This window comes from Micromonospora sp. SCSIO 07396 (assembly GCF_053667945.1).
Genome location: NZ_CM132210.1, coordinates 2150189 through 2265531, shown reverse-complemented (window position 1 = coordinate 2265531; position 115343 = coordinate 2150189). Strand labels below are relative to the sequence as shown.

At 72.7% G+C, this 115343-nt stretch carries 89 protein-coding genes (2 of these 89 running past the window's edge); 23 read left to right on the top strand and 66 right to left on the bottom strand.

Annotation, left to right across the window (positions count from 1 at the left end; genetic code table 11):
- Positions 1-514, bottom strand: the 5' end (the start) of a protein-coding gene (locus ACWCHM_RS09505; RefSeq protein ID WP_454222131.1) for a glycosyltransferase. 731 nt of this gene lie to the left of the window's left edge; 514 of the gene's 1245 nt are visible here — the first part of the coding sequence; its start codon is at positions 512-514; the stop codon falls past the left edge of the window.
- Between the two features lie 240 nt (positions 515-754).
- On the opposite strand from ACWCHM_RS09505, the gene ACWCHM_RS09500 reads away from it, so the two are divergent.
- Genes ACWCHM_RS09500 through ACWCHM_RS09490 form a run of 3 tightly spaced genes read left to right on the top strand, consistent with a single transcriptional unit; the run spans position 755 to position 3991 of the window.
- Positions 755-1690, top strand: coding sequence for a sulfotransferase family protein (locus tag ACWCHM_RS09500; protein ID WP_204960442.1), 936 nt, complete (start codon positions 755-757; stop codon positions 1688-1690).
- The gene (locus tag ACWCHM_RS09495) at positions 1683-2489 is read left to right on the top strand and encodes a sulfotransferase family protein (protein ID WP_281896859.1); all 807 of its coding nucleotides are present in this window, start codon (positions 1683-1685) and stop codon (positions 2487-2489) included. Before ACWCHM_RS09500 ends, ACWCHM_RS09495 begins: the two co-directional genes overlap by 8 nt.
- On the top strand, positions 2486-3991 hold the full coding sequence (locus ACWCHM_RS09490) for a hypothetical protein (RefSeq protein WP_454222130.1): 1506 nt from the start codon (positions 2486-2488) through the stop codon (positions 3989-3991). Before ACWCHM_RS09495 ends, ACWCHM_RS09490 begins: the two co-directional genes overlap by 4 nt.
- Before the next feature lie 146 nt (positions 3992-4137).
- Here the strand turns inward: ACWCHM_RS09490 and ACWCHM_RS09485 are convergent, their stop codons facing one another.
- The 14 genes from ACWCHM_RS09485 to ACWCHM_RS09420 all read right to left on the bottom strand — a co-directional run bounded on the left by ACWCHM_RS09485 (position 4138) and on the right by ACWCHM_RS09420 (position 23162).
- Positions 4138-5010 (bottom strand): protein phosphatase 2C domain-containing protein, encoded by an 873-nt coding sequence (locus ACWCHM_RS09485; protein ID WP_454222129.1) that lies wholly within the window; start codon positions 5008-5010, stop codon positions 4138-4140.
- A 17-nt stretch (positions 5011-5027) separates the two neighbouring features.
- Positions 5028-6407: an IS607 family element RNA-guided endonuclease TnpB gene (gene tnpB, locus ACWCHM_RS09480; protein ID WP_454222128.1), complete on the bottom strand. Its 1380-nt coding sequence runs from the start codon at positions 6405-6407 to the stop codon at positions 5028-5030.
- Positions 6404-6982, bottom strand: coding sequence for an IS607 family transposase (locus ACWCHM_RS09475; RefSeq protein ID WP_454222127.1), 579 nt, complete (start codon positions 6980-6982; stop codon positions 6404-6406). The genes tnpB and ACWCHM_RS09475 overlap by 4 nt, the downstream gene beginning before the upstream one ends.
- A 121-nt stretch (positions 6983-7103) precedes the next feature.
- On the bottom strand, positions 7104-7949 hold the full coding sequence (locus tag ACWCHM_RS09470) for a sulfotransferase family protein (RefSeq protein WP_454222126.1): 846 nt from the start codon (positions 7947-7949) through the stop codon (positions 7104-7106).
- Complete coding sequence (locus tag ACWCHM_RS09465) at positions 7946-9523, bottom strand: oligosaccharide flippase family protein (RefSeq protein ID WP_454222124.1); 1578 nt, start codon at positions 9521-9523, stop codon at positions 7946-7948. Before ACWCHM_RS09465 ends, ACWCHM_RS09470 begins: the two co-directional genes overlap by 4 nt.
- 6 nt (positions 9524-9529) lie before the next feature.
- Positions 9530-10603 carry a Wzz/FepE/Etk N-terminal domain-containing protein gene (locus ACWCHM_RS09460; protein ID WP_454222123.1) on the bottom strand — a complete coding sequence of 358 codons (1074 nt, stop codon included), beginning with the start codon at positions 10601-10603 and terminating at the stop codon, positions 9530-9532.
- Positions 10604-10614: 11 nt separating this feature from the next.
- Positions 10615-12114: an O-antigen ligase family protein gene (locus ACWCHM_RS09455; protein WP_454222122.1), complete on the bottom strand. Its 1500-nt coding sequence runs from the start codon at positions 12112-12114 to the stop codon at positions 10615-10617.
- Between the two features lie 64 nt (positions 12115-12178).
- Positions 12179-13471, bottom strand: coding sequence for a glycosyltransferase family 4 protein (locus ACWCHM_RS09450; protein ID WP_281896846.1), 1293 nt, complete (start codon positions 13469-13471; stop codon positions 12179-12181).
- A gap of 237 nt (positions 13472-13708) precedes the next feature.
- Positions 13709-16927, bottom strand: coding sequence for a ThuA domain-containing protein (locus ACWCHM_RS09445; protein WP_454222121.1), 3219 nt, complete (start codon positions 16925-16927; stop codon positions 13709-13711).
- A gap of 403 nt (positions 16928-17330) precedes the next feature.
- Positions 17331-18443 carry a sugar phosphate isomerase/epimerase family protein gene (locus ACWCHM_RS09440; RefSeq protein ID WP_281896842.1) on the bottom strand — a complete coding sequence of 371 codons (1113 nt, stop codon included), beginning with the start codon at positions 18441-18443 and terminating at the stop codon, positions 17331-17333.
- A gap of 450 nt (positions 18444-18893) precedes the next feature.
- A complete protein-coding gene (locus ACWCHM_RS09435; protein ID WP_454222120.1) occupies positions 18894-19475 on the bottom strand; it encodes a TlpA family protein disulfide reductase in 582 nt (193 codons plus the stop codon).
- A complete protein-coding gene (locus ACWCHM_RS09430) occupies positions 19472-19924 on the bottom strand; it encodes a hypothetical protein (protein ID WP_454222119.1) in 453 nt (150 codons plus the stop codon). The genes ACWCHM_RS09435 and ACWCHM_RS09430 overlap by 4 nt, the downstream gene beginning before the upstream one ends.
- 77 nt (positions 19925-20001) lie before the next feature.
- Positions 20002-22005 carry a M6 family metalloprotease domain-containing protein gene (locus ACWCHM_RS09425; protein ID WP_281896837.1) on the bottom strand — a complete coding sequence of 668 codons (2004 nt, stop codon included), beginning with the start codon at positions 22003-22005 and terminating at the stop codon, positions 20002-20004.
- 239 nt (positions 22006-22244) lie between these two features.
- On the bottom strand, positions 22245-23162 hold the full coding sequence (locus tag ACWCHM_RS09420; RefSeq protein ID WP_281896834.1) for a dihydrodipicolinate synthase family protein: 918 nt from the start codon (positions 23160-23162) through the stop codon (positions 22245-22247).
- 221 nt (positions 23163-23383) lie between these two features.
- On the opposite strand from ACWCHM_RS09420, the gene ACWCHM_RS09415 reads away from it, so the two are divergent.
- Entirely contained in the window at positions 23384-24616 is a 1233-nt protein-coding gene (locus ACWCHM_RS09415) for a PucR family transcriptional regulator (protein WP_204960430.1), read from the top strand.
- Between the two features lie 375 nt (positions 24617-24991).
- The gene (locus tag ACWCHM_RS09410; protein WP_454222118.1) at positions 24992-27427 is read left to right on the top strand and encodes a M14 family metallopeptidase; all 2436 of its coding nucleotides are present in this window, start codon (positions 24992-24994) and stop codon (positions 27425-27427) included.
- 51 nt (positions 27428-27478) lie between these two features.
- Here the strand turns inward: ACWCHM_RS09410 and ACWCHM_RS09405 are convergent, their stop codons facing one another.
- From ACWCHM_RS09405 to araB, 12 genes are all read right to left on the bottom strand, one after another.
- Positions 27479-28150, bottom strand: a complete 672-nt coding sequence (locus ACWCHM_RS09405) for a TcmI family type II polyketide cyclase (protein WP_454222116.1) — start codon at positions 28148-28150, stop codon at positions 27479-27481.
- 16 nt (positions 28151-28166) lie between these two features.
- Positions 28167-29456, bottom strand: coding sequence for a cytochrome P450 family protein (locus ACWCHM_RS09400; RefSeq protein WP_204960427.1), 1290 nt, complete (start codon positions 29454-29456; stop codon positions 28167-28169).
- Positions 29453-29773 carry a putative quinol monooxygenase gene (locus ACWCHM_RS09395; RefSeq protein ID WP_204960426.1) on the bottom strand — a complete coding sequence of 107 codons (321 nt, stop codon included), beginning with the start codon at positions 29771-29773 and terminating at the stop codon, positions 29453-29455. The genes ACWCHM_RS09400 and ACWCHM_RS09395 overlap by 4 nt, the downstream gene beginning before the upstream one ends.
- Positions 29770-32049 (bottom strand): FAD-dependent oxidoreductase, encoded by a 2280-nt coding sequence (locus tag ACWCHM_RS09390; protein WP_454222114.1) that lies wholly within the window; start codon positions 32047-32049, stop codon positions 29770-29772. Before ACWCHM_RS09390 ends, ACWCHM_RS09395 begins: the two co-directional genes overlap by 4 nt.
- Before the next feature lie 247 nt (positions 32050-32296).
- Complete coding sequence (locus ACWCHM_RS09385; protein WP_239485948.1) at positions 32297-33319, bottom strand: LacI family DNA-binding transcriptional regulator; 1023 nt, start codon at positions 33317-33319, stop codon at positions 32297-32299.
- A 6-nt stretch (positions 33320-33325) separates the two neighbouring features.
- Positions 33326-34831, bottom strand: a complete 1506-nt coding sequence (araA, locus tag ACWCHM_RS09380; RefSeq protein ID WP_204960424.1) for an L-arabinose isomerase — start codon at positions 34829-34831, stop codon at positions 33326-33328.
- Between the two features lie 31 nt (positions 34832-34862).
- The gene (yjfF, locus tag ACWCHM_RS09375) at positions 34863-35855 is read right to left on the bottom strand and encodes a galactofuranose ABC transporter, permease protein YjfF (protein WP_454222113.1); all 993 of its coding nucleotides are present in this window, start codon (positions 35853-35855) and stop codon (positions 34863-34865) included.
- Positions 35852-36922, bottom strand: coding sequence for an ABC transporter permease (locus tag ACWCHM_RS09370; RefSeq protein WP_145919611.1), 1071 nt, complete (start codon positions 36920-36922; stop codon positions 35852-35854). Before ACWCHM_RS09370 ends, yjfF begins: the two co-directional genes overlap by 4 nt.
- Entirely contained in the window at positions 36919-38466 is a 1548-nt protein-coding gene (locus tag ACWCHM_RS09365; RefSeq protein ID WP_204960422.1) for a sugar ABC transporter ATP-binding protein, read from the bottom strand. Before ACWCHM_RS09365 ends, ACWCHM_RS09370 begins: the two co-directional genes overlap by 4 nt.
- Positions 38467-38528: 62 nt before the next feature.
- Positions 38529-39545 (bottom strand): ABC transporter substrate-binding protein, encoded by a 1017-nt coding sequence (locus tag ACWCHM_RS09360; RefSeq protein WP_454222111.1) that lies wholly within the window; start codon positions 39543-39545, stop codon positions 38529-38531.
- A 166-nt stretch (positions 39546-39711) separates the two neighbouring features.
- Positions 39712-40389: an L-ribulose-5-phosphate 4-epimerase gene (locus ACWCHM_RS09355; RefSeq protein ID WP_204923074.1), complete on the bottom strand. Its 678-nt coding sequence runs from the start codon at positions 40387-40389 to the stop codon at positions 39712-39714.
- The gene (gene araB / locus ACWCHM_RS09350) at positions 40386-42083 is read right to left on the bottom strand and encodes a ribulokinase (protein WP_454222110.1); all 1698 of its coding nucleotides are present in this window, start codon (positions 42081-42083) and stop codon (positions 40386-40388) included. Before araB ends, ACWCHM_RS09355 begins: the two co-directional genes overlap by 4 nt.
- A gap of 383 nt (positions 42084-42466) precedes the next feature.
- Between araB and manD the strand changes: the two genes are divergently transcribed.
- The 3 genes from manD to ACWCHM_RS09335 all read left to right on the top strand — a co-directional run bounded on the left by manD (position 42467) and on the right by ACWCHM_RS09335 (position 44583).
- Positions 42467-43675, top strand: coding sequence for a D-mannonate dehydratase ManD (gene manD / locus ACWCHM_RS09345; RefSeq protein WP_204960419.1), 1209 nt, complete (start codon positions 42467-42469; stop codon positions 43673-43675).
- 89 nt (positions 43676-43764) lie between these two features.
- The gene (locus ACWCHM_RS09340) at positions 43765-44142 is read left to right on the top strand and encodes a hypothetical protein (RefSeq protein ID WP_204960418.1); all 378 of its coding nucleotides are present in this window, start codon (positions 43765-43767) and stop codon (positions 44140-44142) included.
- 93 nt (positions 44143-44235) lie between these two features.
- Entirely contained in the window at positions 44236-44583 is a 348-nt protein-coding gene (locus ACWCHM_RS09335; protein ID WP_454222109.1) for a hypothetical protein, read from the top strand.
- 27 nt (positions 44584-44610) lie between these two features.
- Here ACWCHM_RS09335 and ACWCHM_RS09330 read toward each other — a convergent pair whose 3' ends face one another.
- The 9 genes from ACWCHM_RS09330 to ACWCHM_RS09290 form a co-directional block, all read right to left on the bottom strand.
- On the bottom strand, positions 44611-45021 hold the full coding sequence (locus ACWCHM_RS09330) for a VOC family protein (RefSeq protein WP_204960416.1): 411 nt from the start codon (positions 45019-45021) through the stop codon (positions 44611-44613).
- 10 nt (positions 45022-45031) lie between these two features.
- Positions 45032-45475 carry a helix-turn-helix transcriptional regulator gene (locus ACWCHM_RS09325; RefSeq protein ID WP_454222108.1) on the bottom strand — a complete coding sequence of 148 codons (444 nt, stop codon included), beginning with the start codon at positions 45473-45475 and terminating at the stop codon, positions 45032-45034.
- 61 nt (positions 45476-45536) lie between these two features.
- A complete protein-coding gene (locus ACWCHM_RS09320) occupies positions 45537-47642 on the bottom strand; it encodes an alpha-glucuronidase (protein WP_454222107.1) in 2106 nt (701 codons plus the stop codon).
- Entirely contained in the window at positions 47639-48322 is a 684-nt protein-coding gene (locus ACWCHM_RS09315; protein WP_454222106.1) for a hypothetical protein, read from the bottom strand. Before ACWCHM_RS09315 ends, ACWCHM_RS09320 begins: the two co-directional genes overlap by 4 nt.
- A complete protein-coding gene (locus ACWCHM_RS09310; protein ID WP_454222104.1) occupies positions 48319-49875 on the bottom strand; it encodes a GH39 family glycosyl hydrolase in 1557 nt (518 codons plus the stop codon). Before ACWCHM_RS09310 ends, ACWCHM_RS09315 begins: the two co-directional genes overlap by 4 nt.
- 77 nt (positions 49876-49952) lie before the next feature.
- The gene (locus ACWCHM_RS09305; RefSeq protein ID WP_281896792.1) at positions 49953-51566 is read right to left on the bottom strand and encodes an ABC transporter substrate-binding protein; all 1614 of its coding nucleotides are present in this window, start codon (positions 51564-51566) and stop codon (positions 49953-49955) included.
- A 78-nt stretch (positions 51567-51644) separates the two neighbouring features.
- On the bottom strand, positions 51645-52589 hold the full coding sequence (locus ACWCHM_RS09300; RefSeq protein ID WP_281896789.1) for a carbohydrate ABC transporter permease: 945 nt from the start codon (positions 52587-52589) through the stop codon (positions 51645-51647).
- The gene (locus ACWCHM_RS09295; protein WP_204960410.1) at positions 52586-53554 is read right to left on the bottom strand and encodes an ABC transporter permease; all 969 of its coding nucleotides are present in this window, start codon (positions 53552-53554) and stop codon (positions 52586-52588) included. Before ACWCHM_RS09295 ends, ACWCHM_RS09300 begins: the two co-directional genes overlap by 4 nt.
- 10 nt (positions 53555-53564) lie before the next feature.
- Positions 53565-55841 (bottom strand): beta-xylosidase/alpha-l-arabinosidase, encoded by a 2277-nt coding sequence (locus ACWCHM_RS09290; protein ID WP_454222103.1) that lies wholly within the window; start codon positions 55839-55841, stop codon positions 53565-53567.
- A 390-nt stretch (positions 55842-56231) separates the two neighbouring features.
- Between ACWCHM_RS09290 and ACWCHM_RS09285 the strand changes: the two genes are divergently transcribed.
- The 6 genes from ACWCHM_RS09285 (at position 56232) to ACWCHM_RS09260 (ending at position 64253) form a co-directional block, all read left to right on the top strand.
- Positions 56232-57272, top strand: coding sequence for a LacI family DNA-binding transcriptional regulator (locus tag ACWCHM_RS09285; RefSeq protein WP_204960408.1), 1041 nt, complete (start codon positions 56232-56234; stop codon positions 57270-57272).
- A 15-nt stretch (positions 57273-57287) separates the two neighbouring features.
- Positions 57288-58286, top strand: coding sequence for an acetylxylan esterase (locus ACWCHM_RS09280; RefSeq protein ID WP_454222101.1), 999 nt, complete (start codon positions 57288-57290; stop codon positions 58284-58286).
- Positions 58287-58803: 517 nt separating this feature from the next.
- Complete coding sequence (locus tag ACWCHM_RS09275; RefSeq protein ID WP_454223046.1) at positions 58804-59931, top strand: cellulose binding domain-containing protein; 1128 nt, start codon at positions 58804-58806, stop codon at positions 59929-59931.
- A gap of 85 nt (positions 59932-60016) precedes the next feature.
- The gene (locus ACWCHM_RS09270; protein WP_281896780.1) at positions 60017-62077 is read left to right on the top strand and encodes a family 43 glycosylhydrolase; all 2061 of its coding nucleotides are present in this window, start codon (positions 60017-60019) and stop codon (positions 62075-62077) included.
- Positions 62078-62154: 77 nt separating this feature from the next.
- Positions 62155-63666, top strand: coding sequence for a family 43 glycosylhydrolase (locus ACWCHM_RS09265; protein WP_454222099.1), 1512 nt, complete (start codon positions 62155-62157; stop codon positions 63664-63666).
- 122 nt (positions 63667-63788) lie between these two features.
- On the top strand, positions 63789-64253 hold the full coding sequence (locus ACWCHM_RS09260; protein ID WP_204960405.1) for a PaaI family thioesterase: 465 nt from the start codon (positions 63789-63791) through the stop codon (positions 64251-64253).
- 49 nt (positions 64254-64302) lie between these two features.
- On the opposite strand, the gene ACWCHM_RS09255 is transcribed toward ACWCHM_RS09260, so the two are convergent.
- The 17 genes from ACWCHM_RS09255 to ACWCHM_RS09175 all read right to left on the bottom strand — a co-directional run bounded on the left by ACWCHM_RS09255 (position 64303) and on the right by ACWCHM_RS09175 (position 87536).
- Positions 64303-65916 carry a beta-ketoacyl [acyl carrier protein] synthase domain-containing protein gene (locus tag ACWCHM_RS09255; protein WP_454222098.1) on the bottom strand — a complete coding sequence of 538 codons (1614 nt, stop codon included), beginning with the start codon at positions 65914-65916 and terminating at the stop codon, positions 64303-64305.
- Entirely contained in the window at positions 65916-67001 is a 1086-nt protein-coding gene (locus ACWCHM_RS09250) for a branched-chain amino acid aminotransferase (protein ID WP_204960404.1), read from the bottom strand. The genes ACWCHM_RS09255 and ACWCHM_RS09250 overlap by 1 nt, the downstream gene beginning before the upstream one ends.
- Positions 66998-68305, bottom strand: a complete 1308-nt coding sequence (fabF, locus tag ACWCHM_RS09245; protein WP_454222097.1) for a beta-ketoacyl-ACP synthase II — start codon at positions 68303-68305, stop codon at positions 66998-67000. Before fabF ends, ACWCHM_RS09250 begins: the two co-directional genes overlap by 4 nt.
- A gap of 78 nt (positions 68306-68383) precedes the next feature.
- Positions 68384-70189 carry a hypothetical protein gene (locus tag ACWCHM_RS09240; RefSeq protein ID WP_454222096.1) on the bottom strand — a complete coding sequence of 602 codons (1806 nt, stop codon included), beginning with the start codon at positions 70187-70189 and terminating at the stop codon, positions 68384-68386.
- A gap of 23 nt (positions 70190-70212) precedes the next feature.
- The gene (locus ACWCHM_RS09235; RefSeq protein ID WP_204960402.1) at positions 70213-71469 is read right to left on the bottom strand and encodes a cytochrome P450; all 1257 of its coding nucleotides are present in this window, start codon (positions 71467-71469) and stop codon (positions 70213-70215) included.
- Positions 71470-71500: 31 nt separating this feature from the next.
- Positions 71501-73369, bottom strand: a complete 1869-nt coding sequence (locus ACWCHM_RS09230; protein ID WP_454222095.1) for an ABC transporter ATP-binding protein — start codon at positions 73367-73369, stop codon at positions 71501-71503.
- Complete coding sequence (locus tag ACWCHM_RS09225; protein WP_454222094.1) at positions 73366-75399, bottom strand: ABC transporter ATP-binding protein; 2034 nt, start codon at positions 75397-75399, stop codon at positions 73366-73368. The genes ACWCHM_RS09230 and ACWCHM_RS09225 overlap by 4 nt, the downstream gene beginning before the upstream one ends.
- Positions 75396-77414 (bottom strand): oxidoreductase, encoded by a 2019-nt coding sequence (locus tag ACWCHM_RS09220; RefSeq protein ID WP_454222093.1) that lies wholly within the window; start codon positions 77412-77414, stop codon positions 75396-75398. The genes ACWCHM_RS09225 and ACWCHM_RS09220 overlap by 4 nt, the downstream gene beginning before the upstream one ends.
- Positions 77411-78205, bottom strand: a complete 795-nt coding sequence (locus ACWCHM_RS09215) for an SDR family oxidoreductase (RefSeq protein WP_454222092.1) — start codon at positions 78203-78205, stop codon at positions 77411-77413. Before ACWCHM_RS09215 ends, ACWCHM_RS09220 begins: the two co-directional genes overlap by 4 nt.
- Positions 78202-79350 carry an acyl-CoA dehydrogenase family protein gene (locus ACWCHM_RS09210; protein ID WP_204960398.1) on the bottom strand — a complete coding sequence of 383 codons (1149 nt, stop codon included), beginning with the start codon at positions 79348-79350 and terminating at the stop codon, positions 78202-78204. Before ACWCHM_RS09210 ends, ACWCHM_RS09215 begins: the two co-directional genes overlap by 4 nt.
- Positions 79347-82505 carry a 3-phosphoshikimate 1-carboxyvinyltransferase gene (gene aroA, locus ACWCHM_RS09205; protein ID WP_454222091.1) on the bottom strand — a complete coding sequence of 1053 codons (3159 nt, stop codon included), beginning with the start codon at positions 82503-82505 and terminating at the stop codon, positions 79347-79349. Before aroA ends, ACWCHM_RS09210 begins: the two co-directional genes overlap by 4 nt.
- A 21-nt stretch (positions 82506-82526) precedes the next feature.
- Entirely contained in the window at positions 82527-83417 is an 891-nt protein-coding gene (locus ACWCHM_RS09200) for an SDR family oxidoreductase (protein ID WP_239485944.1), read from the bottom strand.
- Positions 83414-83671, bottom strand: coding sequence for an acyl carrier protein (locus ACWCHM_RS09195; RefSeq protein ID WP_204960396.1), 258 nt, complete (start codon positions 83669-83671; stop codon positions 83414-83416). The genes ACWCHM_RS09200 and ACWCHM_RS09195 overlap by 4 nt, the downstream gene beginning before the upstream one ends.
- A 31-nt stretch (positions 83672-83702) precedes the next feature.
- Entirely contained in the window at positions 83703-84833 is a 1131-nt protein-coding gene (locus ACWCHM_RS09190) for a radical SAM protein (protein WP_204960395.1), read from the bottom strand.
- Between the two features lie 15 nt (positions 84834-84848).
- Complete coding sequence (locus ACWCHM_RS09185) at positions 84849-85571, bottom strand: Phenylacetic acid catabolic protein (RefSeq protein WP_204960394.1); 723 nt, start codon at positions 85569-85571, stop codon at positions 84849-84851.
- A gap of 161 nt (positions 85572-85732) precedes the next feature.
- The gene (locus ACWCHM_RS09180) at positions 85733-87295 is read right to left on the bottom strand and encodes a class I adenylate-forming enzyme family protein (protein ID WP_454222090.1); all 1563 of its coding nucleotides are present in this window, start codon (positions 87293-87295) and stop codon (positions 85733-85735) included.
- A complete protein-coding gene (locus tag ACWCHM_RS09175) occupies positions 87288-87536 on the bottom strand; it encodes an acyl carrier protein (protein WP_204960392.1) in 249 nt (82 codons plus the stop codon). The genes ACWCHM_RS09180 and ACWCHM_RS09175 overlap by 8 nt, the downstream gene beginning before the upstream one ends.
- Before the next feature lie 204 nt (positions 87537-87740).
- Between ACWCHM_RS09175 and ACWCHM_RS09170 the strand changes: the two genes are divergently transcribed.
- The 4 genes from ACWCHM_RS09170 to ACWCHM_RS09155 all read left to right on the top strand — a co-directional run bounded on the left by ACWCHM_RS09170 (position 87741) and on the right by ACWCHM_RS09155 (position 91895).
- The gene (locus tag ACWCHM_RS09170; protein WP_454222088.1) at positions 87741-88886 is read left to right on the top strand and encodes an IS630 family transposase; all 1146 of its coding nucleotides are present in this window, start codon (positions 87741-87743) and stop codon (positions 88884-88886) included.
- 97 nt (positions 88887-88983) lie between these two features.
- On the top strand, positions 88984-90222 hold the full coding sequence (locus ACWCHM_RS09165) for a sensor histidine kinase (protein WP_454222086.1): 1239 nt from the start codon (positions 88984-88986) through the stop codon (positions 90220-90222).
- A complete protein-coding gene (locus ACWCHM_RS09160; RefSeq protein WP_281896734.1) occupies positions 90215-90922 on the top strand; it encodes a response regulator in 708 nt (235 codons plus the stop codon). The genes ACWCHM_RS09165 and ACWCHM_RS09160 overlap by 8 nt, the downstream gene beginning before the upstream one ends.
- 115 nt (positions 90923-91037) lie before the next feature.
- On the top strand, positions 91038-91895 hold the full coding sequence (locus tag ACWCHM_RS09155; protein ID WP_454222085.1) for a hypothetical protein: 858 nt from the start codon (positions 91038-91040) through the stop codon (positions 91893-91895).
- 93 nt (positions 91896-91988) lie between these two features.
- Here ACWCHM_RS09155 and ACWCHM_RS09150 read toward each other — a convergent pair whose 3' ends face one another.
- A complete protein-coding gene (locus tag ACWCHM_RS09150) occupies positions 91989-96248 on the bottom strand; it encodes a family 43 glycosylhydrolase (RefSeq protein ID WP_454222084.1) in 4260 nt (1419 codons plus the stop codon).
- Positions 96249-96390: 142 nt separating this feature from the next.
- Entirely contained in the window at positions 96391-96681 is a 291-nt protein-coding gene (locus ACWCHM_RS09145; RefSeq protein ID WP_281896728.1) for a GNAT family N-acetyltransferase, read from the bottom strand.
- Between the two features lie 146 nt (positions 96682-96827).
- Between ACWCHM_RS09145 and ACWCHM_RS09140 the strand changes: the two genes are divergently transcribed.
- Positions 96828-97385 (top strand): GNAT family N-acetyltransferase, encoded by a 558-nt coding sequence (locus ACWCHM_RS09140; RefSeq protein WP_454222082.1) that lies wholly within the window; start codon positions 96828-96830, stop codon positions 97383-97385.
- A gap of 21 nt (positions 97386-97406) precedes the next feature.
- On the opposite strand, the gene ACWCHM_RS09135 is transcribed toward ACWCHM_RS09140, so the two are convergent.
- Both ACWCHM_RS09135 and ACWCHM_RS09130 read right to left on the bottom strand, forming a co-directional pair.
- Positions 97407-98012: a YdeI/OmpD-associated family protein gene (locus ACWCHM_RS09135; protein WP_454222081.1), complete on the bottom strand. Its 606-nt coding sequence runs from the start codon at positions 98010-98012 to the stop codon at positions 97407-97409.
- A 9-nt stretch (positions 98013-98021) separates the two neighbouring features.
- Entirely contained in the window at positions 98022-98666 is a 645-nt protein-coding gene (locus tag ACWCHM_RS09130) for a TetR/AcrR family transcriptional regulator (RefSeq protein WP_454222079.1), read from the bottom strand.
- A gap of 26 nt (positions 98667-98692) precedes the next feature.
- On the opposite strand from ACWCHM_RS09130, the gene ACWCHM_RS09125 reads away from it, so the two are divergent.
- Positions 98693-99433 (top strand): SDR family oxidoreductase, encoded by a 741-nt coding sequence (locus ACWCHM_RS09125; protein ID WP_204960382.1) that lies wholly within the window; start codon positions 98693-98695, stop codon positions 99431-99433.
- A 41-nt stretch (positions 99434-99474) separates the two neighbouring features.
- Here ACWCHM_RS09125 and ACWCHM_RS09120 read toward each other — a convergent pair whose 3' ends face one another.
- The 3 genes from ACWCHM_RS09120 to ACWCHM_RS09110 form a co-directional block, all read right to left on the bottom strand.
- Positions 99475-100590, bottom strand: coding sequence for a MerR family transcriptional regulator (locus tag ACWCHM_RS09120; protein WP_421488150.1), 1116 nt, complete (start codon positions 100588-100590; stop codon positions 99475-99477).
- Between the two features lie 106 nt (positions 100591-100696).
- Positions 100697-102421, bottom strand: coding sequence for a cellulose binding domain-containing protein (locus ACWCHM_RS09115; RefSeq protein WP_454222077.1), 1725 nt, complete (start codon positions 102419-102421; stop codon positions 100697-100699).
- Positions 102422-103056: 635 nt separating this feature from the next.
- Positions 103057-104265 carry an MFS transporter gene (locus tag ACWCHM_RS09110; protein ID WP_454222076.1) on the bottom strand — a complete coding sequence of 403 codons (1209 nt, stop codon included), beginning with the start codon at positions 104263-104265 and terminating at the stop codon, positions 103057-103059.
- Between the two features lie 212 nt (positions 104266-104477).
- Between ACWCHM_RS09110 and ACWCHM_RS09105 the strand changes: the two genes are divergently transcribed.
- Positions 104478-104777 (top strand): hypothetical protein, encoded by a 300-nt coding sequence (locus tag ACWCHM_RS09105; protein WP_454222075.1) that lies wholly within the window; start codon positions 104478-104480, stop codon positions 104775-104777.
- Positions 104777-106420: an amidase gene (locus ACWCHM_RS09100; RefSeq protein WP_454222073.1), complete on the top strand. Its 1644-nt coding sequence runs from the start codon at positions 104777-104779 to the stop codon at positions 106418-106420. The genes ACWCHM_RS09105 and ACWCHM_RS09100 overlap by 1 nt, the downstream gene beginning before the upstream one ends.
- Positions 106421-106485: 65 nt before the next feature.
- Here ACWCHM_RS09100 and ACWCHM_RS09095 read toward each other — a convergent pair whose 3' ends face one another.
- Positions 106486-107355: an LLM class F420-dependent oxidoreductase gene (locus ACWCHM_RS09095; protein ID WP_454222071.1), complete on the bottom strand. Its 870-nt coding sequence runs from the start codon at positions 107353-107355 to the stop codon at positions 106486-106488.
- A 285-nt stretch (positions 107356-107640) separates the two neighbouring features.
- On the opposite strand from ACWCHM_RS09095, the gene ACWCHM_RS09090 reads away from it, so the two are divergent.
- On the top strand, positions 107641-109338 hold the full coding sequence (locus ACWCHM_RS09090) for a tetratricopeptide repeat protein (RefSeq protein ID WP_454222070.1): 1698 nt from the start codon (positions 107641-107643) through the stop codon (positions 109336-109338).
- 71 nt (positions 109339-109409) lie between these two features.
- Here the strand turns inward: ACWCHM_RS09090 and ACWCHM_RS09085 are convergent, their stop codons facing one another.
- The 5 genes in view from ACWCHM_RS09085 to ACWCHM_RS09065 are tightly spaced (at most 53 nt apart) and all read right to left on the bottom strand, a layout consistent with a single transcriptional unit that may run on beyond the window.
- Positions 109410-111806 (bottom strand): RICIN domain-containing protein, encoded by a 2397-nt coding sequence (locus ACWCHM_RS09085; protein ID WP_454222069.1) that lies wholly within the window; start codon positions 111804-111806, stop codon positions 109410-109412.
- 53 nt (positions 111807-111859) lie between these two features.
- Positions 111860-112843: an aldo/keto reductase gene (locus ACWCHM_RS09080; RefSeq protein WP_454222067.1), complete on the bottom strand. Its 984-nt coding sequence runs from the start codon at positions 112841-112843 to the stop codon at positions 111860-111862.
- On the bottom strand, positions 112840-113706 hold the full coding sequence (locus ACWCHM_RS09075; protein ID WP_454222066.1) for an amidohydrolase family protein: 867 nt from the start codon (positions 113704-113706) through the stop codon (positions 112840-112842). Before ACWCHM_RS09075 ends, ACWCHM_RS09080 begins: the two co-directional genes overlap by 4 nt.
- Positions 113703-114464 carry an SDR family NAD(P)-dependent oxidoreductase gene (locus tag ACWCHM_RS09070; RefSeq protein WP_454222065.1) on the bottom strand — a complete coding sequence of 254 codons (762 nt, stop codon included), beginning with the start codon at positions 114462-114464 and terminating at the stop codon, positions 113703-113705. Before ACWCHM_RS09070 ends, ACWCHM_RS09075 begins: the two co-directional genes overlap by 4 nt.
- A protein-coding gene (locus ACWCHM_RS09065) for a zinc-dependent alcohol dehydrogenase (RefSeq protein ID WP_454222064.1) crosses the window boundary here: on the bottom strand, positions 114461-115343 show its 3' portion. It continues 146 nt past the right edge of the window; only the last 883 of its 1029 coding nucleotides appear in the window; its start codon lies beyond the right edge, outside the window; it ends in the stop codon at positions 114461-114463. The genes ACWCHM_RS09070 and ACWCHM_RS09065 overlap by 4 nt, the downstream gene beginning before the upstream one ends.

The following is a 115343-nucleotide window of genomic DNA, read 5'->3' as shown; positions in this document are numbered from 1 at the left end:
GCGAGCTGGCCCCCAGCGACCCGTCCTTGCAGCGGCGGCGGGCCGCGCGCAGCGGGCCGCCGGTCACGCAGGCGTCGCAGACCGCGCCCCGGTCGAGCATCTGGTAGCTGGGGCAGGCCAGCTTGTAGTCGTGCAGGGTCATCACCGCCGGCACCCGGGCGGCCCGCACCGCGGCCAGCACCGACGGGGAGAGCTGGTGGTAGATGTTGTGCAGGTGGACCACGTCGGGCCGGAACTCGTCGAGCACCCGGGCCAGGCCCCGCCGGCTGGCCGGCGACCAGATCATCCGGGCCGCCACCGCCGCCCGGGCCCCCGCGCCGCGCGGCGTCGGGTCCAGCTCCACGTGCGACGGGAAGTGCCTGGCGTACGGGGTGGGGGCGTCGTTGTCCGGGTGGGTCATGCCGAAGAACGCCACCTCGTCGCCGTCGCCCCGTTGCAGCTCGGCGACGTCGAGCAGGTAGCCCTCGGCGCCGCCGCGCCGGTAGAGGAACTTGTTGACGTGGAGGACACGCATCGGCCTGCTCCGGAGGTGGCTGCTGGGGTCCGTCGGGGGTCGCGGGGTGGGGTGGTCGCCCCGGACAGCAGCGGTGACCAGGGGCCCCACCGTATGCGCCACCGGTGTCGTGAGTCCAGTTCATGATCCCCAAGTAGCCACACGGCCCATCGCCGGCTGACCACACGGCCACGTGGCCAGCCGTGATGATCTGCCGGTACCGTGTGCCCCACCCCGCCCGACGTGCCCGAGGAGGACCCGGTGCCCCACCCCGACGAGCCCTCGGCGCTGGCGTACACCGCCCGTCGGGTCCGCCGGCACCTGCGCTGGGCACGCACCGAGGGCATCCGGCGGCTGATCGAGGAGGACCGGCTCGACCCGGTCGAACGGACCCGCACCGCGTTGGCCAAGTGGCGGTGGCGGCGGACGCATCCCGGGCCGCCCGGCCGGGCCGTCCCGGTCTACCTGGTGGGCCTGCAACGCTCCGGCACCAACATGCTCACCCGGGGGCTGGACGCCGACCCGTCGGTGGAGGTCCGCAACGAGAACGACCGGGCCGTGTTCCACCGCTTCCGGTTACGCCCCGATCCGGTGCTGACCGCCGTCATCCGCCGCAGCCGGCACCGGTACGTGCTGGTCAAGCCGCTGTGCGACACGCACCGCGTGGACGAGCTGCTCGACCTGCCCGGGGTCACGCCGGGGCGGGCGGTGTGGGCGTACCGGGACGTCGACGACCGGGCCCGCTCCGAGGTGGCGAAGTTCGGCGACGCCAACCTGCGGGCGTTGCGGGCGGTCGCCGACGGCACCATCTCCGACCGCTGGCAGGGGCAGCGTCTGGACGCGCCGACGCGGGACCTGGTCGCCGGCTTCGACTACGACCGGATGACCCCGCACACCGCCGCCGCCCTGTTCTGGTACGTGCGCAACTCGTTGTTCTTCTCCCTCGGGCTGGCCGACCGCCCGGACACCCTGCTCTGCTCGTACGACGCGCTGGTCGCCGACCCGGCGGGGTACACCCGGCGGCTGTGCGCCTTCCTCGACCTGCCGTACGACCCGGTGCTGCACGCGCACGTCGGCGCACGCAGCCCGGCGCGGCCCCGGCTGGAGATCGACCCCCGGGTGCGGGCGTTGTGCACCGAGCTGACCGGCCGGTTGGACGCGCTGGCCGGCCGGCAGGGGGTGGTGGAGCATGGCTGACCCGCAGACCACGCCGCCCGCCCCCGGGCCGGGCCGCCCGCAGGGGCCGATCTTCCTGGTCGGCTGCCAGCGTTCCGGTACCACCATGCTGCGGCTGGTGCTCGACTCGCACTCCCGGGTCAGCTGCGGCCCGGAGACCCGGTTCCTGGCCGACATGCAACGCATCGTCGGGCGGGACTGGGAGCGGCTGTCCCGCTTCGGGTTCCCCCGGGAATACTGGCTGGGCCGCATCGCCGACTTCTTCGGCGGCATCCAGGCCGACTACGCCCGATCCCGGGGCAAGACCCGCTGGGCCGACAAGACGCCGCTGTACGCGCTCTCCATCGACTTCCTGGCCGAGGTCTTCCCCGACGCGCAGTTCGTGCACGTCGTGCGGGACGGCCGGGACGTGGTGGTGTCGCACCGCAAACGGTTCGGCTACTGGTCGGCGGTCAAGTGCGTGGTGAAGTGGCCGCGCTACATCAGGATCGCCCGCGCCGCCGGGGCCCGGCTGCCGGCCGACCGCTACCACGAACTGCGCTACGAGGAGACGGTCACCGACCCGGAGAAGGCCATGCGGGGCCTGTTCGAGTTCCTCGGCGAACCCTGGGAGGCTGGCGTGCTCGACTACGACGGCAAGCAGCACGACGTGGCGGGCAAGTACACCGCCGAGGCGGAGCGACGGCGGGCCGCCGCCGGCACCGACGCGCCGATCTACGGCTCCCGGGTCGGCACCTACCGCCGGGAGCTGGACCCCTTCCTGCGGGTGCTGGTCCGGGTCTTCTCCGGTGCCACCCTGCGCGAACTGGGCTATCGGTGAACCGCCGGGCCGGGTCGCCGGTGGACCGCCGGGCCGGGCGACGGGTGCTGGTCGCCGGGGCGGTGCTGTTCGCCCTGGTCGCTTCGGCGGCCTGTTCGGACGATCCCGCCCCCGGGCCGGCCCCGTCGGCGACCGCGCCGTCGGCCGCCCCGTCCGCCGGTGCCAGCGGTACGCCGCCGGCGGGCGAGGCGGTCCGCAACCCGTTCGGCGCGCACTGGGACTTCTCCCGGCACGACCAGTTCGTGCCCTACCTGGAGAAGCTCACCGGCTCGACGACGTACCACGAGCTGAGCTGGTGCGACATCGAGAAGACCCAGGGCAGCCCGGACTTCGCGGCGGTGGACCAGATCGCCGAACGCAGCCGCGCCCTCGGCATCACCCTGCACCTGAAGATCCGTACCGGGGTGTGCTGGGCGACCGGCGGGACGGCGAAGTTCACCAGGGGCCAGGCCAACAAGACCGAGTCGGCGATGCCGCAGGACCTGGCCGCCTACCAGAACTTCGTCCGTACGCTGGTGCAGCGGTACGCCCCGTACGGCGTCGGTGAGTACGCCATCGAGAACGAGGTCAACGCCCAGCAGTACTGGGCGGGCAGCCCCGAGGACTACCGCCGGCTGGTCACCGCCGCCGCCGAGGCGATCCGGTCGGCCGACCCGAAGGCCAAGGTGGTCGACTCCGGCATGAGCAGTGTGGCGTACGGGATGGGGGTCGCCGACCGGCTGCTGCGCGCCGGTCAGCCCGACCAGGCCGTCGCCGCCTACCAGGCGTACTTCCAGCGGCGGATCGGCACCCGGGGGCGGCTGATCCCGGCGGTGAACGACCCGACGGCACTGCGTGCCGCGTTGGACAACGCGCAGAACTCCCGCAACCTGGCCTACCTCGCGGTCACCGAGAAGCTGCTCGACGACCGGGTGGTCGACGTCCGGCAGCTGCACTTCTACGAGCACTTCTCCGGGGTGCCGGCGCTGCTGGACTACCTGCGGGCGGAGACCCCGTCCGGGGTGCCGGTGCAGGCGTGGGAGGTCGGCCAGTTCTGGAAGGACGGCGGCGACGACGCGGCGGGCCGGGGCGACGAGATGGTCAAGGTGGTCAGCATGCTGGTCGCCGGGGGCGTCCGCGAGGTGCTCTGGCTGCCGCTGGCGTACAACCCGAACAACCGGGCCGGCGCGGAGGTCCGCTACGGGCTGCTCGACCCGGACGGCACCCAGCGGCAGGCCGGCGCGATGATGGCCGCCCTGGCGGCGGCGGCCCGGGACGCGACGGTCGAGCCGGTGAACGCCAAGGGGCTGACCGGGGTGGCGTTCCGGCGGGGTGCGGAGAGCACCCTGGTGGTCTGGTCGACCTCCACCGGCACGGTGTCGTTGCCGGCCACGGGCGGGGTGACCGGGGGGCCGGTCGGTGCCGAACCGACCGCCCGCACCGGCGCGCTGCCGATCGGCCCCAGCCCGGTGCTGCTACGGGCCAAGGGCGACCCGGCCGCGGTCCTCGCCCCGATCCGCTGACCTGCCCCCACCCGCCGCGCGGGCCGGGCCAGTCGCTCGCCGGGCCGGTCGCTCGCCGGGCTGCGGGTGGTGACCGTGGGGGCACCATGATCAGATTGCAGTTTTGCGCAGTATCCTCGCGTGTCGTCTACCAGAACGCCATCCGATCATGGTGCTGGGCAGTGGCCCGGCGGCCGTTCATCAGGTGCGGGCCAGCCGAGCGGGTCACCGGTCCGGGTGGCATAGACGGCGGTGGCGTCGTCGCTGCACTTGTTGCGTGCCCAGCGCAGGCACGACGGATCCGCCGCCTCGACGGCACGCACCCGACGAATCAGCGCCACCGGGCCGTCCCGATCCAGGGCGTCCAGAACGTCGACCCAGGTCGACAGGCCGAACAGCGCCACCGACCGGGCGGCACCGTCGGTCAACACCGCCAACCGCCGTACGCTGTCGAGCGGCACCTCGCCGGTGATCGCATGGCTGGCGGCGTCCGGGTCGGCGGCCGCCACCCAGTAGCCCCCAGGTCGGTTTCGGGCAGCCAGTTCAGCATGCTTCATCCGCAGCAGCGCGGCCCGCTTCGCCGCCGAGCCGAACGGGTGACGGTCCGCCTCCTCCCGTTCGGCACGCGCGGTCCTGTCCACCCGGTCGTCCGTGACGACCCGGATCCCGTCGGCGGTGTCGACGACGACGGTCACGTCACCGAGCACCAGGAACTCCAGTGAGCCGTCGCGGGGCCGCAGCACCGCGGTCGCGGCGGATGGTGTGCCCGGGTGGTCGAGGTCGCACCGATGCCGATGCTGGTCGGCGACGGCGCGGATGCCCTGGGCCAGGGCGTCGACCAGGTGGGTGTCCCGATCCACCGCGAGGCCGGCGAGCGCCGAGCCGAGTTTCGCGGCGTACCAGGTGACGCTGTGCTCGCAGCCGGTGCCGGTCCGGACGGTCGCCCCGTCGAGCACGACGATCAGACTCTCTCCGGCGAGAGCCCAGTCCTCGTTGGGCACCGTCGGATCGCCTGCCTCCGAGGCGGCGCAGACGCGCATCACGGTGCCGTTACCTCTCAGTGCGCTCTAGCGGGCACACGGTTGGTAGTCCTGCCTTGCGGTAGGACGGTCCCGGTCTGACCCTCGGTTGTGGTGCCGGGTTCACGCTTCACGGCCACCTGCCCGCGTACGCGGGTCTTATGGTCGGCTCCACGTGCTGCCACCGGGCCACTCCCGGCGGTGTCGAACTCGGCCGCGAGTGCGGCCAGGTTGAGCGAGGCGTTACGGTCACGGTCGATGACCAGGCCGCACGTCTCGCAGGTGTATTCGCGATCGTGCAGGGCGAGTTTGATTTTCACTGCGCCGCAGCCCGAACAGGTTTTCGAGGATGGATACCAGCGGTCGGCCACCAGCAGCCTGCCGCCGTTCCACCCGGTTTTGTACGCCAGTTGGCGGCGGATCGCCGCGAACCCGGCGTCGGCGATGTGCCGTGCCAGCTTGCGGTTGGCCAGCATGCCTGTGACGTTGAGGTCTTCGACCATGATGGTGCCGTGCTCGCGCGCGAGCCGGGTAGTGAGCTTGTGCAGCCCGTCACGGCGTAGGTTCGCCACCCGGGCATGCGCGCGGCCGAGCCGAGCCGAAGCCCGCTCCCACCGCTTCGACGGACGCCGGCCGGTCCGCCGGTCCGGGCCGGTCTTACGGGCCACCTCCCGGCCCAATGACCGCATCCGTTGCTGCGCGGCGACCAGGTGACGCGGGTTGTCGACCAGTTCGCCTGTGGACAACACCGCGAGGTGCTTGATCCCGACGTCCACCCCGACGACCGACTGCCATCGTGCAGGGCGGCGTTCGGCCCGCTCGACCTCGACAGTGAACGCGACATGCCAGCGTCCGCCGTCACGACGCACGGTCGCGGACATGATCCGGGCGGTGCCGCTTTCGAGGCGGCGGGCCAGCTTGCGGGCCGACTCATGGAGCTTCAGCCGGCCCAGCCGCAGCAACACCACATGCATCCGATCCGCCTCGACCCGGATCGCCCCGGTAGTGAACCTCACAGACGGTGTGGTGCGGCGGCGGGACTTGAACCGGGGAAACCCGACCGGCCGACCGGCACGCTTCCCGGATCGGGAGTCCGCCCAGTTCTTCACGCCGCGAGCGAGCGCATCCAGGCCGGTGTTGAACGCCTCCTTGGACACCTCACCCCACCACGGCGCAACCTCTGGCTTCGCGGCGTTCCACGCCTTACGCAAACCGGCCAGCGACCACGACAGCGACGGAGTCAACGCCTCTTCCGGCACGCCGTAGGATCGCTCGGCCGCCCGTTGGCCCATGACCGCCTTGACCTTCGCAAGTGCCCAGTTGTGCGCCACCCGGACCGCCCCGGCATGCGCGAGGACGTCGCGCTCCTGCCCCGGGGTGAGGTCGAGAGCGAACCGGTACGCCTGGACCGTCTTCACCCCGGAGCCCCGGTGACGGCTTCGACTGCGCGGCGGACACGCCTCCCGGCGGCACGACGACCGTACAGACGGGCACACAGCGAGGTCAGGATCTCGGTGACGTCTCCGACCAGGTCATCATCGACCTCAGCCGGGTCCACCACCAACAGACGCCGGCCCTGCGCGGTCAGGGCCGCTTCAACGTACTCAGCGCCGAAGCGGACGAACCGGTCCCTGTGCTCGACCACGATGGTCGACACCGCCGGATCCCGGAGCAGAGCGAGGAACTTCTCACAGCGCCCGCTCAACGCGGACCCGACCTCCGTGACCACCCGGTCCACACCAAGCTTCTGACCGGTGGCCCACACGGTAACCCGGGCGACCTGCCGATCCAGATCCGCCTTCTGACCCGCCGACGACACCCGCGCGTACACCACGGTCTGCCCGACGTCGGCCGTCGTGCCGGTGACCGGCTCCCCGACCATGATCAGGCGACCGATCCGGTAGGTGGGAACAGGCAGCGCCCCGGCCGCGTACTGCCGCCGAGCAGTGATGTACGCGATGCCGGTCAACGCCGCCCACTCCTTGAGGTTCACACCCTCACCATAGCTGTCTCAAGAGCGCCAAAGATGCACGCCACGCCAGCAGCAACAACCCCTTCCACCCGGTGGATCGGCGTCAGGGCCACCCTCGTCCGACGCGGCGTGGCCCGCGCGCTCACCAGGTGCGGGGCCAGCCGAGCAGGTCTGCGAGGCGGGCGTTGTGCGGGGCGAACCCGGCGGCCAGTTCGGCCCGCAGCTCGGCGGTGAGCTGGGACGGGCCGGCATCAGCCCGCCGGGTGTGCCGGGCGAATTCCGCCGGGGTGAACGGGGCCAGCCCGAGGAACCGCAGCACCCCGGCGTACGTGCCGGCCGGGTCGGCGTACAGGTCCTCGCTGCGGATCACGTGCAGCCGCTCGGCGGGCAGGTGGGCGTACCAGCGGTCGAGCTGCTCGGCGTAGCGGCCCCGGGCGGCGTAGGAGAAGTTGCGCAGCGCGTGGTGCGCCGCCGGGGTGTCCGGCCCGTCGGCCAGCGCCCCGGCCAGCCGCCCCGGTTCGGCGGCGAGCGCCTCGGCGAAGCCCAACGGCTCCAGCCCGTACGAGCGGGTGTGCAGGTAGTGCGAGTAGGCCCGCTCGACCGGGTCGCGCAGCAGCGCCACGAACCGGGCGTCGGGCAGCGTCGCCGCCACCCGGGCCGGCACGCTGGGGTGGAACAGGTAGTAGGGGCTGGCCTCGAAGCTGCGCCGGTCGGGGGCGGCCGGTGGGAAGTGCGCCCGGTACCAGCGGGTCCCCCGCCCGAAGTGCAGGCTGAAGAACTGGAGTTCCTTGCCGGTGGCGGCCCGCACGTCGGGGTGCGCGGCGAGGTAGTGGTGCAGCGAGGTGGTGCCGCACCGCTGCCCGCCGATGATCAGGAAGTCGGGCAGCGCGCCGACCCGGCCGGGCAGCGCCGCCCGGGACCAGGCGCGGGTGCCGCGTACCAGCCGGCGCAGCCGGTCCACGGTGGCCCGGCGCGGCCCCGCGCTCACCGCGCCACCGCCCGGCGGGAGGTGTCCCGGCCGCCCCCGCCCACCCCGGAGGGGGGCGGACCGTCGTCGGACGGGTCGCCGCGACGGCGACGGCGGGCCAGGGTACGCAGCACCATCAGATCCTCCCGACTGAGCCCCAGCGCCAGCACGGTTCCCAGGTAGACGGCGACGATCGCGGTCAGTCCGGCGGCCGGCCGCCACGGCCAGCCCGGCACCAGCCAGCGCACCAGCAGCCCGGCGGCCAGCGCGGCCACCCCGGCGGCCAGCCCCTTGGCCATCCCGACGGTGAACGGCAACGCGCCGGTCAGGTGGCGGACCTGCACCACCCGGGCGATGTTGACCACGATCAGCGAGGCGCTCCACGCCGCCGCCGCGCCGACGATCCCGTACGCGGGGATGAGCCACAGGTTGAGCAGCACGTTGAGCACCAGGGCGACCAGGTTGTCGGCCATGTTGAGGGCCACCCGGCCGGACATGTTCAGCACCGTGCCGCACGGGCCGGTGGCCGCGTTGACGAGCTGGCCGAGGGCGAGGATCACGGTGACCGCCGCGCCGGTGGCGACCTCGCCGCCGAAGACCCGCAGCAGGTCGCCGGGGAGGACCAGCAGCGCCACGAACGCCGGCAGCGACAGCCGCACCACCCAGCCGGTGGCCACCGCGTAGACCCGGCGGACGTCGTCGAGGTCACCCCGGTGGTGCAGGTGCGCCAGGTACGGGCCGAACGCCGCGTTGACCGGGGCGAGCACGAAGATGGCCACGGTGACCAGCCGGGTGGCGACGTTGTAGACGCCGATGTCCGGGTTGGCGAAGAAACCCAGCAGCAGGGTGTCGACCCAGATCAGCCCGGTCGACGACAGCGACGACACCCAGCTGACCGTGGAGAAGCGGAACAGCTCCCCCGGCCGGTGCACCGGGCGGGCCGGCGGCACCCGGCGGACCAGCCGGGCCAGGGCCAGCAGGGCGAGCAGGGCGGCCGACCAGCCGGCCACCACCAGCGCCCAGAACGCCCCGGTCAGCCCGGCCCCGGTGACCAGGGCGAGCGCGGTGAGCAGCAGCCGGGTGCCCGGCTCGTAGAGCTGGCCGATGAAGGTGTACGGCCGCTGCGTCCGCCAGCCCCGGGTCGCCGCGAGGGCCGCCTCGCAGACCGTCGAGGCGGGCAGGGTCAGCGCGACCAGCCGTAGCCCGGTGACCAGCCCCGGGTCGTGCAGCCGGTCGGCCAGCCAGGGTGCGCCGGCCGCCAGCGCCCCGGCCAGGACGACCGACGAGCCGGCCGAGACGGCCAGTCCCAACCGGACGGTGCCACGCAGCGCCGGGGCGTCGTCGTCGGCCAGGTGCACCGCCACGAACCGGGTGAGGCCGGCCCGGAACCCGGACAGCGACAGCAGCCCGGCCAGCGACAGCACCGCGTAGCACTGGGCGTACCGGCCGACCTCCCGGATGCCCAGCAGCCGGGCCAGCAACAGCATGATCAGGAAGACCGCCGCCTGGCTGAGCAGGGCGCCGAGCAGGTTGAGCCCGCCGCCGCGGGCCATTCCCCGGACGTGCCTGTCGCCCTGCGCGGACGCGTGCGCCACCGCCACCTACCGGCGTCGGTGCTGCTCGGGCACGGTCGAGGTGACGACCGGAAGCACCACCGTGTCGTCGCCGCCGCGCCGCCCGCCGGTCAGCGCCGGGGCGGCCCGGCCGACCGCCGGCTGCTGACCGGCCCGACGGCTGCGCGGCAGCCACTCCAGCACCGCCACCAGCAGCACGGCCAGCAGCAGGCCGGCACCGGACACCGGGAGCACCAGGGCGACGAGCGCCTTGACCCGGGAGACCGGCTGCACCTCGCCGACGCTCGTCACCTTCTCCGGGTCGGCGGCCTGGGACTGGGCGCGGGCCTGTTGCAGCCCCTGCCGAGCCGAGGCCAACGCGCTGGTGGCGCTGTCGCGTTGGGCGAGCAACGCCTGGTAGTCGGGCAGCTTCGGGCCGAGTTCGTCGAGCCGCTTCTGCCCGGCGCTGATCGAGTCCGCGGCGGCCTCGGCACCCCGGCTGTTGCCGACCGCCTTCATCTGCAACTGCTGCTGCCGCAGGCTGGCGATCTCCTGCAGGGTCGACTGGTAGAGCTTGTCGGGCTGGCTGACCTTGTTGGCCTTCTCCCAGTCGTTGATCGCCCGGGTGGCGGTGGTCAGCTCGTCGGTGGCCGTCTTCACCTCGTCGGTGGCGATGCCGACCTGGCTGGCGAACAGGAAGGCCAGGGCCCGCTTGCCGGTCGCGGCGAGCACCGAGGCGACGGTGGACCGGTCGGTGGCGGTGTAGGTGACGGTGAGCTGACTGCTCGCCCCGACCTGTTTGACCGCCAGGCCGTCGCGTAGCGCGTCGGCGGAGACCCCCGTGTCGGCGGCCACCTGGTCGACCACCTGTGGGGAGGTCACCGCCGCGGCGAAGGCCGCCGCGAACTGGTTGGCCGCCTGCGTGCCGGTGTACTGCTGGGCCGCGCTGCCGCCGACCAGGGCGGGCGCGGCGACGTACGAGGTGGCCGCGTACTGCTGCGGGCCGAGCAGGACGACCAGCGCGGCTGCCGCCCCGGCCACCAGCGGAATGCCCACCAGCAGCCAGAGTCGACGCCGCGCGACCCGCAGATAGTCGACGATCTCCACCCTGCTGCTCCCCACTGCTTGATCCTTCATCTGTTGTGCCACCCGGTCGTCACCGGTCGGGGCGTCGCCGCCCGGGACGGCTCGGCCGGTAGCCCCCGGGCGACCGCGCCGGCTGCCGCGGCGAACGCCGCGAAATACCACAGGGTGACGACGTTCGAGATCACGTTGGACGCCGCGCTGACCGCGACGAAGGCGACCGCGCAGCCCAGGAACCCGACCGCGATCCCCCGGCCGAGGCTCCCCGGTGGGGCGCGGCGCAGCGCGTTGAGCCCGGTGTGCAGGCACAGCGCCATCATCGCCAGGTACGCCAGCAGCCCGGCCAGCCCGGTCTCCACGTACGCGCGCAGGAAGTCGTTGTGCGGCTTCTTCGCCTCGTCGGCCTCGAACTTGGTCATGTTGGGGCCGATGCCGGTGACCGGGTTGCGGTTGGCCAGCGACACGATCTCCGACCAGTAGCCGACCCGCCAGGCGAGGGTGTTGCCGGTCGGGCCGCCGCCGACGGCGCTGCTGTCGGCGAGCTGCCCGAAGCGGTGCGCCACGCTCGGCAGCAGCGCCACCCCGGCCACCGCGACCAGGCAGAGCGCCACCAGCAGCCGCCGGCTACGGTGCAGCACCGCGACCACCAGCAGGCCCAGCCCCGCCCCGAGGATGGCGCTGCGGGTGTTGGTGAGCAGCAGGAACAGCAGCGAGGCGGCGAGCAGGACGCCGAGGCCGAGGCGCAGCCGGCGGCTCAGGTAGCGGTGGATGCCGAACCCGAAGATCACCATGAACATCAGGTACCGGCCGAACGTGGTGGACTGGCTGAACGGGCCGCTGATCCGGGTGAAGTCCCCCTTGACCTCGGCCGGCGGGTGGCCGAGCAGGGACAGCACGACGGTGTAGCCGACCGCCAGCGCCAGCGAGACGTACGCGGCGAGCAGCACCCGGCGCACGGCCGGCAGGTCCGGCATCAACTGCTCCAGGACCACGAACATCACCACCACGGTGCCGATCCGCAGCGCCTCCAGGGCGCTGGGCACCGGCTGGGCGGCCCCGGCCGCACTGACCAGGCAGGTGGCCCCGACCAGCAGCATCGCCACGCCGAGCGGCGAGCCGCGCAGCCGGCCCCGCTGGCGGAGTTGGGCGGCGAGCCAGAGACCGGCGGCGAGCAGGAACAGCACCGCGAGGATCGTCGACGGGTCCATCGCCCGGGTCGCCCCGGCACCGTCGGCCCGGCCGGCGGTCGGGCCGCTGAGCTTGAACAGGTCGACGCAGGAGCGGACCGCCAGCATCAGCAGCACGTACGCCGCGAACCGGGTGAGCGCGAGCACCCCGACGGCCAGTCCGGCGAGGACCACCAGGGGCAGCACCGCGCCGACCCGGCCACCACCGGAGGCGGTCAGGCCGACACCGAGCGCCACCACGGCGCACAGCAGGGCCGCGCCGACGGTCAACAGGCGGGCGGTCGGATCACCGGCGGCCCACCGTCGTCGCCCGCCCCCGGGCAGGGCGAGGTCACCCTCCGTGCCGTGTCGCTGTCCGTCCACCGCTCGCCGACCACTCGTTTCCAGGGAACTGTTGCCGGTCGCCGCCGACGGCCGGGAGAACGGCCTAATCTAACGGTCGCCGAGGTCGGGGGACATGGGCCGTTACGCCGACCGTGGGCGACCCAACGTCCGGTTCCCCGGGGCGGGGGGCGCGCAGGGCCAGCGAGAAGTAGAGTTTTTCCAGCTCCCGGGCGGCGGCGTCCCAGCTGTACTCGGCGAGCACCCGGTCGCGCAGCAGGGCTGCGCCGGCCCGTTCGGCAGGTAGGTCGACGGTCACCGTGCCCAGCGCCCGCAGCAGGTCGTCGACGTCACCGTCGCGGAACAGCCGCTGCCCCGGCCCGTCGCGGTCGAGCACCTCGCGGTGCGGTTCGATGTCGCTGGCCACCACCGGCAGCCCGTACGAGGCGGCCTCCAGCAGGGTCAGCGGCAGCCCCTCCAGGCGGGACGGCTGCACGAAGGCCGCCGCGTGCGAGTACAACTCGGCCAGCACGTCGCCGTAGACGAAGTCGGTGAACACGATGCGCGGGTCGTCACCGGCGGCCGCGCGGAGCCGGGCGACGTAGCCGTCGGTGAACGCGGAGCCGCCGACGATGGCCAGCCGCAGGTCGGTGGGGAGTCGTCGGAAGGCCCGCACCAGCAGGTCGGCGGCCTTCTCGGGGACGAGCCGGCCGACCAGCAGCAGGTAGCCGCCGGGGCGCAGGCCGAAGCGGGACAGTTCGCCCGGCGGCCGGTGGGTGGGGGCGGCCACGCCGTTGGGGATGTAGCGGGCGGGCCGGCCGAACCGGGTGGTGTAGTGCTCCGCGAGGCCCCGGGACACGGTCACCCGGGCGTCGGGCAGGTGCCCGCTGAGCCGGTACGCGGTGCCGAGCACGGCCCGCGCCGCCCGGCCCCACTTGTCGCGCTGGTTGTCCAGCCCGTGCACGGTGAGCACCACCCGGGCGCGGGAGGCGTAGCGGGCCAGCGGCGCGGTCAGCACCGGGCCGAGACCGTGGTAGTGCACGATGTCGGGGCGTTCGGTCAGCGCCGCCAGGGTGGAGGTGGCCGAGTGCACGATGGCGTCGAGGTGCTTGCTGGGCACGGTGCGGGCCCGCCGCAGCCGGATGCCCCGGTGCCGGGTCGCCTCCACCGCGCCGTAGCTGTCCCGGCAGTAGACGGTCACCTCGTGGCCGAGTCCGGCCAGCCGGCTGGCCACCTCCTCGACGTGCCGTTCGATCCCCCCGTAGGTGGCCGGCACGCCCTTCTGGCCGATCATCGCCACGCGCAGGGGACGCCAGGCCGGCGGGCGGGTCAGGCTCGGCCCCGAGCGGTCGGGGCGCAGTTGCTCTCCCCGGTCGGCGGCGTCGTTACGGAACGGCACTGTCCCCCCTCGTTTTCGCTGACCACCGGGGCGGTGGCGCGACCCCCGGCGCACGGGACGCTAGATCATCGTTGATCGGCCGGCCACTGGCCGGTCAGTCAGACCTGGCCGGACATCGACGGCGTCGGCCGGGCCGGACACCGACGGTGTCGACCGGTCGACCGACGGTGGCCACCCGGTGCCGATACGACGCCGGGAGGACGGAGTCTCCGTCCTCCCGGCGACCGGAGGGTGACGTCAGGAGGTCGGGCCGCCGAACTCCACCCAGTTGAGGTTGAACAAACTGGTCGTGGGTCCGCCGGAGACGGGCTTGAAGACCAGGTAGAGCGCGTGCGTGCCGGCCGCCTGGCTGACCGGGAAGGTCTGGCTGGCCCAGGCGCTGGTGCCGGCGGTCGCGTTGAGCGTCGCGCTGGTCACCAGCTCACCGGTCGGCGAGTCGAGCCGCAGCTCGACGATGCCGCGCGGGGTTCCGACGGTGGCCGTGGAGCCACCGGCGTACCGGAAGGTGATCTTGTCGATCCCGCCCAGGTTGATCGGGTCGAGCGCGATGTGGTCACCGTTGTCGATGCCGGCCACGTGCTGGCCGCCACCGGCGTCGGTCGTGTTGGCCAGGGTGACGCCCTGCTGGACCTGGGCGAACTCGGCCTGCTGCCGGAAGGTCTGCAGGACGATCTGGTCCAGCGCGGACAGCGCCGGCTGGCCGTTGGCACCCTTGTCGGTGTAGGTGGCGCTGATCGCGCCGTACAGGTAGCCACCGGCGTGGTCGGCCCCGTCGGCCGGGGTCTCGAACGAGCCCGAGCAGCCGTTGGCGTCGCTCATGCCGTGACCGTGGGTGTCGTGGCCGAGCACGAACGAGACCGTGACCCGGCTGCAGTCGATCGGGCCGTCCTCGGGGTCGGTCACGGTGACCGTCCACGGCACGGTGTCACCCCAGTTGAAGAAGGTGCCGGACAGCGGCGAGGTGACCTTCACGGTGGGCGCGGTGTTGCCCACGGTGATCTCGCGGGTGAGCACCGCCGTCTTGCCGCTGGTGTCGGTGACCGTCAGCTTGGCGGTGAAGACCCCGTTGGTGGTGTAGGTGTGCGACGCGTCCCGGTCGGTCGAGTCGGTGGTGCCGTTGCCGTCGAAGTCCCAGGCGTAGGTGATGGTCTCGCCCGGGTCCGCGTCGTAGGAGCCCTCGGCGGAGAACTGCACGGTCAGCGGCGCCTGGCCGGAGGTCGGGCTGGCCTTCAGCTCGGCCACAGGTGCCCGGGTGCCCTTGGCGTAGCGGATCACCGACAGCGCGGCGTCCGGGTTGGCCCGGAAGAAGCCGTCGCCGTACTCCAGCAGGTAGAGGTTGCCGTCCGGGCCGAACTCCATGTCCATCGGGTTGTCGAAGACGAAGCCCGGCAGGAACTGCTCCACCCCGACCAGCTTGCCGCTGCCGTTGGTGCGCATCATGAAGATCTTGTCCCGGGTGAACTCCCCGAAGACCACCGCGTCGTTGTAGTACTCCGGGAACTTGGTGTCCGAGTCCAGCGCGGCGTCGTACTTGTAGACCGGGCCGCCCATCGGGCCGACGCCACCGGTGCCGAGCACCGGCCACTGGAACTCACAGGTGCCGGGCGGGGTGCTCAGGTACGCCTCGGCGCAGGTGGTGGTGGCCCGGAAGGTGTAGTTGAGCTGCGGGTCCTGCACCGGCGGGAGAACCTGCCGGCCGGTGTTGCGCGGCGAGTCGTTCACCGGTGCGGCGCAGTTGAACGCGCCCTTGGACTGCTTGGTGACGAAGTCGTAGTCGATGTACGGCAGGGTCGGCGAGTAGCAGTACGGCCAGCCGTAGTTGCCGGCCTTGTTGGTGGAGATCCACCGGCCGGTGCCCTCCGGCCCCCGGGCCGCGTTCGGCACCTGCGAGTCCGGCGAGTAGTCACCGATGTAGACGAAGCCCCGGGAGTCCACGTCGAAGCGGAACGGGTTGCGCAGACCCATCAGGAAGATCTCCGGGCGGGTCTTGTTATCCCGGTCCTCGGCCTCGGGGAACAGGTTGCCGGCCGGGATGCTGTACGACCCGTCGGCCTTCACCTTGATCCGCAGCACCTTGCCCCGCAGGTCGTTGGTGTTGCCGGCGGAACGCTGGGCGTCGTAGCCCGGCCCCTGGGTCGGCGACTCGTTGATCGGGGTGAAGCCGTCCGAGCCACCGGCGTTGGTGTCGTCCCCGGTGACCAGGTAGAGCAGGCCCTTGCCGTCGAACTTGATCTCACCGGCGACGTGGCAGCAGACGCCCCGGTCGGTGTCGACCTTCATGATCTTCTGCTCGCTCGCCAGGTCCAGGTGCGGCGTCGGCTCCTCGACCCACTTGAACCGGGAGAGCTGGTTGTGCCCCTTGTAGGCGTCCCAGGCGCTCGGGTCGGTGCTGGTCACCGGCGCGTCGGTGATCGGGGTGTCGAGCTTGGGCGCGTAGTAGACGTACACCCACTTGTCGGTGGCGAAGTCCGGGCCGACGGTGACCGACTGGAGGCCGTCCTCGTCGTGCTGGTACACCGGGATGGTGGTGATGACCGGGCTGGCACCGGTCTTCGGGTCGTAGAGCCGGATCTCGCCGGCCCGGGTGTTGTGCAGCACCCGACCGTCGGGCAGCACCGACAGGGTCATCGGCTCGCCCGGCTCGTCGTTGAGGATGACCTTCTCGTAGTTGGCCTTGACGGTCGCGCCGCAGTCACCCTGGACCATGCCGGCCGACCACTGGATCGCGCCGAGCAGGTGCTTGCGGAACGCACCGTTGGCGTACGTGTCGGCGGAGTCGCCGAGTCCGGTGTAGAACGACCGGCCGCCCTGGAAGTCCTTGCACCAGGAGATCGGGTGGTCGTAGCCCATGGTGCCGCCGGTGAAGCTCTTCTCGTCCACCGTGGCCAGCACGTGCGCGGTGCCCCGGACGTTGGTGGTGAAGTTGTACCACTGGTCGTTGAGGGTGAGCTGCCGGGCGAGCGGCTTGCTCGCCGGGTGCGCCCGGTCGGCCACGTCGATGAGGCCCGGCCCGCTCGACGCCGTACCGGCGGCGGTGGTGCCGACGATGTCGCGGTAGAACGTCCACGACGGCTCGGCCTCCACCGCGGCGTGCACGCCGAGGTAGCCGCCGCCGTTGCGGATGTAGCGCTCGAAGGCCGCCTCCTGGCCGCTGTTGAGCACGTCGCCGGTGGTGTTGAGGAAGACGACCGCGCCGTAGCTGGCCAGGTTGTCGTCGGAGAAGGCGGTCGAGTTCTGGGTGACGTCTACGGTGAAGCCGTTGCCGTTGCCCAGGGTGCGGATCGCGTTGACGCCCTTGTCGATCGACGGGTGACGCTCACCGTCGGTCTTGGTGAACACCAGGACGCTTGGCGTGTCCTGGGCCGGCTGGGCCAACGCGGGAGCGGTCGCGGCGAGCGGGACGACGATCCCGACCCCTGCGATCGCGGCGAGCCATCGGTGTACCGATCTTGCCATCTGGTTCCTCCGGTGGGGGACGATGTGCTGCCTGCTCCGGGCGGGTGCCGGGGCCACCCGGGTGGTGCGGTGCTGCGTCTCGCTCTCCGGTGGGGACGGGACGACGCCGTCCCGACCCCGTGCGGTTCGCCGATCGGAGAGCTGCGTACGGCCAGGGCCCGTGCCGGGGGCGCGCGGCAGCGCGGCCCGGGGTCACGGGTCGGAAGAGATCACGTGGTGGGGGGCCCGCCGGGGCGGTACGCCCGGTGGTGTCCGGGGCCGCCTGGCGGCCCGGACTCCTCGGGGCGGGCCCGGGTGGCGGCGGTCGCGTCGGGGGACGCGACCGCCACCACCGGTGCCGCCGGCGGTGGTGCGACCGCCGGTCGGTGCCCGGGTGCGGCCGGCTACCGGCCGCCGGGTCGGGTCAGCTCTGGTGGTAGATGGTCAGGTCGGCCATGTTGGCGTAGCTGAGCCGGGCGAAGTCCAGCGACTGGCCCGGGTTGGCGGCGCCGCCGGGGGCGGTGTCCATCTCCCAGTTGGCGTGGTGGAAGTCGGACTCGCCGATGGTCTCGAAGAACTGCTGGAAGTTGATGTCGCCCTCACCGAGCGGGATCATCTCGTAGCCGTTGGCCAGCGCGGAGTTGCGGTTGCCGTCCTTGGCGTGGAAGAGCGGGAACCGCTTGGTGCGCCGGGCCACGTTCAGGATCGGGTCGAACAGCGAGGTCTTCTGCTGGCCGGCCGAGTTGGTGTACTTGGTGTGCTTGAACCGGGCCACGTACGCCCAGTAGATGTCGCACTCGAAGTAGACGTACTTCGGGTCGGTCTTGGCGAAGAAGTACTCCAGGCGACGCACGCCGGAGGAGCGGGTCGGCTTGCCGTTGGCGTCCAGCGGGCCGCTGTCGAGCAGGAACGAGTAGGCCACGTCGTGGTTGTGGGTGTAGAGGCGCATCTTGCGCTCCTTGGCCTGCCGGCCGAGCTCGTTCCACAGGTCGGCCGCGGCGTCCCAGTCGGACTGGTAGGCGCTGTTGGTCGGGTCGCTGCCGGTGCCGATGTTCTTCATGCCGAGTTCCTCGGCGATGTCCAGCTGCTGCTGGAACGTGGCCGCGTTGATCGACGTGTGGGTGCCGTTGGCGACCAGGCCGTTGTCGTCCAGGATCTTGCGGATCTCGGTCGGGGTGATCTGCCGGCCCAGGATCGAGGTGTGCTGGTTGTAGCCGGCGAACTCGATCTCCTTGTAGCCCATCTCGGCCAGGCTGGCCAGCACCCGCTCGAAGCCGTAGGGCACGCCGCTGTCGTCGGGGGCGGCGGAGATCCGGTCCCGGACGCTGTAGAGGATGATGCCCCGGTTCTGCGCCGGGATGAGCGGGTCGACCTGCCACTTGCCGTCCGCGCGGGCCGGGCCCTTGGTCTGGAGCACCGGCAGGCCGGCCGCGCCGAGCACGGCGGCGGCGCCGGCCGACGCGGCCAGCAGCCGACGGCGGGTGACCTGGGTGCGGTACTGGGGGTCGTTGGCCATACGGCGCTGATCCTCGTTCACAAATTCCACCTTTCGAGGGTGGCCCTGACGGGCCACTGAGACGTGCGAGTCCTGCTGGGAGGGTCGAAGGACCTGCGCCGCCGAATACGCGTGGCCCGGTGGATGACTGCTCGGTCAAGGGGGGATGTCAACCGTGTTACGTCTGTGAACCGGACACTAACGGTGGCTGACGGCTAAAGATAGACCTCCAACGGAGAAACTTTTGTTCGTGCGAACAAAAGTTCCTGTCGGTCGGAGCCGATGCCCGAACGGTCGCCCCGACCCGGCTCTCCGGTCGATCCCCCCAGCCCTCACCAGCACGAACACCGACGACGCCCCGGACGCCGGCAGGCGGACACGACGCGGGGCGCGCCGTCGACCCGCGATCGAATCGACAGCACGCCCGACACGCGCCCACCGGCCGTCCCGTACCGGGCACGGCACCGGTCGGCACACCCGTCCGTCGCCGCGCTACCCGGAACCGGCCAGCACCAGTTCCCCGAGCCACTGCTCCAGCGCCGCCGCGTCCAGCCCGCCCGGCCAGCCACGCAGCACCGCGCCACCCTTGGCGACCAGCACGACGGCCGGTGGCTCCCGCACCGCGTACGACCGCCAGATGGTCTGCTGTTCGTCCACCACGACGGGATACTCCACCCGGTGCGTCCGCAGGTAGTCCTGCAACTCGTCGGCCTGGTCGACGCCGGCCACGCCGACGAAGACCACCCGGTCCCGGTACCGCCGGGCCAGCTCGCTCAGCGCGTCCTGCCGGTCGGCGCAGGTGGTGCACCAGGAGCTGAAGAAGGTGAACACCACCGGGCGGTCGGCCCAGAGCCGGGCGGCGGTGAGCGGGGTGCCGTCGGTCAGCCCACCGGTGAACGCCGGGGCGGCCGGCGCGTCGCCGGGCGGCGGGCGCAGCGCCAGGTCGGCGGGGACCGGTCCGGGCAGCGTCGCGGCGCCCCCGGCGAGCGCCGCCGGGGCGGGCCCGTCAACCGGGCGGGCGGTGCAGCCGGCCAGCGCCAGCACCGCCAGCAGCGACGCGAGCAGCCGCCTCATGCCGGCACCACCGCGACCAGCGCCGGACCCTCACTGGTGTCCGGGGTCAGGTCGAGCGCGGGCCGGCCGGCCACCTCCAGCCGGTAGCCGGCCCGCTGCGGCACCCGCACCGGCACCGCGAACTCGCAGTACGTCGGCACCCGTTCCACCTCGAGGTCCTCGTCGAACGCGGCGACCGCCGTGCCCGCCGGCAGCGTCCCGGTCACCAGGGCCGCCCCGTCGGGGTCGAGCACCCGGAACGGCGCCCGGTGGTGGAAGTAGAGGTACGGTCCGGTGCCGGCGCAGTCCACGCCCTCGGCCCGGATGTTGATGTCGCGCACCAGCACCCGGACGGTGGTCGGGGTGACCGCCTCCGGGCCGGTGTCGGGACCACCGCAGCCGGCAGCCCCGGCCAGCAGCAGGATCGCCAGCGCGCCGACGCCGTGGCGGGCGCTCGTGGTCAGCCGCACGTGGTCTCCTCCCCACCCGTGCCGTGGGTCCGTGGCGGCCTGCGCCACCACGGACCCACGGCGTCGGTCGATTCCGGTCAGGACTTCTCCACCCGGCACTGCTTGGTCACCGTCTTCGACGGGTCGCTCTCCGAGGTCGCGGTGAGCTTGACGAAGCCGGTGTCCGCCGCGGCGGCGGTGGCCCCCACCGACACCCGGACGGTGGTGGACTTGCCGAACTGGGCGGTGGCCAGGGCGTTGGGCAGCCAGGTCCGCCAGCCCTTGCCGGCCACCTCCGCCGAGAGCCGGTAGACGTCCGACTTCAGGTACGCGGTGGCGTCCTCCGGGTGCTGCTGGCCGCCGGCCGAGTACGTGCCGCTGTTGGTCAGCTCGAACGAGCAGGTCACGCCCCGGTTGGTGGGCTTACCGGTGCTGGTCACCTCACCCTTGCCCAGGGACACGCCGTGGGTGCTCGGCCCCCCGGTGCCGTCCAGCGACCGCACCGCCACCGTGTACGACAGCGAGCCGGCCGCGTCCCGTTTGAGGTCGATGACGTAGAAGTGCAGCCGGTTGGCCTCGTCGACGTACTCGTACTGGCTGCCGGTGTCCGCCCCGGCGTGGAACAGCGCGTCGGAGAGCTGCCGGTAGTCACCCATGGTGATCTTCTGCGGGGTGCCGTCCGGCCGGTAGAAGTCGATCATGTCGATGTCCTGCGGGTTGGCGTCCACCACCCACTGGAACGGCGCGCTGTCGGCGTTCTTGGTCTTGCTCAGCAGCACGCCCCGGTCCGGGGTGAACGAGTCCGCCCCCATCCGGTCGACGACCTCGACGGTGTAGTTGTTGAAGCTCCCGCCGTCACACAGCGGGTTCGTGGCCACCGTGCAGGCCGGCGAGAGGTCCTTGTTCAGGGCGATGTTCACGCCGGTCAGCCCCTTCGGGCCGGCGTCGACCGCGCGGGCGGTCACCTGGGCGGTGACCATTCCGGACGAGGCCAGCGCCTCCCGGGACAGCCGCAGCACGTGCTCCTCACCGAGCAGGCCGATCTTGAGCTTGTCCCGCACCGTGTGCAGCGAGCCCATCGAGCCGCCGTTGGTCGGCGGGATCTGCCAGCGGGTGTGCGGGCCACCGGGTCCGTTGAACGACCCGCGCGACATCATGCTCCAGATGCCGGTGTACGCCCGGCGTAACGGCTCGCCGTACGGGTTGTTGTAGTTGTCGCCGATGCCGAGCAGGTGGGTCAGCTCGTGGGCGTAGACCCCCATGCCGGAGCTCTCCCCCTGGGTGGAGGAGCCGGAGCCGGCGTTGGGCCACAGGGTCGCCGCCGCCTTCCACGAGGTCCACTCGACGTAGCGGGTCTTGGCCCAGTTCGGCAGGTTGGGGTCCGGCGGGCCCCAGGAGTCCGGCACGTCCTCCTTGTTCTGGAAGATCATCTGCCCGAACTCCTGCCAGGTGGACGACTCGTCCTGCCCGGCGCTGAGGATGAAGACCAGCTCGTACTGGTTGGCGACCTCGTCACCGACCGCCGCCCGCCAGGCGCCCAGGCCGTCGGTGCGGATGTTCTTGTTGCAGGCGTCCCCGCTCGGGCAGGCGCCGGGGTTGAAGCTGTTGTCCAGCCCGTACTGGTACGACTTCGCCGGCATCTGGTAAGGCCCGAAGCCGGCCAGGTCCACGCCGTAGCGCCCGTTGGAGTCCTGCATCCAGTACTCGTGCAGGGTGTGCCCCTTGTTCAGGGTGTTCGGGGTGTTGAGGAAGTCCTGGTAGAACTTCGGCACGTCGGCGCGGGGGATGTTGGCCGCGACCGACTGGGGGTTGCCGAAGACCGTCGAGCGGGCCCGCTGGGAGACCGCGAACGTCTGGTCCGGATAGTCGAGCGCGACCAGGGCGATCTTGAAGTTGCGGATGGAGCCCCGCACGCTCGGGTCGGCCCAGTTCTTGCCGGGCACGGCCTGATAGTCGTCCCAGGTCATGGTGTCGGGGTTCTGCCAGGCCTGCGGGTCGAGGACCTGGAACGGGGCGGTGCCGCCGGCCGGGTTGGCCGGGGCCGCGGCGGCCTGCGCCGCGCCGGTCACCACGAGCGTGCCGGTCAGGACCGCGGCCAACACGGAACGCCTCAGTCGGGGTTTGTTGCGGGTAGCACGGTGCACAGGTTCACCTCTCGTCGGGAGGGACACGGCGTCCGGTCCGGTGTCGGCGGGGGGTGGCTGCCGGGACACCTGTCACTGGGCCGCGCAGCGAATCTAGGAGGACGGGCCGGGGCCGGTCACCGTGCAGATGTCGGCAGGTGGCCCGGTGGCTTCCGACACCTGAAGGACCCGCGACGGGTCACGTCCGGCCGCCGGGTTCAGCGGTGCCGACCGTCGGTGACCGGATCGACGGCGACCGACAGGGCCCGGACCAGGTCCCGGCGCAGCCGGGCGGCGGCCGGTGGTGGCAGCGGGCCGCGCGGCGGGCGGCACCCGCCACCGAACCGCCCGGCGCAGTCCATCGCCAGTTTGATCGCCTGCACCGCCTCCGGCCGGGAGCCCCAGCCGAAGGCCGGGTGCAGCTCGGCGTAGAGCGGCAACGCGCGGGCCAGGTCACCGGCGGCGCACAGGTCGTACAGCCGCAGGGCCGGCCCGGGAAGTGCGTTGGACAGGCCGGACACCCAGCCCCGGGCCCCGCACAGCACCAGTTCCAGCAGCACGTCGTCCGCGCCGGCCAACACGTCCACGTGCGGGCAGAGGTCCCTGATCCGGTGCACCCGGCGCACGTCGCCGGAGAACTCCTCGACCGCGACGATCCCGTCGGTCTCGGCCACCCGGGCGAGCAGCTCCGGCGTCAGGTCCACCCGGGTGTCGTACGGGTCGTTGTGCGCCACCACCGGCAGACCGACGGCGGTGACCTCCCGGTAGTGGGCGACCACGTCGGCGTCGCCCGCGGGATAGCCGTCCGGGGGTGGTGCGAGCACCCCGTGCGCCCCGGCGGCGGCGGCCTGCTCCGCCCAGCGGCGGGACTGCCGGCTGCCGTACCCGCCGACCCCGGGCAGCACCGCGCAGCCGGGCGGCGCGGCCTGCACCGTCGCCCGCACCACGTCGGCCCGCTCGTCGTCGGACAGGGCCCGGTACTCCCCCACCGACGCGCACGGGGTCACCCCGTGGCAGCCCGTCCCGGCCAACCAGCGCACGTGTTCCTGGAGGCGGTCGAAGTCGACGCCGAGGTCGTCGCGGAACGGCGTCGTGATGGCGACCAGCACCCCCCGCCAGGGCCTACCAGCTGTCACTCGGGCGTTCCCTCCTGCGCGCCGGCGGCCCGCTGCCCACCGCACCGGAACCTTACGATCGTCGATCATCACGGTGCTTCGGACAATTGCCGGAACAGTCGCCGTGGGGGCCGTCCTTTTGTCGGTAGATCCCCGGTGGACCTTGCGCACAGGCCCACCGGCCGCACAGGGTAGGGCACCGGCTGTCGCACCCCTGCCGCGCAGCCAACCAGGGGAGATCCATGCACGGTGAGCTTCAACGCATAGTCGACGCCGTCGCCGCGCGGGTGGGTCGTCCCGCCCTCATCGAGGACCGGCGGCAGCGGGTGGTCGTCTACAGCGAACACGACGGTCCGATGGACGAGGTACGCCGGATGTCGATCCTGCGCCGGCAGACCACCCCTGAGGTGATCGCCTGGTTCCGTCGGATGGGCGTGCTCACCGCCCGTGAGCCGGTGCGTACCCCGGCCGACGTCGACCTCGACCTGCTCCCCCGGGTCTGTGTGCCGATCTGGCACGACGACCTGCTGCTCGGCTTCGTCTGGTTCATCGACGACGACGGGTCGATGACCGACGCCGACATCGCCACCGCGACCGGTGCCTTCACCGACCTGTCGCTGGCCCTCTACCGGGAGAACCTGCTCGGCGAGCTGGCCTCGCAGCGGGAGTCCGAGGCCACCCGGACGCTGCTGGTCCAGAGCCCGCAGGCCCGCGCGCACGCCGTCCGGGCGCTGCTGGAGGAGGGCACCGTCGCCGGTGACGGCCCCACCACGGCGGTGGTGGCCCAGCTCGCCCCCGCCGATGGGCGGCACCCCGACGAGGTGGCCCGGATCGCGCTGGAGCAGGCGCTGGTGGCGACCCGCCGCTGGCTCGGCGTCCGGGAGTCGCTGCACATGGTCTGGCCCGACCACGGGGTGCTGCTGATCTGCGGCGGCCGGATCGCCGGCCGGCCCAGCCCGGAGGCCGTCGCCGGGCACCTCGACGAGGCGCTACGGCAGGCGACCCGGGGGTTGTCCTCGGTGGAGCGCACGGTGACCGGGATCGGTCAGGCACGCCCGGGGCTGGTCGACGCGGTGCAGTCCTACCGGGAGGCGGTACAGGCGGCCCGGGTGGGGGTGCAGCTGCCGGCGCTGGGTCCGGTGATCTCCTGGGCCGGCCTGGGCATCTACCGGGTGTTGTCCCAGCTCGACGCCCGGCACCTCGACGTCGCCGGGGTGCATCCCGGGCTGGAGCGGCTGCTGCGCGACGACGCCCACCAGGTGCTGTTGGAGACCCTGGAGGCGTACCTCGACCTGGCCGGCAACGCCCACGCCACCGCCGAGAAGCTGCGGCTGCACCGGACCACCCTCTACTACCGGCTGCAACGGGTCGAGCAGCTCGCCGGCACCGACCTCAAGGACGGCAACGAGCGGCTGTGCCTGCACCTGGCGATGAAGCTGGGCCGGCTCACCGGCCACTACCGGTCGGCGTCCTGAGGCGGCGCGGGGGCACCGCGTCGACCGTCGGGAGAGGACACCCGTTGTGACAGTCCGTGTCCGTCGGGACAGATCATTGACAGATCCGAGCGGGTACGGCCAGGATGGGCGCACCGATCGGCAACGCCCCCACGACCGACCGTAACCAGGTACGCCCCACGCCCGTCACGCAGACCGGATCGGCGCCGGTCCGTCGCCCCGCGCGTCCGGGAGACGCCACGTGTCCCCCGACGTCGCCGGGTCGACGTCGCGACTCGGCCGCCCGCCGTCGCCCGACTGTCGGCGTCCGACCTCCCCCGTTCCCGACCCCGCCCGACGGCGGGCGCTGCCGCGCGCCGTCGGCCCGGCTCGTACCCCCAGGAAAGGTGGCCCGAGATGTCCCGTTCCGCGCTCCCCCACCGTTGGCGGCGGTTACCCGCCGCGACGGCCGCCGGCGTGGCGTTGCTGCTGCTCGCCGGCCCGGCCACGGCCGGCACCGCAGCCCCGCCCGACCGGGAGGCCGACGCCCCGGTCGTGCTCGAACGCTCCGCCGACGAGCAGGCCGACGTGGTGGAGGTGACCGTCGCCGGCACCGCCCAGCTCGACGCGCTGGTCGCCACCGGCGTCGACCTCGACCACCACGTCACCCCGACCGAGGCGGGCATCGTGGTGCACGCCGTGGTCACCCCGACCGAGGTCGCCGCGCTGAAGCGGATGGGCTACCGGGTCGGTGCCGTGCTGCACGCCGCCGCCGACTCCGCGCAGCGGATCAGCGAGCGCGAGGCGACGATCGCCGCGCACCGGGCCGACAACCGGGCATACACGGCGACCCTGCAGCGCAGCGCCGCCGCCTCCGACGTGAAGATCATCCGGGCCGACTACTACACCTCCGGCACCAACCAGGTGCTCTCGGTGGAGGCGAAGTGGGCCCAGGGGCAGACCTCCACCAGCACGTTGACCGTGGCCCGCGACAGCGGCCCCGGCACCGAGATCGGCTCCGGCGGCACCCAGACCATCTCCCGGTTCGTCGACGCCGGGGTCTACCTCTACCACCGGGGCGCCGCCGCCGTCACCGCCCGGCCGCAGCGCATCCAGATCACCAGCCCCACCGGCGACGTGGCGGTCGCCGAGGTCGCCGAGTGGCTGCCGATCCCGGCCGACAGCCCGGAGGGCCCCGGCTACCAGAAGGACTTCGTCACCAGCTACCTCACCCCGACCGAGCTGTACGCCCGGATCAAGCAGCTGGCCGACGCCTACCCGCAGCTCGCCGAGGTGGTGAAGCTGCCGTACCAGACCAACGGGTACCGGCGTAAGGCGCAGGTGGTGCTCGGTGGGACCACCGCCACCCGGGTCGCCGTCGACTCGCTCGCCTGGGGACACGAGGGCGGCAACGACATCACCGTCGAGCTGGCCGACCCGGGCGCGGCCGACCGGCCGCTCACGGTCACGGTGACCGGCAGGGCGATCCGGGTCAGCCTGGCCACCGACGCCGCCGGGGCGGTGACCAGCACCGCCGCCCAGGTCGCCGCGGCGCTGACCGCCGAGGCGGGCGCGCTGGTCACCGCGTACACCTATCGGGGGGACGCGGGTGCCGGGGTGGTCGCGCCGGTCGCGGCGACGCCGCTGTCGGACAACCTCAAGGCGCCGGCCGGGGTCTCCCGCGACCCGCACCCGGTGTACGCCATCCGGATCGGCAAGTACCGCGACGGCTCCCGCACCGGTGTGCTCGCCTACGCTCAAGAGCACGCTCGAGAGTGGGTCCCGCCGCTGGTGGCCGTCGAGACCGCCGAGCGGCTGCTGCGCAACCACGCCACCGACGAGAACACCAAGCAGCTGCTGCGCACCCTGGACATCTGGATCGTGCCGTCGATCAACCCGGACGGCGGGCACTACTCGTTCTACGACTACGCCTCGCAGCGGCGCAACATGACCAACCACTGCGCGCCGGGCGGTGCCACCGACGCGCTGGCCCGCAACTCGTGGGGGGTGGACAACAACCGCAACTACACCGAGTACAGCCTCTTCGACGGCTACTCGGGGGCGTCGGCGAGCTGCACCGGCGACACCTACGCCGGGCCGAGCGAGCTGTCCGAGCCGGAGAACCGCAACGTCGACTGGCTGGCCCAGCGGCCCAACATGAAGTTCTCGATGAACCTGCACTCCTCCGGCAACTACTTCATGTGGTCGCCGGGCGCGTACGCCACCCCGGGCCGGATCTCCGCGCCCCGGCCGACGCTGGCCGAGGAGTCGTTCTTCTGGGGCGCGTCGTCGCGCATCCTCACCGCGATCAAGCGGCACCGCAACATGGCGGTCACCCCGGCCCGCACCGGCCCGATCTCCGACGTGCTGTACTCGGCGGCGGGTAACTCCGGCGACATGCTCTGGTACAAGTACGGCATCTACGCCTGGAACTTCGAGGTCGGCACCAGCTTCCAGCCCACCTGGGACGAGGCGCACCAGGAGACCATGGAGTTCAGCAACGGCCTGGTCGAGCTGCTGCGGGTGGCCCGGGACTACGACAAGGACAAGAAGCGGCCGACCAGCACCCTGTCGGTCACGCCGAGCGCCACCGAGGGCTCGGTCAGCGTCCGGTTCGACGTCAGCGAGCCGGCGGCGGTGTTCTACACCCTCGACGGCAGCAAGCCGACCTTCGCATCCACCCTGTACGCCTCGGCGGGTATCCGGGAGGGGGCCGAGACATTGACCGTCCCGGTCGGCACCAAGATCCACTGGTTCTCGGTGGACGCCGCCGGCAACATCGAACGCAACTACCGGCCGGACGACGACAGCTTGACCTTCAACCGGGGCTGGGCGACCCTGCCCACCGGCTGACGGGCGCACCGGCGGGGGCCCGCGCCACCGGGCCCCCGCCGGTCGACCTGCTCAGTCCTCGGCCCGCCACCGGTAGAACTCCGTCGCCACCGCGTCCAGCGGGCTTTCCCAGGAGTCCGGGTCGTACGCGCTGATGTACGGGCTGAGATCGTCCATGATCTTGGCGAAGGCCGGCTGGTCGTGCTCCTGCCGGACGGCACCGGCGAACGTCTCGCCGGTGCGCTCCAGCACGTGCAGGTAGACGTCGTCGATGGAGTACAGCCACCGACCGGTGACCCCCATCAGGGTGGGCAGCTCACCGGCGTCGGACTCGGCGAAGATCTGCGCCACGGTGGGTTCCGCGCCGGGCTTGATCCGGGCCACGATCACCGTCCGGCTCGGCTCGCCCCCGACGGCCGGCGGCTCGTCCGGCGTCCAGGAGTAGAACTCCTTCGCCACCGAGTCCGACGGGTTCCTCCAGTCCCTCGGGTAGGGCGTCACGTACGGGGCGATCTGCTCGGCGATCTGCTGGAAGGCGGGCAGGCCCCGGGTCTGCCCGGTCACCTTCGGGTCCGCGTTCCGCTCGATCAGGTGGAGGTAGAGGCCGTGGAAGGACAGCAGGGTCCGCCCGACCACGCCCAGGTCCTGCGGGCGGGTGGTCCGGTCGTAGTACCCGAACACGTCGGCGACGGTCTGCTCGCTGCCCGGCACCATGCGACAGACGATCACGTTGCGGAAGGTCATCGGAACTCCTCGGGGATCAGACGGTACGGGTCGGCTCGGTGGGGCGGGGACGACTGGCCGGCGGAGGTGACACCGGCGGGGCGGACGCGGCGAACCGGACCGGCAGCTCCAGCAGACCCCGGAACGGCGACGCCGCCGGCAACCGGCGCAACTCTGCCGGCGGCACGGCCAGGCGCAACCCGGGCAGCCGGCGCAGCAGCGCCGCCAGGCCGAGCTGGGCCTCCATCCGGGCCAGCGAGACACCGAGGCAGTAGTGCACGCCGTGGCCGAAACCCAGGTGCGGCCCCCGGACCCGGCGCAGGTCCAGCCGGTCCGGGTCGACGAAGTGCGCCGGATCGTGGTTGGCCGCGTTGAGCACGACACCGACGATCGACCCGGCCGGGATGCGCACCCCGCCGTACTCGACATCCTCGGTGGCGACCCGGGGACTGGCCACCGGTAGCGGGCCGTCGAAACGCAGCAACTCCTCGATCGCCGAGGGCAGCAGCTCCGGGGTGTTCCGCAGCAGGTCGAGCTGGTCGGGATGGGTCAGCAGGGCCACCGTCGCGTTGCCCAGGAAGTCGGCGGTGGTCTGGTGCCCGGCGAACAACAGCAGGAAGGTGGTGGTGACCAGCTCCGCCTCGGACAGCCTGCCGTCCTGGTCGCAGGCGTCGATCAACGCGCTGATCATGTCGTCGGCCGGGGTGGTCCGCTTGGCGGCCACCAGCTCCGCCAGGTAGTGGTGCAGCCGCACCTGTGCCTCGCCGACCGCCGCCCGCTCCTGCTCCGGCGGTCGCCGCGACGACCCGGAGGTACGGATCACCTGCGTCCAGTCCAGCACCCGCTCCTGGTCGGTCCGGGGCACCCCGAGCAGTTCGCAGATCACCACCATCGGCAGCGGGATCGCGAAGTCGTGCATCAGCTCGGCCCGCCCCTGGGCGACGAACCCGTCGATCAGGTCGTCGACGATCTGCCGTACCCGTGGGCGCAGCGCCTCGATCCGGCGGGGCGCGAACGCCTGCGACACCAACCGGCGCAGCCGGGTGTGCTCCGGCGGGTCCGAGTTGAGCATGTTGCGGTTCAGCGCCTCGGAGTTCGGCCCGAAGAGTTGCAGGTAGTGCTGCCCGGGGCCGTAGAGGTCCTTGGACAGCCGGGGGTCGGTCAACGCCGTGCGCGCGTCGTCGAACCGGGTCAGCAGGTACGAGTCGAACCGGGGTGAGCTGACCGGGCAGACCGGCGCGTCCGCGCGCAGCCGGGCGAAGGACGGGTACGGGTCGACGGCGAACTGCTCGGTGTAGAGCTGTGCGGCGGGCACCGGCTCGGTCATCTGGTCTCCTCGGGCGCGCTGGGCATGCTGTGCAGCACCTGGTAGGTGTGTCGTTCGGCGGATTCCCGCAGGTCGCGGACCACCCGCAGCAGCCGGTCGCGGTGCTCGCTGCGGCCGAAGGCGTCGAGCCGTTCCCGGTCCGCCCAGTCGCTGATGACCAGGTAGCTGCGCGGGTCGTCGGCATCCCGGACGAGGTCCTGGCGCAGGCACCCGTCGAGTTGCCGGATCTGCTCCGCCGCCGAGAGCCACTCCGCCTCGAACCGCTCCGCGCAGCCCTCCCGGGTACGCATGGCGAGCACCGTACGCACGGGCCTCATCGCGTACCACCGAAGACCAGGTGCAGGTTCTTGCGCAGCGCGTCGGCGTCGAACGGCTGGCTGCGGAAGCCGACGTGCCCGTCCGGGCGGATCAGGTACAGGGCGGTGCCGGTCACCCCGTACCGGATGCGGAACTCGTCCCCGGCGTCGCGCACCACCGGCGGCGCGAGCAGCCCCGGATCGTCGGCGTCCGGGCTGAGCAGCAGGTAGGCGTCGACCTCGCCCCGGCTCAGGGCGCGCACGTCGGCGCAGAGCCCCGGCACGGCGGCCACCGCCGCCGGATCGGCCGAGGCGTCGGCGTAGAGCAGCAGGGTGTGCCGGGTGCCGGCGGTCAGGTCGCGCAGGCGCAACGGGTGCCCCACCCCCTGCCGCCGCAACCCGCCCAGGTCGGGTGCGCGGTCGCCGGGGCGCGGGCCGGCGCGCAGCCCGTCCGGATCGGTGACGCACTCGCCGACCAGTGGACTGTCGGCATAGCTGAGGAGCAGCGACATCTCCTGGAGGAACTGCCGCTCCAGGTCGGCGCGGTCCAGTTCGTCGGTGAACGCCATCCGTACCGCGCGGCCGACGATCTCCTCGCCCTCCGGGCGGCGTTCGGCCTCGTAGCTGTCGAGCAGGCCGGGGGCGGCGACCCCGCGTACCGCCAGCGCCACCTTCCAGGCCAGGTTCCAGGCGTCCTGGATGCCGGTGTTCATCCCCTGTCCGCCGGCCGGGGGGTGCAGGTGGGCCGCGTCCCCGGCGACGAAGACCCGGCCGTGGCCGTACCTGTCGACGATGCCGTGACTGATCCGGAACACCGACGACCAGCGCAGGTTCGTCGCCCGGGTACCGTGCGGGGCCAGCCGGTCCAGCGCCGCCTGCACGTCGTCGAGGGTCGGCTCGGCCAACTCCTCGCTGAACCCGGGCGGGGCGTCCCGGCCGCCGGTCTGGGCGAAGAACCGGGGCGGCGCGAGGGTCGCGATCCGGTACCGGCCCGCTCCGCGCAGCGGTACGCAGACCAGCATGCCGTCCATCCGGCCGTCGGTCTCGTGCAGGAACCGCAGCAGGTGCCCCGGCGGCATGTCCCAGTTCACGTCGACGTCGGCGAGCATGAACAGCTGCGGGAACCGGCCCAACCCGCCGGAGAACGTCAACCCGAGCAGGTGACGGACCCGGCTGTGCGCGCCGTCGGCACCGATCAGGTACTTCGCCCGGACGGTGCGGATGCTGCCGTCGGCGAGGGTGAGGCTGGCCAGCACGCCGTCCGAGCCCTGGGTGAACCCGGTCAGCTCCGCGCCGCGTTGCGGCCGGACGCCGAGGGTGGCCAGCCGTTCGGTGAGGATGCGCTCGGTCTCGTACTGGGGCAGGCCCAGGTGCGCGTACGGCAGGCCGGGCAGTTCCCAGCTCATCCGGTGGGTCTGGGTGCCGTTGACGAACACCACGTTGCCGGTGAGCCAGATCCCGGCGTCCATCGCCTCCCGCACGATGCCCTGCTCCGCCCAGATCTCCATGGTGCGGCAGTGCACCCCGATCGCCTTGTCGGCCTGGCCGGGCGGGGCCACCGACTTCTCCACCACCCGGCAGTCGATGCCGCGCCGGGCCAGCTCGACGGCGGCGGTCAGCCCGGTCGGCCCCGCCCCGACGATGAGTACGTCAGTTGTCGTGTGCACGTCGGTCTCCCTACCGGTGCTGGCTGCCCGGTCGTCGCCGGGACGGGTCGCGAGGTGGAACAGTCGGCGGCGGAAGTCGAGCAGGAACGACGCGATCGGCCCGGCCTCCTCCCGCGCGTGGGCCGGGTTGGCGACCCAGCGGTGGAACTCCGCCTCGGTACGCCACTCGGCGAAGATGTGGTGGACGCCCGAGTCGGGCTCGCGCAGCAGGTCCTCACGCAGGTAGCCGGGGACGGCGGCCATCCGGGCGGTCACCTCGGCGTGGCCCCGGTGGAACTCGGCGAGCCGGTCGGCGGGCACGGTGACCTCGACGTCCACCAGGATCGTGGGGTGCCCGTCCGGCTCGTCGCGCATCATCAGGTGGTCGTCGGCGGTGGCCGGTTCACACCCGTCGCGCAGCGCGTCGGCGAGCCGGGCGGCCACCGGGCCGCTCTCGTAGTCGTGTAGGGCGTCGTCGTCGACCCACTCGGTGGCGAGCACGAACGTGTGCGGGTCGTTGGCGTCGAGGAACAGCTCCCGGCGCAGGTTGCCGGGCAGCGCGCCGATCTGCGCCGCGGCCGTCCGCCATGCCGACCGGACGCGCTGTTCGGCGCCGGGGCGCGCGCGGACCCGGAGCATTGTCCTGATCATGGGGTCTCCCTTGACGGCCTGCCCGAGACGAGGGTCCCGACCGCCGGCACCCGCACCGGCCGTCGCCGTCCGACCCTGTCGCAGCGCACGTCACCCCGCCGTCACCGGCGGGCAGACCCGGGCCGCCGCCCGTTGACGCCACCGGGACGACCCACCGGTCCGGCTCAGGGGCGCACCGCCACCACCGGGTACGGGTCGCGGGGCGGCACCGCGCAGCCGAAGGGGCCCGCCCACGCGGGCGGGCGGGTCAGGGCCGGCGGTTGCCGCTGCTCGCGCGGACCACGAGCTCCGGCTCGACCTGGGGGCGGGGGGTGCCCACGCCGGTGCCGTCGAAGAGTTCCAGCAGCGCCGCGACGCACCGGCGGCCGACCTCGTCGAAGTCCTGCCGCACGGTGGTCAGCGGCGGGGAGAGGTACTCGGCCTCGGGGATGTCGTCGAAGCCGACGACGCTGACGTCCTCGGGAATCCGCGCGCCCCGCTGGTGCAGAGCACGCAGCAGGCCGAGTGCCTGGTGGTCGTTGGCGCAGAACACCGCCGTCACGTCGGGGCGCTCGACCAGGGACTGCCCCAGCTCGTAGCCGGCCCGGGGGCTCCAGTCGCCGACGATGACCGGGGGCACGCGGCGGCCCGCCTGCTCCAGGGTCTGCCGCCACCCGTCGACCCGGTCCCGGGCCTCCAGCCAGTCCCGGGGGCCGGCGATGTGCCAGACCGTCTCGTGGCCGAGGTCGAGCAGGTGCCGCACCGCCAGCCGGGCCCCGGCCACCTGGTCGACGGAGATGCTCGGCAGTTCACCGCGCTCCCCGCTGGCTTCGACCACCACGGCGGGCACCCCGGTGGGCAGCCCGTGCACGGCGACCGACGCCGTCATCATCGGGGTGATGACGACGACGCCGGCCACCGACTGCTCGGTCAGCGCGTCGATGGCCGAGCGCATCCCGCTCCGGTCCAGCCGTTCCAGGGTGACGATGCTGATGCCGTACCCGGCGGCGCGGGCCGCCCGTTCGATGCCCAGCAGGGTGGCCGCCGGGCCGAACAGGATGGTGTCGAAGCTGACCACACCGATGACCCGGGAGCGCCTGCCGGCCAACCCCCGGGCCAGGGCGTTGGGCCGGTAGTTGAGCTGGTGCACGGCACGCAGCACCCGCTCCCGGGTCTCCGGCCGAACGCTCGGGTGGTTGTTGAGCACCCGGGACACGGTCTGGTGCGACACCCCGGCGAGTTGCGCGACGTCGCTCATCACCGCGGCGCGTTCGGGCCGTTGCTGGCCCATGGCGGCTCAGAAACCCCGGGCCAGGCGGTAGTAGGCCTGGTTCCAGCGCAGCTCGTCGGCGAACCGGCGGGGGGTGGTGTCGGCGTCGATGACGACCAACTCGGTGCTGACCATCTCGGCGAGGTCGTGCAGTTCCTCGACCCCGACGGCCTGGGACAGCACCGTGTGGTGCGGGGCGCCGGCGGTGAGCCAGGCCTCCGCCGACGCGGCCAGGTCCGGCCGGGGCCGCCACACCGCCCGCGCCACCGGCAGCTTCGGCAGCGGGTACGGCGGGGCGACCACGTCGATCTCGTTGGCGACCAGCCGGAACCGCTCCCCCATGTCGGCCAGGCCGAGCACCACCGCCGGGCCGGGTTGGGCGTCGAAGACCATCCGGACGGGGTCCTCCCGGCCGCCGATGCCCAGCGGGTGGATCTCGACGTTCGGGGTGGCCGCCGCGATGGTCGGGCAGACCTCCAGCATGTGTGCGCCGAGCACCAGTTCCCGGCCCGGGGTCAGGTCGTAGGTGTAGTCCTCCATGAACGAGGTGCCACCGGTGGTGCCGACGGCCATCGACTTGAGCGTGCGCACCAGCACCGAGGTCTTCCAGTCGCCCTCGCCGCCGAAGCCGTACCCGTCGGCCATCAGCCGCTGCACCGCGAGGCCGGGCAGCTGCCGCAGCCCGCCGAGGTCCTCGAAGTTGGTGGTGAAGGCGCGGAACCCACCGGCATCGAGGAAGTCGCGCAGCCCCGCCTCGATCCGGGCGGCGTAGCGCAGCGAGTCGTGCCGGTCCCCGCCGGGGCGCAGCGTGTCGACCAGCCGGTAGCTGTCGTCGTACTCCTTGACCAGGTCGTCGATGCGGGCGTCGGCGACCGCGTCGACGGCGTCGACCAGGTCGTTGACCCCGTAGGTGTTCACCGAGACACCGAAGCGCAGCTCGGCCTCGACCTTGTCGCCCTCGGTGACCGCCACGTCGCGCATGTTGTCGCCGAAGCGGGCCAGCCGCAGCGACCGCATCTCGGCGTGCCCGATCGCGGCCCGGGTCCACGCGCCGATCCGGGCGGCCACCTTGGGGTCGCTGACGTGCCCGGCCACGGTCTTGCGGGCGACGCCGAGCCGGGTCTGGACGTACCCGAACTCCCGGTCGCCGTGGGCGGCCTGGTTGAGGTTCATGAAGTCCATGTCGATCTCGGACCAGGGCAGTTCCACGTTGGCCTGGGTGTGCAGGTGCAGCAGCGGGGTGCGCAGCGCGTCCAGCCCGGAGATCCACATCTTGGCCGGGGAGAACGTGTGCATCCAGGCGATCACCCCGACCGCGCCCTGCACGGCGGCGTCGCGGCAGACGGCGAGGATCTCGGTGCTGGAGGTCAGCACCGGCTTCCAGACCACCCGGGCCGGGACGGCCGGGTCGGCGTCGAGTCGTTCGGCGATCCGCCGGGACTGCTCGGCCACCTGGCGCAGGGTCTCCGGGCCGTACAGGCCCTGGCTGCCGGTGAGGAACCAGACCTCGGCGACCGGGGATGGGTTGGTCATGGGCGTTGCCTTCCGGTGGGGCTGGCGAGGGTTACTTGGTGCGGATGCCGACGAGGCGTTGGAGCAGGATGAACACGAACAGCAGGCCACCAATGACGATCTTGGTCCACCACGAGTTGAGGGTGCCGTCGAAGGTGATCAACGTCTGGATGATGCTGAGCACCAGCACCCCGAGCAGGGTGCCGAAGATGTAGCCGGACCCGCCGGTGAGCAGGGTGCCGCCGATGACGACCGCCGCGATCACGTCCAGCTCCATGCCCACCGCGATCAGCGGCGCGCCGGAGAGGGTGTAGAAGGAGAGCAGGATGCCGCCGATCGCCGAGCAGAGCCCGCTGATCGTGTAGACCGCGATCTTCGTACGGCCCACCGGCAGGCCCATCAGCAGCGCGGACTGCTGGTTGCCGCCGACGGCGTACACGTTGCGGCCCAGCCGGGTGTACGCCAGCACGGCCGCCGCCACGGCCACCACCGCGACGGCGATCAACGCGCCGACCGAGACGAAGTTCTCGCCGAGGTGGATGCGGTGCTGGGCGGTGCTGGTCCAGAAGCCGTCGGTGATCGGGATCGAGGTGGTGCTGATCCAGGTGCACACGCCCCGGGCGAAGAACATCCCGGCGAGCGTGACGATGAAGGGTTGGATGTCGAAGAAATGGATCACGCAGCCCATCGCGAACCCGAGGACCGGGCCGATCAGCAGCGCGATCACCAGCACCAGGGCGGGGTGCAGGCCGTTGCCCAGCAACGAGGCCGACACCATCGCGGTCATCGCCACCACCGACCCGACCGACAGGTCGATGCCGCCGGTGAGGATCACGAAGGTCATCCCGACCGCGACGACCAGCAGGAAGCCGTTGTCGATGAAGACGTTGAAGACGACCTGGATGTTGGAGAACGCCTGGTACTGCGAAACACCGATGGAATACATCACCAGCAGCAGGGCTGCGGTGGCGAGCACCGGCACGTGCCGGGGTGGCACCCGCCACCAGGCACGGCCCGGAGAAGCGGCCAACGGGGTCGTGGTCATGCCGGAACCTGCTCCTTCTCTGTGCCGACCGGCTCCACCGGCGTGACCGGGACGCTGCGCCGACGGCGGAACCGCGCCCGGAAGGCCGGGGCCTGGATGAGACAGACCACGATCACCACGACCGCCTTGAACAGCAGGGACGTCTGCGGGTCGATGTTCATGGCGTAGACCGAGGTGGTCAGGGTCTGGATGAGCAGCGCGCCGACCACGGTGCCGCCAAGGTAGAACCGGCCGCCGGCCAGCGCGGTGCCGCCGATGACCACGGCCAGGATGGCGTCCAGCTCGACCCAGAGGCCCACCGCGTTGCCGTCGGCGCTGGAGACGTTGGCCGTCATCATGAACCCGGCGATGGCGGCGCAGGCGGCGCTCACCACGTACACCAGGAAGGTGATCCGGCGGGAGCGGATGCCGGCCAGCCGGCTGGCCTCGGCGTTCCCGCCGACCGACTCGATGATCATGCCGAGCGCGGTACGCCGGGTCAGCACCGCCACCAGCACGGTCACCGCGAGGGCGATGACGATGGCGAACGGCAGGGTCAGCAGGTGCCCGACCCCGATCACCTTGTACGGCCCGCTGTTGATGGTGATGATCTGCCCCTCGGCGATCAGCTGGGCCAGCCCCCGGCCGGCCACCATCAGGATCAGCGTGGCGATGATCGGTTGGATGCCGATGCCGGCGACCAGGATGCCGTTCCAGGCCCCGAGCAGCAGGGCCACCCCGAAGCCGAGGGCCACCGCGGTGAGCACCACGCCCAGGCTGTTCTGGTCGGGCTGCTCGCTGATGTAGAGGCAGGCGACCGCGCCGGCGACCGCCGCCACCGCGCCCACCGACAGGTCGATGCCGCCGGTGGCGATCACCAGGGACATGCCCAGGGCGACCAGGATCAGCGGCGCGCTGAGCCGGACGATGTCGATCAGGCTGCCGTAGAGGTGGCCGTTCTTCAGCTCGACCGACAGGAAGCTCGGCCGGTAGATCGCGTTCGCCACCAGCAGCAGCACCAGCACCACGAGCGGCCAGAACAGCCGGTGGCCGGTGACGCCCGCAGCGCGGGCCCGTACGGTGCTCATGCCGGCACCGACCCTTCCTGGGAGCTGCCGCTGGCGATGACCTGCATGACGCGGGCGGCATCGAGGGTGTCGTCGTTGGTGAGTTCGGTGACCAGCTGCCGGTCCCGCATGACGGCGACCTTGTGGCTGAGCCGCAGCACCTCCTCCAGCTCGGCGGAGATGAACAACACCGCCATCCCGCCGTCGGACAGCTGCGCCACCAGGCGCTGGATCTCGGTCTTGGCGCCGATGTCGATACCCCGGGTCGGTTCGTCGAGGATCAGCAGCCGGGGTTCGGTGATCAGCCAGCGGGCCAGCAGCACCTTCTGCTGGTTGCCGCCGGACAGGTTGCGCACCGGCATCTCCGGATCGGCCGGCCGGATGCTCAACGCCGTGATCCAGTGCTGGACCAGTTCGTCCTGCCGGCGGCGGGGCACCGGCCGCAGCCAGCCCCGGGCCGCCTGCATCGCCAGGATGATGTTCTCCCGCACCGACAACTCGCCGACCAGACCCTCGGTGCGGCGGTTCTCGGAGCAGAACGCGATGTCCCGGTCGATGGCGGCCACCGGGTTACGGATCGTCACCGGGGTGCCGTCCACGGCGAGCCGGCCGGCGTCGGCGCGGTCCGCGCCGAAGAACAGCCGGGCCACCTCGGTACGCCCCGAGCCGAGCAGACCGGCCAGGCCGACCACCTCGCCCTGGTGGATGGTGAGGCTGAACGGGGCGACGGAACCGGACCGGCCGAGCCCGTCGGCCGCCACCAGCGGGGTGCCCGACTCCAGGGCCGCCCGGTCCTCGCCGCTGGTCGCCTCGTCGAGGCGTTCCAGGGCGTCCAGTTCCTTGCCGATCATCTTCTCCACCAGCGCGATCTGCGGCAGTTCGCTGGTCAGGTACTCGCCGACGAGCCGGCCGTTGCGCAGCACGGTGATCCGGTCGGCGATGGCGTAGACCTGGTCGAGGAAGTGGGTGACGAAGATGATCGCGATGCCGTCGTCGCGCAACTGGCGCATGATCCGCATCAGCTGGGCCACCTCGTCGGCGTCCAGGCTGGAGGTGGGCTCGTCGAGGATCAGCACCCGGGCCCGGATGTCGACCGCGCGGGCGATGGCGACCATCTGCTGCACGGCCAGCGAGTAGTTGCCGAGCAGTTCGGTGACGTCGATGTGCAGGTCGATGCGGGCGAGCAGGTCCCTGGCCCGGCGGCGCATCTCGCGCCAGTTGACCGCGCCGAGGCGGCGCGGCTCCCGGCCGATGTAGATGTTCTCCGCCACCGACAGGTTGGGCAGGAGGTTGACCTCCTGGTAGACGGTGCTCACCCCGGCGGCGGTGGCCTGCATCGGGCCGGAGAAGGAAACCTCCGCGCCGTCGAGGGTGATGGTGCCGGAATCGGTGCCGTAGACGCCGGTCAGCACTTTGATGAGGGTTGACTTCCCGGCGCCGTTCTCGCCCATCAGGGCGTGCACCTCACCGGGAAAGAGCCGCAGGTCGACGCCGTCGAGGGCGCGGACCCCGGGGAAGATCTTGCTGATCGCGGTCATCGTCAGGACCGGATGCCTCTCCGACATCCCACCGAACCTTTCGTCGGAAGCGGAGGCCGCCGCGCCGAACGCGGCGGCCTCCGGTCGGATCAGTACTTCCGGTTGGGCAGGGCCGCCTTGGCCTGCTCCTGGGTGAAGGTGGTCTCCTCGGTCTCGACCCGGGCGGGGACCTCCTCGCCGGCCTTGACCTTCTTGGCCAGGTCCATCAGCTGCGGGCCGAGCAGCGGGCTGCACTCCGCGATGAAGTTGAACTTCCCGTCGGCCAGCGCCTGCATGCCGTCCTTGACCGCGTCGACGGTGATGATGGTGATGTCCTTGCCGGGCGTCTTGCCCGCCGCGGTGATCGCCTCCAGCGCGCCCAGGCCCATGTCGTCGTTGTGCGCGAAGAGCACGTCGATCTTGGGGTTGGCCTTGAGGAACTGCTCCATGACCTGCTTGCCGCCGGCCCGGGTGAAGTCACCGCTCTGCGAGGCGACGATCTTCAGGTTGGGGTTGGCGGCGATCGCCTCGGCGAAGCCCTTCTTGCGGTCGTTGGCCGGGGCCGCACCGGTGGTGCCCTGCAGCTCGACGATGTTCACCGGGCCGGTCGCGGCCGACTTCTCCTTGACCAGCCACTCGCCGGCGAGCCGGCCCTCCTTGACGAAGTCCGAGCCGATGAAGGTCTTGTAGAGGCTCTTGTCGGCCGAGTCGACAGCCCGGTCGGTCAGGATCACCGGGATCTTGGCGTCCTTGGCCTCCTTGAGCACGGTGTCCCAACCCGACTCCACCACCGGCGAGAAGGCGATCACGTCGACCTTCTGCTGGATGTAGTTGCGGATCGCCTTGATCTGGTTCTCCTGCTTGCCCTGCGCGTCGTCGAACTTCAGCTCGATGCCGGCCTCGTTGGCGGACTCCTTGATCGAGTTGGTGTTCGCCGTGCGCCAGCCGCTCTCCGCGCCGACCTGCGAGAAGCCCATGACGAGCTTCTTGCTGCCGCCGCTGCTGCCGCTGTCGCCGTCGCCGCCGGTGTCGCTGTTGCCACAGCCGGCGAGTCCGCCGGCCAGCAGGCCGACGGCGAGCATCGCGCCGAGGCCGCGTCGAGTGAGGGTAATACCGGTCTTCGCCATGTGAAGACTCCTTGTACGGGGATGAGGTGGGGGATGGTGCGTGCGCGGAAGGACCGGCCGGCACGGCACGCCGGACGGACCGGACCTTCCAGGGGTGGTGCATCGGGTTGCGGTGGATCGACCGGTCCGCCGGGGCGGGCCGGTGGCGAGGACGGGCGGTCGGGCGTTACGGCCCCGACTGCCCGTAGACGTTCTGGTAGCGGTCGTAGAGGGAGTCGATGTCGGCCTGGGCCATCGGCACCGGGGTGCCGAGCGTCCGGGCCAGGTGGGCGGTGCGGGCCACGTCCTCGCACATCACGGCGGCCTTCACCGCCGCGCGGGCGTCCTTGCCGATGGTGAACACGCCGTGGTTGCGCATCAGCACCGCCGGGGAGCGGTGCCCGGACAGGGTCGCCACGATGCCCTTGCCGATGTCGTCCCCGCCGATGAGCGCGAACGGACCGACCGGGATCTCGCCGCCGAACTCGTCGGCCTGGGCGGTGAGGTTGCACGGGATCGCCTCGCCGCAGGCGGCCCAGGCGGTGGCGTACCCGCTGTGGGTGTGCACCACGCCGCCGACCTCGGGCATCGCCCGGTAGACGTAGGCGTGGGCGGCGGTGTCGCTGGACGGCGAGAGGTCGCCGTCGACCACGACGCCGTCGAGGTCGCAGACGATCATGTTGTCGGGCCGCAGGTCGTCGTAGGACACCCCGCTCGGCTTGATCACCATCAGCTCCCGGCCGGGCACCCGGGCCGAGACGTTGCCGGCCGTCCAGGCCACCAGGTTGTAGCGCACCAGCTCGCCGTGCAGGGTGGCCACCTGCTCGCGCAGCCGGGCCACCTCGGCGTCGAGGTCGAGGGTCATGCCGGCACCTCCAGGGGGTCGGTGGTCGGTTCGGCGGCAGGCGCGACGGCCGGACGGCGGGCGGCGTTGCGGATCGCCCGCAGCCGCAGCAGCACGTCGTCGCCACCCCGGCCGAAGTGGTCGTGCAACCGGCGGTACTCGGCGTAGAGCGCGTCGTAGGCGTCGGCGCGCTCCGGGTCGGGCCGGTAGACCTCGCGGTCGACCCGGCCCATCGCCGCCGAGGCGGTCGGCACGTCGGGGTACGCCCCGGCCGCGACCGCCGCGTGAATCGCCGAGCCGAGGGCCGGGCCCTGCGCCGAGCCGATGATGCCCAGCGGACGCCGGGTCACGTCGGCGTAGATCTGCATCAGCAGGCTGTTGTTGGTGAGCCCGCCGGCCACGATCAGCTCGTCGACCGGGACGCCCGCCTCGGCGAACGCCTCGATGATCATGCGGGTGCCGTACGCGGTGGACTCCAGCAGCGCGCGGTAGACGTCCGGCGGGCGGGTGGCCAGGGTGAGCCCGACGAGCACCCCGCTGAGGTCGTGGTTGACCAGCAGCGAGCGGTTGCCGTTCCACCAGTCCAGGGCGACCAGGCCGTGTGCGCCGACGGGCTGGGCCGCGGCGGCGGCGGTCAGCTCCTCGTGGGAGGCGAAGCCGGCGGGGGCGGCGTGCTTGACGTACCAGCCGAAGATGTCGCCGACGCCGCTCTGGCCGGCCTCGTAGCCCCAGGAACCGGCGCTGATCCCGCCGTCGACCACGCCGCACATGCCGGCCACCTCGGCCCGCTCGGTACCGTTGACCACGTGGCAGGTGGAGGTGCCCATGATGGCGACCAGCCGGCCGGGGGTCAGCGCCTGCGCGGCGGCGGCGGTGACGTGGGCGTCGACGTTGCCGACGGCGACCGCGATCCCCTCCGGCAGCCCGGTCCAGGCGGCGGCCTGCGCGGTGAGCCCACCGGCCCGCGCGCCGAGCTGCGCCAACGGTCCGTCGATCTTGGCGACGAAGTCGGCGAAGCCGGGGTTCAACGCGGACAGGTAAGCCGGGGACGGGTAGTGGCCGTCCTGGAGCAGCCCCTTGTAGCCGGCGGTGCAGACGTTGCGGGTCTCGACGCCGCAGAGCTGCCAGACGATCCAGTCGGCGGCCTCGATCCAGCGCTCGGCGCGGGCGTAGACCTCCGGGTCCTCCTCCAGCAGTTGCAGCCCCTTGGCGTACTGCCACTCGGCGGAGATCTTGCCGCCGTAACGGCCGATCCAGGACTCGCCCCGGGAGTGGGCCAGCTCGTTGATCCGGTCGGCCTGCGGCTGGGCGGCGTGGTGCTTCCACAGCTTCACCCAGGCGTGCGGGCGGGTGCGCAGGTCGGGCAGCTCGCACAGCGGCGTGCCGTCGGCCAGGGTGGGCAGCACGGTGCAGGCGGTGAAGTCGATGCCGATGGCGACCACCTGGGCCGGGTCGACGCCACTCGCGGCGAGCGCGGCGGGCACCGCCTCACGCAGCACGTCGCGGTAGTCGTCCGGGTCCTGCAACGCCCAGTCGGCCGGCAGGGGCTGGCCGTCGACGGCGAGCGTCGTCTCCATCACCGCGTGGCGGTACTCGTGCACCGCCGTGCCCAGCTCGGCGCCGTCGCCGACCCGCACCACCAGCGCCCGACCCGACAGCGTGCCGTAGTCGACGCCGACGACGTACCGGTCCTGCGGCTTCGCGCCTGCATCCATGCCGTTCTCCGTTCAATCGTTGGGGGCAAGTGTTAGCGCTCACATGGAATCCGTCAAGGCGCATCCATGTAACACTGCCGTAACCATCCTGAGCGGCCCCGGCACGGCATCCACGATCACCGCTCCGACCAGCCATCGAACAGCCGACATACGCCGAACAGGTGAGCGGTCACATCCGTTCGGTCGGGCCGACCCTTGACACGCCTGCGCGGGCGGTTCCAGACTTCGGGGCGACCGCGCGGCGGGCCCGGAGCCGGGCCGGACCGGCGACGACCGGTCCCCCGGCGTCGTCGCGCCCACCTGCCGTGCCCGCGCGACGGACCACGGCCCTCGTCCGCCCGAGACGGACCAGACGGCCTTCGTCGCCATCCGGAGGAGGCCGCATGAGGATCGTCGACGCCCGGGTCATCGTCACCTGTCCGGGCCGCAACTTCGTCACCCTGAAGATCGTCACCGACGAGGGCGTCACCGGCGTCGGGGACGCCACCCTCAACGGCCGGGAACTGGCCGTCGCGTCCTACCTGCGCGACCACGTCGTGCCCCTGCTGATCGGGCGCGACCCGGCCCGGATCGAGGACACCTGGCAGTACCTCTACCAGGGCGCCTACTGGCGGCGCGGACCGGTGACGATGAGCGCGATCGCCGCCGTGGACACCGCGCTGTGGGACATCAAGGGCAAGGTCGCCGGCCTGCCGGTCTACCAGCTGCTCGGCGGCCGGTCCCGCGACGGGGTCACCGTCTACGGGCACGCCAACGGCGAGACCGTCGAGGACGTGCTGGCCGAGGTCGCCCGCTACGTCGACCTCGGCTACCGGGCGGTCCGGGTGCAGTGCGGCGTGCCCGGCCTGCCGAAGACCTACGGGGTCAGCGCCGACAAGATGTTCTACGAGCCGGCCGACGCGGCCCTGCCCAGCGAGGCCACCTGGTCGACCGCACGCTACCTGGCGCACGTCCCGACGGTCTTCGCCCGGGTACGCGACGAGTTCGGCCCCACCCTGCGGCTGCTGCACGACGTGCACCACCGGCTCAGCCCGATCGAGGCCGCCCGGCTCGGCAAGAGCCTGGAACCGTACGCGCTGACCTGGATGGAGGACCCGGTCCCCGCCGAACTGCCGGAGGGGTTCCGGCTGATCCGCCAACACACCACCACCCCGGTCGCCGTCGGCGAGGTGTTCAACACCGTCTGGGACGCCGCCCAGCTCATCCGGGAGCAGCTCATCGACTACATCCGCACCACGGTGGTGCACGCCGGCGGCATCACCCACCTGCGGCGCATCTTCGACCTGGCGGCGCTGCACCACGTGCGCAGCGGCTCGCACGGGGCCACCGACCTCTCCCCGGTCTGCATGGCCGCCGCCCTCCACCTCGACCTGGCCATCCCCAACTTCGGCCTCCAGGAGTACATGCGGCACACCGACGCCACCGACGAGGTCTTCCCGCACGGCTACCACTACGCCGACGGCTACCTGCACCCGGCGGAGACCCCCGGCCTCGGCGTGGACATCGACGAACAGGCGGCGGCCCGCTACCCGTACGCCCCGGCGTACCTGCCGGTCAACCGGCTGGAGGACGGCACCGTCCACCCCTGGTGAGCACGGGAAGGGCCGGGACGTCTGGGCATCCGGCCCGCCAAGGTCTACCGTACGTACACGGATGGACACGGTGGAGTGAGGTTGATGCCATGACGACAGCACGGACCGCCGCGGGCCGGGCGCGGACGGGACGGCTCCTCGCCACGACCGTCGCGATGGCGGTCGGTGTGGCCGGTGGCCTGTCCGCCGCGACGCCGGCCCGGGCCGGCTCGAACGGGCAACAGGTCTACTTCGACTGGGGTCCCGCCTGGGGCCGCGCCACCCTTGAGGGCACCAACAACAACGGGCAGTACGTGACCTCCCCGTCGATCTACCTCGGTGCCACCGGCTACGGGGCGTTGAGCGACTGGTGGTGGAAGGGGTGGGTCACGGTGCACTTCTACTACGCCGACGGGACCAGCCGGGACAGCCGTACCTGCTGGGTACCGACCGAGCAGAGCGGTTCGGACTGGACCTCCTGCTTCTGACGGCGACCGCCGCTCCCTCCGGCAGCAGGAGACCGACCCGTGTCCCTCCAGTCGCCACCAGCCACGTCGACGCCCCGGTCAGAAGAGGTGAACATGCGGATACCGACGAGAATCGGCAGGATCGCTGTCGGTACGGCCGTCACGGTGGTCGCCGTCACGGCCGCCGCCCCGGCGGCGGTGGCCGGCTCGAACGGCCAGCAGATCGCCTTCAATTACAGCGGCCCGGCCTACGGATTCGTCTACCTGGAGGGATACAACCAGTCGGGCGACTGGGTCTACTCCCCTTCGATCCCGCTCGACTCGTCCGGCTACGGTCAGCTCTACGGGTGGTGGTGGCGCGGGTTCGTGACCGTCAACTTCTACTACTCGAACGGGACCTGGGCCCGCGGCAGCACCTGCAACGTGCCGACCGACCAGTGGGGCGACTGGACCTACTGCTGACCGGCCACCCCACCGGCCGGGCGGGGGTCAGCGCAGCTCCTTGACCCGGATCAGGTTGCCGGCCGGGTCGCGGAAGGCGCAGTCGCGCACCCCGTACGGCTGGTCGATCGGCTCCTGCACGACCTCGGCGGCACCGGCCTGTACCTTGTCGAAGGTGGCGTCGAGGTCGGGGGTGGCCAGCATGAGCCAGCCGTAGGTGCCCTTGGCCATCATCTCGGCAATGGTCCGACGTTCCTCGTCGGTGATTCCGGGGTCGACCGCCGGCGGGGCCAGCAGGATCGACGTGCCGGGCTGGCCGGGTGGCCCGACGGTGATCCAGCGCATCTTCCCCCCGCCGACGTCGTTGCGGACCTCGAAGCCGAGGATGTCGCGGTAGAAGGCCAGCGAGGCGTCCGGGTCGTCGTGCGGCAGGACGCAGGTGTCGATGGTGAGATCCATGCCGCTCACGCTAGGTGATGACCGGGGCGGGTGCTTCTCGATTCCTGACCGGCCGGGCCACCTGTCTGGTCAGGCACGGCGGCAACTGGGCCGACCCCTGCGCCGCCAGCGCCCGGTAGCTGCTCGGCGGCATGCCGACCAGCTCGGTGAACCTGGTGCTGAAGGTGCCCAGGGAGGCGCAGCCGACCGCGAAGCAGACCTCGGTCACGCTCAGGTCGCCCCGGCGCAGCAGCGCCATCGCCCGCTCGATCCGCCTGGTCATCAGATACGAGTAGGGTGCTTCGCCGTAGGCGCGGCGGAACTGCCGGCTCAGGTGACCCGCCGACAGGTGCACCCCCCGGGCGAGCGCCTCGACGTCCAACGGCCTGGCGTACTCGCGGTCGATCCGGTCCCGCACCCGACGCAGCCGGGCCAGGTCGCGCAGGTGCTGGTCGGAGGCGGATCTGCCGGTCACCCTCGTGATCGTGCCACGTCCCGGCGGGTCGGTCCACGCCGGAACGAGACGCGGCGGGCGGTCAGTGGATGCGGCGGCCCCGGGCGTCGGGCACCCCGGACTTGCGGAAGAAGTACGTGTTGACCTGGTCCCGCCACTCGGTCGCGCAGCGCAACTGCTCGGCGAGACGCTCGGTGACCCGCTCGTGCACCGCCGGGTCGATCACCCCGGCCAGCCGGGCCCACCGGTCCCGCATCGCCTCCACCTCCGCCACCCCGGCGAAGTGGGTGTCGTAGATGTGCTGGATGACCGTGCTGCCGCTGTGCAGCACGTGGGAGTACGGCACGTGGTGGAAGAAGAGCAGCAGCTCGTCCGGGCACTGCTCCAGCGACTCGTACACCTGCGACCAGGGCGGCGGGTACTGGCCGGTCATGCCGGTGCCGGTCGCCCGGGTCCGGTCCACCCCGACGCCGTCGCGGTCGGCGAAGTGGTAGGTGCCCCACCGGCTGTACTCGTAGCCGTCGACCCCCGGCCCGTAGTGCCCGGCAGGGTTCACCATGAAGCCGACACCCAGCGGGGCGGTGTACCGCTCGTAGGTGCGCCACGAGTCGTCCAGCACCGCGTGCAGCGTCTCGCGGACCAGGGTCGGGTCACCGACCGTCGACGCCGGGAAGGTCAGGTCGATCCACTCGTCGAGGAGCGCCGTCGGGTCGAGCCGCGGGTCCCAGGCCAGCCGGCCGAAGGCGTACAGATTGGCCTGGGCCAGCGGGTGCCCGCACCAGAACGGGTCGTCGCCCACGTTGGCCACGGCGACCAGGTCGCCGCCCCGGCGGGGTCCCGGACCGGGCACGTCGGCCAGCACGTCGGCGACGCTACGCTCCGCCGCGCCCCACGGCCGGAACGCCAGCACCTCGTGCCACCAGGGGGCGAGGTAACAGGCGTGCCACTGCTGGCCGGTGTACTCCTGGGTCACCTGCAACTCCACCGCCACCCGGGTGGCCGGCATCGCCGCGATCACCGGTGAGACCGGCTCGCGGGGCTGGAAGTCGACCGGGCCGAACTTCACCTGGAGCACGACGTTGTCGGCGAACCGCCCGTCCAGCGGGGCGAAGTGGTCGTACGCGGCGCGGGCCCGATCGGTCGTGCGGTCCCGCCAGTCCTGCCGGTGGTCGTAGACGAACGCCCGCCAGTGCACCACTCCCCCGTGCGGGGCGAGCGCGGCGGCCAGCAGGTTGGCCCCGTCGGCGTGGTCGCGGCCGTAGCTGAACGGGCCGGGCTGCCCCTCCGAGTCGGCCTTCACGACGTACCCGCCGAAGTCGGGGACGCGCGCGTAGACCCGGCGGGTGGTGCTCTCCCACCAGTCGCGCACCTGCTCGTCGAGCGGGTCGGCGGTGGGCAGGCCACCGAGGACCACGGGGGCGGCGAAGGTCACCGACAGGTGCACCCGCACGCCGTACGGGCGCAGCAGGTCGGCGATCTCGGCCACGTCGTCGAGCCGCTCGGTGAGCAGCAGCGCCTCGGTGGGGCCGACGTTGACGTTGTTCACCGAGATCGCGTTGACCCCGGTGGAGGCGAGCAGCCGCCCGTACGCCCGCAGCCGGTCCCGGTCGCCGCGCGGCCGGCCGTCCCGCCAGAAGATCGACCCGCCGGCGTAGCCCCGCTCCACCTGCCCCATCACCGGATGCACCGCCACGTTGTCCCAGTGGTCGAGCATCCGGCGGCGCAGCGCGGGCCGGTGGGTGCGCGCCGGCTGCTCCCCGGTGAACGCGGCCTCGCCGAGGCGGACCAGGTGGAACAGCCCGTAGAGCAGTCCGACCGGGGCGTCGGCCAGCACGATCGTGACGCCGTCGGAGCGGGTCAGCAGGAAGCCCTCGTCGCCCGGCGACCCGCCGTCGGGGTCCGGGGCCGTCCTCGCGGCGGGCGGCACCACCTCGGGCAGTGGTCCCGAGTCGCGCAGGGCGAGCACCAGGTCGACCGGCCCGGCGGCGGTGCGCTCCACCCGGCCGCCGTACCGGGCGCAGGCGCGGGCCACCTCGTCGTGGACCGTGTCGACGGGCGGACCGTCGCCGTGCACCAGCACCCGACGCGCGCCGATCGCCCGGAACGCCTCCGGCGGCAGCCACGCCGGGTGCGGCGGCGGGGACGCCGGGTCGGTCGCGGTGACAGGGGCGGTGGCGGGGCTGGTCATCGGGTGAATTCCTTCCGCACGAGGTCGGTCATCGGGGTGGCGACCCGCAGGTACGCCAGGACGAACGGGCCGGCCAGCAGCACCGGCAGCGCCTCGGAGACGAGCACGGTCAGCGCCCCGGCGGCGGCCAGCAGCAGGGCGGTGCCGACGGTGACGGTGGGCGTACGGACCAGGAAGTACAGCGCCAGCCGGAGCACGTCCCGGGTGCGGAAGGTGAACAGCGAGGCGATCACCAGCGCGTTGCCGCCGACCAGGGTGACCGCCACCCCGACCGCGAGCAGCGGCACCGCCCATCCGGTGGGGACAGCGGCGACCGGCAGGTGGGTGAGGTTGACCGCGATGACGGTCAGCCAGAGCAGCAGCGGCGCCCAGATCCGCAGCACCTGCGCGAGGTTGGCCCGGTAGCCCTGCCGGAACCGGGCGGCGGGCCGCAGGTCGGTCAGGTCGGGGCGCTGGTGGTGCAGGGCGTACAGGGCGGCGGAGACGGCCGGACCGACCGGGAGCAGGCAGAGCGCCACCAGCGGCAGGTTGCTCGCGTCACGGCTGAGCAGGAGCACCGGGACCAGTCCGGGCAGAGTGGTGAGGATCAGCAGCGACCCGACGACGAGCACGGTGTACACCGTGGCGGCGGCCCGCGACAACGGGCCGTCGCCGACCTCCCGCCAGGTCTGCGCGCTCACGGCCGCTCGTCCCGGTCGGTCGACGGCGGGCCGCCGAGCAGCCGGGTGCCGTCCCACCACGGCGGGGTCTCGTCGCGTACCGCGGCCAACTCGACGAGGGTGACCTCGTGCCGGGCCAGGTCGAGGTCGAGGTCGACCCGGCCGGCGGTGACCGGCAGGGCGCGGTGTGAGCGGGCCGGCTCGGCGGCCTCCCGCAGGGTGTCGAGCTGCCCGGGGCGGGGCGACCGGGGGCGGCCCATCTCGCTCCAGGCCGTCCAGGCGTTGCCGGCGTCCTCGCTGACCGAGGAGCGGAGCAGGAAGGCCGAGGTGGCCTCCCCGCCCGTCGTCGTGGCCGACGCCACCGGCACCGACAGCGCCAGCGGATGTCTGTCGGGCACCGGGTGCAGGCCGGTCACGTCCACCGGCGCCCAGGCCAGGATGGCGACCCGTCCGTCGGGGTGCCGGGTGACCAGGTGGTCCGCGCCCCGGGCGAGCACGTCGCCGCCGAGCCGGGCCAGGAACGCGTACAGGTGGTAGGTGGGTTTCTTGATCTGGCGGTGGGTGAGCAGGCCGAACCCGCCGTGGAACAGCGCGGTCGGCACCCCCACCTCCTCGAACACGTCGCTGAACGTCCAGTACGAGAAGGAGTCGACCAGGTCGCCGCCGGCCGCCAGCACCGGGGCGAGGTAGGCCGCGTGGAAGGCCGTGTCGTGGATCGGGTTGTCCGGCCGGTAGGAGGAGTTGAACTCGGTGATGTGCACCGGCAGGTCGGCCAGCGCGGTGCCGTACAGGTGCCGGCGCGGGGCGGCGAACTGTTCCAGCAGCGACGACGCCGGGGACAGCGTCTGGTGGGTGCCGAACGGCACGTGCTGGGCGGGGCCGGAGGTGTAGGCGTGCCGGCTGACGAAGTCGACAGGCACGTCGTGCGTGGTGACGAAGTCGGCGAAGGGTGCCCACCAGTCGTCCGCGCCGGGTGAGATGGCCGGGCCGCCGACCTGCAACCCGGCGTCGACCTCCTTGACCGCGTGCGCGGTGACCTCGTAGAGGCGGTGGTAGGCGTCGCGGTCGGCGCCCTGCCAGAAGTCGGGCAGGTTCGGCTCGTTCCACACCTCGATCGGCCAGCCGCGCACCTCGTCGAGGCCGTACCTGTCGACCAGGTGGGCCACCGTGGCGCGGACCAGGTCGGCCCACTCCGACCAGCAGCGGGGCGGGGTGACGTTGCCCTGCCACCAGAACACCGTCTGCTCGCCGGAGGCCAACGCCTCGGGCATGAAGCCCAGCTCCACGAAGGGTCGGATGCCCAACCCGAGGTAGGCGTCGACGACCTGGTCGACGTAGGTGAAGGAGTGGTGCACCAGGCGTTCGCCGCCGTACCGGTAGGGGCGGTGGACGCCGACGCCGTCACTGAGCAGGCCGTGCCCCCGGATGTGCCGGAACCCGATGTCCTGCTGGATCAGGGCCAGCGAGTCCTGGTAGTCGCGGCGCAGGGCCAACTCGAATCGCCCGGTGCCGACACACCGCCGCCAGGCGTCGGTGAGCCGCCCCACGGGTCGGGCGGGAACGGTGATCCGCATCGTGGTGTCCTCCGGTGCTCGCCGGTCCGGTGCCCGGCCCGCCGGAACCCGAGACGGGTCCCGGCGGGCCGGGTCGGTCAGCCGTTGTCCTTCTCGAACCGCTCGTGTGCCTTGTTGACCAGGCCGATGTACTGGTCGGCGTTCTTGGCCTTCAGCTCGCCGAGGTAGGCGTCCCACTCGGTGAGGGGGCGCTGGCCGAGGATGAACTTGAGCGTGTTCTGCACGACGTGGTCCTTCAGCGGGGTCTCCCACAGCGACGCCTGCTCCCGCTCCTCGTCGGTGAGCGGGGCTGGCGGGTCCACCGGCAGCGGCGTGCGGGCGTTCATCACCTTCTGGAACTCCATCTCCTCCGGGGAGAAGAACGACTGCACCAGGTCGAGCTTGCCGCCGTAGGCGAACACCCCGTTGCCGAAGCCGAAGTCCTTCTGCAGGTGCTTGCTGCCCTTGGGGTTGAGCCCGATCATGTCGACGTCGGGGTTGAGGGTGTACTTGCCGGCGGCGTCCTTGCTGAAGGTGGTGCCCTCGACGCCCCACTTGGCGAACTCCTGACCGGCGTCGGAGTAGTACAGCCAGTCGATGAACTGCATCATCGCCACGAAGTTCTTGCTGTCCCGGGCCTTCTTGGAGATCATGACGCCGTTCTCCAACCGGCTGGCCGGGTTGATCTCGCCGGCCGGGCCGACCGGCAGCGGGATCTTCGTCAGCTTGGCGTTCGGCAGGGTCTTGGCCAGGTCGGGGCGGTAGTCGTTGACCAGGGTCTGGGCGTTGCTGCCGATCACGAAGGACTTGCCGTTGGCGAGCTTCTGCCGGGCCTGGTCATCGGTCTGGGTGAAGCTCTCCGGGTCGAGCAGCTTCTCGGCCACCAGCTTGTTGAGGTAGACGATCACCTGCTTGTACTGCTCGGTGGCACCGGTGTAGACGAACTTCTTGGCCGCCGGGTCCCAGGTGGCGGGGTTCCAGCTCCAGCCGGTCCGGATGCCGTGCGCGGCGCCGACGATGCTCAGCAGTTCCCCGCCCGGGTTCGGCTTGCTCCACCGGTCCGAGTACGGGTAGGTGTCGGGGTATCGCGCCTTCATCGCCTTGAGCACCGTGTACAGCTCATCCCAGGTCTTGGGGACCTGGAGGTTGAGCTGCTCCAGGATGTCGGTGCGCATCGCGATCGAGTACTCCGCCCACGGCTTCTCGTGCAGGCCGGGCAGGAGGTAGAACTTGCCGTCGGACTGTCGCAGCGTGTCGAACTCCGGTTGGAGGTTCCACTTGGCGATCTTGTCCTTGAGGTTGGGCATCAGGTCCAGGTAGTCGCTCACCGGCAGGATCGCGCCGGAGGAGACGAAGGCGTTCTCCGCCGGGTGGTACGTCTTCGGGATGATCAGCGGGGCGTCGCCGGCACCGATCAGCAGGCTGCGCTTCTGCTCGTAGTCGCTCAGCGGCACGGCCACCGGTTCGAGCTTGACGTTCGTCCGCTTGGTCAGCTCCGACCAGAACAGCCAGTCGTCCTTGAGCGGATAGTTCGGGTGGTTGTTGTAGAGGATGGGGAAGGAGAGCGGCTCGGTGGCCGTGAACTGCTTGTCGATCCCGTAGTCGGCCATCGCGCCGGCCCGGTTGCCGTCGAGGTCCTTGGCGTCCGGGGCGTCGTCGGAGCAGGCCCCGACGAGGGTGAGGGTGAGCAGCCCGGCAGCGGCTATCGCCACGCGGCGCCGCGTCCTGTGGAACATGGCTCGTCCTTTCGGTCGGATGGTGGGGTGGGCGGGGTGGAGCGGTCGGCCGGGCTACCCCTTGACCGCGCCGAGCATCACGCCGGACACGAAGAACCGCTGGATGAAGGGGTAGACCGCAAGGATCGGCAGGGTGGTGAGCACGATGGTCACGGCCTGGATGGTCGCCGCCGCCTGCACCGCGTCGGACTCGGCGACCCCGCCGGCGGACTGCGCCCCGGTCGCCCCGGCGATGAGGTTGCGCAGATAGACCGTGACCGGGAACAGCTCCTGCTGGTCGAGGTAGAGGAACGCGGTGAACCAGGAGTTCCAGAAGGACACCGCATAGAACAGCACCATCGTGGCGATGATCGCCTTGGACAGCGGCAGCACGATCCGCAGCAGGGTGCCGTACGTGCTGAGCCCGTCAACGGCGGCGGCCTCCTCCAACTCCACCGGCAGGCTCTCGAAGAACGCCTTCATCACCAGCAGGTTGAACACGTTGATCGCGTTGGGCAGCACCACCGCCCAGATGCTGTTCTTCATGCCCAGGCTGGTGACCAGCACGTAGTTGGGGATCAGCCCGCCGGAGAAGAACATGGTGAACACGGCGATCCCGACGAGCACCCCCCGCCCCTTGAGCTGGTGCTTGGACAGCACATACGCGTAGCAGGTGGTCAGCACGATCGAGATCGCGGTGGCGACGACGGTGTAGACCACGGTGTTGCGGTAGTTCGTCCAGAACATCGGGTCGGACATCACCAGCCGGTAGGCGGTGAGGTTGAAGCCCTGCGGGACGAGGTTGACCTTCCCCGCGATGATCGGCGCCTCGTCGCTGAGCGACCGGGCCACGATGTTGACGAACGGGTACAGCGTCACGACCACCACGAGGGTCAGCACCACGGCGTTGACCGCCTGGAAGACCCGGTAGCCCCGGGTCGGGCGGATGCCCCGGCGGCGGCGCGACGCGGGGCGGGCCGCCGGGGTCTTCGGGCCGGCCGTGCCGGGGGCCACGGTCACCACAGGCTCGTCCCCACCGTACGGCGGGAGATGGTGTTGGCACCCAGCACCAGGATCAACCCGATCACCGCCTCGAACAGGCCGATCGCGGCGGCGTAGCTGAAGTTGCTGGACTCGAAGCCCAACCGGAACAGGTACGTGGAGATCACGTCGGCGGTCGGGTACGTCAGCGGGTTGTACAGCAGCAGGATCTTCTCGAACCCGACGGCCATGAAGGTGCCGATGTTGAGGATCAGCAGCGTCACCATCGTCGGTCGGATCCCGGGCAGCGTGACGTGCCAGGTCTGCCGCCAGCGGTTGGCCCCGTCGATGCGGGCCGCCTCGTACAGGTTCTCGTCGATGGTGGTGAGCGCCGCCAGATAGAGGATCGTCCCCCAGCCGACGGTCTGCCAGACCTCCGAGGAGACGTAGACGGCGCGGAACCATCCCGGCTGCTGCAGGAACGGCACGCCCTCCCCGCCGAGCACCCGGACCAGCTGGTTGACCGAGCCGTCCATCGACAGCAGCTGCATCACCATCGCCGCGACGATCACGATGGACAGGAAGTGCGGCAGGTAGGACACCGACTGGACGAACCGCTTGAGCCGACGCGCCCGGACCTCGTTGAGCAGCAGCGCCAGTACGATCGGCAGCGGGAAGCAGAACAGCAGGGTCAGCATTCCCAGCACCAGGGTGTTGGTGAACACCTGCCAGAAGGTCGGGTCGGCCAGGAACAGCCGGAAGTACCGCAGGCCCACCCAGTACTCGCCGAAGACGCTGCCGCCGGGGCTGAACCGGCGGAACGCGATCACGTTGCCGATCATCGGCAGATAGCGGAAGACCAGGAAGAACAGCAGCGGCAGGACGGCCAGCGAGTAGAGCTGCCAGTCCCGGCGCAGGGCCCGCCGCCAGGGATGCCGGCGACGCCGGACCGGGGTGGGTGTCGCCGTGGCCGGTGGCGGCGGCCGTAGCGTCGGGGATGTCATCCTCGGCCTCCTATCCGGCCTGCGGGTCGGTGCCGGCGGGCTCGACCCGTACCGCGGTGAGCAGGTGTCGTCGCGCGCCGACCTGCCGCTCGGCACCGGTCAGGCGCAGCGGCAGGGTGGCCGCCGGGTCGCCGCTGGAGCGGCCGAAGCGCAGTTCGACGTCGCCGGGTTCGACGATGCGCCGGCCGTCGCGCCCGGTGAACGAGGCGACGTCGGCGGGCACGGTGAAGCTGACCCGCGCCGCCGTGCCGGGGTCCAGCGGCACCCGGGCGTAGCCGACCAGCCGGACCACGGGTCGGGTGGTCTGCGCCACCGGGTCGTGCAGGTAGAGCTGCACCACCTCGGTGCCGGGCCGGTCGCCGGTGTTGCGCACGGTGATCCGTACCGTCGTCTCGCCGTCGACCGGCCAGGCCGGCGGCCCGCCGGTCTCCCCGGCGTCCGACACCACCGGGTCGGACCACGCGAAGGTGGTGTAGCCCAGCCCGTGGCCGAACGGGTACGCCGGGGAGGGGTCGATCGAGGACACCTCGGAGCGGCGGCCCAGCGGCGGGGTCAGGTAGGTGCCGGGCAGACCACCGGCGTCGCGCGGGACGCTGACCGGCAGCCGGCCGGACGGGTTCACCGCGCCGGTGAGCACCTCGGCGAGCGCCTGCCCGCCGCGCTGGCCGAGGAAGAACGCCTGCACGACGGCCGCGGCGCGCTCGTGGTCGGGGCCGAGGGCGTAGGGCCGGCCGGTCATCAGCACCAGCACCACCGGGGTGCCGGTGTCGAGCACGGCCCGGACCAGGTCGGCCTGGACGCCGGGCAGCCGCAGGTCGGGCGCGTCGCAGCCCTCGCCGGAGGTGCCCCGGCCGAACATACCGGCGCGGTCACCGACGGCGAGCACGCAGACGTCGGCCTGCGCCGCGGCGGTGACCGCCGCCGCGATGCCCGAGGTGTCGTCACCGGTGATCGCGCAACCCGGCTCGTGCACGAGGCCGGGCACCAGCCGGGTGAGTTCGTCGCGCAGCGAGGGGATCTCCAGGCCCAGCCCGTGCTCCGGGTGGCGGACCCCGACGTGGTTGGGGAAGGAGTAGCAGCCGAGCAGCGCCATCGGGTCGTCGGCGACCGGGCCGACCAGGGCGACCCGCCGGCCGGGGGCCAGCGGCAGCACGCCGTCGTTGCGCAGCAGCACCACCGACTCACGGGCCAGCCGCAGGGCGACGTCCCGGCTGGTTTCGTCGTCGAGCCGCAGGTTCGCCGCGTCCTCGGGCAGTTCCTGCCAGTCCTCGTCGAGCAGCCCGAGTTCGATCTTCTGGATCAGCACCCGGCGCAGCGCCCGGTCGATCAGCGCCTCGTCGACCGCGCCGGAGCGCACGGCGGCCACCAGCGGTTCGCCGAACGCGTCCACGGTGGGCAGTTCCACGTCGATGCCGGCGCGCAGGGCGAGCCGGGCGGCGTCGGCGGCGTCGCCGGCCACCCCGTGCAGGGTCTCCAGGAAGCGCACCGCGAAGTAGTCGGCGACGACGGTGCCGGTGAAGCCCCACTCCTCGCGCAGCAGCCCGGTCAGCAGTCCCTCGTCGGCGGCGGCGGGCAGGCCGTCGATCTCGGCGTACGAGTTCATCACCGAGCGGGCCCCGCCGAGGCGCAGGGCCATCTCGAACGGCGGGAGGATGACGTCGGCCAGTTCCCGGGGGCCCATCGACACCGGGGCGAGGTTGCGGCCGCCCCGGGAGGCGGAGTAGCCGGCGAAGTGTTTGAGGGTGGCGACGATACCGGCGCGTTCCAGCCCTCGCACGTACGCCGCCCCGGTGGTCCCGACCAGGTAGGGGTCCTCCCCGATGGTCTCCTCGGTACGCCCCCAGCGGTAGTCGCGGGTGACGTCGAGCACCGGGGCGAGTCCCTGGTGGACGCCGGCGGCCCGCATCGAACGGCCGATCCGGCCGGCCATCTCCTCGACCAGTTCCGGGTCGAAGGAGGCGCCCCAGCCCAGCGGGGTGGGATAGACCGTGGCCCGCCAGGCGGCGAAGCCGGTGAGGCACTCCTCGTGCACCTGGGCCGGAATGCCGAACCGGCTCGCGGCGGCGATCTGCGCCTGGGAGGCGGCCAGCGAGCGGGCCCCGGCCACGGGGTCGACGGGTGCGGTGCCGAACGGGCGGGTCAGCTGGCCGAGCCCGTGCCGGATGATCTCACTCCACGGTGGTGCGCCGTCGATCATGTCGGCCTGGTGCGGGGCGACCCCCTCGCCGGAGGCTTCCGCGCCGACCCAGACGCCGACGAGTTGGGCGATCTTCTCCTCCAGCGACATGAGCGGAACCAGTGCGTCGGCCCGTTGCGCGGGTGAGCGTCGGGGGTCCCGCCACGGTTGGGTTCCGCGGGATGCCGGACCGTCGTCGACGGGCACCTGACTTCTCATGCCACACCCCTCACCTTCGACACTCCCCGCCCGCGCCCGCCGGAACAGGCACCACGCAACGGCGGGGGGTTCGAAAATTTCGTAAACAGCGCGTTACCTTTTTCGGGCAACTTAGGAGGCATTGCTGGCGCATGTCAAGGTCCTCAATTGGGATATCTGACCGCACTGGTCCCGGAAAGGACATTCACCCCCGTCAAAATCTTCGGGCACTGTCGAATCCCGGTTTCGAACCGGACGTGCTAGAGTTCTCCGAAACTTTCGGACGTGCCTGGTGAGGCTTCGATGACCGCGTCCCGCCCGCTCACCCCACAGGCCTCGGCCACGATCGCCACCATCGCCGAGGAGGTCGGCGTCTCCGTGGCGACCGTCTCGAAGGTGCTCAACGGGCGGGCGGACGTCGCCGCCGAGACCCGGGCGCGGGTCGAGGAGAGCCTGGAGCGCCACCGCTACCGCCGCCGCATCCGCCGGCAGTCGCCCGGGATCGACCAGATCGACCTGGTCTTCCACGAGTTCAACTCCGGTTGGGCGATGGAGATCATGAGCGGGGTCGAGGCGGTGGCGTCCGCCGCCGGGCTGGGCATCGCCATCTCCCAGCTCGACGGGGCACACCGGCCCGCGCCCCGTCGGCTGGACGCCCTGGTCGCCAGGCGTCCGCTGGGCCTGCTCTTCGTGCTCTGCCACCCGACCCCGCCGCAGCAGCTCATGCTGACCGAACACCGCATCCCGTTCGTGGTCGTCGACACCGACAGCGCCACCTCGGCGTCGGTGCCGACGGTCGGCTCCAACAACTGGAACGGCGGCCTGCTGGCCACCCGGCACCTGCTGGAGCTGGGCCACCGACGGATCGCCGTCATCTCCGGGCCCCGCGACGTGCTGTGCAGCCAGGCCCGCGCCGCCGGCTTCCGCTCCGCCCACGACGAGATCGGCCTGCCCGTGGACGTCGACCTGGTGCGCTACGGCAGCTTCTACGTCGACGGCGGGCACGCCCACGGCCTGGAGCTGCTCGCCGGGCCCGACCGGCCGACCGCGATCTTCGCCGGCTCGGACCTGCAGGCCATCGGCGTGCTCCGGGCCGCCCGCCGGCTCGGCCTGCGGGTCCCCGACGACCTCTCGGTGATCGGGTACGACGACCTGCCGGTCGCCGGCTGGACCGACCCGCCGCTGACCACGGTGCACCAGCCCCTGCGGGACATGGCCGGCACCGCCACCCAGATGCTGCTGGAGCTGGCCCGGGGCGCGACGGTGGCGACCAGCCGGATCGACCTGGTGACCGAGCTGGTCGTCCGGGAGAGCACCGCCCCACCCGCCACCACCCGTCCCTGAGCACCCGAGGAACCCATGGCATCCAGCGAGGACCTGCGGCGCTACGCGCCGACCGTCGTCGAACCGGCCGACTTCGACCGGTTCTGGCGGGACACGCTCGACGCGGCGCGCGGCCGGCCGGTGCTGGTCGACGTCCGCCCCCACCGGACCGACCTGCGTCTGGTCGACACCTGGGACGTCACCTTCGCCGGTTTCGCCGGCGACCCGGTACGGGCCTGGTACACCCGCCCGGCCGGGGTCGACGCCGTGCTGCCCGCCGTGGTCGAGTACGCCGGCTACGGACGCGGCCGGGGCCTGCCGCACGAGCGGCTGACCTGGCCGGCAGCCGGGTACGCGCACCTGCTGATGGACAACCGGGGTCAGTCCGGGCTGCACGGCGCGGGCGACACTCCTGACCCGCACGGCGCACCCGGCGGCCCGTGGCCCGCCACCTGGGGCATCCTCGCCCCGCACGACTACCACTACCGCCGGCTGATCACCGATGCGGTCCGCGCGGTCGACGCCGTCCGCGCACTGCCCGGGGTGGACCCGGCCCGGGTGGCCGCCCTCGGCAACAGCCAGGGTGGCGGGCTCGCCCTGGCCGTGGCCGGCCTGTGCGACGACCTCGCCGCGCTGCTGAGCACCGCGCCGTTCCTGTGTGACGTCCAACGCGGGATCGAGCTGACCGACGCCGCCCCGTACGGCGAGATCGCCAGGTACCTGGCGGTGCACCGGCAGGTCGAGGAGGCCGTGCGGCACACGCTGTCCTATGTCGACGGGGTGACCTTCGCCCGGCGCGCCACCGCACCCGCGCACTTCGGCATCGGCCTGCGCGACAACGTCTGCCCGCCGAGCACCGGCTTCGCCGCCTACAACCAGTACGGCACGGCGAACGGCCGGGAGGGGACACCGCCACGGGAGCTGCACACCTACCCGTTCAACGGCCACGAGGGCGGTGAGGCGTGGCAGGTCGAACGGCAACTGCGCTGGCTCGACCCACTGCTGCGCCCAGCCACCGACGACGCGACGCGGTGACCGCCGGGCGGTGACCGGCCGGTAGTTCACCCGGGCATCGTCGCGCACCGATCTGTTGCCGATGTTAGCGATAACACGATATGGTGCATCGCGGCGGGAGCGCAGGGCACGCTTCGGCCGTGGTCACCGGTTCGTCCACCCGCTGGGGTTCGTCCACCTGCGGGGGTCGGTGGCCACCGGCACACACGGCGTCCACCGCCGGTGACGCGGTCCGGGTTCCCGGTCGATGCGCGTGGCAGCACCTCCGCCCGTCAGCTCCAGGGAATCCGCCGGGGACACGGCGGTCGGTCCGTTCGCGCGGCGACGTCCGCCACCCGTGCCGGCACACCCCTTGTCCACGAGCCGGACGAGACGGCGACATCCCGGGACGGTCGCCGTGCTGCACGTCCGCACCGCGCTCCGCGCGCCACCCCAGGGAGTTTCCATGAGCGGCACGAGCTGCCCGAACGCCGGGCCACCCCGATCCGACCACCCCCACCCTGTCCGTACCGCACCCACCGGCCGACGGCTGCCCACCATGCGCCGCGGCCTGCGCCTGCTGGGCCTGGCCACCGCCGCCCTGGTGGCCGCGGTCGCCACCGGGTCGGTGGTGACCGCACCCGCCAGCGCCGAATCCAACGGCGGGGTACGGGTGATGCCCCTCGGCGACTCGATCACCGACGGCTTCAACGTTCCCGGCGGCTACCGCATCGAGCTGTGGCAGCGGATGGTCGCCGACGGCTACCGGGTCGACTTCGTCGGCTCGATGTTCAACGGGCCGTCCAACCTGGGCGACCACGACCACGAGGGCCACTCCGGCTGGACCATCGCCCAGATCGACGCCAACGTGGTGAACTGGCTGCGCAACACCACTCCGCGCACGGTGCTGCTGCACATCGGCACCAACGACATGTACAACGCCTCCGGTGCGCCGACCCGGCTCTCCACCCTGATCGACAAGATCACCAGCACCGCGCCGAACGCGGACGTCTTCGTCGCCACGATCATCCCACGCAACGGCACCGAGTCGGCGGTCCGCACGTTCAACGCCGCGATCCCCGGGATCGTGCAGAGCAAGGTCAACGCCGGCAAGCGGGTGCACCTGGTGGACATGTTCAGCGCGGTGGGCACGGCCGACCTGGCCGACGGCATCCACCCGAACGCCACCGGCTACCGCAAGATGGCCACCACCTGGTACAACGCCCTGCGGGCGGTGCCCGGCAGCCTCGGCGGCAACACGCCGACCACCCCGCCGACCACCGCCCCGCCGACCACCCCGCCACCCACCACGCCCCCGCCGACCACCCCGCCACCCACCACGCCCCCGCCGACCACGCCCCCGCCGTCGGCGGGTTGCCGGGTCGCGTACACGGTGAACTCCTGGAACTCCGGTCTCACCGCCTCGATCAGCGTCACCAACACCAGCGGCACGGCGGTCAACGGCTGGGCGCTGGCGTTCACCCTGCCCGGTGGGCAGACCATCACCAGCGGCTGGAACGCCACCTACACCCCGACCAGCGGGGCGGTGACCGCCCGCAACGTGTCCTACAACGGCACGATCGCGCCGAACACCTCGGTCGACATCGGCTTCCAGGCCACCCACACCGGCGACACGGCCCGACCGTCCTCGTTCACGCTCAACGGCACCGCCTGCACGGTCGCCTGACCGCCGTCCGGTGCCGGGGTGCCCGCACCCCGGCACCGGACGCCTTCCGACCTCCGGCTCCCACCACCCCCAGTAGGAGTACCGCATGCCATTGAACAGAAAGTTGCCGGCCCGGCTGGCCATGGCCGCCGCTCTGATCGCCGCCGGCACAGCCGTCGCCCTGCCGGCCGAGGCCGCAGCGGCCGGCTGCACGGTCGACTACACCGTCTCGTCCGAGTGGGGTGGTGGCTTCGGTGCGAACGTGGCCATCACCAATCTCGGTGACCCCATCGACGGCTGGACCCTGACCTGGTCGTACGCGGCCGGGCAACAGGTCACCCAGGCGTGGAACGCCACCGTCACCCAGTCGGGGGCGCAGGTGACCGCCCGCAACGTCAGCTACAACGGCACCATCGCCACCGGCGCCAACGTGTCGTTCGGGTTCAACGGCTCGTGGAACGGCAGCAACCCGAAGCCGACGAGCTTCACCCTCAACGGCGTCGCCTGCACCGGTGGCACGACCACCCCGCCGCCCACCACGCCGCCACCGACCACCCCACCGCCGACCACGCCGCCCCCCACCACACCGCCGCCCACCACCCCACCGCCGACCACCCCGCCCCCCACCACGCCGCCGCCGACCACCCCGCCGGGCCAGTGGCCGCCGTCGTCGACCTTCAGCAACCCGGTGCTCTGGCAGGACTTCGCCGACATCGACATCCTGCGGGTCGACGACACCTACTACTACTCGGCGTCGACCATGCACTACTCCCCGGGCGCACCCGTGCTGCGCTCCTACGACATGGTCAACTGGGAGTTCGCCGGGCACTCGGTGCCCAAGCTGGACTTCGGCCAGAAGTACGACATGACCGCCGGGCGCGGCTACGTCCGGGGCATCTGGGCGTCGTTCCTGGGCTACCGCAAGAGCAACAAGACGTTCTACTGGGGCGGCTGCATCGACTTCAGCAAGACCTACATCTACACCGCGCCGTCGGCCGAGGGACCGTGGACCAGGCACACCACGCTCGACCAGTGCTACTACGACGCCGGTCTGCTGGTCGACGACAACGACACCATGTACGTGGCGTACGGCAACACGAACATCAGCGTCGCCCAGCTCTCCGCCGACGGGAAGACCCAGGTCCGCTCGCAGCAGGTGTTCACCACCCCGTCGAGCGTGGGCACCCTGGAGGGGGCCCGGTTCTACAAGCGCAACGGCAGCTACTACATCTTCCTCACCCGGCCGGCCAACGGTCAGTACATCCTCAAGGCGTCCAGCCCGTGGGGGCCGTACACCATGCAGCAGGTGCTGCTGAACCTGCCCGGACCGATCGCCGGCGGCGGCGTGCCGCACCAGGGCGGCATGGTGCAGACCCAGAACGGGGACTGGTACTACATGGGGTTCGTGGACGCCTACCCCGGTGGCCGGGTGCCGGTGCTCGCCCCGGTCACCTGGAACTCCAGCGGCTGGCCCGTCCTCCAGTTGGTCAACAACACCTGGGGTGCGTCGTACCCGTACCCGAACGTGCCCCGGCCACCACGCCAGGTCAAACCCATGATCGGTACCGACACCTTCGCCGGCACCACACTCGGCCCGCAGTACGAGTGGAACCACAACCCGGACAACACCAAGTGGTCGGTCAACGACGGGCTACGGTTGCAGACCGCGACGGTGACCAACGACCTGTACAACGCGCGCAACACGTTGACCCACCGGATCCAGGGTCCCCGGTCCACCGCCACCATCGAACTCGACTACTCCACCATGCGCGACGGTGACCGCAGCGGCCTGGCGATGCTGCGCGACCAGTCGGCCTGGATCGGCGTCCGCCGTGACAACGGCGCGACCCGGGTCGCCATGGTCAACAACCTGACCATGGACAGCAACTGGAACACCACCAGCACCGGCACCGAGGTCGCCGGGGCCGGCATCTCCGGCGGCAGGATCTGGCTGCGGGTCAGCGCGGACATCTCCCCCGGCTCCGGCCGGCAGGCCCGCTTCTCCTACAGCACCGACGGGGTCAACTTCACCTCGCTCGGCCCGGCGTTCACCCTCAACAACGCCTGGCAGTTCTTCATGGGCTACCGGTTCGCCATGTTCAACTACGCCACCAGTTCCCTCGGTGGCGCGGTGACCGTCCGGAAGTTCGACCTGGCCAAGTCGTAACACCCGTCCCCCTCGCCGGCCGACCACCCCCGTGGTCGGCCGGCGAGGCATATCCCCCACCCCGACAGGAGCACCGCATGTCCGCCTCACCCGACCCCCGGTCGGCGGTCCCGCCCACCACCGCACCCCGCACCGCCCCGCCGCCCGGCCGCCGTCCCGGCCGGACCCGGACGGCGGCGCTGCTCGTGCTGGCCCTGCTGGCCGGCCTGCTGAGCGCCGCCGCCCCGGCCGGGGCCGCCCCCGCCGTGCGGGCCACCAACCCGCTGGTCGCGCAGCGCGCCGACCCGCACATCGTTAGGCACACCGACGGCTACTACTACATGACCGCCACCGCCCCCGAGTACGACCGGATCGTGCTGCGCCGGGCCACCACCCTCCAGGGCCTGTCCACCGCCCCCGAAGCCGTCATCTGGTGGCGGCACACCAGCGGCATCATGGGCGCGCACATCTGGGCCCCGGAGATCCACTTCATCGACGGCCGCTGGTACGTCTACTTCGCCGCCGGTGCCACCGACAACGTCTGGGCGATCCGGATGTACGTCCTGGAGGGCACCGGGGCGAACCCGCTGACCGCGAGCTGGGCCGAGAAGGGGCAGATCCGTACCCCCTGGGAGACCTTCGCGCTGGACGCGTCGACGTTCGTCAGCAACGGGGTGCGCTACCTGATCTGGGCGCAGGCCGAGCCGGGGATCGCCACCAACTCCAACCTCTACATCGCCCGGATGGCCAACCCGTGGACGCTCAGCGGCTCCCCCACCCGCATCGCCGTGCCCACCCTGGACTGGGAGATGCGCGGCGGGGTGAAGGTCAACGAGGGACCGACCGTGCTGCAACGCAACGGCCGGATCTTCCTCACCTACTCGGCGAGCGCGACCGACGCCAACTACTGCCTCGGCCTGTTGACCGCCTCGGCGGGCAGCGACCTGCTCCGGGCGTCGTCCTGGGTGAAGTCGCCGCAGCCGGTCTTCACCAGCAACGCCGCGACCGGCCAGTGGGGGCCGGGGCACAACTCGTTCACCGTCTCCGAGGACGGGCAGAGCGACATCCTCGTCTACCACGACCGCAACTACCGGGACATCAGCGGTGACCCGCTGCGCGACCCCAATCGGCGCACCCGCATCCAGAAGGTCTACTGGAACGCCGACGGCACCCCGAACTTCGGCATCCCGGTGCCCGACGGGGCCACCCCGGTCCGGCTGCGGTCGGACAACCTGCCCGACCGGTTCGTCCGGCACTGGGAGTACCGGGCCCGGCTGGAGGCGAACGTGACCAACCTCGCCGACTCGCAGTTCCGCCTGGTGCCCGGCCTGGCCGGCGGCAACACGGTGTCCCTGGAGTCCACCAACTTCCCCGGCTACCACCTGCGGCACCGCAACTGGGAGGTGTGGGTCGAGCGGGACGACGCGTCGTCGACGTACCGCGCCGACGCCAGCTTCGTGCAGCGGCCCGGCCTGTCCAACGCCGCCGGGGTGTCGTTCGAGGCGGTCAACTACCCCGGCCAGTACCTGCGGCACAGCAACGGGCTGCTTTACCTGCGGACCGTCACCGACGCCACCGGCAACGCCGAGGCCACGTTCGTGCTGGAGTGACCACCGCCCGCCGGGCCACCCCACCCGGGGTGGCCCGGCGGGGCGTCCGGGTGGTGGATCCGGTACGCCAGGGTGATCACGTAGGACGGAGCGCTACCCGGTCATCGCCTATAGTGGCGTCCATGCCTAGCCGCGCTGTGATGTCGGTCGATGAGGCGCGGGCCTGGCTCGCCGAGGTCATCTCCGGCGCCGAACGCCTACGCCTGGAGTCGGTCGACGACGACCGGGTCGTCGCGGTGACCGGCCCCGACTGCCTCGAACTGCGCCTCGACGGCACGATCTCCGGGCCGGCCATGTTCTGGGCGATGGACCTGACCGGCTTCGTCGCGGTCACCGTGCTGATCGGCCCGACACCGGCGATGGTGCTGGCGCACAGCAGCATCAGCTTCCTCGAACCCGCCGAGCCCGGCGAACTGCGGGTCACCGCCGAGGTGATCAAGCTGGCCAGTCGGTCGGCGGTGGTGGACGCCCGCGCCAGCGACCGCCGGGGCGCGCTGGTGGCCGCGTCCACCCTGCACTTCGCGCTGCCGTCGCGGGCCACCCGGGCAGCCCTGCGCGCCGACCACGCCGTCCGGGCCGGCGGCTGACCCACCGTAAGCCGGCCGGTTCACCAGGCGACCGGGGCACCGGCCCGGCTCAGTCCGGGCGGTCCACCACGTGGGTGCGCCGCTGCCACGGGTAGGTCGGCAGCGCTGCCACCACCCGGTGCTTCGGTGTCGGCAACGGATCGTCCGCACCGAGCACCCGCACGTCCGGGTGGGCGGTGCCGGCGGCCACCGCCGTCAGCGCCTCGGCCGCCCGCACCGGGCCGGACGCCCGCACCCACACCGCGTGCGCCAGCCGGGTCCGTCCCCCGGCGGCGGTGCCGGCGAACGCCGGGAAGTCCGCCGCCGGCAACCCGGCCAGCCGGTCGGCGTAGCGGCGGGCCAGCTCGGCCAGCGCCGGCCCGGTGGCCGCCGACACCGGGAACCCGTCCACCGGTGCCGGCACGGCCGGCGGCACCGGCGGCGCGGGCGACAGCACCGCGAACGCGTTCGTGCCGCTCATCCCGTACGAGCTGGTCGACGCGCAGGCCCCGAACCGGTCGTCCCAGGCGAGCGGGGCGACCGGGATCTCGATGCCGGTGCCGGTGAGGTCGATGCGCGGGTTGAGGGTACGGAAGTTGGCCTGCGGGACGATCGTGCGCCGATGCAGGCAGAGCACCGCCTTCACCAGCCCGAGCACCCCGGCGGCGGACTCGGTGTGGCCGATGTTGCCCTTCACCGAACCCACGTGCAGCGGCGGGCCGTCGGCGCGACCGAGCGCCGACGCGACCGCCGACATCTCGGCCGGGTCACCCAGCGGGGTCCCGGTGCCGTGCGCCTCGTGGTAGCCGACCTCACCGGGGGCGATCCCGGCGGCGGCCAGCACCGTGTCGATCAGCCCCGCCTGGGCCGCCACGTTCGGGGTGGTGAACGTCGCCGTCCGGCCGTCGTGGTTGATCCCGGTGCCGCGCAGCACCGCGAGCACCCGGTCACCGTCGCGCTGCGCGTCGGCCAGCCGCTTGAGCAGCAGCATCGCGCAGCCCTCACCCCTGACGAACCCGTTGGCCCCGGCGTCGAACGGACGCGACCGGCCGTCCGGCGACAACGCGCCGGTCTGCGCCACCGACCGGGTGGTGCTCGGGGCGAGGATCAGGTTGACCCCGCCGGCGACCGCCGCGTCACAGTCACCCGCCGCCAGCGCCCGCGCCGCCGTGTGCACCGCCACCAGCGACGACGAGCAGGCCGTGTCCAGCGCGAACACCGGCCCCTGCAAGCCCAGGGTGTACGCGACCCGCCCGGCGGTGAAGCTGTGCCCGTTGCCGATCGTCCAGTACGAGTTCGGGTCCCCGGTCAGCCACTGCCGGTAGTCCCGGCCGGTCACCCCGACGAAGACCCCGGTGCCCCCGGCCACGGTGGCGACCGGGATCGCGGCGTCCTCGAACGCCTCCCAGACCACCTCCAGCAGCAGCCGGTGCTGCGGGTCGAGGACCCGGGCCTCCCGGGGCGAGATGCCGAAGAACTTCGCGTCGAAGTCGAACACGGCGTCGAGGTAGCCGCCCCGGGTGACCATGCCGTCCCACTGTGTGCCGAACCCGGCCCGACGGTCGTCGGGCAGCTCGCCGGTGAGGTCCCGGCCGGCGACGAGCGCCGACCAGTACGCGTCGGGGCTCGACACCCCGCCGGGCGCGCGGACCGCCATCCCGACGACCGCGATCGGGGTGGGCACTACAGCACCCGGCGCATCCAGCCGTGGGGGTCGTCAGCCCGGCCGGTCTGGATGTCGAGCAGCCGATCCCGGAACTGCTGGGTGTACTTGCCCGGTGCCCCGTCGCCGATGGTGAGGGCGAAGTCGTCGCTCTTGAGCCCGACGATCGGCGTGATCACCGCCGCCGTGCCGGCCGCGAACGCCTCGGTCATCGACCCGTCCGCGAACCCGGCACGCATCTCGTCCAGGTCGATGGTGCGCTGCACCGGCTCCAGGCCGTGCTCGGCGGCGAGGGTCAGCACACTGTCGCGGGTCACCCCGTCGAGGATGGTGCCCAGGCCGGGGGTGAGCAGCTGGTGGTCGCGGGTGACGAAGAAGACGTTCATGGTGCCCGACTCGTCGATGCTGCGTCGCCCCTCGCCGCCCAGGTAGAGCACCTGCTCGCAGCCGTGGCCCAGGGCCTCCCGCTGCGGGGCGAGGCTGGCCGCGTAGTTGCCGCCGCACTTGGCCGCGCCGGTGCCACCGATCGAGGCCCGGCTGTAGGTGGTGCTGACCCAGAGCGTGACGCCGGTGACCCCGTTGGGGAAGTACGACCCGGCCGGGCAGGCCAGCACGCAGTAGGTGACGTGCTGGGCGGGACGCACCCCGAGGAACGCCTCCGAGGCGAACATGAACGGGCGCAGGTAGAGGCTCTGCTCACCGCCGTACGGCGGGACCCACGCCTCGTCGGCGCGGACCAGCGCGGCCACGCTCTCGACGAAGGTCTCCTCGTCCAGCTCCGGCAGGACCATCCGGCGGGCCGACGCGGCGAACCGGCGGGCGTTGAGCTCCGGGCGGAACAGCCAGACGCTGCCGTCGGCGTGCCGGAACGCCTTGAGCCCCTCGAGGATCTCCTGCGCGTAGTGCAGGACCGCCGCGCCGGGGTGCATGGTGAACGGCTCCAGCGCGCCCACCCGGTGGTCGTGCCAGCCGGCGTCGGGCGACCACACCGCGGTGGCCATGTGATCGGTGAAGTAGCGGCCGAAACCCGGGTCGGCGAGGATCTCCTCCCGGGTCTGCGGCGGGGTGGGGTGGTCGGTGGGGATCAGCGGGAACTGCGCGGTCATCCGGACTCTCCTCGCGACGGGGTATCGGTGAACACGACGACGCAGTTCTGCCCGCCGAAGCCGAAGGCGTTGGTGAGCGCCGCCCGTACCGGCATCTCCCGGGCCTGGTGGGGCACGTAGTCCAGATCGCACTCCGGATCGGGCTGGTGCAGGTTGACCGTCGGCGGGACGACGCCCTCACGGATCGCCAGGGCGCACACCATCGCGCCGAGGGCGCCCGCCGCGCCGATCAGGTGCCCGAGCATCGACTTGGGTGCGCTGACCGCGACCCGGTCGGCCGCCGCCCCGAGGGCCGCCCGGATGGCGACCGTCTCGGTCAGGTCGTTGGCCTTCGTCGAGGTGCCGTGGGCGCAGATGTAGTCGACCTCGTCGGGGCGGACCCCGGCCCGGTCGAGGGCCTGCCGGATCGCCTCGGCGGCGAACACCCCGCCGGGGCGGGGGGCGCTGACGTGGAAGGCGTCGCTGGTCAGCGCGCCACCGGCGACGGTCGCGTACGGGGTGACGCCCCGGCGGCGGGCGTGCGCGGCGGACTCCAGCACCAGGATCACCGCGCCCTCGCCGAAGACGAAGCCGTCCCGGTCGGCGGCGAAGGGCCGGCTCGCACCGGTCGGGTCGTCGTTGCGCTGGGACATCGCCCCCATGCTCACCAGGCCGGCGAACATGGCCGGGGTGACCGCCGCGTCGGTGCCGCCGCAGATGACCACGTCGGCCTCCCCGGACAGGATCAACCGGCGGGCGTCGAGCAGCGCGTACGCGCCACTGGCGCAGGCCAGCGCGCTGGCGTTGACCGGCCCGTGCGCGCCCACCTCGATGGCGACCTCGCAGGCCGGCATGTTGGTCAGCGAGGACGGCACGAAGTGCGACAGGGGCGCGGTCGGGTCGGGGGCGAGTAGTCCGCGTACGGTGGCCTCGACGGTGTCGAAGCCGGCGACCGCGGCGTTGACCACCACGCCGACCCGGGCGGCGTTGCCGGCGTCGACGGTGAGCCCGGCGTCGGCGACCGCCTCGCGGGTGGCTACCACCGCGAACTGGCTGAACCGGGCCATCCGCCGCAGCTGCTTGCCGGTGAAGTGTTCGGCCGGCTCGAAGCCGCGCACCTCGGCGGCGATCCGGGTGGGCAGCGCGCTCGCGTCGAAGGCGGTGACCGGACCGACGCCGGACTTGCCGGCGAGCAGACCCTGCCAGGTGCTGTCGCGGTCGAGGCCGAGCGGCGTGACGGCACCGATCCCGGTGATGACGACGTCGTCGGTCATCATCTCGCCGTCGCCCCCCAGCATCGCGCCCCGGCTCCGTTCTCCCGCCACCGAACGACCGATAGAACACTATCAGTCACCATCGACGCCCGGCATCCGTCCACGGCATCCGGTGACCCGCCCGCCGCGCTACGCATCGCGCCCCGATCCCCGGGCCAGCACCGGCACGTCCCGCCACGCGTCCGGCCCGGCCCCGGCGGGCGGCACGGACCGGCAGACCACGTACCCGGCCGGCGCGGCCACCCCGGGTCGGCCGGGCAGCGCGTCGAGGACCCGCCGGTGCAGTTCCCGCGGCGAGCGTTCGGAGGCGGCCACGTACACCGTCACCCCGCCGTCGCCCGCCGGGTCGACGAGGGCCGCCGCGGGGACGCCCCCGGCCACCTCGCCGACCAGGTCCGCCACCGCCTGCGGGCGGACCCAACCGGCCGGGGTGGACACCCAGTCGCTGCCCCGGCGGGCCGGGGTCAGGCCGATCCGCCCGGCGATCTCGGCGACCCGCACCTCCTCGGCGACCGCGTCGCACAGCAGCGTCTCGATCCCCCGGATGACGGTCTCGCCGAGCGCCCCCGGCAGGTACGCCGTGTCGACCAGCAGCCCGAGCCGGCACCGGCCGTCGCCCAGGTTGCTGGCGGCGACGTAGAACCTCATGTCGCTCTTGGACAGCGGCTCCAGTCGGGAGTAGCGGGAGTCGCGGCGCAGCACGGCGAGCCGGTCCGGCCCCGGGTCCGGGTCGGTCGTGGCCCAGTCGCTGCCCCGGTGCCCGTTGTTGAAGTAGGCGGACAGGTCGAACGCCACCCCGCGTCGCCGGCCGACCCGCTCGACCACCCGGCGCACCTCGGCCGGGTCGCACTGGGCCCGCCGGTACGCGTCGAACGCCGGCCGGTGCAGGTTCCGGATCGCGGTGAGCAGGTCGACGTCGTCGTCGACCCGGTGGACCAGCAGTGCGTCCAGGGTGTTCAGGGCGATCAGGTCGCGGCTGTCGCGGTCCAGCCGGTTGCCGGCGATCAGCTTGAACACGGCGGTGTGGTGCCCGTTGTAGGCGGTCAGGATCAGGGTGGTCAGGGCGAGCAGCACGGTCGAGAACGACGTGCGGGTCCGGGTGGCCAGCGCGGTCGCCGCCGCGGTGACCGCCGCCGAGTCCAGCAGGTGCCGTTCGACGGGCTGGCCGCCCGTCGGCGTGGTCGGCAGGTCGAACATCGAGGCCGGCGCGACCGACAGCCCCTGCTCCCAGTGCCGCAGCCCCAGCCGGCTGGTCTGCTGCCCGGCCGGCGACTGCTGGAAGGCGGCCTGCGTCAACGGCTGTGGCACCCCACCGGCCGGCCGGGCAGCCGGCGGCGCGGCGGGGGCCGGCGATGGCGCGGCCTGACCCGACGGCGGCGCGGCGGGGGTCGACGGCGGCCCGGTGAGCCGGTCGAGCAGCAGGCCGGTGAGGGTGGTGAAAGCCCAGCCGTCGAACGCCAGGTGGGATCCGACGAGGGCGACCGCGCTGATCCGCCCGGCCCGGTCGCGGGCGCAGCCGACCCGCAGCGGCCACTGCGCCTCGTGGTCGAACGCCGCCTCACTCAGCGTGGCGACCAACTCGTCACCGACCCGGGCCGGGTCGCCCTGGTCGTCGACCACCACCACGTCGTACGCCCCACTCGCGGCGACCTCCTGGCGCGGCCCGTCGGTCCGCTGGACGTACCGGGTCCGCAGGGTCTGGTGCGTCTCGACGAGGTCCCGCAGGACGACGGTCAACCGGTCCGGCGCGACCGGTGCGGGCAACACCAGGGCCCGGCCGATGTTGAACTGGTTCGCCTCCTTGCCGAACCACTGCATCGGCCCCCACATGACGCTCTGTGCCCAGGTCAGCGGCCCGGCACCGGCCCCTTCCCCGGTGAACGCCAGACTGAACGCGCCGGCGTCGGTGCTGGTGTCGGTGCTGCTGTCGGTCACCCCGTCCCCCTCCCCGGTGCCCACTACGCCCGCGCCGCCGGCGCGAACGGGCCGGACGACCTCGGCGTCAACCGCAGCGGCAGGTGGTCGAGCCCGCGGAACGCCGGGCTCTTGACCTTGACCAGCTCACCGATGAGTTCGATGTCGTCGGTGCGGTCGAGCAGCATCCGCAGGAACGTGGTGGCCTGCAGGCGGGCCAGGTGCGCGCCGACGCAGGTGTGGATGCCCGCCCCGAAGCCGAGGTGACCGTCGGTCACCCGGTCGATCCGGTAGTCGTTCGGGTCGGGGAACTTGCGCGGGTCCCGGTTGCCGGCGGCGAACGACAGCTCCACCCGGGCGCCCTGCGGGATGGTCGTGTTGCCGACCACCACGTCGGTCGTGGCGGTGCGGAAGACGTTCTGCACCGGCGGATAGAACCGGGCGGTCTCCTCGATCGTCGGCCCGATCAGCTCCGGCCGCTCGCGGACCAGGCGCAACTGGTCGGGGTGGTTGAGCAGCGCGTCGAGCATGTTGCCCAGGAAGTGGGTCATCGTCTCCTGCCCGCCGACCAGCAGGGTGAGGCACAGCCAGAGGATCTCGTTCTCGGTCACCCCGCCGGTGGCCGCGGCGGCGAACAGCTTCGACACCACGTCGTCGCGGGCCGGCTCGTCGCGCCGCCGGGTGAGCAGGTTGCCCAGGTAGCCGGAGAGTCCGGCGACCGACGACAGCGCCGCCTTCGCGGCCTGCAACCGCAACGCGTTCTCGTCCGGGTCCTGCGGGGCGTCCTCGCCGACCTTCGCGTTGGCGATGAAGCTCTCCAGCACACCGGCGGTGAGCTTGAGCTTGGCCAGGTTGTCGTCGGGCACCCCGACGATGGTGGTGATGACCTTCACCGGTTGCAGGATGATCGCCTGCTGGACCAGGTCGATGTCGCCGGTGGCCACGGCCTCGTCGAGCAGGTCGCCGCAGACCCGCTCGATGAACGGCCGCCAGAACTGCACCCCGCGCGGGGAGAAGTCGTGCCGGATCAGGGCGCGTAGCCGGGTATGGTCCGGCTGGTCGAGCCCGAACAGCACGGGCAACGTGGAGCGGTGGTAGGCGATCCCGTCGGCCGAGGACAGGCCTGCGTGGTTCTTCGCCGCCAACCGGACGTGCTCGTAGCGGATCACCAGCCACATGTCGCGCTGGGCCAGGTACAGCGGCTCCTCGGCGCGCAGCAGCTCGGCGTAGGCGGGGTACGGGTCATCCATGGACTCGGGCGAGAAGGGGTCGAACTCGTCGGTCCGTGTCGCGCTGGTCACTGCCATGTCCTCCGCAATCGTTGGGGGCCGGTCACCGGTACGCCCTGGCCTGGAGCTCGAACATCTCGGCATACTGACCCCCGGCGGCGAGCAGGTCGGCGTGGCTGCCGGCCTCGGCGACAGCGCCGTCGGCGAGCACCACGATCAGGTCGGCCAGTTGCACGGTGGAGAACCGGTGGGACACGAACACACTGATCGCACCGGTCCGGGCGGCCACCTCCCGCGCCTGCTCGCGGTAGCGGGCGAACAGGGCGTACTCGGCCTCCGCGTCGAGCGCGGCGGTCGGCTCGTCCAGCACCACCAGCAGCGGGTCGTCGCGCATGAACGCCCGGCCGAGGGCGAGCTTCTGCCACTGGCCGCCGGACAGTTCCGCCCCGTCGGTGTGGCTGCGGCCCAGTGGGGTGTCGAGTCCCTCGTCGAGCTGCCCGACCAGGTCGTCGGCGCCGGCCCGGCCCAGCGCCGTACGGACCGCCTGGTCGTCGTCGCGGCGGGGCAGGTCGCCGACGCCCACGGCCTGCCGGGCCGGCAGCTCGAAGCGGACGAAGTCCTGGAAGCCGGCGGCGATCCGCGCACGCCAGGCCGGCAGGGACAACGTGGCCAGCTCGACGCCGTCGACGAGGATCCGGCCGGACGTCGGCGTCAGCAGGCCGCAGAGCAGCTTGACCACTGTGGTCTTGCCGGCGCCGTTCTCGCCGACCACGGCGACCGTGGCACCGGCCGGCAGATGCAGGTCGAGACCGTCGACCACCGGTTCCGCGCCGCCGGGGTAGCACAGCGTGACCCCGGCCAGCCGGATACCCTCCCGCAGCCGGGCCGGCGGCGCACCGGCGGCGACCGACCCGAGAGCGGCTGTCGACCCGGCACCGACGGTCGGCCCGGCGGCGGTGTGACCGGGCGTCGGGTCGCCGGGCGTCGGGTGCCGGTCGGCGGTGCGGACCAGGTCGTGCACCTCGTCGAGCCGGTGGTAGACGCTGCGCAGCCGCTGGAGATCCTGCAACACCCCCACCGCTGCGGCGACCTGCTGGTTGACCTGGGCGGCGATGGTCACGACCAGGATCACGTCACCCACCCCGCGCCGGCCGGCGACGGCGTCGCGCAGGATCAGCAGCACCGCCAGCACGTAACCGGCGGCGAACGCCAACTGCCCGGTCATCCGGACCAGGCTCGCCACCAGCTGGGCCCGCCACAGCCGTCGGGTGGCGTCCTGCCAGTGCCCGCGGTGCCGCCGCCGCACCTCCCCGGTGAGCCCGAAGATGCGCAGCTCCTTGCCGGCGGCGGCGTCGGTGGCCAGCCGGAACAGCCCGGCCGCCCGGCGGGTGGACTCGGCTCCCGCCTCCCGGGCCCGGTCCACCGTCCGCTCCGCCCACCGCCCGGCCAGCAACGGCGGCACGGCGGCCAGCGGCAACAGCAACAACAGTGGATGGAGCACGGCCAGCACCACCGTCGTCAACGCCATCGCCACGGCCAGGCCGACGCCGGTCAGCACGGCCTGTAGGCCGACCCGGAGCTGCTCGACGTCCTGCTCCAACACAGTGATCTTGTCGGCGAACGCGGACCGCTCGAAATGCGCCATCCCCGGCGTGCCGTTGGTGGCGTCCATCAACTCCTGGTGCACGTGCAGGACGTCGAGTTCGGCGAGTTCGAAGTAGGCGATGTGGGCGAAGTGACCGAGGGTCAACCCGGCGATCAGGCCGACCGCCACGCCCACCCCGGCGAGACTCGCGGCGACCGGCCGGCCGGCGGTGACCGCGTCGAAGAGCACCCGCAGCAGCACCGCCACCAGCGGCCACGCCACCGCACCCGCGACGACCAGGACCAGCGCGGTGAGCGCCTTGCGCCGGTCCTGGCGCAGCGACGTGCGCCACAGCGCCCAGCCGGCGGAGAGCAGGCCCCGGTTCACCTGACGCTCCGCGTCGACCCGATGTCCACCGCGCCGCCGTCCGGTCCGTCGGCCGGCGCACCGGTGCCGGGATCGTCCGGCGCAGGGCCGGCGTCGGAACGGTCCGGCGGCGGGGTGTCGGCGGCGGGGGTGGCGAAGCGTTCCGCCTGGAGGGTGAACAGCCTGGCGTACCGGCCGCCCCGGTCGAGCAGTTCCGCGTGCGAGCCCTGCTCGGCCACCCGCCCCTCGGCCAGCACGACGATGTGGTCCGCCCGGCGGACGGTGGCGAACCGGTGCGAGATCAGGATCGTGGTGACCCCCGGGGTGGCGGCGATGATCTCGTCGAAGAACCGGGCCTCGGCCCGGACGTCCAGACTGGCTGTCGGCTCGTCGAGGACCAGCACCGACGCGCCGTGCCGGAGGGCGAACAACGCCCGTGCGATGGCCACCCGCTGCCACTGCCCGCCGGACAGGTCCACCCCGTCGCGCAGCTGCCCGCTCAGCGGGGTGTCCAACCCACGCGGCAGCGCGTCGAGGGTGGCGAGAATGCCGGCGGCCTCGGCGGCGGCCCGGATGCCGTCCCGGTCGTCGGCGTGCCGGACCGCCCCCAGCGCGATGTTGTCCGCCGCGCTCGTGGCATACCGCAGGTAGTCCTGGAAGATGACGGCGAGGTCGCGTCGCCAGCGGGCCGCCGGGAGCGCGTCGATCGGCCGGCCGCCCACGGTGATCCGGCCCGCGTCCGGCAGCGCCAGCCGGGACAGCAGCTTGACCAGCGTGGTCTTGCCCGCTCCGTTGAGCCCGACGATGGCGGTGCAGGCCCCCGCCGGCAGGGTGAGATCCAGGTCGGTGAAGACCGGCGTCGCGCCGTGCGGGTAGCGGAACGACACCCCCTCGAACCGGATGTCCGCCGCCGGGGCGCGCTCCGCACCCGCCGCCGGTTCCGGGTCGGCGTCGGCCGGATCGTCGTCGGTCGGGCCGTCGTCGGGGGACGTCCGGTCGCGCATCCCGGCCCGGAACTCGCCGACGGCCCGGTAGGCGTTCATGCCGAACTGGGTCTGCACGTCGGCCTCGGGATAGAACTCGCCGAGCTGCACCGCCGCCAGCACCGCCTGGATCACCAGCGCCAGCCGGGTCAGCCCCACCTGGCCCTGCCCGCCGGCCAGCCCCAGCGCGGCGAGCACCGCGACGAGGACCGTCAACCCGACGGCCGTGTAGAGGAAGTACGGCCGCAGGTAGACCCGCCGCCGTTGCGCCCACACCGGACGCATCCAGTCCAGGTACGCCTGCCGGTACTGCTCACGCAGCCACGGCAGCAACCCGAAGATGCGGATCTCCTTGGCGGCCGGCCCGCCCATCGCCACGCCCCGGAAGTAGGTCAACCGGCGGACCCGGGCCACGACCGACCCGTAGATCGCCGCGTAGCGGCGCAGGCCGCCGCGTTGGCCGTGCCGGAACGCGAGCACGGCGACGAGCAGACCGACCCCCGCCGGCCAGGCGAAGGCGGCCCCGACGACCACCGCGTACCCGAGGAGTTGCCCGTAGCGGGCGAGCAGGGCCAGCATCCCGGCGCCCGCCGCCCCCGGGCTCTGGATGCCGTGCTCGACCTCGCGGGACGCCTCGGTGAGCTGTTCGAGCAGCGTCTGGTCCTCCAGCGGGGCGGTGCCGGTGCTGCCCAGCGCGGCCGCCATCAGCTCGTCGGCCACCGCGCCGTCGATCCGACGCTGCACCAGCAGGCCGGTGGTGACCTGGAGCTGGGCCAGCAACTGCTGGGCGCTGAGCGCCCCGGCAGCCACCACGAAGGCGGTCACCAGGTGCCCGAAGGCCGGTGACTCGACGCCGTCGCGGACCGCCTGCGGCAGCCAGCCGATCATCCGGCTCGTCGCGACGACGAACAGCACAGGCGCGGCGGCGAGCAGCAGGTTCACCAGTACGGCGGCGGCCACCGCCGGGACGCCCGCCCGGGGCAGCAGGGTGACGATGCGCCACCGGTCCACCGCGGTCCGGCGGACCACCCCGGCCACGACGCCGGCCGTCGTCGCGTCCTCGGTCATGCCGGCTCCCCCACCCGCCGGGTCCGCACGGCCCGCTGGAACGCCAACGCGGCGTCGTGTCCCTCGGCGAACGCCCGGACCGCGTCCAGCCCGGTGGTGTCCCGGGCCCCGCCGACCACCCGGTGCCACACGCCGGCCCGGCGTACGGTGTGCACCAGGGCGTCGGCGGGCAGTTGGCCGGCGGCGACCACCACCGTGTCGGCGGGTACGGACCGGGCCGCTGCGGTGCCGTCGACCAGGCGTACGGCGTCGGGGTCGATCCGCAGGTCCCGCACGCCCGTCACCACCTGGACCCCCCGGTGGCGCAACTCGGCCAGCACCGCCCAGCGGGTGGAACGCCCCATCCGGGGGCCGAGCCGCCCGCCGCGCAGCAGGACGGTGACCTGCCGGTCCGGATGCTGGCTGGCCAGGTGAGCGAGGTCCACGGCGATGCCGCCGCCGCCGATCACGACGACCCGCCGCCCGAGCGCGTCGTCGGCGAAGGCCGAGCCGTAGTCGCGGACGTGCGGCAGCCCGTCACCGGGCAGGTCGATGCGGCGCGGCAACACCCCGGTGGCGACGATCACCCCGTCGTGACGACGCAGCAGGTCCTCGTCGGCGTCGGTGATCCGCCGGCCGGTGTGCAGCCGCCCGCCGAGCCGGGTCAGCTCGGCGGTGAGAAACCGGATCGCCTCGGCGTAGTCGGCCTTGCCCGGCACCCGGCAGGCCAACCGGAACTGGCCACCGGGCTCCCCGTCGGCCTCGTAGACCGTGACCCGGTGCCCGGCCAGGGCCAGGTCGTGGGCGGCGCGCAGCCCGGCCGGGCCGGCACCGACCACGGCCACCGTGCGGGGCCCGCCCACCGGCGTCGACCCGGCCCGCACCGCCGGGTCGACGCGCGGTGGGGGCCCGTCCGGCGGCACCGGGTCGGCCTCCCGGCCGACGATCGGGTTGACCATGCAGGACACCGCCGCACCCACCAGCGACCTGTCGATGCACGCCTGGTTGCAGGCCACGCAGACGTTCACCGGCCGGCCGTGGCGGCTGCGCTCGACCAGGGCCGGGTCGGCCAGGAACGGCCGGGCCATCGAGATCAGGTCCAGCGGGGTGGCAGCGAGCACCGCCTCGGCCTGGGCCAGCCGGTTGATCCGGTTACTGGCCAGCACGGGCAACACGCCCACCGCCGCCTTGACCGCAGCCGCGACCGGCACCCAGTGCCCCGGCGGCACCAGCGCCTGCACCGTCGGCACCGGCGACTCGTGCCAGCCGACCCCGACGTTGAGCGCGTCGGCGCCGGCGGCGGCGAGCGCGCGGGCGTACGCCGTCACGGTGTCCGGGTCGGTGCCGCCGGGCAGCAGGTCGTCGCCGGTCATCCGCATCACGACCGGGAAGTCGGGGCCCACGGCGGCCCGCACCGCCGCCACCACGGCCACCCCGAACCGCATCCGGCGCTGCGGGTCGCCGCCCCACTCGTCGTCGCGCCGGTTGGTCAGCGGGGAGAGGAACTGGTCGATCAGGTACCCCTCGGAACCCATGATCTCCACGGCGCTGAACCCGAGGTCACGCGCGTGCGACGCGCCCCGGGCGAAGTCTTCGACGATGCGGGCGACCGCGTCGGTGGACAGCGCGGCCGGGGTGAGCGGTGAGATCCGGCTGGGCACCGCCGACGGGGCGACCGGGTGCGGGCCGCCGGCGGCCGGCCGGGCGTACCGGCCGGCGTGGAAGAGCTGGAGGGCGAGCAGACCGCCGGCCGCGCCGACCTCCCCCGCGACCCGGCCCAGCCGGGCCCGGAAGGCGGTGTCGTCGAGCACCCCGGAGCTCGGCACGTCGACGCCGGCCGGGTCGACCGCCGCGCCGCCGGTGACCATCAGCCCGGCGCCGCCGCGCACCCGGGCCAGGTAGAACGCGGCCAGCGCCCGGCCGCCGTCGTCGCGGTGGTCCCAGCCCAGGTGCATCGCCCCCATCACGATCCGGTGCGGCAGCACCAGCCGGCCGATCCGGCCGGGCCGCAGCACCCGCTCCAGTCCGGCCGTCATGTCAGCGGACCACTCAGGTCCCGGCTGAACGGCGGTGAGACGATCGACAGTCCACCGTCGACCACCAGGGTCTGCCCGGTGACGTACTCGGCGGCCGGGGAGAGCAGGAAGGCGATCACGTCGGCGACCTCCTGGGCGGTGCCCATCCGCTGCTTGGGGATCAGCGGCAGCACCCCGGACAGCGGGGCCATCCCGGGCACGTCGTAGAAGTAGCCTGACGACTCGGTCTCGATGATGCCGCCGTTGACCGCGTTGACGTTGATGCCGCGTCCGGCGAACTCCACGGCCATGTACCGCACCCATGACTCGATCGCCGCCTTGGCCGCGCCCAGGTTCGCGTACGTCGGGTAGGCGCGGATACTGCCGTAGCTGGACAGCGCGACGATCCGGCCGCCGTCGGGCATCAGCCGCACCGCCTGCTGCGCGCCGAGCACGAACGAGCGCATGTTCATCGCGTACGACCGGTCGAGGTGGTGCGGCTTGAGGTCCATGATGTTCTTGAACGAGCTGGCCGCCGCGTTGCACACGAAGTAGTCGAGGGTGCCGAACTCCTGCGCGGCCACCGCGAAGAGCCGTTCGATCTCCTCGGGTTGCTCCATGTCGGCGGCCACGGTGACGGCCCGCCCGCCGAGCTGGGTGATCTCCTTGCGGACCTGCTCGGCCAGTTCGGCGTTCTTCTTGTAGTTGACCACCACCGAGCCGCCGCCCCGGGCCAGGGTGAGCGCCAGCGCCCGCCCGATGCCCCGGGAGCTGCCGGTGATCAGCGCGGTACGGCCCTGGAAGGTGGTCACCGGCCGGCCGCCAGGATCTCCCGGGCGATCACGGTCTTCTGGATCTCGTTGGTGCCCTCTTCGAAGCGCTGCGCACGGGCGTCGCGGTAGACCCGTTCGATGGTGCTGCCCTCCCAGTAGCCGATGCCGCCGTGCGCCTGCAACGCCTTGTCGGTGACCCGGGTCAGCATGTCCACCGCGACCAGCTTGGCCATCGAGGACAGCGCCCCGGCGTCGCTCTCCCCGGCCTCCCAGCGGCGGGCGGCGTGCAGGGTGAGCTGCCGGGCGGCCTCGATGTCGGCGGCGTTCTCGGCGAGCGCGAACGCCACCGCCTGCCGGGCGGTCAGCGGCTTGCCGAAGGTGACCCGGTCGCGGGCGTGCTCGACCGCCAGCTCCTGCGCCCGGCGGGCCAGCCCCACACAGGTCATCGCGACGCCGATCCGGCTCGGGGTGAGGAAGCCGCCGAGCGCGACGGCCAATCCGTCACCCTCCCCGCCGAGCCGGTTGGCCACCGGCACCGGCGCCCGGTCGAAGATCAGGTGCGCGTGGTCGGTGCCGCGTACGCCCATGGTGTCGGGCATCGGTTCGACCCGGACGCCCTCGACGTGCCGGTCGACCATCAGCGCCACCGTGCCGTCCTTGCCGGTGCTGCCGTCCAGCCTGGCGAACAGCAGCCAGTAGTCGCAGCTCACCCCGAAGGTGATCAGGTGCTTCTCGCCGCTGAGCAGGTAGGTGTCGCCGTCGCGTACGACGCTGGCGCGCAGGTCGGCCCCGGTGCCGGCGGTGGGTTCGGTGAGCGTGAACGCGACCCGCAGGTCCCCGGCGACCTGCGGCAGCACGAACTTCTTGCGCTGCTCGTCGGAGGCGAACTGGTCGATGGAGCGCCACACCCCGTTGCAGACGTGCACGATCATCCGCAGCGAGGCGTGCGACATCGAGAACAGTTCGAGCAGGTGCAGGTACTGGGTGAAGGACAGGCCGGCCCCGCCGTAGTCGACAGGCGCGGCGAGCCGCAGGTAGCCCCGGTCGCGCAGGTCCGTCCAGAGCTGCGCGGGGACGTTGCGGTCGCGTTCGATCGCCGCCGCGTACTCCTCGCCGGGGCCCCGGACGAACGCCTCGACCTCGCGGGCCAACGTCGCGAACGACGTGTCATCGGCCTGGGTCACTCTGCCTCCTCGCCGATCGTTGCGCTGATCTGGTCACGCAACACGAACTTCTGCACCTTGCCGACCACGTTGCGGGGCAGCGCGGCCACCGTCTCCAGCCGCTCGGGCCAGTACTGCTTGGCGACCTTGTGGTCGTCGAGGAACCGCTGCATCCCCGCGAAGGTGAGTTCCGCGCGGGTCACCACGAACGCGCAGGCCCGTTCGCCGAGGCGGGGGTCGGGCATCGCCACGATCGCCACCTCACGCACGGCGGGGTGGGTGTGCAGCAGCTGCTCCACCTCGGCCACCGGGATCTTCTCGCCGCCCCGGTTGATCACGTCGGTCACCCGGCCGGTGATCCGCAGGTAGCCGGCGTCGTCGATGGTGGCCAGGTCGCCGCTGCGGTACCAGCCATCCGGGGTGAGCGCCGCCGCGGTCAGGTCCGGGCGGTCGAGGTACCCGGCGAACAGGCAGTCCCCGGCGACCTCGAAGTTGCCCTCCGTGCCGGGGCTGAGCACGGTGCCGGCGTCGTCGGTCACCCTGACCCGGACCCCCTGCAGCGCCCGCCCGTCGGTGCCCCAGGCGTGTGCGGGCGCGTCGGTCGGCGCGCTGAGCGTGCCGAGGCACGATTCGGTCGAGCCCCAGGCCCCGCAGACCGCCGCGCCGAGGGTCCGGGTGGCGTGCTCGGCGAGGTTACGGGGCACCGCCGCGCCGGTGGCGACGAAGACCCGCAGCGCCGGCGGCGGCTGCCCGCCCGTCTCCACCGCCTCGACGAGGTCGGCGAGGAAGGGGGTGGCCGCCTGGACGAAGGTGGCCCGGGTGTGGTGCAACGTCTCCAGCGCGGTCCGGCCGTCCCAGATCGGTTGCAGCACCACGGGTGCGCCGATGGTGAACCCCAGCCACATGCCGTACAGGAAACCGGTCTGGTGGGCCAGCGGTGACGGGACGAACAGCCGGTCGGCGGCGGTCAGGCCGAGGTGCCGGGCCTGCATGGCGGCGGCCCGGGTGAGCGTGTCGACGCGGTGCAGCACGCCCTTCGGCTCGCCCGACGTGCCGGAGGTGAACATCAGCTGGGCCAGGGCCGCCGGGTCGGGCCGGCGGGCGGCCGCCGCGTCGTCGGGCCGCTGCCGGGCCAGCGCCGGGCCGAACCACTGCCACCGTAGGCGTGTGGTGTCCGCCGGCAGGCCGGCGGTGCCCGCCGGCGTGGGTGCGCCGTCCACCGGGGCTCGGCCGTCCGAGGTGGGGTGGCCGTCCGGGGTGGGGTGGCCGTCCGGGGTGGGGTGGCCGGCGACGACGAGGACGTGGGCCACGCCCGGGGCGTCCGGGCCGGCCAGCATCGCCGCGGTCTCGGCGAGGTACGCGCGACCCCGGAACCGGTCGGGGACCACCAGCACCCGGGCCCGGGAACGGCGTAGCAGCCGGCTCACCTCCCGTTCCCGGAAGAACGGCATCAGCGGGCAGCAGACCGCCCCGATCCGGGTGGCGGCCAGCGTGAGCACCACGAACTCCGACCAGTTGGGCAGCTGCCAGGCGACCACGTCGCCGGGGCCCACGCCCAGCTCCCGCAGCAGCGACGCGGCCCGGTCGGCGGCCCGGTCCAGGTCGCGCCAGCTCGTGGTGACCCCGGCCCGGCCGGGAGAGGCCGCCTCGACCACGGCCGCGTCGTCGCCGCGTGCCTGCGCGTGCCGACGGACCAGCTCGGCCACCGGGATGGCGGCCAGTTCGGCAGGCGTGGGCAGTTCGGCAGACGTCGGCGGGGCGGCCGTCGGCACGGCCGGGCCGGCGGAGCGGCCCGGCGACGGACGGGTGCCGGTCGTGCCGGCCGCCCGTCGACCGGCGGGGCGCGGGTCGGTGGGCCGGGGCAGCCGGCGGGCGCGGGCCCGGTCGACCGACATGTTGAGGCCGACGCCGTTCATCTGGTCGAGGAACTGCGGGAACGAGATCCGGTGGGCGTTCGGGTAGGTCAGCCGGCTCTCACCGGTGGCCCGGGAGGCGGCCACCGCCAGCGCCATCAGCACCCGGTGGTCGTTGAACGAGGACAGGTCGGCCTCGCGCAACTGGCCGACGCCCTCGCAGACGAGCCGGTCGCCGTCGAGCCGCAGCCGGCCGCCCATCCGGTTGAGTTGCAACATCGCGGTGACCCGGTCGGACTCCTTGAGTCGTACGTGGGCCACGTGGTCGAGCACCGTGGTGCCGTGCGCGTGGGAGCCGAGGACGCTGAGCACCGGCAGCATGTCGGGCACCGCTCGGCAGTCCACCCGCACCGGGGCCAGCCGCAGCCCGTCGTGGCGCACCCTGATCCAGCCGGTCGCCGGGTCGCGGGTCAGCGGCACGCCCATGGTGGTGAGGCTGTCCAGCAGGTGCGCCTCCGGGTGGTCCAGCTGGTCGGCGGGGACCGCCGGCAACCCCCGGAACAGCACGTCGGACGGGTGCAGGGCGGTCGCGGCCAGGCCGAACGCGGCGGCACCGACGTCCGGCGGCAGCCGGACCACCGCCGGGGTGGGCCGCTGACCGGGTTCGATGTCGTACCGGCGGCCGTCCGCGCTGACCTGCACGTGCAGCCCGAACTGGCGCATCATCGCCACCGTCAGGTCGACGTAGGACCGTTCGTTGAACTCGCCCGTCACCTCGACCACGGTGGGGCCGGTGGCGAACGGGCTGACCAGCAGCAGGCTGGAGATCCACTGGGAGAGCGTGCCGGGGATCCGCACCCGGCCACCGGTCGGCGGGTGGGCGGCGACCCGGATCGGCAGCAGCCCGCCGGTGGAGGTGATCTGCACGCCGATGCCCGCGAGGGCGTCGAGCAGCGGCCGGATCGGCCGCCGCCGGAAGTACTTCTGCCCGGTGATGCCGACCGGGGTCTCGGCCAGGGCGGCGAGCCCGGTCAGGAAGTAGAGCGTGGTGCCCGAGCTGCCGACGGAGACCTCCGGACGCACCGGGCGGTACCGGCCGCCACGGACCACGAACGCGTCGTCCTCGACGGTGACGGCCGTGCCGAGGTCCCGCAACGCCCGGATGGTGTGCTGCACGTGGCCGGCGTGGCAGGCCCCGTGGATGCGACTGGTCCCGTCGGCCAGCGACGCGAGCATCAGCGCCCGGTGCGCGTGGTACTTCGACGCCGGGACGTCGAACTCGCCCACGAGTGGCTCGGCCGTGCCCTTGATGACGAGACGCACAGTCCCTCCCCGCAGTGTGTGTCAGCCGGCGGTGTCTGGTGGCGGCGGTGTCGCCGGAGCCGGGTCCGGCCCCGGCCCCGGCTCCGCAGCGGGGCCGGGGGTGGCAGCCGGGCCGGGGGCCGGGACGCCGCCGAAGACGGCGTGCATGCCGCCGTCGGCGTGCACCACCTGCCCGGTGGTGTACCGGGACAGGTCCGACAGCAGGAACAGCACCGCACCGACCACCCGGGCCGGGTCGGCCCGGTCCCAGCCCAGCGGTGCCCACTGCTCGTACTGGTCGGCCAGAGCGGAGAAGGTGCGTACCCCGCGCGCCGACACGGTCTCGACCGGCCCGGCGGCGACCAGGTTGACCCGGATCCCGGTCGGGCCGAGGTGCATCGCCAGGTAGCGGCAGACCGCCTCCAGCGCCGACTTGTAGACCCCCATCCACCCGTATCCGGGCAGCGCCCGGGTCGAGTCGACGGTCAGCCCGACCACCGCGCCACCGCCGGGGGCCTGGCTCAGCAGCGGCGACAGCGCGGTGGTGAGCTGCTGGAACGAGTACGCCGAGGCGCGGAACCCGTCGAGCACCCCGCCGGCCGCAGCGGTGACGAACCCGGCCCCCAACGCGTCCGGCGGGGCGGCGGCGATGCTGTGCAGCACCCCGTCGAGCTGGCCCCACCGGCTGCCGATCCGCTCCGCCAGCTCCTCGACGCTCGCGTCGGACATCACGTCCAGGTCGAGCACCTCGGGGCGGGACGGCAGCAGCTCGGCCACCCGGCGGGTGATCCGGCCGACCCGCCCGTACGAGGTGAGGATGACCTCGCAACCCTCGCGTTGCAGGGCCGCCGCCACGTGCCAGGCGATGGACTCGTTGTTGAGGACCCCGGTGACCAGGTAGGTGCGCTTGTCCAGGCTCAGCAACGAGCTCAACTCGACGCGCCCGCCACGATCCGCTCGACGAGTTGACCGATGGTGACGTCCGCGAGTTCGCTGCGCGGGATCTCCACCCCGTACTCCTTGACGACCATGGCCATCAGGTCGGCGACGTCGAGCGAGTCGATGTCCAGGGCGTCGAACTTGGCGTCGGTGCTGATCGCGTCGTCCTCGACGCCGAGGTCGATCAGTTCGGCGCGTAGGCGCTCCTCGACGGCGGGGGCGGTGATCTCGGTCGATGGTGAGGACATCCGGGTGCTCCTTGTCTCGCAGGGGAATCGGTCAGGCCGTCAACGGGGCGCGGCGGGCGAAGTTGGTGTGGTGCCGTTGCGCCCAGTACCACTGACGCCAGTAGCTCTCGGCCAGCTCCAGCCAGGTCTCCAGCCGGCCGGTGTCGTCCAGGAACCGGTTCATGCTGACCAGCAGCCAGCTGTAGACGCCCTGGCTGTCCCGGCAGTCCGCGCAGTTGCCGGAGGTGCAGCAGAACTGGAGGGTCTGGTAGTCGGCGCCGTAGACGGCGAAGCCGTCCAGGACCGGGTTGCCGTTGCGGATCCGCTCGGCGTGGTCCGGGTGGTCCACGCTGATGCTGGGGCAGACGTCGTAGCCGAACTGGCCGTCCCAGTGGGTGCGGCCGGTGATCAGCGACTCGATGAAGTACGGGTGGCAGACCACCGTCTCCGGGTACGCCTGTTTGACCCGTAGCGCCTCGGCGAGGGTGCGCTGCTCGTTCTCGATCCGCAGGGCGTGGTCGCTGCCGTGGGCGGAGTAGAAGTTGAAGGTGACCTGGTTGCCGTTGTCCTGGATGGCCCGCACGGTCGGCTCGACGTACTGCAGGCCCTCCTCCGACAGGGCGTACACGAAGATCACCCGGGGGTCGTTGCGGTAGTGCCCGAGGGCGGTCTCGAAGAGGCCGGAGAACGACGAGCCGTTGACCCGGTAGCCGCGCAGCGCGTCGTCGAGCGGGCCGCCACCGAACAGGCTGATGGCGACCGCGACCTGTTCGAAGCCGACCATGGGCAGCGGCCGGATGCCGTTGGTGGAGATGGTCACGTACGGCAGCCGCTCGACGAACGGCACGACCCGGGGCAGGACCAGGGTCGGCTCGCCGCCGATCAGGGTCGCCTGGGTGACGCCCCGGGCCACGAGCGAGTCCACGAACCGGGAGATCAGCGCCGGGTCGGAGGTCTCCGGGACGGCCGCGTCGAAGCCGCCCTCGAAGTACCAGCACCCCTTGCACCGGATGTTGCAGGTGGTGGTGAGGTGCACCTCGGTCGCGCTGACCCGGCGGCCCATGTCCCGTACGACCTGCAACCGCGCGGCCAGGTCGGGCCGGTCGGCCAGCAGGGACGCCAGGCGGACCTTGGCCTCCCGCCGGGACAGCGGACGGGGATTGATCGCGATGGGGGTGGGCATGGGCGGGGCGTCCTCTCAGGTGGTCACGGCGGGGACGACGAGCCCCAGCGCGTGGATCCGGGGGATGACGGTGTTCTCCCACTGCTGCAACGCCTCACCGTTGGTGGTGCGCCGCAGGCCGTAGCGGACCGCCCGCTTGGACCGTTCGGACTCCGGGGTGCCGAACAGGTCACGGAAGACCGGCCAGAGCCGGTCCAGCGCGGCCTGCAACTGCTCGCGGCCCTCCTCGGTGGCGGCGAGGTTGCGGCAGACCCGGGCCCCGTGCGCGATGTGGATCTTCTCGTCCAGGATGATCGTCCGGACCGCGTCCGCCCACGGCTTGTAGCTGCCCTGGGCGAACTCCTTGATCATGATCAGCGCGCTCTCCTCGCCGATGTACGAGTAGATCCCGCGCTCGGCCCAGGTGGTGCACTGGTGCAGCCGCTTGTCGGCGAAGAGCCGACGCTCCTCGATCGACTGGGACTCCATGTGCGAGGTGTCGATGCCGATCTCGGCCAGCACCCGCTTACCGATCTTGTAGTGGTCGTACTCCTCGGCGGCCCGTTCCGCGCACACCTGACGCTCCTCGGCGTTGGGCGCCAGCGGCAGGAACATCATGGTGTAGTCGTCTCCGCCGGAGAGTTCACCCTCCGTGTTGATCATGATCTGGCTGATCAGCGCCTTCTGGTAGGCCCGGGGCATGCGCTTCAGCTCGTCGGGGGTACGTACCACCACTTCTTCGTCGTCAAAGATCTCCACCGGCATAACGCAGCTCGCCTCCTGTTGGCATTGACACCCGCAAATTAGGGAAAAGGGGGCACCGACACTTACCCGGTACGACGACGGACCCGGAGGTGCCCCCGGTGGACCGATCTCCTGGCAAATCCCCCCGTTCCTCCTCGTCCGTCACCGACGGTGACTCAGGTCAGGTTCTTGACCGCCAGCCCCCGCACGTCCGACCGCTGGATCTTGCCGAGCGGGGTACGCGGAAAACTGTCGACCCCGAGCTGCGCCAGCGGGACGAACCGGCGCGGCACCTTGAACGCGCTGAGCTGCTTGAGCAGCAGCGCACGCCACTGGTCCTCCCGGGCGACCGCGCCGGGCAGCAGGGTGTAGACCAGCACCAGTTCCACCCCGGTCACCGGGTGCGGCAGCGCGGCGACCACCGCGTCGGCGATCCCGGCGAGCTGCGGCACGACGTTCTCGATCTCGGCCGGGTAGACGTTCTCGCCGCTGACGATGACCATGCTGTCCATCCGGTCCACGATGGTCAGTTCGCCACGGTCGTCGAGGTGGCCGAGGTCGCCGCTGCGTACCCAGCCGTCGACCAGCCGGCCGGCGGTCAACTCGGGCGCGGCCTCGTACCGGGTGAAGATGCTCGGGCCGCGCAGCAGGACCTCCCCGCTCTCCCCCGGCGCGACGTCCAGGCCGTCCCCGTCGACGACCCGGACCTGGGCGAACGGCACCGGCAGGCCGGCGGTGCGCCGGTCCCCCGGCCGGCGGTCCCGGGGCTCCACCACGGTCAGCGAGGTCATCTCGGTCATCCCGTACACCTGGAACACCGGGATGCCGAAGGTGCTCTCGAACCGGTGGATCAGGTCGGGGCTGAGCGCCGAGCCCCCGGCGAGGACGCCCTTGAGCCGGCTGTCGGCCGGCCGCTGCGGTCGCTCGACCAGGTGTGCGAGGTAGGCGTTGACCACCAGGGTCCAGGTCGGGCGGTGCCGGTCCACGTAGTTCCAGAACCGGGCCAGCGCCACCTCCGAGCGGACGCAGACCGTGCGCCCGCCGGACCACAGCGGGGTCAGCGTGGGCAGGCCCTGCCCGCCGACGTGCAGCATCGGGATGACGTTGAGGTAGACGTCGTCGCGGCCCGCGTCGGCCCACTTCACCATCGCCAGCGAGTTGGCCAGCAGGGCGCGGTGCGACAGCACGACGCCCTTGGCCGCGCCGGTGGAACCCGAGGTGTAGACGATCTCGGCGTCGGCTGCCCCGCCGTCCGGCGGCGCGACCAGTTCCCCCCGGTAGGCGACACCCCGGTCGAGGACCGTGGCGAGGAACCCCTCCGCGTCGTCCACGGTCAGCCAGCGCCGGCCCGGCGACGCCTTCGCGGCCGTCGCCGACGGGCCGAGCACCAACGCGACGTCGGCGTGGGCGAGCAGGGTGTCCAGTTCGGCCGGGCCGGACTTCGGGTTCAGCGGCACCAGCATCCGCCCGGCGGCGATGACGCCGAGGAACAGCAGCGCGGCCAGTGACGAGTTGTGCAGCACCACGGCCACCCGGCCGCCCGGCGGCACCCGGTGCTCGTCGAGCAGCGCCGCGCAGCCCCGGGTGAAGGTCAGCACGTCGGTGAAGCTGATCTCCCGGCCCCCGGGTTCCGCCGGGAGCAGGTACGGGTCGTCGCCGTAGGCCGCCGCGGCCTGGGTGACGAGGTCCAGCAGGTTCGCCGTGTCGGTGAGGTTCGGCTCGGCCAGCGGACTAGGCATGCGACTCGTCACGGACGGCGGCGGATTCCACGACCGCGCAGAGCCGGTTGACCGTGGGCGTGTCGAAGATGACGTCGACCACGTCCACCCCGTACGCCGCCTCGACCCGGGTCACGATCTCCACCGCGCCCACCGAGTCCATGCCGAGCTCGACGAGGTCGTCGTCAGGGCCGACGGTGGCCCGGTGGAGGACTTCGGCGCAGATCGACGTCATATTCTCGTGCAGATCGGTCGTGGTCACTGAAGCGGTCCCCCCATGTCAGATCACCACACGGGCCACGGCAACGTTGCGGTAGCGGTCCCTTCCCCCAAGTCCGGGACTCGTCGGGACCATACTCAGTCGCGTCGTGAACCGTCCAGGGCAAGCGTCCGGGCAATCGGCGGCAAGCGCTCCCACCATCGTCACACGCCAATAGTCCATGTCATATCCGGATAGGATCGTGGCATGGGGAAGGGGCGACCGAAGGCCAGGCTGGTGCTCACCGACGAGGAACGGGAACAGCTCACGAAGGGGGCCCGCGCGGCACACTCGACACAGTCGTTCGCCATTCGCTGCCGAATCGTTTTGGCCTGCGCCGAGGGGGCCACGAATATCGAGGTCGCGACCCGGTTGAACGTTTCACCAGCGACGGTCGGAAAATGGCGTTCCCGGTTCGCCGCCGCGCGGCTGCCGGGGCTCGCCGACGACCCGCGTGCCGGCCGGCCCCGCTCGGTCCGGCCGGAGCAGGTGGACGGGGTGGTCGCGGCCACCCTCGACGCCACCCCCGCCCCGGCGCGACGCTGGTCCCGGGCATCGATGGCCACGTACAGCGGGCTGTCGGCGTCCACGGTCGGTCGGATCTGGCGTCGGTTCGACCTGCGCCCCCACCTCCAGGACGGCCTGACCCTGGCCACCGACCCGGGGTTCGTCGCCCGGGTGGTGGCCCTGGTCGGGCTCTACCGCCAGCATCCGGGGCGGACCCTGGCGCTGTGCGCCACCCCCCGCGACGACCGGCCGGCGACCGGCCACCCGGTCGATCGGGGTGGTGGGCCGCCGGCCGCCGGCCCGCCACCGGGGTACCGGCCGGTGCCCGCAGCGCCCCGGCCGGAGCAGGTCGTGGCCACCGCCGGGGCCGACCCGGACCGGCCCCGGCACGCCGGGGCGTACCGGCGGTTCCTGGTGACGGTGGACCGGGCGGTGCCCGTCGACCTGGAGGTGCACCTGGTCGCCGACGACCCGGCGGTGCACGACGCCCCGGCGGTCCGGGGCTGGTTGACCCGCCACCCCCGCTTCCACCTGCACCTGCTGCCGGCTGGTGACTCCTGGGCCGGCCAGGTCCACAGGTGGTCGCGGCTGCTCGCCGGCCGCGATCCGGCCGCCGCCGGGCCGACCCCGGGCCACCCCGGGGAGCCGGTTGCCCACGGCGCCGACGGTCCCGGGCCCCACGCCGCCGGGGACGCCACCGGCCTGACGACTGCGGCACGCTGGGTGGCCGGCGCGGAGGAGATCCGCCGGGCGCGGGCCCGACATCATGAACGGACTTCCGGCGCATCGACATCTGTCGAACGCGAGGTGTCCGGACGCCTGTCCACCCTGCCAACCGGCATGTGAGATGACAAAGTCGCATCGTGCCCCGGCCCGCAACGACGGGTGCGGGCACCGCGCCCGGGGCGGCGACACCCCCATGCTCCTGACGCATCATGGTCGGGTGCGACGTACACCGCTGGGCCGGCCCGTCACCGTGGCCCGGCTGTCGAGGTCGACGGCACGGTGGTGGGCGTGGCTCGGCCGGCATCCCGACGTGACCGACACGGTCCTGGCCCTGTTCCTGTTGGCGCTGGCCGTGCCCCGGTTGGGTTTCATCGGCGTCGGCGCCCGCTGGCCACCCGACCCGGTGGCCGTGCTGCTGGTCGTCGCCGGCACCGTACCCCTGGCCCTGCGGCGGCGTCGGCCGGCGACCGTGCTGGCGGTCGTCTCGCTGGTGACGGTGCTGCACCGGCCGCTGACCGGCACCGCGGTCCCCGACTTCCTCGCGGTCCTCATCGCCGTGTGGACGGTCGGCGCGCTGTCTCCCGCACCCGTCGCCCGGACCGCCAACGGCGTCGCCCTGCTGGTGGTGCCCACCGCCCTGCTGCCCGGCCTCGACGTGGCCCACCCCGAGGAGGTGCTCCGCAACTACGTGCTGTTCGCCATCGTCTGGGCGCTGGGCAACCAGCACCGGCGGGGTGCCGAGGCCCGCGTCGCGACCGTCCGCGAGCGCGAGGCGCGGCTGACCCAGCAGCGGGAGAGCCTGGTCCGGGAGGCCGCCGCCGCGGAGCGCCTGCGGCTGGCCCGGGACCTGCACGACGTCGTCTCGCACCACGTCACCCTGATGGTGGTGCAGGCGGACACCACCCGGCGCGGGGAGGCGTCGACCCTGTCGCCCCGGACGGCGGGAACCCTGGAGTCGATCTGCGCCACCGGCCGGCAGGCGATGACGGAGATGCGGCGGATGCTCGCGGTGATCGACGTGGAACCGGCCCCGCAGCCGGTGCTCGACGCCGATCTCGCCGGCCTGCTCGACCGGAGCCGGGCCGCCGGGCTCTGCGTGGACCTGCGCACCCGCGGCGTACCGGTTCCGCTGCCGCCCGCGGTCGCCGCGCCGGCCTACCGCGTCGTGCAGGAGGCGCTGACCAACACGCTGCGGCACGCCGGGCCGCAGGCCCGGGTGGGGCTCACCCTCGCGTACGAGCCGGGCAGGCTCACCATCCGGGTCGTCGACGAGCCGGCGGTCCCCGGGCCGCGCCCGCCCGACCCCGGCACCGGACGGGGACTGGCCGGGATGCGGGACCGGGTGACCCAGCTGGGCGGCACGGTGCGGGCCGGGCCGACCCCGCCGGGGGGCTTCGAGGTCGTCGCCCACCTGCCGCTGCCGAACCCGTCGGACGGGAGCGCCGGCCATGGCTGACGGCCACCCGGAGGCCGGCGGGCCGGCGGCGGTACGGGTCGTGGTCGTCGACGACCAGCCGCTGCTGCGTGACGCGTTCGCGGCGATGCTCGACGCCGAGCCCGGCATCACTGTCGTCGGCACCGGGGACGACGGTGCGGGCGCGCTGCTGCTGGCCCGTCGGCTGCGCCCCGACGTGCTGGTGATGGACATCCGGATGCCCCGGGTCGACGGGATCGAGGCCACCCGGCTGATCACCGCGCTCCCGGAACTGGCGACGACCCGGGTGCTGATCCTGAGCACCTTCGGGCTCGACGAGTACGTCGCCGCCGCATTGCACGCCGGGGCCAGTGGCTTCCTGCTCAAGGACGGCCCGTCGGAGGACCTCGTCCGGGCGATCCGCAGCGTCGCCGCCGGGGAGGCGGTGCTCTCACCACAGGTCACCCGTCGTCTGATCGACAGTTTCGGCCACCTGCTCGGCCGGGCCCGACCGGCGCCGCCGGCGCTGTCGCGGTTGACCCCCCGCGAACGGCAGGTACTGGGTCTGGTGGCGGCCGGGCTGACCAACGCGGAGCTCGCGCGGGAGTTGCGGGTCGGCGAGCGGACCGTCAAGACCCACATCGGCGCGATCTTCGCCAAGCTCGGGCTGCGCGACCGGGTCCAGGCGGTCATCTTCGCCTACGAACACGGGCTGGTCGCCGGCCGGCCGCCACCCCGGTAGGGCGGCCCCTCGTACCGTGGGCGGACCCGGTGGGCGGCCCGTGGTCCGATGTGCCCGCCGCCGCCCGTGCCTACGGTCAGGCGCATCGATTCCCACCCCTGTGGACGGAGACCTGATGATGCGACCATCGACTGCCCGGCCCGGCGGCTGGCCGGCCCGGGGCGCGGCCCTGCTGGCGGCCCTCGTACTGGCCCTGGGCGCGGCCCTGGTGGCGGTGACGCCGGCCGCCGCGACACCCGTTCCGGCGGTGGCCGGCAAGGCGTGCGTGTTCGTCCGGGTCAGCGGGGCCCACGGGTTGGGCCACACCGGCTGGGGCTACCAGTCGTCGACCACGACGTACACCTACGGGGCGACCGAGAACCCGAGCAGCAGCCCGTACGTGCCGGCCGGCGGCGACATCGGCTACTGGAAGGAGTCGGGCTCGTTCACCTCGATGGTCAACGCGATGAAGACACGCGGGTACGACGAGTACACCTGCACCACCGTGGCCAGCCGGCAGCCGGCCGCCGCGGCGGCGGAGGCCCTCGTGGTCAGCGGCGGCGGCTACGCGGCGGCCACCAACAACTGCATGGACCACACCTACCGCATCCTGACCGCGTACGGGGTGCGCTTCCCCGCCCAGCCGTCCTGGAACTGGGCGCCCCGGGTATGGTTCGACAAGATCACCGACGACCCGGCCTGGTCCCTGCCCGTGGTCATCTCCAGCCCGCTGGGCGTCTGGAAGGTCACCTACTGCTGGAAGAACTTCACCTGCGAGGTCAGTGAACCCTGGACGTTCAAGACCGACGGGCGGGTCTATCTCACCGACTCCAACGGGAACGTGATCTCCGGGCCGTACACCAGCACGCCGCCGACCGCGAGTTGGCTCATCGGCACCGCCACCTACCTCGCCACGGTCGACGGCACCGCGATGAAGGGCACCATGTCCACCCCCACCGGCCAGACCGGGACCTGGTCGGCAGAGCGCAAGTGACCCCGGTCGGCGGTTCGCGGTGACCGCGGACCGGCGATCCCGGGACGCGGACGCGCCGCCCGACACATGGTCGGGCGGCGCGTCCGGCCGCGGCTACCGGACCGCCGGCACCCGCAGCACGGCCACCTCGCCGACGTTGCCGGCCACGTCGACCGCGCGGTAACGGACCCCGTGCGCCAGGTCGTCCAGCGGCACCGGCCCGGTCCAGGTGGTCCACTCCCCACCGTCGAGCCGGTACTCCACCCGGGCCACCCCGGAGTCGGCGTCCCGGCCGGTGATCACGAGCGTCCGGTCGACAAGCGTCGCCCCGGCGGTCGGGGCGACCCCGTCCACCTGCACCGACGTCGCCCAGGGTGTGCTCCAGAGCAGGTTGCCCCCCTGGGCCCGGTACTCGATCGTGTGCCGGCCGGCCGGCAGGGCCACCGGCTCCCGGTACGGGAACCAGCCGCCCCCGTCGATCTGGTACTCCACCAGCCTGATCAGTTCGCCGTGGGCCAGGGTGAGGGCGGCGTTCGCGCCGTACCAGCCGTCGGTGCCCGGGTCGGTGATCCGCAGCCGGGGCTGCCCGCCCCGGTAGCGCAGCGGCTCGACGCCGCTGAGCGTGGGCACCACCGGCGTGATGGTGCCGTCGGCGGCGAAGTACAACCGGTCGATGGTGGTCTCCCGGTGGGTGCCGTCGCCACCCGGGATGGCGAACCGGTGGTACGCCACGTACCAGTCGTCGGTGCCGGGCACCTGGACGATCGAGTGGTGCCCGGTGCCCAGGATGCCCTGGGCCGGGTCCTTGCCGAGGATCTCCCCCCGGCTGGTGAACGGCCCGAGCGGGCTGACGCCGGTGCCGTAGCCGACCCGGTAGTTCTCGCTGCCGGTGTCGTCGATCGACCAGGAGAGGTAGTACACCCCGTTGCGCTTGTGCAGGAACAGGCCCTCGCGGAAGTCGGTGAGGCCGGTCAGCCGGACCCGCCGGGCGACGTCGTAGGAGATCATGTCGTCGTTGAGCGGGACCACGTACGGGGTGCCGTTGCCCCAGTACAGGTACCTCTTCCCGTCGTCGTCGGTGAAGACGGCCGGGTCGATCTGCTGGGCGTTGCCGTAGTCGGCCTTGCTCACCAGGGGCCGGCCGAGCGGGTCGACGAACGGCCCGAGTGGCGAGTCGGCCACCGCGACGCCGATGTTCTGCTGGGCCGAGAAGTACAGGTAGTACTTCCCGTTCTTCTCGATCGCGGCCGGCGCCCAGGCGTTGGTGTCCGCCCAGCTGACGTCCGGCCCGAGGTCGAGGATGGTGTCGTGGCCGGTCCAGTCGACCAGGTTGCGGCTGGACCACACGGTGAACGTCGAGCTGCCCCAGCCGGGGAAGCCGTCGGTGGTGCCGTAGATGTAGTAGGTGTCGCCGAACCGGACGATGTTCGGGTCGGCGGTGAAGCCGGGCAGCACCGGGGTGTTCATCGGCACCGCCCGCACCGTCCAGGCCCGGCTGGCCCCGGCGGCGCTGGTGACGGTGACCGTCACCGGTCGGGTGTAGTTACGCGGCCCGGCGGGCCTGACCGTCGAGGTGGGCGCGACCAGGTAGCGCGGGGCGAGGCTGGTCAGGTCGGTGCCCGGCCGGACCGGCAGGGTGATTGTGCCGCTGGCGGCGTCCACGATGGCCGGCACCTTGAGGCTGTCGAGTTCGACGGCGACGACGCTGGTGCCGTTGCTGCCCAACGCGGCCACCTCGGCGTCGCTGAGCGCCCGGTTGTAGAGGGAGAAGTCGCGGATGCGGCCCTTGAGGTAGCGGTCGCTGGCGTACTGGGAGCGGCCCAGGTAGTTCGCGGTGGTCCGGCCGCCGCCGATGTCGCCGGGCGCGACGGTCAGCCCGGTCTTCTCGGCCACCCGCACCCCGTCCAGGTAGATCCGGGCGGTGCCGGCCCGGTTCAGGGTGTACGTCAGGGTCTTCCACACCCCCCGGGGCAGCGCCCGGCCGCCGGTGACGGTCTGTTCGCCGGTCCAGTTGCCCAGGCTGATCGAGGTGCGGTAGTCGTTGCCGGTGGTGAACAGGTAGCCGTTGCCGACGCCGCCTGCGTCGGTGTTGCCGAGCCCCCACACGAAGTACGGGGTGGCCTGGTCGGCGGCGATGTTCACGTCCATCGACACGGTGATCTCGTCCAGTCCGGACATGATGTTGTCGGGCAGGTCGACGTGGCCGTTGGTGCCGCCGAGGGTGAGGCTGCCGGCGTCCCAGCGGACGTCACCGGCCAGGGTGGCGTGGTGGCCGTTGCCGGAGTCGTCGGTGACCGTGCCGCCGCCGGTCTGGTCGAGCCGGTAGTGGGCCACCACCCCGTCGGCGTTGGCCGCCACCGGGGGCGGGGCGTCGGTCAGCGCGTCGAGTTCGGCGCGGGTGACCGGGATGACGGTGCCGTGCCGGGGGCTGGCCGGCAGCCGGTAGGACGCCGGCACCTTCCAGTTCGGCCTGGCCAAATCGTCGGTGCCCAGCGGGATGTAGCCCCGGCCGCCGTACTCGTCGACGAACAGGTAGTACCGCGAGCCGGAGGTGTCGCCGGGGTTGGCCTTGAACACGGTGGGTCCCTCCACCGCGGAGGTGCCGGCGTCACGGCCGATGCACGAGTCGAGCATCGTCCACGAAGGCTTTCCGGGCAGGTCCACGGCGGTCAGCGAGGGGGACTTCTCCTGGATGATGTCGGAGCAGCCGGTGCCGCCGCCGCCCTCGTCCTTGGTAAACCGGTAGTAGGTGTCGCCCTCGCGGATCATCGTGGAGTCGATCCGCGACTCGCCCCGGTCCTGCCAGATGGTCGCCGGGCTGAACGTGACGAAGTCGCGGGTGGTGGCGGCCAGCATCCGGTTGTACGTGTTGCCGGTGTGGTCCGGGTCGTTCTCCGCGAACAGCTTCGAGGCCCAGAAGACCAGGTACTCGCCGCGCTCGGCGTCCCAGTACGCCTCCGGCGCCCAGGTGTTGCCGGCGGTCGGCGGGGAGACCTCGACGTGCCGCTGCGCCGACCAGTTGACCAGGTCGGTGGACTCCCACACCTCCAGGTAGCGGCTGCCCCGGCGCTGGGCGGCGTCCCAGTCGCCGTTACGGCCGATCGACAGGTCGGTGGCGATCAGGAAGAACCGGTCCCCCTCCGGGCTGCGGATCAGGAACGGGTCGCGCAGCCCCAGCGTGCCGTGGGTGGACTCCAGTTTCGGCTGGCCGCCGTTGACCTCCGTCCACTGCAGGGCGTTGTTGCCCCGGCTGGCGGCGAAGTAGATCTTCTCACCGGCGATCGAGTTGCCGGTGAAGTAGCTGAACGCGTAGCCGGCGTACGGCGCGGGGGCCGGCAGCTCACGGACGGTCAGCGTGATGGTCCGCTCGACGGTGGCGGCGCCGACGGTGACCGTGGCGGTCACCGGCACCGTCGTGTCGCCCGCGCCGTGCGCGGGACGACGCACCACGCCGTCGGCGGTGACCACCTCCGGTCGGGCCGAACGCCAGCGGACCGTCGCGTCGTAGCGGCCGGTGGTGGGCATGGTCAGGTTGCCACGCACGTCGTCGGCGTGCACCAGGGTCAGCGCGGCGGCGGCCGCCTCGGCCCGGGTCTGGTCGGAATCCCCGGGTTGCGCGACCACCGCGACCTCGGCGGCGGTGAGGGCGCGGTCGTAGATCCGGAAGTTCGCCACCCGTCCCTTGAGGAACCGGTCGGTGGCGTAGTTCGACCGGCCCAGGTTGTTGGCGGTGGTGACGCCGTTGCCGACGGCGCTGGGCGGCACGGTGACGGCGGTGTTGCGGGCCACCTGCACGCCGTCGGCGTAGAGGGTGCCGGTGGTGCCGGTCTGGGTGTAGACGACCGACTTCCACACCCCCCGGGCCAGGTTGCCGCCGGTGCCGGTGACCTTCTCGCCGGCCCAGTTGGTGGTGGTGATGCCGGCGCGGAACGCGTCGCCGCTGGCGAACAGGTAGCCGGTGCCGGTGGCGGAGGTGGCCGGGTTGCCCAGGCCCCACAGGAAGTACGGGGTCTGCTGGGCCGGGTCGACCAGGACGTCCACCGCCACGGTGAGCGAGGAGCGGCCGGCCAGCAGGTTGTCAGGCAGTTTGACGTGGTCGTCGACGCCGTCGAGCAGCAGCCCGTCGGTGCCGGTCCAGGTGCCGCCGCCGACCAGGGTGCCGTCGTTGCCGTGGCCGGAGGTGTCGACGACGGTGGTGCCGGTGCGCTGGTCGAGGTCGTAGCGCAGCAGCAGCCCGTCGGTGACGTCGGCGGCGGCGGCCGGGGCCGCGGTGGCGGGGGCCAGCGCGGCGAGGAGGGTGAGCACGGTGGCGGCGACGACCGTACGGGTGCGGTGGGGGGTGGGGTGGGGGTTCCGGGGAACTGCGGAGGGCATGGGGGATTCCTCGGCGTTGTGAGCGTTAACAGGCTGGAATTGTCAACGCAACAATCAGACGCCGTCAAGGATGTGTCGTCCGCCGATGCGCTGCGCGCACGCCCGCTCACCTCCCGGGAGCCCGCCGCCCCGGGCCGCCGGGCTACCTGATCCGGCGGGTGGAGCGGGCCACGATGTCCGCGTACTCCGGGTGCCGGCTCAGCCAGTCGGCGAGGAACGGGCAGATCGGCACCACCGTACGGCCCCGGGCGCGGGCGTCGTCCATGACCGCGCGGGCCAGCGTCGAGCCGACGCCCCGCCCCTCGAACGCCGGGTCGACCTCGGTGTGCGTGTAGGCGATGATGGCACCGGTCAACTGGTAGGTGACCAGCCCGGCCAGCGCCCCGGTCTCGTCGCGCGCCTCGAACCGCTCCCGGTCCGGCGCGTCTGTCACAGTCAGCTCCACCGGACCATCCAAACACGCCCGGCCGCCACCGACCCGGCCGGGCGCGCAGCTCAGGGGTCGCCCAGCCGACGGGCACCCGGGGGCTGCCGACGGCGAGGAACCGCGGCGCACCCGATGGGTTAAAGTCCGGCCGCATGGACGGCACCACGCTGCGAACGTCCCGCCTGAGTCTGCGCCCGGTGCAGGACGGCGACGTCGACCGCATCCTCGAATACCGCAACCTGCCCGAGGTGACGTACTGGCTGTTGCGGACCGAGGTGGAGCCGGCGGCGTTCCGGGCGGCCTGGCGGCGCGCGGCCGACGACCCCGACGACCACAGCCGGGCGGTCGTCCTGGACGGTCTGGTGATCGGCACGGTCTCGCTCGACGTGCTGGACGGGATGGGGCAGCCGGGCATGCCGACCCGCACCGAGGCCCGCCTCGGCTACATCTTCGACCCGGCCCACGGTGGCCGGGGCTACGCCACCGAGGCGGTCACCGCGATGGTGGCGCACGCGTTCACCCGGTTGGGCGTCCGCCGGATCACCGCCGGGTGCTTCGCCGACAACCTCGCCTCGGTCCGGGTGCTGGAGAAGGTCGGCATGCGCCGCGAACAGCACGGCGTCGGTGACTCGTGGCACGCCGAACGGGGCTGGGTGGACGGCTACACCTACGCCCTGCGCGCCGACGCCTGGCCCGCGCCGTCCCGGTAGGCCCGTCGGGCGGCACCCGGGTCACGGGGACTGTGGTGGCCGGGCCCGCTGCGGGTGGGGCGTCTCGTGACGGGCCAGCATGGCGACGAACTCGGCGATCTTCCGCTCCCGGGTCTGTGCCCGCTTCACCGCGTTGAGCCGGTGCACGAGCGCGAACAGGTTGGTCCGGGTGAGCACGTCGAACATGGCCTGCGCGGCGGGATCGGCGGCGACCGCGGCGAGCAGGTCGGCGGGCACCTCGACCTCCGACGGCGGGGCGTAGGCCGCAGCCCACCGCCCGTCCGCCTTGGCGGCCTCCACCGCGGCCCGGCCCGGGGGCTGCATCCGGCCCTGCTGCTCCAGCCGGGCCACATTGGCGACGTTGCGTTGCGACCAGATGCTGCGGGCCCGGCGGGGGGTGAACCTGACCCAGGAGCTCGCCTCGTCCCGCTTGCGGGCCTGCCCGTCGATCCAGCCGAAGCACAGCCCCTCGTCGACCGCCTGCTGCCAGGTCAGGGTGGTGACCGTGCCGCCCTTGCGGGTCAGGGCGAGCCACACCCCGGGTGAGGTGTCGTGGTGGGCCGACAGCCAGGCGCGCAGTGCGTCCGCGTCGGCGACGATCAACTCGTCCAGTTCAGCGCTCGCCATGCCGGCAGGCTAGCCGCTGCCGGTGACAATCCCACCGGGGGCGCGGAGGCCGTCGACGAGGATGGCCAGCAGGCGCGGCCCCCGGCTGTCCAGCTCGGTGTCGTCCAGTCGGGACAGCCAACTGATCAGGACGATGACGTCCCGGGCCTCGGCGTCGGCGCGGATGCTGCCGGCCGAGCGGCCGGCGGCGAGCAGCAGTTCCACCGCTTCGCCGATCGGGCCGAGACTGTGCGCGGCGAGGTCACGCCAGGTCGCCGCCTCGACGGCGGCGAACACGTCCCGTTTGACCCGGGCGTAGCCGGCCACCCGGTCGAACCAGGCCGCCAACGCCGCCACCGGCGGGTGGCTGGCCAGCAGGCGCGGGGCCGCGGCGACCAGGTCGTCGACCTCGTGCCGGTACACCTCGACGAGCAGGTCCTCCCGGGTGGGGAAGTGCCGGTACAGGGTGCCCTGCCCGATGCCGCAGGCCTTCGCCACCGCGTTGAGTTTCAGCTCGCCCGGCTCGCGCACCAGGTCGCGGGCCGCGCGCAGGATGCGTTCGCGGTTGCGCCGCGCGTCGGCACGGGCCGCCGCCGTGCCCTGGGCAGCAGACGCCGCCGCGCCCTTGACAGAAGCGGACACGTGTCCGCTAAGCTCGTCGGAGTAACCGGACATGTGTCCACTCTACCCTGAGGAGCGTCATGACCATCCCCGGAAAGGTCGTCGCCATCACCGGCGCCAGCAGTGGCATCGGCGCGGCGACCGCCCGCCACCTCGCCGCGCTCGGCGCGTCGGTCGTCCTGGGCGCCCGCCGCACCGACCGGCTCGACCACCTGGTCGCCGAGATCGAAACCGCAGGCGGCAGGGCCGTCGCCGCCCGGGTGGACGTCACCGCCCCGGACGACCTGCGGACCCTGGTCGACCTCGCCGTCGAGCGGTTCGGTCGACTGGACGTCCTGGTGGGCAACGCCGGGATCAGCCGGCTCAGCACCCTGGCCGAGCTGGACGTCGAGGGCTGGTCGGCGATGGTCGACGTGAACGTCAAGGGCATCCTGCACGGGATCGCCGCCGCCCTGCCCGTCTTCACCCACCAGGGCAGCGGTCACCTCGTCACGGTCGTGTCGACCTCCGGCCTGAAGATCACTCCCACCCAGGCGGTGTACGCCGGGACGAAGAACGCGGTGCGCACCCTGCTGGAGGGTCTGCGGCAGGAGAGCACCGGCGGAGCGCTGCGGACGACCTCGATCTCCCCCGGCTACGTCCGCACCGAGCTCGTCGACCAGGCCATCGACGACCCCACGGTCCGCGAGCAGGTGCAGCAGACCATGGCCGAGATCGGCCTCGACCCCGGCGCGGTCGCCCGCGCGATCGCCTTCGCCATCGACCAGCCCGACGACGTCGAGATCGGCGACCTGACCATCCGACCGACCCGCCAGGACTGACCGTGGCGGGGCCGCAGGTCGACGGCGAGCAGCCGGGCCGCTCAGGCCACGAGCAGGCGCAGGCCCAGCTCCGCGGTGTCGCGGCGCAGCAGGTCCCCGTTGCGTCGCGCCCACCGGCCCGAGGCCAGATCCTCCCGCAGCATCCCGACGGCCCGCCGTTCCGCCTGCGGCCCGACCCGGGTCCACACCGACACCGCGCGCCGCACCCGCTCGTCCAGGTACGCCTCCGGTCGTCGCCAGTACGCCTCGAACAGGCCGTCGGCGCAGTCCCACGGGACGTCCACCGGCTCGGCGCGACCACCGATCGCGGCGGTCAGCTCACCCAGCGGGGGCCAGTCGACCAGCAGGCCGGCGAACTCCGGCAGGTAGTCGCGGGTCAGCCAGAACCGCTCCCGCCAGCCGACGCCGTCGGCGTCGTAGGTGAACACCACCACCCGCCGGGCCACCCGGCGCATCTCCCGCAGCCCGGCGACCGGGTCCGGCCAGTGGTGGACGGTGCTGACCGCCATCGCCGCGTCGAAGGAGCCGTCGGCGAACGGCAGGTCCCCCGCGGTGGCGGCCACGCACGGCGCGGCGTCGGCCGGACGCAGCGCCCGCATCACCGCCGAGGGTTCCACCGCCGTCACCACGCGGTCGCCGGGTTCGTAGGAACCGGTGCCGGCCCCGACGTTGAGCACGGTCCGGGCGTCACCCAACGCCGCCCGGATGCGGGCCGCGATCCGGGGGTCGGTGCGCCGGGTCGCCGGGTAGGCGCTGCCGATGGTGTCGTACAACCGGCCGCCGAAGACCCGTAGCTGCTCCTCCGGCGTGGTGGCGATCCCCAGTGCCCGCGCCTGCAACTCCCGGTCGATCGCCGCGACCAGGGCGGCGGCCCGGTCGCGCTGGTCGGTCAGCAGACCGCGCAGTCGGCACAGGTGCGCCACGGGGTCGGTCGCCGGGTCGTCCACCAGGTCGGCGATCTGCCGGAGCCCGAACCCGAGCCGCCGGTAGCCGAGCACCTCGCGCAGCCGCCGGACGTCGGCAGGCGAGTACGCGCGGTGTCCCGCCGCCGTGCGCCCGGACGGCGTGAGCAGGCCGATCTCGTCGTAGTGGTGCAGCGTCCGGACGGTGACCCCGGCCAGTTCCGCCACCCGCCCCACGGTCAGATGTTCGTCCACGGCACCGACTATCGGCCCTCACGCCGCGTGAGGAGCAAGCATCCGCAACGGGTACGGCCGCCACGGTGTCCGCGGCGGCCGTACGGGGATTGCTCCGGTCGACCGGTCAGACGACCGTGCAGGGGATGCCGTTGAGGGTGAACGCGGTCGGTTTGGCGGTGTTGCCGGTGTGGTTGGCCTGGAAGCCGATCTCGACGGTGGCGCCGGGGGCGATCGTGCCGTTGTAGCTGACGTTGCGGGCGCTCACCTGACCGGTGGTGGGCGAGATGGTGGCGCTCCAGGCCGAGGTGATGGACTGGCCCGACGGCAGGGTGAACACCAACGTCCAGCCGTCGATCGTCGAGGTGCCGGTGTTGGTGATGCTGATGCTGGCGGTGAAGCCGGAGTCCCAGCTGTTCATCGTGTAGCCGACCCGGGGTCCGCTGCCGCCCGCCGTGGGGGTCGGGGTGGGCGTCGGGGTCGGGGTCGGCGTCGGCGTCGGGGTGGCCGTCGGCGTCACGGTCGGGGTGGGGGTCGGCGTGGTGCCGTTGATGCTGGTCACGAACGTCATCACGCTGCGCGCCGGCAGGTTGACGGTCAGCGAGCCGTTGGACATGGTCAGCGCGCTCTGCGGGGCCACGTTGCGGCTGCCGTCGGTCAGCCAGTTCTGCACGCTGCCCGACGCGGTGGTGCCGGAGAGGGTGAACTGCTGGCTCACCGCCGAGGTGTTCTTGTTGACCGCGACGATGACCACGGTGTTGCCGCTGCGGTAGGCCGAGACGTAGACGTTCGACGCCGGGTTGGCCGTGGCGTCGACCCGGACGTATCCGGGCCGCACGAACCGGGCGTACTGGGCCATGATCGCGCCCCGCTTGCTGATCTGGCCGTCCTCGCGCATGGGGCCGTAGCTGCGCCGCAGGTACCACCAGACGTACGTCTGGAACTCGGCGTCGACCATGGACCGGTGGATGTGCTCGCCGACGTCGAGCGCCTCCGGCCAGGCGTCACCCGAGTTCGCGTTGCTGTTCGGGTAGTAGACCTCGGTCATCCACAGTTCCTTGCCCGCACCCTTCTGCTTGAACAGCGGGTACGGGAAGTTCGAGTACGAGGTGCCGTAGAGGTGGGCCCCGATGATGTCGACGTTGGCCAGCGCGGTGGCGTCGTTGAGGATCGGGTCCGACATCGACTTGACGTACTGGAAGGACTCCGGTGCCATCACCCGGGTGCTGATCACCCCGGAGTTCTCCTTGAGGAACTTGACGATCTCGGCGGAGGTCCACCACGTCCAGTCGTGGGCGTAGTCGGGCTCGTTCTGCACGGAGATGGCGTAGAGGTTGACGCCGTTGTTGCGCATGTACACGGTGAAGTCGTTCAGGTACTGCGCGTACGCGGCGTAGGAGCTGGCCCGCAGGCGCTTGGCGTTGGTCTGGCTGCCCCGGGTGAACGTCTCGATCATGCTGGCCGGCGGGTTCCACGGCGAGGCGAAGACGGTCACCCCGAGTTCGGCCGCGCGCTTGGCCGTGGCCAGGTCACGACTCCAGTCCGCCTGGCTCTCGCCGACCGGGATGCGCAGCACGGAGAAGCCGAGCCGGCCCTCGCCGGTGCCGAACGCCGTCTCCCGCTGGGCGGCGGTCAGGTCGCCGATCCAGCCGGCGTGGGTCATCGCGCCGTAGCCCTTGATCGTCTGCCGGGACGCCGACAGGTTGATGCTGGCCGGGGCGGCCGAGGCCTCCGTGGCCCCCAGGGCCGCCGTGGCCGCCGCGACGGGCAGCGCGCCCAGCGTGGTCAGGACTACGCGACGGCTCAGTGTTTTCCGCTCGCCGGCCGCCGGTCCATTCTGATCCTGCGTCATTTCTTTCGTCCTCCTGGTGGTGGTGGTACGCGCCCTGCCGGTTCCATCGAAGCCGGTCGGCACCGATCTGCTACGCCGGCACGGGGATGACCTGGACGTCACCGTCGGCGTTTCGACAGAACATATCGACTTCGATAATTGTGAACGTTAACGGCCGGAGTTTAGTTACCCCTTTCAGAGGGGTCAAGCACGCCAGCCGTATCCGGGTCCGCACCGATCCCGCGCGCCCGGTGGTCCTCGCACAGCGCCACGACGCGGGCGGCGACCGGCGTGCACGGCTCGCCACCCGACGGTTGCCAGCCGGTTCGATTGTGGCGGGCGTCGCGACTCCGGCGGGCAATTGATCTGACGTTCCGCCCTTTCCGCATCGTCGAACGGGAATGCGCTGCGGTAACTGTCGGGCCGGCACGATCCGGTCCGCCACGCGGTGGTGCCCGGTCCGGCGTACCCCCGACCGCACTGGCCCGGCCGCCGCCGACACCCGCCCGGCCGCCGCCGCCCGGCCGGGGCAGGTGGCACGCCACCGGGGAGCGGTCCAGCCGGGCACCGGCTGCGGGAAACGTCCGACCACGCGCCGGTCCACCGGCCAGCTCCCGTGCGGGCCTGACGTCATCGCCGGCCGCGCCGCCGCACGGTCAGGCCCCGGGCGTCGACGCCTCCAGCCGGCGGACCGCCCGGCTGGACACCATCCCGAGCACCGAGAGCACCACCAGCGCCGCGAGGATCAGCAGGGTGTCGCGGGTGCCGACCAGCGCGGCGGCCGGCCCGACCGCCACCTGTCCCAGCGGGATGGCCACGAACGAGCCCAACATGTCGTACGAGTAGACCCGGGCCAACCGGTCGGCCGGGACGTGCCGGGCGATCGACGTGTCCCAGGCCACCGCGAACTGTTCCACGGCGATCCCGACCACCAGCGCGGCGGCCAGCAGCGCCACCAGCGTCGGGGTCAGTGCCAGCGCCAGCAGCAGCAACGACTCGGCGACCATGCACACCACCCCGAGCAGCAGCAGCCGGCGTACCCGAAGCCGCAGTGCGACGACGCCGCCGACGACCATCCCGACGGTCTGCGCCGCCAGCACCAGGCCCCAGGCGCTGCGGCCGATCGTCACGTCGGCGACGGCCGGGCCGAGCACGCTCATCCCCCCGGCGAGGGCCGCGTTGAGCACCATGAACCCGAGCACCACCACCCACACCCAGGTCCGGGCGACGAACTCGGTCCACCCCTCCCGCAGGTCGGCGACGACCCCGGTGCGGGCGGCGGCACCGCGCGCGGCGGGCACCCGGACCCCGGCGAAGGCGACGGCCGCGACGGCGAAGGTGACCGCGTCGACGGCGAGCCCCCAGCCGGGGCCGACCATGGCGACCAGCAGGCCGCCGAGCGCCGTACCGCCGATCATGCCGGCGTTCATCCCGAGCCGGATGATCGCGTTGGCCGGCTGGATCAGCTCCGCCGGGACGGTCTGCGGGGTCACGGCGGCCGAGGCGGGCTGGGCCAGGGCGCTCACCACCCCGTTGGCCGCGCCGAGCGCCAGCAGCAGCGGGATCGTCGCCGTGCCGGTGAGCACCAGGGCGGCCACCGCCGCCTGGGTCACCGCACCGAGCAGGTTGGAGCCGACCAGCACCAGCCGGCGGGGCACCCGGTCGGCGAGCACGCCGCCGAAGAGCACGAACAGCACGTTCATCAGCGAGCGGGCACCGACGACCAGCCCCAGGTCGCGGACCGAACCGGTCAGGTCGAGCACGGCGAAGGCCAGCGCGACCGGGGCGACCGCGTTGCCCACCATGTTGACCAACCGGCCGACGGCCAGGCGGCGGAAGGCGGCGTACCGCAGTGGGGCGAGCATGTTCTCCTCCGGGACGCGGTCGCGCGACCCGAGAACCCTAGCCAACGTCGACCGGTGGCGTGGCCCCGCTGCGCCGGCCCGGCCGTCCACTGTCGCGGCCCGTACAGGGGCATTGACCTGCATGGCTTCACGACAGCGAGATCAACTTGTCACGCCCGCGACACGATCCGGCTCGACAGTGGGTCATCGTCGCCCACCCCACAAGGAGCGTCATGGCCCCCACCCCACCGACCGACGCGGAACTGGACGTCCTCATCCGCGCCCGGCTCGCGTCGCTCGGCATCGACCTCGACCAGCTTCCCCCCGGCACCACCGCCGACCCGCAGACCGGCTCCCCCGGCCGGGACACCGTGCTGGCCTCGCTGCGTTCCTTCGTCCGCGGCACCGTCGGCACCCTCGCCGCCTACCAGCCGCCCGCCCCGGCCGGCACCGACCCGGCCGTGGCCCGGGCGCTGTCCCAGCAGCCCGCGCCGATGCTCTACCCCTCGATCAGCACGGAATGGCGGAAGTGATGAGCACAGCACCTGCCGACCGCGGCGTCGACCGTCGCGCCTTCCTCGCCCGGACCGCCGCGCTGGCCACCGCCTCGGCGTTCGGTGGCGTCGTCGCGCTGCCCGCCGTCGCCTCGGCGGCCGGCGTCACCCGCGTGGCGGTCGCGCCGCCCGGCCGCTACAACCCGGCGCTGGCCGTACCCAACGCCTACGTCAAGCCGCGCCCGGAGGCGGTGGCCGACCCGACCGAACTGACCATCGCCGAGGCGGCCTGGCTGATCCGGGCCGGCAAGCTCACCCCGGAGAAGCTGGTCGAGGCGTACCTGGCCCGGATCTCCCGCTACGAGGCGACCTACCAGGCGTTCAACCTGGTGCTCGCCGAGCAGGCGGTCAAGGCGGCCCGCGCGATGGCCCGCAAGCCGAGCCGGGGCGCGCTGCACGGCATCCCGCTGGCCATCAAGGACAACTACTTCACCGCCGGGGTGCCGACCACCGCCAGTTCCTACCTGTTCGCCGACTTCCGGCCCCCGTACGACGCCACTGCGGTGACCCGGCTGGTCACCGGCGGCGGGGCGATCGTGCTGGGCAAGACCCAGATGGGCCCGCTGGCCACCACCCGGGCCACCACCCCCGCCGGAGTGGTCACCACGGTCAACGCCTGGACCCCCACCAACCCCGCCACCGACCCCGGCGGGTCGTCCACCGGAACCGCCACCGCCGTGGCGGGACGGCTCGCCACCTGCGGCACCGGCACCCAGACCGGCGGCTCGATCACCGCGCCGTCCAACGCGCAGAACCTCACCGGGCTCAAGCCGACCATGGGACGGGTGTCGCTGCACGGGATCATCCCGCTCAGCTACACCCGCGACCACCCCGGTCCACTGGCCCGCGACGCCAAGGACGCGGCCATCATGCTCACCGCGATGGCCGGCGAGGACCCGGCCGACCCGCGCAGCCAGGGCCTGCCCGCGGTGCCGAAGCTGATCGACGCGGCCACCCCGACCTACCAGGGCGGCACGCTCAAGCTGCGGTGGAAGACCCGGATCGGGGTGCTGCCCGGCTTCACCGCCGGCACCTCGGAGACCGCCGTGGCCCGGCAGGCGTACCTGGCGAAACTCGCCGCGATCCCCGGCGCGACAGTGGTCGACGTGCCACTGCCCGACGAGTGGGAACTGCTCACCGGCAGCGCGTTCAACAACGTACGGCTGCCGGAGCGCACCGAGCCGTTCCTGCCCTATCTGCGTACCGACCTGCGGGGCTTCGGGGTGTCGGTGACCGGCTGGTTGCAGGGGGCGCTGCTGGGCGGTGGCGAGTTCATCACCGGCCAGCGGGCCAAGCTGCTGCTGATGGAACGGGTGCTGGACCAGCTCTTCGCGCACTGCGACGTGGTGGTGCAGACCGGGCCGGTGCCGTTCGACATCCTCGGCCTGCCGGAGATCGGCTTCCCGATCGGGTTCACCGGCGCGGGCCTGCCGGTCGGCACCATCCTCGGCGGCCTGCCGTACGGCGAGGACCGGTTGTTGTCGGTGGTCGCCGCCTACCAGGCGGTCACCGACTGGCACCTGCGCCGGCCGGCCGACCCACCGGCGGCCCCGGCGGCCCGCAGCGCCGCCCCCGCCGGCCTGCGGCTCACCGCCGACGAGGTGGCCCGGCTCGCCCAGTGACCGTCGCCCGTCCGCCCCGCCGCCGACCGGTGGCGGGGCGGACGGGCGACGTGCGGGTCGGCCGGTCAGCCGATGGCGGCCAGTTCCGGCAGCACCTCGGCGGCGACCCGCTGGGTGAACTCCACCGGGTGCCGGTCCGGGGTGACCTGGACCTCGGTCACCCCGAGCGCGGCGTACTCGGCCACCTCGGCGAGGAACGCGTCCGGGTCGTCCAGCGGCGGTCGCATCACGACGACCGTCTTGTCGATGGTGTCGTAGTCGCGGCCCTCGGCGGCGCAGTGCCCACGCAGCACGTCCAGCTTGTGTGCCACCTCGGCCGGGCTGCTGCCGAACAGGTTGCAGGCATCGGCGTAGCGGGCCACCAGCAGCAGGGTCTTCTTCTCGCCGCCGCCGCCGATCATCACCGGCGGGTGGGGCCGTTGCAGCGGCTGCGGCGCGTTGAGCGTCTCGGCCAACCGGTAGTGCCGGCCCTCGAACGGCCCGTTGTCGTCGCTCCACATCTGCCGGCAGATCAGCAGCGTCTCCTCAAGCCGTTCGAACCGCTCGGCCACCGGCACCACCGGCACCCCGAGGCCGCGCTGTTCACGCTCGTACCAGGACGCGCCGATGCCGAGCCGGGCCCGGCCGCCGGAGAGCACGTCCAGGGTGGTCACGATCTTGGCGAGCAGCCCCGGGTAGCGGTACATCACGCCGGTGACCAGCACGCCGAGCGTCATCCGCGAGGTCCGCGCCGCGACGAAACCCAACGTCGTGTACGCCTCCAGCATCGGCTCCTGCGCCGGGGCCATGGCCTCCATCTGGAAGTAGTGGTCCATCACCGTGAACGATGCGACACCGGCCTGCTCGGCGACGGTGGCCGTCTCGATCAGGGTCGGCGCGATCGCTGCCGGATCGGTCGGGGTCGAGTAGTTCCAGTAGTGCAGTCCTAATCTCATGCCTCGTTCACCTCGGTACCGATCCTAGTGGCGACGCCGACCCACCGCCGGCTGGGCGCGGACCCGCGTTCACGAGCACCCTTCGCATTTTTGAAGATCGGCACTAGGCTCTGCCCCGTCCGGAGTGGATGACCACGGAGGTGCCCATGAAGAAGATGACCGTCCGTCGTACGAGCGCCCTGCGCCTGGTGTCCGGCGCCCGCCGGCTCTGGATCGAGTGGTGCTGGTAACTGCCGGCCCGGCGGGCGCCCCCGGGCGCCCGCCCTCGCCGGGAACGGGCCACCCGTGAGCGACGGGTCCCCACGCTACGACTGCCACCGCGACCTCGGGCCGTACGCCGGGGTCGCCGACCTGCTCCGCCGGATCGCCGCCGACCGCCCCCGGCTGGCCGCCCGGCACCGGGTCGAGTTGGCGGCCATCGCGCCGCAACGCGCCCCCGGCCGGCGCACCGCCGCCGACGAGGCACCGATCCGGTTCCACCCCGCCCGGCGCACCGCCGCCCTGGCCTACGGCGCGACCGAGTTCGTGGCGGCCTGGGCCGACACCCTGCGCCGGCCGGTCACCCTCCGGTTCGGCCACGTCGGCGCGGCCGACGAGACCACCAGGGAACTCCTGGACACGCTGGCCGGACGACTCGACACCGACCGGGTACGGCTGGACCTGCGCGACGACGGCCCGGCCCGAGCACCGGCCGAGCCCGGACCGGAGGCCGTACGCACCGTGCTGGGCGAGAGCCTGGCCGCGGGCTTCTACCACCACGCGGCCCGCACCGCCCGGCACGGACGCACCCTGGTCACCCCGCACGACGACCGGCGGCACTGGTGGGCGTTCACCACCGGCCTGGCCACCGCCCTGGCGGCGCTGGACCGGGCGACCGAGGCGCTCGACCTCTACCACGAGACCCGGACCGTCACCGACGATCCGAAGATCACCATGTCCGCCGCGTACGCCACCGCCATGTTGTACGCCAGGCACCTGCCCGCCGACGCGCAGGACCCGGCGCGGGCCCGACACTGGCTGGCGCAGGCGCTCCGGCTCGCCAGGACGCTGCCCGACCCCCGGCAGCGGGTGCTGTCCACCGTCTTCTACGAGCAGGGCGTGGCCCTGCTGGACAGCCGGGAGGGCGAACCGGAACGCGCGCTGCGCCTGATCGACGACGGGCTGTCCCGGCTGACGGCGGTGCTCGCCCCCGGGGAACGCCCGCAGGACGTGGCCCGGCTACGGCACAACCGGGCCCAGGTCCACCTGGCGCTGGGCGACCCGCAACGGGCCCTGGCCGAACTCGACACGGTGATCGGCCACGATCCCGACAACTGCGAGTACTACGTGGATCGGGCCGCCCTGCACCGGGCGGCCGGACGGCACCGGGCCGCGATCAGGGACCACGGCAGCGCGATCCGGCTCGGCCCGCACCTGCCGGAGGCGTACTACAACCGGGCGGTGCTGTACCAGGAACGGGGCCGCACCGGACGGGCCCGGGACGACCTGGGCCGGGTGCTCGCCATCGACCCCGGGCACCTCGACGCCCGGATCGCCCTGGTCAACCTGCATCTGGAGCAGGGTGCGCCCGATGCCGCCGAGGCGGGTGCGCGGGCCGGGCTGGCACTGGCCCCGGACGAGCCGGCCCTGCTGTGCACGCTCGGGCTGATCCGCTCCGAGCGCGGTGACCCGGCCGGGGCCGAGGAGCTGTTCAGCCGCGCGTTGGCCGGCGATCCGGAACTGGTCGAGGCGTGGACCAACCGGGCCACCGTACGGTTCGACCGGGGGGAGGTCGCTGCCGCCGTGACCGACCTGGACCGGGCGGTGGCGCTGTCCACGGCACCGGTGCCCCGCTACAACCGGGGCACCGCGCTCGCCCGGCTCGGCCGCTTCGACGAGGCCGCCCGGGACTTCGCCGACGCGCTCACCCGGCCGGGCGTGGACCGGTCGCTGCGCCGGGAACTGCGCGCGGAACTGGCCCGCTGCCGCCGCCGTACCGGCTGACCCCGCTACCCTCCGGCGGGCCGACCCGCCGGGGCGGGGGTGCCGGGGCGGCCCGGCACCCCCGCCGACGCTCAACCGCGCAGGCTCCACTGCTGGTTGGTGCCGCCGTTGCAGGCCCAGAGGATCAACTTGGTGCCGTTGGCCGTGCCGGCGCCGTTGGCGTCCAGGCACAGGCCGGACTGCACGCCGGTGATCGTGCCGTTGGCGTTGACCGCCCACTGCTGGTTGGTCTGCCCGTTGCAGTCCCAGATCACCACCTGGGTGCCGTTGCCGGTGCCCTGCCCGGAGGCGTCCAGGCACTTGGAGCCGTAGACCATGAGCTGCCGGCCGGTGGTCTGGGTGAACCGCTGGTTGGCCGCGCCGGTGCAGTCCCAGAGTTGGGCCTGGGTGCCGTTGGTCGTGCTGGAACCGCCGATCTCGGCGCACCTGCCGGACTGCCCGCCGACGATCTGCACACCCTGCGCCGGCGGGTTGCCCGTGCCCTGCACGCCCGCGTTGGCGATGACGGTCTGCGCGCCCGACGGCCAGTTGTTGTTGCTGACCACCGTGTTGTTGTTGACCACGTTGCCCCGGTCACCGTTGGTCACGTTGGTGCTGTTGTTGGTCGACCAGTTGTTGGTGACGGTGAAGTTGCCCATGTTCTCGGCGTACCAGTAGTTGGCGGTGGCCCAGGTGCCGGTGCTGGCGAACACGTTGCTGCGGGCGGTGTAGTAGCGGGAGCCCTCGTCGAAGTAGAGCCCGAACCAGCCGTTGGTGCGCAGGCAGTGGTTCTCGGTGATGCTGCCGCCCGGGTTGGCCGACAGGGTGTAGATGCAGCCGCCGTCGGTCATCTGCTGCATCACGTCGTGCACGTAGTTGCCGACGACCTGGTTGTTGGCGGCGGTGGTGGCGGTGGAGTAGCGCGGCTGGTAGTTGTACAGCCCCCGGTCGGCGTAGTGGTTGCTGCCGCCCGCGTCGTTGGCGCCCCAGCCGTACCCGACCGACAGCCCGGTGTACGGCATGTTGTAGACCTCGTTGTGCGACACCAGCGAGGTGTTGACGTACGTGGTCAGGATCGACACCACGCCCCGGTACTCCAGCCCCAGGTCGTGCACCCGGTTGTTGCTGATGGTGATGTTCCGGTTGGTCATCCGCTGGTCGCCCGGGTGGTGGGCGTCGGCGCGCACCCCACCGACCACCACGCCGCCGGCCGAGCTGCGGGCGATCTCCGAGCGGGTGACGGTGATGTTGCTGGCCCCCAGGCCGACCCCGCTGGCGTGCGCGTTGGCGTCGTTGCCGATGCCGATGGCGGTCTGCCCGAGGTTGACGAACTGGGAGTCGCTGAAGGTGATCGTGTTGGCGGCGGAGACCTGCACGGCGGCCGGCATCTGGTTCCAGCTCGGCCGGGTCGCCTCGAACAGCGGGCAGCCCTCCTGGCAGGAGGTCAGCGCGTCGGCCGGGCGGGCCCAGGTGCCGGTGATGTGCGCGCCGGTCTGCTGGTCGGCGAAGCCGTTGCTGCTGCTCGGGCCGAGCCAGCTGGTGCCGGTGAAGGTGATCCCGCTGAACGCGATGTGGTGCGCCGGGGCGTCGTAGCTGCCGCCGACGTTCACCAGCGACTGCAGCTGGGGCAGCTCCACGCTGACGCTGTTCATGTTCTGCCCGGCCAGCGGGATGTAGTTGAGCTGCCCACTGCCCGGGTTCAGGTACCACTCCCCCGGGCTGTCCAGGAACTCGTACGCGTTGGCCAGGTAGAACGGCCCGGCCCGGTGCGGCTTGGACAGGGTGTCGAAGCCGAAGGTGTTGTTGTTCCAGGCCGGCTGCTGCATCGTCAGGAAGTTGCCGCTGATGCTCTGCACCGGGGAGTACCGGTCGGTGAACGAGCCGACGCTCTCCACCTCGACCCGGTTCTGGTTGCCCAGGTTGTTCAGGTAGCTCAGCGCGCCGTTGCTGAACCGCATGCCGCTGGTGGTGAAGGTGAAGTCGGCCCGGTTCACGGCGGTGCGGGCCCGGGTGGCGACCGCCCCGTTGACGTAGAGCTGCCGGCTGTCCAGCCCGGCGGGCACGCTCGCCCGCCAGATGTTGCGGCCGGCGTCGACCTGCGACCAGCCGGTGACCGCACGCGCTCCGCTGATCTGCGGGCGGGCCGACGCGGCGGCCCGCCAGGTGACGGTGTAGCCGTTGGTGCCGGAGTCGGCGGCGGTGAACCGCAGCGGCGCGGCCAGCCGGTAGACGCCGTCGGCCAGCTCGACGACGATGTCGCCGGACATCCCGGCGGTGCGGGACCGGACCGCGTTCTGCGCCTCGGTCAGCGAGCAGGGCTGGCTGGTGGAGCAGGCGGTGCCGCTGCCGGCGGGGGACGCGTAGAGGGTGGTGGTGGCGGCGAGGGCGGGACCGGCCGGGGCGAGCGCGGCGACCGTGGCGGCGAGCGCCGTGGCGGCCAGGCCGGCCAGCAGCGGCCCGCGCCGGGCGGGTGGTGTCGGGACGGACACGGGTGGGACTCCAATCGTGGTGGGGTGGTGGGGTGCCCGGCGTCGCGGTGGAATCATGCCGCGACCGGGGCGAGCAGTCCGGCGGCCCGCAGCGCCGGCCACAGCACCGTCGGGACGTCGGCGTCCGCGCGGGTCAGCGTCTGGGTGACCTGCGCGCGGTTGCGCAGGCCGACGACCGTCGAGACGACCGCGGGATGGGAGCGGACGAAGGCGAGCGCCGTCTGCGGCAGGGTGACGCCGTACGTCTGGCAGACGTCGGCGATCCGGCGGGCCCGGTCGATCAGCTCGGGTGGGGCCTGTTGGTAGTTGTAGGTCGCGTCGGCCGGGGGCCGGTCCTGCGACAGCAGCCCGGAGTTGTAGACCCCGGCGACCACCACGCCGACGCCCCGGCGTTGGGCGGCGGGCAGCAGGTCGGCCAGCGCCCCCTGTTCCAGCAGGGTGTACCGGCCGGCGCACATCACCACGTCGACGTCGGTCTCCTCGACGAACCGGGTGAGCAGGTGGGACTGGTTCATGCCGGCCCCGATGGCCCCCACCACGCCCTGGTCGCGCAGCTCCACCAGGGCGGGCACCGCCTCCGTGGCGGCCTGTTCCCAGTGGTCGTCGGGGTCGTGCAGGTAGACGACGTCGATCCGGTCCAGGCCGGTGCGCTCCAGGCTGGACTCCAGCGAGCGCAGCACGCCGTCGCGGCTGAAGTCCCAGACCCGCCGGTGGTCGGCGGGCACGTCGAAGCCTTCCGGGTCGCGCCGGTGCGCGTCCTGCGGCGACGGTACGAGCAACCGCCCGACCTTCGTCGACACCACGTACTCGTCGCGCGGCCGGGTCCGCAGCGCCGCGCCGATGCGCCGTTCGGACAGCCCGAGCCCGTAGTGCGGCGCGGTGTCGAAGTAGCGCAGGCCGCCCGCCCAGGCGGTGTCGACGGCGGCGGCGAACTCCTCGTCGGTGGTGGCCCGGTAGAGGTTGCCGGCCTGCGCCGCGCCGAAGCCCAGCCCGGTGAGGCGTACCGCCGGTCGGCGCGGCAGGGGGCGGGCCCTCACGACGGCTCCTCCAGTCGGTAGGCCCGCCGGGCGGTGTGCCGCCAGATCGCCGCCAGATCGTCGTCGCCGAGCGGGTCGAGCAGCTCGGCCAGCGTGTCGACCCACCTGTCGTACGTGCTGGCGAGCAGGCAGACCGGCCAGTCGGAGCCGAACATCAGCCGGTCCGGGCCGAACGCGTCGAGGGCGTGCTCGACGGCCGGACGCAGGTCCTGCGGTGTCCAGGCTGACCGGTGCACCTCGGTGACCAGGCCGGAGAGCTTCGCCGTGGTGTTGGCCGCAGCGGCCAGGGTGCGCAGGTCGCGGGCCCAGTCGTCGAGGTCCGTCCCGCCGAGGGCGGGTTTGCCGAGATGGTCCAGGACGAACCGCACCCCGGGCAGGTCCTGGGCCAGCCGGCCGGCCGCGCCCAGTTGGTGCTGCCGGACCAGCAGGTCGAAGGCGAGACCGGCGGCGCCCACCGCGGTGATCCCCCGCCGTACGTCGGCCCGGTCCAGGAACGCCGGGTCGGGCTCGTCCTGCACGCTGTAGCGGACGCCGACCAGCAGGTGGCCGCCGCGGGTCGCGCGCAGCCGGGCCAGCCGGTCGGCGGCGTCGGGTGTGGTGACGTCCAGCCAGCCGACGACCCCCCGGACGAGCGGGTGGTCGGCGGCGACGCCCAGCAGGTCCACCGTCTCGGCCTCGGTGGAGTTGGCCTGCACCAGCACGGTCCCGGTGACCCCGGCGGCACGGGTGACCCGGGCCAGGTCGTCCGGGGTGAAGTCGGCGTCGATGGCGGCCATGGTGGCCGGGTCGATCCAGGGCTGCGGGTGCCGGGCCCGCACCCAGAGGTGGTGGTGGGCGTCGACGGTCCCGGGTGGCGCGCTCACCGGCCCAGCCATCCGCCGTCGACGGGCAGCACGATGCCGTTGACGTAGTCCGAGGCCGGGGCGGCCAGGAACACCGTCGCGCCGGCCAGGTCGTCGGCGTCCCCCCACCGGCCGGTCGGGATGCGGGCCAGGATGGCCCGGTCGCGTTCCGGGTCCTCGCGTAGCGCCCGGGTGTTGTCGGTGGCGATGTAGCCGGGGGCGATGGCGTTGACGTTGACCCCGTGCGCCGCCCATTCGTTGGCCAGCGCCCTGGTCAGCCCGGCGAGGCCGGACTTCGCGGCGGCGTAGCCGGGGACGGTGATGCCGCCCTGGAAACTGAGCAGCGACGCGGTGAAGATGATCTTCCCGTGGCCGCGCGCCACCATCTCCCGGCCGATCTCCCGGCTCAGCACGAACTGGCTGGTCAGGTTCACCTCGATGACGTGGTCCCAGATCTCGTCGGAGTGCTCGGCCGCCGGGGCACGGGCGATCGTGCCGCCGTTGTTGACCAGGATGTCGACCGGGCCGAGGTCGTGCAGGTCGGCGACGAGCCGGCGGACCGCGTCCCGGTCGGCCAGGTCGGCACGCAGCGCGGTGAACGAGCGGCCCGCCGCGCGTACCCGCTGCTCCACCTCGCTGCCGGTGGCCTCCATGTTCGCCGAGACGCCGACGATGTCGGCGCCGGCGACGGCCAGCGCCTCGGCCATGGCCAGCCCGATGCCCCGGCGCGCGCCGGTCACCACGGCCGTGCGGCCGGACAGGTCGAACAGGGCGTTCACCGGTCGGCCTCCTGCCAGTCGAGCAGCACCTTCAGCACGCCGCCGCCCTCTTCCAGGGCGGTGAACGCCGAGGCCGCCGCCTCGACGGGCACCACCCGGGAGATGAGCTGCCCGGCCGGCACCACTGCGGAGGCGACCAGCCGGACCGCCTCCACCATGTCCTCGCGCTGGTAGAGCCGTGCGCCGAGCAGTTCCAGCTCGCGCCAGAAGACCCGGTGCAGGTTCACCGGCCGGGGCTGCGGGTGGATCGCCACCATGACCAGCCGGCCCCGGGTGGTCAGCACGTCGACGGCGGTGTCGACCCCGGCGGCGGACCCGGACACCTCGAAGGCCACGTCCGCGCCCGCGCCGTCGGTACGTTCGTCGACCAGCGCCACCACGTCGGTGCCGGCCGGGTCGACCGCGTCGATCCCGATCCCGGCGGCCACCGACCTACGGAACGGGTCCGGTTCGACGAGCAGGACCCGCGCGCCCCGGTGCCGGGCGACGGTGGCGACGAGCACACCGATCGGCCCGCCGCCGACGACCACCACCTGGTCGGCGTCGGTCACCCGGCCCCGCCGCACGTCGTGCACGGCCACCGCGACCGGCTCGACCAGGGCGGCCCGGTCCAGCGGCAGGTCGTCGGGGAGCGGCACCACCAGGTCGGCCGGGACCGTCCAGGAGGACTGCATCGCGCCCGGCGAGTCGACCCCGAGGAAGTCCATCGCGTGGCAGACGTGCGCGGTGCCCCGCCGGCAGGCGACGCACCGGCCGCAGAACCGGGTCGGCATCACGGTGACCGGTTGGCCCACGGCGTAGCCGGTGACGCCCTCACCCACCTCGGCCACCCGGCCGGACATCTCGTGCCCGAGCACCGCCGGCGGGCCCACCCGGGCG

Bases quoted from the DNA above. Each gene is read 5' to 3' on its own strand.
- ACWCHM_RS09495 (WP_281896859.1), top strand. From the start codon at position 1,683: ATGGCTGACCCGCAGACCACGCCGCCCGCCCCCGGGCCGGGCCGCCCG.
- ACWCHM_RS09485 (WP_454222129.1), bottom strand. From the start codon at position 5,010: ATGCGCGTCTGCGCCGCCTCGGAGGCAGGCGATCCGACGGTGCCCAAC.
- ACWCHM_RS09445 (WP_454222121.1), bottom strand. From the start codon at position 16,927: ATGGCAAGATCGGTACACCGATGGCTCGCCGCGATCGCAGGGGTCGGG.
- ACWCHM_RS09435 (WP_454222120.1), bottom strand. From the start codon at position 19,475: ATGAGGCGGCTGCTCGCGTCGCTGCTGGCGGTGCTGGCGCTGGCCGGC.
- ACWCHM_RS09415 (WP_204960430.1), top strand. From the start codon at position 23,384: ATGCACGGTGAGCTTCAACGCATAGTCGACGCCGTCGCCGCGCGGGTG.
- ACWCHM_RS09410 (WP_454222118.1), top strand. From the start codon at position 24,992: ATGTCCCGTTCCGCGCTCCCCCACCGTTGGCGGCGGTTACCCGCCGCG.
- ACWCHM_RS09405 (WP_454222116.1), bottom strand. From the start codon at position 28,150: ATGACCTTCCGCAACGTGATCGTCTGTCGCATGGTGCCGGGCAGCGAG.
- ACWCHM_RS09400 (WP_204960427.1), bottom strand. From the start codon at position 29,456: ATGACCGAGCCGGTGCCCGCCGCACAGCTCTACACCGAGCAGTTCGCC.
- ACWCHM_RS09395 (WP_204960426.1), bottom strand. From the start codon at position 29,773: ATGAGGCCCGTGCGTACGGTGCTCGCCATGCGTACCCGGGAGGGCTGC.
- ACWCHM_RS09390 (WP_454222114.1), bottom strand. From the start codon at position 32,049: ATGATCAGGACAATGCTCCGGGTCCGCGCGCGCCCCGGCGCCGAACAG.
- ACWCHM_RS09385 (WP_239485948.1), bottom strand. From the start codon at position 33,319: ATGGGCCAGCAACGGCCCGAACGCGCCGCGGTGATGAGCGACGTCGCG.
- araA (WP_204960424.1), bottom strand. From the start codon at position 34,831: ATGACCAACCCATCCCCGGTCGCCGAGGTCTGGTTCCTCACCGGCAGC.
- yjfF (WP_454222113.1), bottom strand. From the start codon at position 35,855: ATGACCACGACCCCGTTGGCCGCTTCTCCGGGCCGTGCCTGGTGGCGG.
- ACWCHM_RS09370 (WP_145919611.1), bottom strand. From the start codon at position 36,922: ATGAGCACCGTACGGGCCCGCGCTGCGGGCGTCACCGGCCACCGGCTG.
- ACWCHM_RS09365 (WP_204960422.1), bottom strand. From the start codon at position 38,466: ATGTCGGAGAGGCATCCGGTCCTGACGATGACCGCGATCAGCAAGATC.
- ACWCHM_RS09360 (WP_454222111.1), bottom strand. From the start codon at position 39,545: ATGGCGAAGACCGGTATTACCCTCACTCGACGCGGCCTCGGCGCGATG.
- ACWCHM_RS09355 (WP_204923074.1), bottom strand. From the start codon at position 40,389: ATGACCCTCGACCTCGACGCCGAGGTGGCCCGGCTGCGCGAGCAGGTG.
- araB (WP_454222110.1), bottom strand. From the start codon at position 42,083: ATGGATGCAGGCGCGAAGCCGCAGGACCGGTACGTCGTCGGCGTCGAC.
- manD (WP_204960419.1), top strand. From the start codon at position 42,467: ATGAGGATCGTCGACGCCCGGGTCATCGTCACCTGTCCGGGCCGCAAC.
- ACWCHM_RS09340 (WP_204960418.1), top strand. From the start codon at position 43,765: ATGACGACAGCACGGACCGCCGCGGGCCGGGCGCGGACGGGACGGCTC.
- ACWCHM_RS09335 (WP_454222109.1), top strand. From the start codon at position 44,236: ATGCGGATACCGACGAGAATCGGCAGGATCGCTGTCGGTACGGCCGTC.
- ACWCHM_RS09330 (WP_204960416.1), bottom strand. From the start codon at position 45,021: ATGGATCTCACCATCGACACCTGCGTCCTGCCGCACGACGACCCGGAC.
- ACWCHM_RS09320 (WP_454222107.1), bottom strand. From the start codon at position 47,642: ATGACCAGCCCCGCCACCGCCCCTGTCACCGCGACCGACCCGGCGTCC.
- ACWCHM_RS09310 (WP_454222104.1), bottom strand. From the start codon at position 49,875: ATGCGGATCACCGTTCCCGCCCGACCCGTGGGGCGGCTCACCGACGCC.
- ACWCHM_RS09295 (WP_204960410.1), bottom strand. From the start codon at position 53,554: ATGACATCCCCGACGCTACGGCCGCCGCCACCGGCCACGGCGACACCC.
- ACWCHM_RS09290 (WP_454222103.1), bottom strand. From the start codon at position 55,841: ATGTCGCTGGAGGAGAAGATCGCCCAACTCGTCGGCGTCTGGGTCGGC.
- ACWCHM_RS09285 (WP_204960408.1), top strand. From the start codon at position 56,232: ATGACCGCGTCCCGCCCGCTCACCCCACAGGCCTCGGCCACGATCGCC.
- ACWCHM_RS09280 (WP_454222101.1), top strand. From the start codon at position 57,288: ATGGCATCCAGCGAGGACCTGCGGCGCTACGCGCCGACCGTCGTCGAA.
- ACWCHM_RS09275 (WP_454223046.1), top strand. From the start codon at position 58,804: ATGCGCCGCGGCCTGCGCCTGCTGGGCCTGGCCACCGCCGCCCTGGTG.
- ACWCHM_RS09270 (WP_281896780.1), top strand. From the start codon at position 60,017: ATGCCATTGAACAGAAAGTTGCCGGCCCGGCTGGCCATGGCCGCCGCT.
- ACWCHM_RS09265 (WP_454222099.1), top strand. From the start codon at position 62,155: ATGTCCGCCTCACCCGACCCCCGGTCGGCGGTCCCGCCCACCACCGCA.
- ACWCHM_RS09260 (WP_204960405.1), top strand. From the start codon at position 63,789: ATGCCTAGCCGCGCTGTGATGTCGGTCGATGAGGCGCGGGCCTGGCTC.
- ACWCHM_RS09250 (WP_204960404.1), bottom strand. From the start codon at position 67,001: ATGACCGCGCAGTTCCCGCTGATCCCCACCGACCACCCCACCCCGCCG.
- ACWCHM_RS09225 (WP_454222094.1), bottom strand. From the start codon at position 75,399: ATGACCGAGGACGCGACGACGGCCGGCGTCGTGGCCGGGGTGGTCCGC.
- ACWCHM_RS09220 (WP_454222093.1), bottom strand. From the start codon at position 77,414: ATGACGGCCGGACTGGAGCGGGTGCTGCGGCCCGGCCGGATCGGCCGG.
- ACWCHM_RS09195 (WP_204960396.1), bottom strand. From the start codon at position 83,671: ATGTCCTCACCATCGACCGAGATCACCGCCCCCGCCGTCGAGGAGCGC.
- ACWCHM_RS09190 (WP_204960395.1), bottom strand. From the start codon at position 84,833: ATGCCCACCCCCATCGCGATCAATCCCCGTCCGCTGTCCCGGCGGGAG.
- ACWCHM_RS09180 (WP_454222090.1), bottom strand. From the start codon at position 87,295: ATGCCTAGTCCGCTGGCCGAGCCGAACCTCACCGACACGGCGAACCTG.
- ACWCHM_RS09170 (WP_454222088.1), top strand. From the start codon at position 87,741: ATGGGGAAGGGGCGACCGAAGGCCAGGCTGGTGCTCACCGACGAGGAA.
- ACWCHM_RS09160 (WP_281896734.1), top strand. From the start codon at position 90,215: ATGGCTGACGGCCACCCGGAGGCCGGCGGGCCGGCGGCGGTACGGGTC.
- ACWCHM_RS09155 (WP_454222085.1), top strand. From the start codon at position 91,038: ATGATGCGACCATCGACTGCCCGGCCCGGCGGCTGGCCGGCCCGGGGC.
- ACWCHM_RS09150 (WP_454222084.1), bottom strand. From the start codon at position 96,248: ATGCCCTCCGCAGTTCCCCGGAACCCCCACCCCACCCCCCACCGCACC.
- ACWCHM_RS09140 (WP_454222082.1), top strand. From the start codon at position 96,828: ATGGACGGCACCACGCTGCGAACGTCCCGCCTGAGTCTGCGCCCGGTG.
- ACWCHM_RS09135 (WP_454222081.1), bottom strand. From the start codon at position 98,012: ATGGCGAGCGCTGAACTGGACGAGTTGATCGTCGCCGACGCGGACGCA.
- ACWCHM_RS09130 (WP_454222079.1), bottom strand. From the start codon at position 98,666: ATGTCCGGTTACTCCGACGAGCTTAGCGGACACGTGTCCGCTTCTGTC.
- ACWCHM_RS09125 (WP_204960382.1), top strand. From the start codon at position 98,693: ATGACCATCCCCGGAAAGGTCGTCGCCATCACCGGCGCCAGCAGTGGC.
- ACWCHM_RS09115 (WP_454222077.1), bottom strand. From the start codon at position 102,421: ATGACGCAGGATCAGAATGGACCGGCGGCCGGCGAGCGGAAAACACTG.
- ACWCHM_RS09110 (WP_454222076.1), bottom strand. From the start codon at position 104,265: ATGCTCGCCCCACTGCGGTACGCCGCCTTCCGCCGCCTGGCCGTCGGC.
- ACWCHM_RS09105 (WP_454222075.1), top strand. From the start codon at position 104,478: ATGGCCCCCACCCCACCGACCGACGCGGAACTGGACGTCCTCATCCGC.
- ACWCHM_RS09100 (WP_454222073.1), top strand. From the start codon at position 104,777: ATGAGCACAGCACCTGCCGACCGCGGCGTCGACCGTCGCGCCTTCCTC.
- ACWCHM_RS09095 (WP_454222071.1), bottom strand. From the start codon at position 107,355: ATGAGATTAGGACTGCACTACTGGAACTACTCGACCCCGACCGATCCG.